The organism is Exiguobacterium aurantiacum, assembly GCF_001766415.1.
GTDB lineage: Bacteria > Bacillota > Bacilli > Exiguobacteriales > Exiguobacteriaceae > Exiguobacterium > Exiguobacterium aurantiacum_A.
Window position 1 is genome coordinate 1 of record NZ_MKXO01000004.1, and the last position, 114,069, is coordinate 114,069.

General features: G+C 53.6%; 123 protein-coding genes, 2 pseudogenes and 1 riboswitch (1 of these 126 only partly in view). Of the genes and pseudogenes, 89 read left to right on the plus strand and 36 right to left on the minus strand.

Annotated features, from left to right (window positions below):
- Positions 1–247 (minus strand): annotated as a pseudogene (locus BJU60_RS09090) (ABC transporter permease); the annotation flags it as partial.
- Positions 248–259: 12 nt separating this feature from the next.
- Positions 260–958 (minus strand): ABC transporter ATP-binding protein, encoded by a 699-nt coding sequence (locus BJU60_RS09095; protein ID WP_070328582.1) that lies wholly within the window; start codon positions 956–958, stop codon positions 260–262.
- A 177-nt stretch (positions 959–1,135) separates the two neighbouring features.
- On the opposite strand from BJU60_RS09095, the gene BJU60_RS09100 reads away from it, so the two are divergent.
- Both BJU60_RS09100 and BJU60_RS09105 read left to right on the plus strand, forming a co-directional pair.
- Positions 1,136–1,966 (plus strand): DegV family protein, encoded by an 831-nt coding sequence (locus tag BJU60_RS09100; protein ID WP_070328583.1) that lies wholly within the window; start codon positions 1,136–1,138, stop codon positions 1,964–1,966.
- 120 nt (positions 1,967–2,086) lie between these two features.
- The gene (locus tag BJU60_RS09105; RefSeq protein WP_070328584.1) at positions 2,087–3,769 is read left to right on the plus strand and encodes a GGDEF domain-containing protein; all 1,683 of its coding nucleotides are present in this window, start codon (positions 2,087–2,089) and stop codon (positions 3,767–3,769) included.
- A gap of 44 nt (positions 3,770–3,813) precedes the next feature.
- Here the strand turns inward: BJU60_RS09105 and BJU60_RS09110 are convergent, their stop codons facing one another.
- Positions 3,814–4,455 carry a homing endonuclease associated repeat-containing protein gene (locus BJU60_RS09110; protein ID WP_070328585.1) on the minus strand — a complete coding sequence of 214 codons (642 nt, stop codon included), beginning with the start codon at positions 4,453–4,455 and terminating at the stop codon, positions 3,814–3,816.
- A gap of 451 nt (positions 4,456–4,906) precedes the next feature.
- Between BJU60_RS09110 and BJU60_RS09115 the strand changes: the two genes are divergently transcribed.
- The 6 genes from BJU60_RS09115 to BJU60_RS09140 all read left to right on the plus strand — a co-directional run bounded on the left by BJU60_RS09115 (position 4,907) and on the right by BJU60_RS09140 (position 10,398).
- On the plus strand, positions 4,907–5,719 hold the full coding sequence (locus tag BJU60_RS09115) for an undecaprenyl-diphosphate phosphatase (protein WP_070328586.1): 813 nt from the start codon (positions 4,907–4,909) through the stop codon (positions 5,717–5,719).
- A gap of 92 nt (positions 5,720–5,811) precedes the next feature.
- Positions 5,812–5,954: riboswitch (FMN riboswitch) on the plus strand.
- Between the two features lie 150 nt (positions 5,955–6,104).
- Positions 6,105–7,187 carry a bifunctional diaminohydroxyphosphoribosylaminopyrimidine deaminase/5-amino-6-(5-phosphoribosylamino)uracil reductase RibD gene (gene ribD / locus BJU60_RS09120; protein ID WP_070328587.1) on the plus strand — a complete coding sequence of 361 codons (1,083 nt, stop codon included), beginning with the start codon at positions 6,105–6,107 and terminating at the stop codon, positions 7,185–7,187.
- Complete coding sequence (ribE, locus tag BJU60_RS09125) at positions 7,168–7,809, plus strand: riboflavin synthase (RefSeq protein WP_070328588.1); 642 nt, start codon at positions 7,168–7,170, stop codon at positions 7,807–7,809. The genes ribD and ribE overlap by 20 nt, the downstream gene beginning before the upstream one ends.
- On the plus strand, positions 7,809–8,990 hold the full coding sequence (locus BJU60_RS09130; protein WP_070328589.1) for a bifunctional 3,4-dihydroxy-2-butanone-4-phosphate synthase/GTP cyclohydrolase II: 1,182 nt from the start codon (positions 7,809–7,811) through the stop codon (positions 8,988–8,990). The genes ribE and BJU60_RS09130 overlap by 1 nt, the downstream gene beginning before the upstream one ends.
- Positions 8,990–9,454, plus strand: a complete 465-nt coding sequence (gene ribH / locus BJU60_RS09135; protein ID WP_070328590.1) for a 6,7-dimethyl-8-ribityllumazine synthase — start codon at positions 8,990–8,992, stop codon at positions 9,452–9,454. Before BJU60_RS09130 ends, ribH begins: the two co-directional genes overlap by 1 nt.
- Before the next feature lie 128 nt (positions 9,455–9,582).
- The gene (locus BJU60_RS09140; RefSeq protein WP_070328786.1) at positions 9,583–10,398 is read left to right on the plus strand and encodes a ZIP family metal transporter; all 816 of its coding nucleotides are present in this window, start codon (positions 9,583–9,585) and stop codon (positions 10,396–10,398) included.
- A gap of 51 nt (positions 10,399–10,449) precedes the next feature.
- Here the strand turns inward: BJU60_RS09140 and pruA are convergent, their stop codons facing one another.
- Positions 10,450–11,994 (minus strand): L-glutamate gamma-semialdehyde dehydrogenase, encoded by a 1,545-nt coding sequence (pruA, locus tag BJU60_RS09145; protein WP_070328591.1) that lies wholly within the window; start codon positions 11,992–11,994, stop codon positions 10,450–10,452.
- Positions 11,995–12,164: 170 nt separating this feature from the next.
- Here pruA and BJU60_RS09150 point away from each other — a divergent pair, with 170 nt between their 5' ends.
- From BJU60_RS09150 to BJU60_RS09165, 3 genes are all read left to right on the plus strand, one after another.
- On the plus strand, positions 12,165–12,968 hold the full coding sequence (locus BJU60_RS09150; RefSeq protein WP_070328592.1) for a hypothetical protein: 804 nt from the start codon (positions 12,165–12,167) through the stop codon (positions 12,966–12,968).
- Between the two features lie 12 nt (positions 12,969–12,980).
- On the plus strand, positions 12,981–13,418 hold the full coding sequence (bcp, locus tag BJU60_RS09155) for a thioredoxin-dependent thiol peroxidase (protein WP_070328593.1): 438 nt from the start codon (positions 12,981–12,983) through the stop codon (positions 13,416–13,418).
- 240 nt (positions 13,419–13,658) lie between these two features.
- Positions 13,659–15,035, plus strand: coding sequence for an alanine/glycine:cation symporter family protein (locus tag BJU60_RS09165; RefSeq protein WP_070328595.1), 1,377 nt, complete (start codon positions 13,659–13,661; stop codon positions 15,033–15,035).
- 36 nt (positions 15,036–15,071) lie between these two features.
- Here the strand turns inward: BJU60_RS09165 and BJU60_RS09170 are convergent, their stop codons facing one another.
- Positions 15,072–16,775, minus strand: a complete 1,704-nt coding sequence (locus tag BJU60_RS09170) for a methyl-accepting chemotaxis protein (RefSeq protein WP_070328596.1) — start codon at positions 16,773–16,775, stop codon at positions 15,072–15,074.
- A 215-nt stretch (positions 16,776–16,990) separates the two neighbouring features.
- Between BJU60_RS09170 and gatC the strand changes: the two genes are divergently transcribed.
- The 7 genes from gatC (at position 16,991) to BJU60_RS09205 (ending at position 23,898) form a co-directional block, all read left to right on the plus strand.
- Positions 16,991–17,281: an Asp-tRNA(Asn)/Glu-tRNA(Gln) amidotransferase subunit GatC gene (gene gatC, locus BJU60_RS09175; RefSeq protein ID WP_016509877.1), complete on the plus strand. Its 291-nt coding sequence runs from the start codon at positions 16,991–16,993 to the stop codon at positions 17,279–17,281.
- A gap of 11 nt (positions 17,282–17,292) precedes the next feature.
- Positions 17,293–18,735, plus strand: a complete 1,443-nt coding sequence (gene gatA, locus BJU60_RS09180; protein WP_070328597.1) for an Asp-tRNA(Asn)/Glu-tRNA(Gln) amidotransferase subunit GatA — start codon at positions 17,293–17,295, stop codon at positions 18,733–18,735.
- A gap of 11 nt (positions 18,736–18,746) precedes the next feature.
- Positions 18,747–20,177 carry an Asp-tRNA(Asn)/Glu-tRNA(Gln) amidotransferase subunit GatB gene (gatB, locus tag BJU60_RS09185; protein ID WP_070328598.1) on the plus strand — a complete coding sequence of 477 codons (1,431 nt, stop codon included), beginning with the start codon at positions 18,747–18,749 and terminating at the stop codon, positions 20,175–20,177.
- 62 nt (positions 20,178–20,239) lie between these two features.
- Entirely contained in the window at positions 20,240–21,241 is a 1,002-nt protein-coding gene (locus tag BJU60_RS09190; RefSeq protein ID WP_070328599.1) for a diacylglycerol kinase, read from the plus strand.
- 95 nt (positions 21,242–21,336) lie between these two features.
- The gene (rlmD, locus tag BJU60_RS09195) at positions 21,337–22,698 is read left to right on the plus strand and encodes a 23S rRNA (uracil(1939)-C(5))-methyltransferase RlmD (protein WP_070328600.1); all 1,362 of its coding nucleotides are present in this window, start codon (positions 21,337–21,339) and stop codon (positions 22,696–22,698) included.
- Positions 22,699–22,769: 71 nt separating this feature from the next.
- Positions 22,770–23,306 carry a GNAT family N-acetyltransferase gene (locus BJU60_RS09200; RefSeq protein WP_035386431.1) on the plus strand — a complete coding sequence of 179 codons (537 nt, stop codon included), beginning with the start codon at positions 22,770–22,772 and terminating at the stop codon, positions 23,304–23,306.
- A gap of 115 nt (positions 23,307–23,421) precedes the next feature.
- Positions 23,422–23,898 carry a DM13 domain-containing protein gene (locus BJU60_RS09205; protein ID WP_236633696.1) on the plus strand — a complete coding sequence of 159 codons (477 nt, stop codon included), beginning with the start codon at positions 23,422–23,424 and terminating at the stop codon, positions 23,896–23,898.
- Positions 23,899–24,001: 103 nt separating this feature from the next.
- On the opposite strand, the gene BJU60_RS09210 is transcribed toward BJU60_RS09205, so the two are convergent.
- From BJU60_RS09210 to BJU60_RS09220, 3 genes are all read right to left on the minus strand, one after another.
- Positions 24,002–24,721, minus strand: coding sequence for a Fic/DOC family protein (locus tag BJU60_RS09210; RefSeq protein ID WP_070328602.1), 720 nt, complete (start codon positions 24,719–24,721; stop codon positions 24,002–24,004).
- Positions 24,721–24,960: an antitoxin VbhA family protein gene (locus tag BJU60_RS09215; RefSeq protein WP_016509872.1), complete on the minus strand. Its 240-nt coding sequence runs from the start codon at positions 24,958–24,960 to the stop codon at positions 24,721–24,723. The genes BJU60_RS09210 and BJU60_RS09215 overlap by 1 nt, the downstream gene beginning before the upstream one ends.
- A 96-nt stretch (positions 24,961–25,056) precedes the next feature.
- Positions 25,057–26,016: a DUF5692 family protein gene (locus tag BJU60_RS09220; RefSeq protein ID WP_070328603.1), complete on the minus strand. Its 960-nt coding sequence runs from the start codon at positions 26,014–26,016 to the stop codon at positions 25,057–25,059.
- 219 nt (positions 26,017–26,235) lie between these two features.
- On the opposite strand from BJU60_RS09220, the gene BJU60_RS09225 reads away from it, so the two are divergent.
- The 9 genes from BJU60_RS09225 to BJU60_RS09260 all read left to right on the plus strand — a co-directional run bounded on the left by BJU60_RS09225 (position 26,236) and on the right by BJU60_RS09260 (position 32,511).
- Positions 26,236–26,838 carry a TetR/AcrR family transcriptional regulator gene (locus tag BJU60_RS09225; RefSeq protein ID WP_070328604.1) on the plus strand — a complete coding sequence of 201 codons (603 nt, stop codon included), beginning with the start codon at positions 26,236–26,238 and terminating at the stop codon, positions 26,836–26,838.
- Positions 26,839–26,935: 97 nt separating this feature from the next.
- Positions 26,936–27,943 (plus strand): tRNA dihydrouridine synthase, encoded by a 1,008-nt coding sequence (locus tag BJU60_RS09230; RefSeq protein ID WP_070328605.1) that lies wholly within the window; start codon positions 26,936–26,938, stop codon positions 27,941–27,943.
- Between the two features lie 133 nt (positions 27,944–28,076).
- Positions 28,077–28,247, plus strand: a complete 171-nt coding sequence (locus tag BJU60_RS15255) for a hypothetical protein (RefSeq protein ID WP_167615721.1) — start codon at positions 28,077–28,079, stop codon at positions 28,245–28,247.
- 32 nt (positions 28,248–28,279) lie between these two features.
- Positions 28,280–28,768: a hypothetical protein gene (locus BJU60_RS09235; protein WP_070328606.1), complete on the plus strand. Its 489-nt coding sequence runs from the start codon at positions 28,280–28,282 to the stop codon at positions 28,766–28,768.
- Between the two features lie 292 nt (positions 28,769–29,060).
- Positions 29,061–29,951: a GNAT family N-acetyltransferase gene (locus BJU60_RS09240; protein WP_070328607.1), complete on the plus strand. Its 891-nt coding sequence runs from the start codon at positions 29,061–29,063 to the stop codon at positions 29,949–29,951.
- A gap of 35 nt (positions 29,952–29,986) precedes the next feature.
- A complete protein-coding gene (locus tag BJU60_RS09245) occupies positions 29,987–30,637 on the plus strand; it encodes an SIMPL domain-containing protein (RefSeq protein WP_070328608.1) in 651 nt (216 codons plus the stop codon).
- Entirely contained in the window at positions 30,634–31,056 is a 423-nt protein-coding gene (locus BJU60_RS09250) for a hypothetical protein (protein ID WP_070328609.1), read from the plus strand. Before BJU60_RS09245 ends, BJU60_RS09250 begins: the two co-directional genes overlap by 4 nt.
- Positions 31,053–31,964 (plus strand): SWIM zinc finger family protein, encoded by a 912-nt coding sequence (locus BJU60_RS09255; protein ID WP_070328610.1) that lies wholly within the window; start codon positions 31,053–31,055, stop codon positions 31,962–31,964. The genes BJU60_RS09250 and BJU60_RS09255 overlap by 4 nt, the downstream gene beginning before the upstream one ends.
- A gap of 76 nt (positions 31,965–32,040) precedes the next feature.
- Positions 32,041–32,511, plus strand: coding sequence for a flavodoxin family protein (locus tag BJU60_RS09260; protein WP_070328611.1), 471 nt, complete (start codon positions 32,041–32,043; stop codon positions 32,509–32,511).
- Positions 32,512–32,549: 38 nt separating this feature from the next.
- Here BJU60_RS09260 and BJU60_RS09265 read toward each other — a convergent pair whose 3' ends face one another.
- Positions 32,550–33,329, minus strand: coding sequence for a hypothetical protein (locus BJU60_RS09265; protein WP_070328612.1), 780 nt, complete (start codon positions 33,327–33,329; stop codon positions 32,550–32,552).
- Between the two features lie 225 nt (positions 33,330–33,554).
- Between BJU60_RS09265 and BJU60_RS09270 the strand changes: the two genes are divergently transcribed.
- From BJU60_RS09270 to BJU60_RS09295, 6 genes are all read left to right on the plus strand, one after another.
- On the plus strand, positions 33,555–33,956 hold the full coding sequence (locus tag BJU60_RS09270) for a hypothetical protein (protein WP_070328613.1): 402 nt from the start codon (positions 33,555–33,557) through the stop codon (positions 33,954–33,956).
- Positions 33,957–34,038: 82 nt separating this feature from the next.
- Positions 34,039–35,151: a M14 family metallopeptidase gene (locus tag BJU60_RS09275; RefSeq protein WP_070328614.1), complete on the plus strand. Its 1,113-nt coding sequence runs from the start codon at positions 34,039–34,041 to the stop codon at positions 35,149–35,151.
- Between the two features lie 91 nt (positions 35,152–35,242).
- Complete coding sequence (locus BJU60_RS09280) at positions 35,243–36,043, plus strand: alpha/beta fold hydrolase (protein WP_070328615.1); 801 nt, start codon at positions 35,243–35,245, stop codon at positions 36,041–36,043.
- Positions 36,044–36,314: 271 nt separating this feature from the next.
- Positions 36,315–36,743, plus strand: a complete 429-nt coding sequence (locus BJU60_RS09285) for a CBS domain-containing protein (RefSeq protein WP_016510664.1) — start codon at positions 36,315–36,317, stop codon at positions 36,741–36,743.
- A 99-nt stretch (positions 36,744–36,842) separates the two neighbouring features.
- Complete coding sequence (locus tag BJU60_RS09290) at positions 36,843–37,346, plus strand: cupin domain-containing protein (protein ID WP_070328616.1); 504 nt, start codon at positions 36,843–36,845, stop codon at positions 37,344–37,346.
- Positions 37,343–38,233 (plus strand): aldo/keto reductase, encoded by an 891-nt coding sequence (locus BJU60_RS09295; RefSeq protein WP_070328617.1) that lies wholly within the window; start codon positions 37,343–37,345, stop codon positions 38,231–38,233. Before BJU60_RS09290 ends, BJU60_RS09295 begins: the two co-directional genes overlap by 4 nt.
- Before the next feature lie 47 nt (positions 38,234–38,280).
- Here BJU60_RS09295 and BJU60_RS09300 read toward each other — a convergent pair whose 3' ends face one another.
- Positions 38,281–39,975, minus strand: coding sequence for a M3 family oligoendopeptidase (locus tag BJU60_RS09300; protein WP_070328618.1), 1,695 nt, complete (start codon positions 39,973–39,975; stop codon positions 38,281–38,283).
- A 206-nt stretch (positions 39,976–40,181) separates the two neighbouring features.
- Between BJU60_RS09300 and BJU60_RS09305 the strand changes: the two genes are divergently transcribed.
- Together BJU60_RS09305 and BJU60_RS09310 are read left to right on the plus strand one after the other, a co-directional pair.
- Entirely contained in the window at positions 40,182–40,682 is a 501-nt protein-coding gene (locus BJU60_RS09305) for a PTS sugar transporter subunit IIA (protein WP_070328619.1), read from the plus strand.
- An 89-nt stretch (positions 40,683–40,771) separates the two neighbouring features.
- Positions 40,772–41,371: a helix-turn-helix domain-containing protein gene (locus tag BJU60_RS09310; protein ID WP_016509316.1), complete on the plus strand. Its 600-nt coding sequence runs from the start codon at positions 40,772–40,774 to the stop codon at positions 41,369–41,371.
- A gap of 43 nt (positions 41,372–41,414) precedes the next feature.
- Here the strand turns inward: BJU60_RS09310 and BJU60_RS09315 are convergent, their stop codons facing one another.
- From BJU60_RS09315 to BJU60_RS09325, 3 genes are all read right to left on the minus strand, one after another.
- A complete protein-coding gene (locus BJU60_RS09315; protein WP_070328620.1) occupies positions 41,415–41,840 on the minus strand; it encodes a hypothetical protein in 426 nt (141 codons plus the stop codon).
- A gap of 63 nt (positions 41,841–41,903) precedes the next feature.
- The gene (locus BJU60_RS09320) at positions 41,904–43,097 is read right to left on the minus strand and encodes an ABC transporter permease (protein WP_070328621.1); all 1,194 of its coding nucleotides are present in this window, start codon (positions 43,095–43,097) and stop codon (positions 41,904–41,906) included.
- Complete coding sequence (locus tag BJU60_RS09325; RefSeq protein WP_070328622.1) at positions 43,087–43,977, minus strand: ABC transporter ATP-binding protein; 891 nt, start codon at positions 43,975–43,977, stop codon at positions 43,087–43,089. Before BJU60_RS09325 ends, BJU60_RS09320 begins: the two co-directional genes overlap by 11 nt.
- Before the next feature lie 119 nt (positions 43,978–44,096).
- Here BJU60_RS09325 and BJU60_RS09330 point away from each other — a divergent pair, with 119 nt between their 5' ends.
- A complete protein-coding gene (locus tag BJU60_RS09330; protein WP_070328623.1) occupies positions 44,097–45,041 on the plus strand; it encodes a VOC family protein in 945 nt (314 codons plus the stop codon).
- On the plus strand, positions 45,038–45,637 hold the full coding sequence (locus tag BJU60_RS09335) for an alpha/beta hydrolase (protein WP_070328624.1): 600 nt from the start codon (positions 45,038–45,040) through the stop codon (positions 45,635–45,637). The genes BJU60_RS09330 and BJU60_RS09335 overlap by 4 nt, the downstream gene beginning before the upstream one ends.
- Positions 45,638–45,642: 5 nt before the next feature.
- On the opposite strand, the gene BJU60_RS09340 is transcribed toward BJU60_RS09335, so the two are convergent.
- A complete protein-coding gene (locus BJU60_RS09340; RefSeq protein WP_070328625.1) occupies positions 45,643–46,131 on the minus strand; it encodes a hypothetical protein in 489 nt (162 codons plus the stop codon).
- Between the two features lie 250 nt (positions 46,132–46,381).
- On the opposite strand from BJU60_RS09340, the gene BJU60_RS09345 reads away from it, so the two are divergent.
- The 6 genes from BJU60_RS09345 (at position 46,382) to BJU60_RS09370 (ending at position 50,769) form a co-directional block, all read left to right on the plus strand.
- Positions 46,382–46,567, plus strand: coding sequence for a hypothetical protein (locus BJU60_RS09345; RefSeq protein ID WP_070328626.1), 186 nt, complete (start codon positions 46,382–46,384; stop codon positions 46,565–46,567).
- A 74-nt stretch (positions 46,568–46,641) separates the two neighbouring features.
- Positions 46,642–47,697 carry an acyltransferase family protein gene (locus tag BJU60_RS09350; protein ID WP_070328627.1) on the plus strand — a complete coding sequence of 352 codons (1,056 nt, stop codon included), beginning with the start codon at positions 46,642–46,644 and terminating at the stop codon, positions 47,695–47,697.
- A 90-nt stretch (positions 47,698–47,787) separates the two neighbouring features.
- Entirely contained in the window at positions 47,788–48,105 is a 318-nt protein-coding gene (locus BJU60_RS09355; RefSeq protein WP_233589584.1) for an Asp23/Gls24 family envelope stress response protein, read from the plus strand.
- A gap of 202 nt (positions 48,106–48,307) precedes the next feature.
- Positions 48,308–48,973: a beta-phosphoglucomutase gene (gene pgmB, locus BJU60_RS09360; RefSeq protein ID WP_016509311.1), complete on the plus strand. Its 666-nt coding sequence runs from the start codon at positions 48,308–48,310 to the stop codon at positions 48,971–48,973.
- Positions 48,974–49,190: 217 nt separating this feature from the next.
- A complete protein-coding gene (locus BJU60_RS09365; RefSeq protein ID WP_016509287.1) occupies positions 49,191–49,604 on the plus strand; it encodes a Rok-like winged helix domain-containing protein in 414 nt (137 codons plus the stop codon).
- A 112-nt stretch (positions 49,605–49,716) separates the two neighbouring features.
- The gene (locus BJU60_RS09370; protein ID WP_070328629.1) at positions 49,717–50,769 is read left to right on the plus strand and encodes a glycosyltransferase family 4 protein; all 1,053 of its coding nucleotides are present in this window, start codon (positions 49,717–49,719) and stop codon (positions 50,767–50,769) included.
- Between the two features lie 57 nt (positions 50,770–50,826).
- Here the strand turns inward: BJU60_RS09370 and BJU60_RS09375 are convergent, their stop codons facing one another.
- Together BJU60_RS09375 and BJU60_RS09380 are read right to left on the minus strand one after the other, a co-directional pair.
- Positions 50,827–51,828 (minus strand): LCP family protein, encoded by a 1,002-nt coding sequence (locus BJU60_RS09375; protein WP_070328630.1) that lies wholly within the window; start codon positions 51,826–51,828, stop codon positions 50,827–50,829.
- A gap of 41 nt (positions 51,829–51,869) precedes the next feature.
- Complete coding sequence (locus BJU60_RS09380) at positions 51,870–52,511, minus strand: YigZ family protein (protein WP_070328631.1); 642 nt, start codon at positions 52,509–52,511, stop codon at positions 51,870–51,872.
- 174 nt (positions 52,512–52,685) lie between these two features.
- Between BJU60_RS09380 and BJU60_RS09385 the strand changes: the two genes are divergently transcribed.
- The 7 genes from BJU60_RS09385 to BJU60_RS09415 all read left to right on the plus strand — a co-directional run bounded on the left by BJU60_RS09385 (position 52,686) and on the right by BJU60_RS09415 (position 60,123).
- Positions 52,686–53,810 carry a sensor histidine kinase gene (locus tag BJU60_RS09385; RefSeq protein ID WP_174545515.1) on the plus strand — a complete coding sequence of 375 codons (1,125 nt, stop codon included), beginning with the start codon at positions 52,686–52,688 and terminating at the stop codon, positions 53,808–53,810.
- Between the two features lie 22 nt (positions 53,811–53,832).
- Positions 53,833–54,528, plus strand: coding sequence for a response regulator transcription factor (locus BJU60_RS09390; protein ID WP_131438756.1), 696 nt, complete (start codon positions 53,833–53,835; stop codon positions 54,526–54,528).
- 95 nt (positions 54,529–54,623) lie between these two features.
- Positions 54,624–55,472, plus strand: coding sequence for a DegV family protein (locus BJU60_RS09395; protein ID WP_070328633.1), 849 nt, complete (start codon positions 54,624–54,626; stop codon positions 55,470–55,472).
- Between the two features lie 15 nt (positions 55,473–55,487).
- Positions 55,488–56,231, plus strand: a complete 744-nt coding sequence (gene treR, locus BJU60_RS09400) for a trehalose operon repressor (RefSeq protein WP_070328634.1) — start codon at positions 55,488–55,490, stop codon at positions 56,229–56,231.
- A 204-nt stretch (positions 56,232–56,435) separates the two neighbouring features.
- Positions 56,436–57,884, plus strand: a complete 1,449-nt coding sequence (gene treP / locus BJU60_RS09405) for a PTS system trehalose-specific EIIBC component (protein ID WP_070328635.1) — start codon at positions 56,436–56,438, stop codon at positions 57,882–57,884.
- 84 nt (positions 57,885–57,968) lie between these two features.
- On the plus strand, positions 57,969–59,600 hold the full coding sequence (gene treC / locus BJU60_RS09410) for an alpha,alpha-phosphotrehalase (protein WP_070328636.1): 1,632 nt from the start codon (positions 57,969–57,971) through the stop codon (positions 59,598–59,600).
- Between the two features lie 310 nt (positions 59,601–59,910).
- Positions 59,911–60,123: a hypothetical protein gene (locus tag BJU60_RS09415; RefSeq protein WP_070328637.1), complete on the plus strand. Its 213-nt coding sequence runs from the start codon at positions 59,911–59,913 to the stop codon at positions 60,121–60,123.
- Here BJU60_RS09415 and BJU60_RS09420 read toward each other — a convergent pair.
- Positions 60,100–60,849 (minus strand): hypothetical protein, encoded by a 750-nt coding sequence (locus BJU60_RS09420; RefSeq protein WP_141737242.1) that lies wholly within the window; start codon positions 60,847–60,849, stop codon positions 60,100–60,102. The genes BJU60_RS09415 and BJU60_RS09420 overlap by 24 nt on opposite strands.
- Before the next feature lie 3 nt (positions 60,850–60,852).
- Entirely contained in the window at positions 60,853–61,599 is a 747-nt protein-coding gene (locus BJU60_RS09425) for a hypothetical protein (protein WP_070328639.1), read from the minus strand.
- A gap of 165 nt (positions 61,600–61,764) precedes the next feature.
- Here BJU60_RS09425 and BJU60_RS09430 point away from each other — a divergent pair, with 165 nt between their 5' ends.
- From BJU60_RS09430 to BJU60_RS09480, 11 genes are all read left to right on the plus strand, one after another.
- Positions 61,765–62,919, plus strand: a complete 1,155-nt coding sequence (locus BJU60_RS09430) for a DEAD/DEAH box helicase family protein (RefSeq protein WP_070328640.1) — start codon at positions 61,765–61,767, stop codon at positions 62,917–62,919.
- Entirely contained in the window at positions 62,916–63,584 is a 669-nt protein-coding gene (locus BJU60_RS09435; protein ID WP_070328641.1) for a ComF family protein, read from the plus strand. Before BJU60_RS09430 ends, BJU60_RS09435 begins: the two co-directional genes overlap by 4 nt.
- Before the next feature lie 58 nt (positions 63,585–63,642).
- Positions 63,643–63,987 carry a flagellar protein gene (locus tag BJU60_RS09440; protein ID WP_070328642.1) on the plus strand — a complete coding sequence of 115 codons (345 nt, stop codon included), beginning with the start codon at positions 63,643–63,645 and terminating at the stop codon, positions 63,985–63,987.
- Between the two features lie 24 nt (positions 63,988–64,011).
- Entirely contained in the window at positions 64,012–64,263 is a 252-nt protein-coding gene (locus BJU60_RS09445; RefSeq protein ID WP_016509310.1) for a flagellar biosynthesis anti-sigma factor FlgM, read from the plus strand.
- Positions 64,264–64,373: 110 nt separating this feature from the next.
- On the plus strand, positions 64,374–64,730 hold the full coding sequence (flgN, locus tag BJU60_RS09450) for a flagellar export chaperone FlgN (protein WP_070328643.1): 357 nt from the start codon (positions 64,374–64,376) through the stop codon (positions 64,728–64,730).
- Positions 64,731–64,742: 12 nt separating this feature from the next.
- Positions 64,743–66,245 (plus strand): flagellar hook-associated protein FlgK, encoded by a 1,503-nt coding sequence (gene flgK, locus BJU60_RS09455; RefSeq protein WP_070328644.1) that lies wholly within the window; start codon positions 64,743–64,745, stop codon positions 66,243–66,245.
- Between the two features lie 6 nt (positions 66,246–66,251).
- Positions 66,252–67,202, plus strand: coding sequence for a flagellar hook-associated protein FlgL (gene flgL, locus BJU60_RS09460; protein WP_070328645.1), 951 nt, complete (start codon positions 66,252–66,254; stop codon positions 67,200–67,202).
- Positions 67,203–67,208: 6 nt separating this feature from the next.
- Entirely contained in the window at positions 67,209–67,784 is a 576-nt protein-coding gene (locus BJU60_RS09465) for a DUF6470 family protein (RefSeq protein WP_070328646.1), read from the plus strand.
- Positions 67,785–67,799: 15 nt separating this feature from the next.
- On the plus strand, positions 67,800–68,237 hold the full coding sequence (gene fliW, locus BJU60_RS09470) for a flagellar assembly protein FliW (RefSeq protein ID WP_070328647.1): 438 nt from the start codon (positions 67,800–67,802) through the stop codon (positions 68,235–68,237).
- Entirely contained in the window at positions 68,237–68,464 is a 228-nt protein-coding gene (csrA, locus tag BJU60_RS09475) for a carbon storage regulator CsrA (protein WP_016509303.1), read from the plus strand. The genes fliW and csrA overlap by 1 nt, the downstream gene beginning before the upstream one ends.
- Positions 68,465–68,611: 147 nt before the next feature.
- Complete coding sequence (locus tag BJU60_RS09480; RefSeq protein ID WP_254281684.1) at positions 68,612–69,622, plus strand: GGDEF domain-containing protein; 1,011 nt, start codon at positions 68,612–68,614, stop codon at positions 69,620–69,622.
- 30 nt (positions 69,623–69,652) lie between these two features.
- On the opposite strand, the gene BJU60_RS09485 is transcribed toward BJU60_RS09480, so the two are convergent.
- A complete protein-coding gene (locus tag BJU60_RS09485) occupies positions 69,653–70,567 on the minus strand; it encodes a YitT family protein (RefSeq protein WP_233589581.1) in 915 nt (304 codons plus the stop codon).
- Between the two features lie 120 nt (positions 70,568–70,687).
- Between BJU60_RS09485 and BJU60_RS09490 the strand changes: the two genes are divergently transcribed.
- A complete protein-coding gene (locus tag BJU60_RS09490) occupies positions 70,688–70,984 on the plus strand; it encodes a putative quinol monooxygenase (RefSeq protein ID WP_070328649.1) in 297 nt (98 codons plus the stop codon).
- Positions 70,985–71,017: 33 nt separating this feature from the next.
- Here the strand turns inward: BJU60_RS09490 and BJU60_RS09495 are convergent, their stop codons facing one another.
- Entirely contained in the window at positions 71,018–71,512 is a 495-nt protein-coding gene (locus BJU60_RS09495) for a hypothetical protein (protein ID WP_016509305.1), read from the minus strand.
- A gap of 158 nt (positions 71,513–71,670) precedes the next feature.
- Here BJU60_RS09495 and BJU60_RS09500 point away from each other — a divergent pair, with 158 nt between their 5' ends.
- The 7 genes from BJU60_RS09500 (at position 71,671) to BJU60_RS09530 (ending at position 78,062) form a co-directional block, all read left to right on the plus strand.
- Positions 71,671–72,156 (plus strand): hypothetical protein, encoded by a 486-nt coding sequence (locus BJU60_RS09500; protein ID WP_236635493.1) that lies wholly within the window; start codon positions 71,671–71,673, stop codon positions 72,154–72,156.
- Positions 72,157–72,214: 58 nt separating this feature from the next.
- On the plus strand, positions 72,215–73,042 hold the full coding sequence (locus BJU60_RS09505; RefSeq protein WP_070328651.1) for a GNAT family N-acetyltransferase: 828 nt from the start codon (positions 72,215–72,217) through the stop codon (positions 73,040–73,042).
- A 22-nt stretch (positions 73,043–73,064) separates the two neighbouring features.
- The gene (locus BJU60_RS09510) at positions 73,065–73,376 is read left to right on the plus strand and encodes a hypothetical protein (protein WP_367946376.1); all 312 of its coding nucleotides are present in this window, start codon (positions 73,065–73,067) and stop codon (positions 73,374–73,376) included.
- A gap of 122 nt (positions 73,377–73,498) precedes the next feature.
- Entirely contained in the window at positions 73,499–74,788 is a 1,290-nt protein-coding gene (locus tag BJU60_RS09515; protein ID WP_083274095.1) for a methyl-accepting chemotaxis protein, read from the plus strand.
- Positions 74,789–75,018: 230 nt separating this feature from the next.
- Positions 75,019–75,882 (plus strand): flagellin Hag, encoded by an 864-nt coding sequence (hag, locus tag BJU60_RS09520; protein WP_070328653.1) that lies wholly within the window; start codon positions 75,019–75,021, stop codon positions 75,880–75,882.
- 70 nt (positions 75,883–75,952) lie between these two features.
- Complete coding sequence (hag, locus tag BJU60_RS09525) at positions 75,953–76,843, plus strand: flagellin Hag (RefSeq protein ID WP_070328654.1); 891 nt, start codon at positions 75,953–75,955, stop codon at positions 76,841–76,843.
- A gap of 70 nt (positions 76,844–76,913) precedes the next feature.
- The gene (locus tag BJU60_RS09530) at positions 76,914–78,062 is read left to right on the plus strand and encodes a flagellin (RefSeq protein ID WP_070328655.1); all 1,149 of its coding nucleotides are present in this window, start codon (positions 76,914–76,916) and stop codon (positions 78,060–78,062) included.
- Positions 78,063–78,146: 84 nt separating this feature from the next.
- On the opposite strand, the gene BJU60_RS09535 is transcribed toward BJU60_RS09530, so the two are convergent.
- Positions 78,147–79,022: a hypothetical protein gene (locus BJU60_RS09535; protein ID WP_070328656.1), complete on the minus strand. Its 876-nt coding sequence runs from the start codon at positions 79,020–79,022 to the stop codon at positions 78,147–78,149.
- 273 nt (positions 79,023–79,295) lie between these two features.
- On the opposite strand from BJU60_RS09535, the gene BJU60_RS09540 reads away from it, so the two are divergent.
- The 7 genes from BJU60_RS09540 (at position 79,296) to BJU60_RS09570 (ending at position 85,024) form a co-directional block, all read left to right on the plus strand.
- Entirely contained in the window at positions 79,296–79,652 is a 357-nt protein-coding gene (locus tag BJU60_RS09540) for a flagellar protein FlaG (RefSeq protein ID WP_070328657.1), read from the plus strand.
- 12 nt (positions 79,653–79,664) lie between these two features.
- Positions 79,665–81,344: a flagellar filament capping protein FliD gene (gene fliD, locus BJU60_RS09545; protein ID WP_070328658.1), complete on the plus strand. Its 1,680-nt coding sequence runs from the start codon at positions 79,665–79,667 to the stop codon at positions 81,342–81,344.
- Between the two features lie 14 nt (positions 81,345–81,358).
- A complete protein-coding gene (gene fliS / locus BJU60_RS09550) occupies positions 81,359–81,733 on the plus strand; it encodes a flagellar export chaperone FliS (RefSeq protein ID WP_070328659.1) in 375 nt (124 codons plus the stop codon).
- Complete coding sequence (locus BJU60_RS09555; RefSeq protein ID WP_070328660.1) at positions 81,730–82,083, plus strand: flagellar protein FliT; 354 nt, start codon at positions 81,730–81,732, stop codon at positions 82,081–82,083. Before fliS (BJU60_RS09550) ends, BJU60_RS09555 begins: the two co-directional genes overlap by 4 nt.
- A 104-nt stretch (positions 82,084–82,187) precedes the next feature.
- Positions 82,188–83,816, plus strand: coding sequence for a flagellin (locus BJU60_RS15335; RefSeq protein ID WP_254281685.1), 1,629 nt, complete (start codon positions 82,188–82,190; stop codon positions 83,814–83,816).
- A 228-nt stretch (positions 83,817–84,044) separates the two neighbouring features.
- Positions 84,045–84,230: a hypothetical protein gene (locus BJU60_RS09565; protein WP_016508670.1), complete on the plus strand. Its 186-nt coding sequence runs from the start codon at positions 84,045–84,047 to the stop codon at positions 84,228–84,230.
- Between the two features lie 152 nt (positions 84,231–84,382).
- Positions 84,383–85,024, plus strand: coding sequence for a hypothetical protein (locus tag BJU60_RS09570; protein ID WP_070328662.1), 642 nt, complete (start codon positions 84,383–84,385; stop codon positions 85,022–85,024).
- Between the two features lie 35 nt (positions 85,025–85,059).
- Here the strand turns inward: BJU60_RS09570 and BJU60_RS09575 are convergent, their stop codons facing one another.
- The 12 genes and pseudogenes from BJU60_RS09575 to BJU60_RS09625 form a co-directional block, all read right to left on the minus strand.
- Positions 85,060–85,803, minus strand: a complete 744-nt coding sequence (locus BJU60_RS09575; protein ID WP_070328663.1) for a MurR/RpiR family transcriptional regulator — start codon at positions 85,801–85,803, stop codon at positions 85,060–85,062.
- Between the two features lie 85 nt (positions 85,804–85,888).
- On the minus strand, positions 85,889–87,247 hold the full coding sequence (locus BJU60_RS09580) for a 6-phospho-alpha-glucosidase (protein ID WP_070328664.1): 1,359 nt from the start codon (positions 87,245–87,247) through the stop codon (positions 85,889–85,891).
- A 17-nt stretch (positions 87,248–87,264) separates the two neighbouring features.
- On the minus strand, positions 87,265–88,767 hold the full coding sequence (locus BJU60_RS09585; protein ID WP_370252124.1) for a PTS transporter subunit EIIC: 1,503 nt from the start codon (positions 88,765–88,767) through the stop codon (positions 87,265–87,267).
- Between the two features lie 331 nt (positions 88,768–89,098).
- Entirely contained in the window at positions 89,099–89,326 is a 228-nt protein-coding gene (locus BJU60_RS15475) for a DUF1572 family protein (protein WP_367946377.1), read from the minus strand.
- Positions 89,314–89,598, minus strand: a pseudogene (locus BJU60_RS15480) (DUF1572 family protein); the annotation flags it as partial. The pseudogene BJU60_RS15480 and the gene BJU60_RS15475, both read right to left, overlap by 13 nt.
- A gap of 281 nt (positions 89,599–89,879) precedes the next feature.
- A complete protein-coding gene (locus BJU60_RS09595) occupies positions 89,880–90,545 on the minus strand; it encodes a DUF2225 domain-containing protein (RefSeq protein WP_070328666.1) in 666 nt (221 codons plus the stop codon).
- 8 nt (positions 90,546–90,553) lie between these two features.
- Positions 90,554–90,997 (minus strand): YaaR family protein, encoded by a 444-nt coding sequence (locus BJU60_RS09600; RefSeq protein WP_016508634.1) that lies wholly within the window; start codon positions 90,995–90,997, stop codon positions 90,554–90,556.
- 22 nt (positions 90,998–91,019) lie between these two features.
- Positions 91,020–91,844, minus strand: a complete 825-nt coding sequence (locus BJU60_RS09605; RefSeq protein ID WP_070328667.1) for a flagellin — start codon at positions 91,842–91,844, stop codon at positions 91,020–91,022.
- On the minus strand, positions 91,828–92,208 hold the full coding sequence (gene fliS, locus BJU60_RS09610) for a flagellar export chaperone FliS (RefSeq protein ID WP_070328668.1): 381 nt from the start codon (positions 92,206–92,208) through the stop codon (positions 91,828–91,830). Before fliS (BJU60_RS09610) ends, BJU60_RS09605 begins: the two co-directional genes overlap by 17 nt.
- Positions 92,205–92,495 carry an EscU/YscU/HrcU family type III secretion system export apparatus switch protein gene (locus BJU60_RS09615; RefSeq protein ID WP_035386013.1) on the minus strand — a complete coding sequence of 97 codons (291 nt, stop codon included), beginning with the start codon at positions 92,493–92,495 and terminating at the stop codon, positions 92,205–92,207. Before BJU60_RS09615 ends, fliS (BJU60_RS09610) begins: the two co-directional genes overlap by 4 nt.
- 9 nt (positions 92,496–92,504) lie before the next feature.
- The gene (locus tag BJU60_RS09620) at positions 92,505–94,220 is read right to left on the minus strand and encodes a hypothetical protein (protein WP_254281686.1); all 1,716 of its coding nucleotides are present in this window, start codon (positions 94,218–94,220) and stop codon (positions 92,505–92,507) included.
- A 92-nt stretch (positions 94,221–94,312) separates the two neighbouring features.
- Complete coding sequence (locus BJU60_RS09625; RefSeq protein WP_236633350.1) at positions 94,313–94,819, minus strand: competence protein ComK; 507 nt, start codon at positions 94,817–94,819, stop codon at positions 94,313–94,315.
- Between the two features lie 260 nt (positions 94,820–95,079).
- Between BJU60_RS09625 and cspD the strand changes: the two genes are divergently transcribed.
- The 12 genes from cspD (at position 95,080) to BJU60_RS09685 (ending at position 109,041) form a co-directional block, all read left to right on the plus strand.
- Positions 95,080–95,277 carry a cold-shock protein CspD gene (cspD, locus tag BJU60_RS09630; protein ID WP_035386012.1) on the plus strand — a complete coding sequence of 66 codons (198 nt, stop codon included), beginning with the start codon at positions 95,080–95,082 and terminating at the stop codon, positions 95,275–95,277.
- 325 nt (positions 95,278–95,602) lie between these two features.
- Complete coding sequence (hpf, locus tag BJU60_RS09635; RefSeq protein ID WP_016508657.1) at positions 95,603–96,163, plus strand: ribosome hibernation-promoting factor, HPF/YfiA family; 561 nt, start codon at positions 95,603–95,605, stop codon at positions 96,161–96,163.
- A 141-nt stretch (positions 96,164–96,304) separates the two neighbouring features.
- Positions 96,305–98,827: a preprotein translocase subunit SecA gene (gene secA / locus BJU60_RS09640; RefSeq protein ID WP_070328671.1), complete on the plus strand. Its 2,523-nt coding sequence runs from the start codon at positions 96,305–96,307 to the stop codon at positions 98,825–98,827.
- Between the two features lie 54 nt (positions 98,828–98,881).
- On the plus strand, positions 98,882–99,982 hold the full coding sequence (prfB, locus tag BJU60_RS09645) for a peptide chain release factor 2 (RefSeq protein WP_070328672.1): 1,101 nt from the start codon (positions 98,882–98,884) through the stop codon (positions 99,980–99,982).
- Positions 99,983–100,043: 61 nt separating this feature from the next.
- Positions 100,044–100,901 carry a YitT family protein gene (locus tag BJU60_RS09650; RefSeq protein ID WP_070328673.1) on the plus strand — a complete coding sequence of 286 codons (858 nt, stop codon included), beginning with the start codon at positions 100,044–100,046 and terminating at the stop codon, positions 100,899–100,901.
- Positions 100,902–101,008: 107 nt separating this feature from the next.
- On the plus strand, positions 101,009–101,344 hold the full coding sequence (gene cccB, locus BJU60_RS09655; RefSeq protein WP_070328674.1) for a cytochrome c551: 336 nt from the start codon (positions 101,009–101,011) through the stop codon (positions 101,342–101,344).
- 104 nt (positions 101,345–101,448) lie between these two features.
- Positions 101,449–103,068: a BCCT family transporter gene (locus tag BJU60_RS09660; RefSeq protein WP_070328675.1), complete on the plus strand. Its 1,620-nt coding sequence runs from the start codon at positions 101,449–101,451 to the stop codon at positions 103,066–103,068.
- Positions 103,069–103,405: 337 nt separating this feature from the next.
- Positions 103,406–104,092, plus strand: coding sequence for a cell division ATP-binding protein FtsE (gene ftsE / locus BJU60_RS09665; RefSeq protein ID WP_070328676.1), 687 nt, complete (start codon positions 103,406–103,408; stop codon positions 104,090–104,092).
- The gene (ftsX, locus tag BJU60_RS09670) at positions 104,082–104,984 is read left to right on the plus strand and encodes a permease-like cell division protein FtsX (protein ID WP_070328677.1); all 903 of its coding nucleotides are present in this window, start codon (positions 104,082–104,084) and stop codon (positions 104,982–104,984) included. Before ftsE ends, ftsX begins: the two co-directional genes overlap by 11 nt.
- 25 nt (positions 104,985–105,009) lie before the next feature.
- Complete coding sequence (locus BJU60_RS09675; RefSeq protein WP_070328678.1) at positions 105,010–106,362, plus strand: murein hydrolase activator EnvC family protein; 1,353 nt, start codon at positions 105,010–105,012, stop codon at positions 106,360–106,362.
- A gap of 98 nt (positions 106,363–106,460) precedes the next feature.
- Entirely contained in the window at positions 106,461–107,864 is a 1,404-nt protein-coding gene (locus BJU60_RS09680; protein WP_070328679.1) for a S41 family peptidase, read from the plus strand.
- Positions 107,865–107,904: 40 nt separating this feature from the next.
- Entirely contained in the window at positions 107,905–109,041 is a 1,137-nt protein-coding gene (locus tag BJU60_RS09685; RefSeq protein ID WP_070328680.1) for a hypothetical protein, read from the plus strand.
- Between the two features lie 37 nt (positions 109,042–109,078).
- On the opposite strand, the gene glpK is transcribed toward BJU60_RS09685, so the two are convergent.
- From glpK to BJU60_RS09700, 3 genes are all read right to left on the minus strand, one after another.
- A complete protein-coding gene (gene glpK, locus BJU60_RS09690) occupies positions 109,079–110,596 on the minus strand; it encodes a glycerol kinase GlpK (protein WP_070328681.1) in 1,518 nt (505 codons plus the stop codon).
- A gap of 30 nt (positions 110,597–110,626) precedes the next feature.
- Positions 110,627–111,334, minus strand: a complete 708-nt coding sequence (locus BJU60_RS09695; protein ID WP_070328682.1) for an MIP/aquaporin family protein — start codon at positions 111,332–111,334, stop codon at positions 110,627–110,629.
- A gap of 99 nt (positions 111,335–111,433) precedes the next feature.
- The gene (locus BJU60_RS09700; RefSeq protein ID WP_070328683.1) at positions 111,434–112,291 is read right to left on the minus strand and encodes a sulfite exporter TauE/SafE family protein; all 858 of its coding nucleotides are present in this window, start codon (positions 112,289–112,291) and stop codon (positions 111,434–111,436) included.
- Between the two features lie 143 nt (positions 112,292–112,434).
- Here BJU60_RS09700 and uvrB point away from each other — a divergent pair, with 143 nt between their 5' ends.
- Positions 112,435–114,069, plus strand: partial view of an excinuclease ABC subunit UvrB gene (gene uvrB, locus BJU60_RS09705; protein WP_302050627.1) — the 5' portion only. It continues 342 nt past the right edge of the window; the window shows 1,635 of its 1,977 coding nt (coding positions 1–1,635); the start codon lies at positions 112,435–112,437; its stop codon lies beyond the right edge, outside the window.

Genomic DNA, 114,069 nt, shown 5'->3' on the forward strand with positions numbered 1-114,069 from the left:
TGCCCGAGGCGACGAGGGAGGCGATTTCGGGGTCGTTCGCTTCGTCCTCGGTGACGCGGTTGAGCATCTCGACGGCGAAATCCTCTTGGTTCGACGACGCCAAATAGTCCTCGGTCGGGACCTCGATCCCGCTGATGCCGTAGAACATCATCGTGTAGGTGAGTGAGCTCATGACGATGATGACGGCGATGGCGACGAGCTGCATCCATTTGCCGACGAGCGTCTTCAAGACGTTTTTATACAGCATGGTCGAAACCTCCTAACCCCAAGCGATATCGCGCGCGGCTTGTCGGACCGGGTTGTGCGTCAGTTCGACGATGCGTCCCGAGTTCATCTTGATGACGTCGTCGGCCATGGCGCTGATACCGGTGTTGTGGGTGATGACGACGACGGTCTTGCCGTACGTCGTGTTCAATCGTTCGAGCAGCTCGAGCACTTTCTTCGAGTTGTCCTCGTCGAGCGAGCCGGTCGGTTCATCGCAAAAGATAATCGACGGGTTTTTGGCGAGACTCCGGGCGACCGAGACGCGCTGCTGCTCACCGCCGGACAGTTGGTACGGGTACTTGTCGCGCGCAGGCGACAGCCCGACCTGCTCTAACAGCTCGTCGATACCGAGCGGTTGCGTCGACAGGTCGGCCCCGATCTGGATATTTTCGTAGACGGTCAAGTTTTGGAGCAAATTGTATTGTTGGAAGATGAAGCCGAGATGGTCGCGCCGAAACGCCGTCATCTGTTCCGGGGACAGGTCGGTCAAGACGGTGTCATCGAACGTGATGTTCCCGGACGTGACCGTATCAAGCCCGCTGATGACGTTCAAGAGTGTACTCTTGCCGCTGCCGCTCGGTCCGAGGATGACGACGAACGCCCCATCGTTGATCGTCAAGTCGACGTCTTTCAAGGCGGCCGTCTCGATGTCACCGGTCTTGTAAATCTTATTGACGTTCTCGATTCGAATCATAAAAAAACGCCTCCTTTGTCCATGTTATCTTTTACCCGTTTCGGGCGGATTGTGGACCTGGGAGGTTTGAACGTTTCACGAAGACGGGTACATTTTTTGAAAAATTAGTGAAACCGTTTCACCTGTGATAAAATCATACTACCAGGTACTAATCACGATTTTAAAGGAGAGGCTCACATGAAAATTGCCTACATCACGGACAGCACGGTCGTCTTGCCAGATTCGATCAAACACCACCCAGACATCCATATCGTCCCGCTTTACGTCGTCAAGGGCGATCAACCTTATAAAGACGGCATCGAAGTCGACGCCGAGACGGTGTACGACTGGATCGATGCCGGCGAGCGCGTCTCGACGAGCCAACCGGCAATCGGGGATTTCGCAACGTTGTATGAAGAGTTGAAGCCGAAGTATGACATGGGCATCGCCGTCCACCTGTCGTCTGACTTGAGCGGCACGTACTCGGCGTCGATCCAAGGGGCCGAGATCGCCGAGTTCAAGCTGCTCGCCATCGATTCACGGTCGGGTATTTATACGATGGGTCTGTTGCTCGAGGAACTGATCGAGCGCGTCGAGCGCGGAGACGCCCTTGATGACGTCGAGGCTTACATGAAACAGCGCGTCGAGGACGTCCGGATCGAACTGACGATTCAGAATTTGACGCAAATGCAAAAAGGTGGACGCATCTCGAAATCAAAAGCGCTCATCGGCAACATGCTGCAGCTGAAGCCGGTGCTCCGCTTCGAGGACGGGCTCATCGTCCCGTATCAGACCGTACGGACGTATAAAAAGGCGCAAGCCCACTTGTTCGAGGTCATCCGGGCGGCGATCGAGTCAGGCGAATGCACGGACGTCTCGATCTTCCACGGGAACGTGCCGGAGCTTGCGGAGTCGTGGAAACGGGAACTCGGCGACAAGGTGCCGATCCGCGTCGACACGCTCGCGCCGCTGCTCGGGGCCCACACCGGGTCCGGCTCGATCGGCATTTCTTATTTGAAAGCGAAATAACGGACAGACCGTGGCGCACGCCACGGTTTTTTCATTGTCACAACTTTCAAACAACGACTGGAATGTTTCTCCAAAACCCTTCATACTATTAAAGAATGTTACAAGAAAAGGGGGAAGACGATGCGGTTTCGGAAGTATCTCATAAGGAGCTGGCTCTCGTGGTCGCTCGTCTTCATCGGGATCGTCTATTATACGTGGACTGATCTGGAAACGTTCGATTGGGCGTTCTTCTGGTTCATCTACACGCTCGGTGCCTTGTTCGTCATGAACCCGTTGAAGCGGCGGCACCTGCACTTCACATTCCACGAGCTGTTCGTCTTCATGACGTTCTTCTTGTACGGGCTCGTCCCGGCACTTTTAATGGGGCAATTGCTGTTGTTGACGTTCCAGGCGCGGGCGTTCAACAGGAAAGTCGGTCGCCGGCGCTTCTTACACTTTTATCCGCTCAACACGTTGATCGAGGCGATGATTCTCGTCATCCCGGGTCTCGTCTACTTTTCGCTCGGCGGTGAGATCGGGTCGACCGTCCACTTGCTCGAGCAAGGAGTGGCACTGATCGGTTTCTTCGGAGTGCTTTATCTCGTCCTCGGCTTTAGCTTCGTCATGTCGCGGTTCTTGATCGGGGAGCGGATCCCGCTGCCGATCATGTGGCGGCTGTTACGGTTCGATTGGCTCGTCATCTCGCTCGAGCTGTTGTTCACGATGGTCGCGCTCGAGGCGTTCCAACTGTTCGGGTATGTCGGGTTGATGGCGACGTTCCTGCTCTTGTCGATCTTGAAGATGGGGTTGTCGAAAGCGACACAGACAGAAGAGACGCAATCGAAGATCGACCAAGTCGAGCGGTTGAAAGAACAGCTCTATCGCGTCGACAGCGAAGCGCTGTTAATTGAAAAGTTTTGGAACGGCTTACGGGAAGTCGTCGAGGTCGAGCGCGGCTGGCTTCAAATCAATCGAGACGGGGACCAGACGTTTTATGATGTGCGGGGGCGGAAAGCGGAAGCGGTCACTGATGCGTATACGCTCGAACAGCACCGTGACGCAAGTGAGCCATACTTTCTGTACGATTCGCTCCACGAGTGGCACCCGGAGCTTCAGGTGAACCAAAGCGAACTGCATCATTCCGCGCTCGTCATTCAACCGGTGACGAGCACGACGAACGCGGTCAGCTGTATGATCTCGACGACGGCGAACGGTGCCTATGATGAGGCGCTCGCGGTCGAGATTCACCGTTTGCTCAAGACGCTGTCGTGGTCACTCGAGCGGATCGATGAACGGGATCGGCTCCAGCACGAAAGTCTGACCGATCCGTTGACCGGGTTGCCGAACCAACGGGCGTTGAAACGTTGGACGAAAGAGCGATTGAACGACGTCGCGTCGTATCCGTTGTCGGTCTTCTTGGTTGACCTCGACCATTTTAAATCGATTAACGATACGTACGGCCATGCGTTCGGTGACGAAGTGTTGATTGAAGCGGGGGTCCTGTTCAACCGGCTCGTCCGGAGCAGTGACCTCGTCACGCGTTACGGCGGCGAAGAGTTCGTCTTCGTGTTCCCGAGGACGAACGAGGCGGCGGGGATTGTGACCGGTGAGAAGATTCGGCAAGCGCTCCGGTCACACCCGTTCGGGACGGAAGGGATCCGGGTCCAAGTGACGGCGAGCATCGGCATCGAGACGATTCATGAATACGAAGAGCTCGATACGGTGTTGCGACATGCCGACCGGGCGATGTACGTCGGGGCGAAGTTTAACGGTCGCGACCGTGTCGCCCATTACCGGGACACGTCGACCGAACGAATTCAATGAAAAAAAGGAGGACCGTTTAACGGTTCTCCTTTTTGAATGAATGATTATGATTTCTGGCTGAACATGTCGGACTCGACCGCATGGATGGCAGCGGACCAAGACCCGTAACGATGTAAGATCGCTTTCGTAGATGGCTTGTTGTTGCGTTTTGCCCATTCTCGGTACGCCTCGAATGAAAGAGAGAAGCCCATCTCATGAATCGCTTCTCGAAGAGCGTTCGACAACTCTGACTTCGAGTAAGTCACGCTCGCCTCCAGACCGGCTTCGGCGCAGGCATCATGCCACGAACCGAACGTCTTGACGATGTGGTAATGGCTCGGTGCTTTCGGGTGTAGTTTCCGCCATTCTTGATATTTTTTCAGCGTGATGATCGAACCCATGTCCCGTGAATAGAGGGCAAGCGTCTCGACGATATCGTCGCGTGTATATTTTGGCATTTTATCGGGTAAATCAACGGCGATTTCCCCATGCCATTCATAGCCGGCGATGGCGAGTGCCTCGGCCCATGATCCGAACTGTCGAATGATCGATTCGGGAGACGGCCAGTTTTGCTCCATCGCGAAGCGACGATAGACAGAGCGACGAGGACGTTCCTTTAATAAATCCCCGAGCAAACGAATACAGTGAATCATGCGTTGCTGTTCGGTTGATAAGTGATGAGTATTAGTGGATAGCGTTTGACTCAATGATGGTTCCTCCTTCCATGGACTCATATCTGAACCGACAATGATGACGAAAGTGCTTCTACAATCATACTATCGGATAGTTTTTACGATTTATAAGCGCTTTTGTAAGTTTTTTATGTTAAAAATGGGGCGTGATAGGTCTAAAGTCGGATGAAAGATTGAAAAAAAAGGTAACAGGTATATTACAAATTTAATATTATATGGGTTCATTTGTAAACAAAAAGTTTTATTTTTGGTAATTTATATGAATTCCATACAAAAATGTACCCAGCTGGACAATGGGGTCATCACCGTTGTCCAGTTGAGTACACCTCTATAATAAATTTAATTTTCAGACTAATCAATAAAAGTTTTCAAAATATACGATTTTTTTTTTAAGGGTGGTCAATGAAACTGTGATTCTGATAAAATAGCCGCATTGAGCGAATTTGAGAAAAGAGGATATTATGATATGACAATATGGTTATTTTACTTGCTGCTTGGTCTCGTCCAAGGGTTCACGGAGCCGATCCCGATTTCGTCGAGCGGTCATTTGGTCATCTTCCAAGAGCTATTCAATATCGAATTACCTGGGCTGTCGTTCGAGATTTTCGTCAACTTCGCGTCGCTCCTCGCCGTCTTGACGATTTATCGCCAAGATGTCGTCCGGCTCGTCGTCAGTCTGTGGACGTTCTTATTTAAGAAAGACCGCAGCGAGGATACGATGATCGACGTCAAGTTCATCGGTCTCTTGCTCGTCGCGACCGTACCGGCCGGCGTGCTCGGCGTGTTATTCGGCGATTGGATCGGTGAGACGCTCAGCGGCGTCGCGACGGTCGGCTACACATTGATTTTGACCGGGGTCGCACTTTGGTTCATCCGCAACATGCGCGGGAATAAAGGTGACGGCGGTATCACGTTACGTGACGCCATCTTGATCGGTCTCGCCCAAGCGGTCGCGCTCATCCCCGGGATCAGCCGCTCGGGTACCACGATCGTCATGGCGATGTTGCTCGGCATTAAACAAGAGTCGGCGCTCCGGTTCTCGTTCTTCTTGTTCATCCCGGTCAGTCTCGGGACGATGATTTTGGACGGGCCGGCACTCTTCACCGACCCGGCGACGCGCGATCTGTTCGGTCCACTCGTCTTGGCGTTCATCGCCTCGTACGCGCTGACGGCCATCTCGCTCAAATGGTTCCAGCACATCATGGCGAAGGGTGAGCTCAAGTACTTCTCGTTCTATTGTTGGATCGTCGGTTTGCTCGTCGTCTTGTTCTTGGCTTGATTGGAAGCGCTGCTCATCGGAGTGGCGCTTTTTTTGCGCTTTTATTTTTGCCTTCGATTCTTTTTTGCGCTAAAGTAAAGGGGTACAAACAAATATTCCTTCGGGGTCGGGTGCAATTCCCAACCGGCGGTGATGGGCGCAAGCCTTAAGTCCGTGACCCGGGCGCACGTGTGCGAACGGTGGATCTAGTGCGATTCTAGAGCCGACAGTATAGTCTGGATGGGAGAAGGAAAAAAGACAGGTCCTCGTGACCTGCGCTTCGTCGTACGTTTTTCTGTAAAGAAAACGTTTATTTGGCTCGCCCAATGACGACTGAGACCTCCCGCCGAGACCCTAAGGACATCCTTAGGGTCTTTTTGTCTGTACGAAACAAGGAGGGAGAACGATGCAACAGTACATGCAACAAGCAATCCAATTGGCCAAGTCCGCTGCCGGACAGACCGGTGTGAACCCGCTCGTCGGGGCCGTCGTCGTCAAAGACGGTCGCGTCGTCGGATTCGGTGCCCATTTGAAGGCCGGTGAACCGCACGCCGAAGTGCACGCCATTCGCATGGCCGGTGCGTCCGCATACGGCGCGACGATTTACGTCACGCTCGAGCCGTGCTCGCACTACGGGAAGACACCGCCATGTGCCGACTTGCTAATCGAGTCGGGCATCAAGCGCGCCGTCATCGCGATGGAAGACCCGAACCCGCTCGTCGCAGGGAAAGGTGTCGCCCGTTTGAAGGCGGCGGGGATCGACGTCGAAGTCGGTCTGCTCGAAAACGAGGCCCGTGCGCTCAATCCGGCGTTCCTACGTTCGCTTGAGACGAAACGGCCGTACGTCGTATTGAAGACGGCGACGAGCCTAGACGGGAAAGTCGCGCTCGACACGGGTGAGAGCCAGTGGGTGACCGGGACTGAAGCGAGACGTGACGTCCACGAACTACGGGCGACGGTCGATGCCGTCTTGACAGGAATCGGGACCGTGCTCGCCGACGACCCTGCCTTGACCGTCCGGCTCGACACGCCGACACGTCAGCCGCTTCGGGTCGTCCTCGACCGCGAGCTCCGCTTACCGCTCTCGAGTCAGCTCGTCCGGAGCGCGAAAGACGTGCCGGTGCTCGTCTATACGCTGTCCGGTGATGAAGTGAAACGGACCGAGCTCGCTCAAAACGGTGTCGAGCTTGCCGACTATTCGACACTCGACAACGTCCTTCGTGACTTGCATGGTCGCGGCGTCGGCCGTTTGCTCATCGAGGCGGGACCGACGCTCGTGACGTCACTCTTTGACGGACGATACGTCGACGAATGGGTCATGTATCAGTCACCGCGCGTGTTCGGTGGGAACCGAGGTGTCTATCGCTCGAGCCAAGCCGGACCGTTAGATGCGATCGAGCGCTTCGCAATCGGCTCGGTCGAGACGGTCGGTACCGACATCAAGCTCGTCATGAGAAAGGGGGAGTCCGATGTTCACGGGAATCGTTGAAGAAATCGGCAGTGTGAAAGCAGTGAAGCGGAACGGGCCGTCGCTACGGCTCACGCTCGCGGGCAAGATCGTGTTAGAAGACGTGAAGCTCGGCGACAGCATCTCGGTGAACGGGATTTGCCTGACCGTGACGGCGTTTGATCAAACGAGTTTTGCCGTCGACGTCATGCCGGAGACGCTCAAAGCGTCAAGTCTAGATGGGGTCCGCCCTGGAACGGACGTCAACCTCGAGCGGGCGATGCCGGCGAACGGTCGCTTTGGCGGTCACTTCGTCTCGGGACACGTCGACGGGGTCGGTCGCATCGTCAAGAAGCGTCCGCTCGCGAACGCGGTCTACATCGATATTAGTTGCGAGCCGTCGCTACTCCGTTTCATCGTCCCTAAAGGTTCGATCTCGGTCGACGGGACGAGCTTGACGGTGTATGAGGTCACTGAACGCGGCTTCACGCTGTCGCTCATCCCGCACACGTACAGTGAGACGGTGCTCGGGATGAAGCAGGCAGGGGATAAGGTCAATTTGGAATGCGATATGTTGGCTAAATATATGGAAAAGCTAGTGAATCAAAAAGACATGACGCTCGAATCACTTGCGTCGATGGGATACGGAAAGGCGGGATGGTGATGTTTCACACAATCGAACAAGCAATCGAAGATTTGAAGATGGGGCGTCCGATCATCGTCGTCGATGACGAGGACCGGGAGAACGAAGGTGATTTCGTCGTCCTCGCCGATAAGATGACGGCCGAGACGATGAACTTCCTCATCACGGAAGGGAAAGGGCTCGTCTGTGCCGCCCTGGCGGAAGAAGTCGCCGTCCGGCTCGACTTGTCGCCGATGGTCGACAACAGCACCGATCCGCACGGGACGGCGTTCACCGTCAGTGTCGATCATGTCGACTCGACGACGGGCATCTCAGCGAGCGAACGGGCCCACACGGTCCGCGAGCTGGCCAATGCGAACGCGCGTCCGGCCGATTTTCAACGGCCGGGACACATCTTCCCGCTCATCGCGAAAAAAGGCGGCGTCTCGGTGCGGCGCGGCCACACCGAAGCGTCGGTCGATTTGGCCCGACTGTCAGGGAGTGAGCCGGTCGCCGTCATTTGCGAAATCATCCGTGAAGACGGCGAGATGGCTCGAGTACCGGACCTTGTCCACGTCGCGGAACGGCACGATTTGAAATTCATCACGATCGAGGAGCTCGTCCGCTATATGGAGACGGATCTCGTCGAACGAGAGGCGGACGTCAATCTCCCCTCGGCAAAAGGGACGTTTCGCCTGATCGGTTATCGAAACGTCCTTGACCGCGAAGAGCACGTCGCGCTCATCAAAGGCGAACTTGAACATGCACCGCTCGTCCGCATCCATTCGGAATGTCTGACCGGTGACGTGTTCGGCTCTTACCGTTGCGACTGCGGTCCGCAACTTGATGCGTCACTCGCTAAAATTGAAGAAGAGGGCGGCGTCGTGCTCTACATGCGCCAAGAAGGGCGCGGCATCGGCTTACTGAATAAATTGAAGGCGTATGAACTGCAGGAGCAAGGGCTCGACACGGTCGAGGCGAACGTCGCGCTCGGGTTGCATACCGACTTGCGTGACTACCGGGTGAGCGCGGGCATGCTGCGTGACCTTGGCGTCACGAACGTGCGGCTCATGACGAACAACCCAGAGAAAGTTGATGCCTTGGAGGCGTGCGGCATCACCGTCGTCGAACGCGTCCCGATCATCGTCGGGGAGCACGCCGAGAATGAACGCTATCGCTTGACGAAACAACAAAAAATGAATCATTTTGGAGGAGAAGAATAATGTTGCATACATTTGAAGGTAACTTGGTTGGTAAAGGCTTGAAAATCGGGATCGTCGTCGGACGGTTCAACGATTTGATCACGATGCGCTTGCTCGACGGGGCGAAGGATGCGTTGAAGCGCCACGGCATCGAGCAAGATGACGTCGAGATCGCGTTCGTCCCGGGCGCGTTCGAACTCCCACTCGTCGCCAAAAAGATGGCGATGAGCAAGAAGTATGACGCCGTCATCACGCTCGGCGCGGTCATCCGTGGGGCGACGCCGCACTTCGACTACGTCTGCAGCGAAGCGGCGAAAGGTGTCGCCCAAGCGAGCTACCAGTCGGAAGTGCCGGTCATCTTCGGCGTCTTGACGACCGAGACGATTGAACAAGCGATCGAGCGGGCCGGCACGAAAGCCGGGAACAAAGGCTGGGAAGCAGCGACAGCGGCAATCGAGATGGCGAACTTGATGCGTACATTTTAAGTAAGGCTATAACGGAGGAGAGCGACGTCGCTCTCCTCTTTTTTGATCGTTCAAATCGGGATTAGCGACGCGGGGACGACGGGAAAAGAATAGGGCGCGCATACAAAGCTTAAGGGGAGGCGATGGCGATGTGGGACGGGGTGGCTCAACTGAACCCGGCCATGCAAGCCTTGCTCGGGACGTTGTTCACATGGGGCATGACGGCGCTCGGGGCGGCTGTCGTGTTCACGACGAAATCGATCAATCAACGGCTGATGGACAGGATGCTCGGATTTGCTGGCGGGGTGATGATTGCCGCCAGTTTTTGGTCGTTGCTCGCGCCGGCGATCGAGATGGCAGGACAGGACGCTTGGCCGGCCTGGTTCCCGGCCACGGTCGGCTTTTTATTGGGCGGATTCTTTTTATGGGGCATCGATCAACTGATTCCGCACTTGCACCCGACTTCCCCGCTCAGTGAGGCGGAAGGGATCGGCCCGTTCAAACGAAAGCGCAGCACGTTGCTCGTCTTAGCGATCACGTTGCACAACATACCGGAAGGGCTAGCGATCGGTGTCGCGTTCGGGGCGGTCGCGGCTGACTTTCCATCGGCCTCGTTGACGGGTGCCATCGCCCTCGCGATCGGGATCGGGATTCAAAACTTTCCAGAAGGCGTGGCGGTGGCGCTGCCGTTAAGGCGGGACGGGATGTCACGACGAAAGAGTTTTTTCTACGGACAGCTGTCGGCCGTCGTCGAGCCGGTCGCCGCCTTATTCGGCGTTTGGGCGGTGTTTGTCATGGAGCCGCTACTGCCGTTCGCATTGAGCTTTGCCGCAGGGGCCATGATTTTTGTCGTCGTCGAAGAAGTCATCCCGGGGTCGCAAGAGAATGGCCATAAGGACTTGGCATCGATCGCCTTGATGCTTGGATTTACCGTCATGATGATTTTAGACGTGGCGTTAGGGTGAGGCCGACACAGAAAAAAGGCACGACGGGCTGTCCCGTCGTGCCTTCCTGGATTAAAACGTCTCTGACGTCGTTTTCGCTTGCATGTGGAGCTGGATGTAATCCGGTCCGCCTGCTTTTGAATCGGTCCCTGACATGTTGAAGCCGCCGAACGGCTGATAGCCGACGATCGCGCCTGTGCAACCACGGTTGAAGTACAAGTTGCCGACGTGGAAATTTTGGCGTGCGTATTCTTGGTTCGAGCGGTCACGCGTCAGCACCGCACCCGTCAAGCCGTACTCGGTGTTGTTGGCGATGTCGATCGCTTCTTTGAAGTCTTTCGCTTTCGTGAAGGCGACGATCGGGCCGAAGATCTCTTCTTGCATGAGACGTGCTTTCGGTGCGACGTCGGCGACGACCGTCGGCTCGACGAAGTAGCCGGTCGAGTCGTCCGCTTTACCGCCCGTGACGATGCGTCCTTCTTCTTTCGCGACGTCGAAGTACGACGTGACCTTCTTGAACGCGGCCGCATCGATGACCGGTCCCATGAAGTGTTCGTTCTGCTCGGTGTTTCCGACTGACAGTTCGTTCGTCAATTCGACGACGCGGTCGAGTACCGTGTCATACACGCTGTCGACGATGATGGCGCGTGAACAAGCTGAACATTTTTGTCCCGAGAAACCGAACGACGATTTGACGATCGACTGGGCCGCGAGTTCGAGGTCTGCTGATTCGTCGACGACGATCGTGTCTTTTCCGCCCATCTCGGCGATGACGCGTTTGAGCCAGATTTGGCCATCGTTCAACTTCGAGGCACGCTCGTTGATGCGGAGACCCACATCGCGTGAACCAGTGAAGCTGATGAAGCGCGTCTTCGGATGGTCGACGAGGTAGTCGCCGACTTCAGCGCCCGGTCCCGGGATGAAGTTGAGGACGCCTTTCGGGAGACCCGCTTCTTCCATGACCTCGACGAATTTCGCCGCGACGATCGGTGTCGTCGAAGCTGGCTTCAGGAGAATCGTGTTACCGGCGACGATGGCCGCGACGGCCGTCCCTGCCATGATCGCGAACGGGAAGTTCCATGGGCTGATGACGATCCCGACCCCGAGTGGGATGTAGTCATAGCGGTTGTACTCGCCCGGACGGCTCTCGACTTTCTTACCCGGTTTGAGTTCGAGCATTTGACGCGCGTAGTATTCCATGAAGTCGATCGCTTCCGCCGTGTCCGCGTCCGCTTCGTTCCAAGGCTTGCCCGCTTCTTTGACGAGGTAGGCCGAGAACTCGTGCTTCCGTTTACGGACGATGTTCGCCGCTTTGAACAAGACGTCGGCACGGACTGACGGGTCGACGTGACGCCACGTGTCGAACGCTTTGAGCGCTTCTTGCATCGCACGTTCCGCGAGTTCTTGGTTCGCTTTCGAGACGTGTCCGATGACTTCGTCTTTATTGGCCGGGTTGTAAGACGTGATCTTACCTTCCGTCGTCACTTTTTCCCCACCGATCACGAGCGGATAGTCCTGACCAAGCTCCCCGTTCACTTTCTCGATCGCCGCTTGAATCAAGGCAGCGTTCTCTTTGTTTGTAAAGTCTGTGAATGGTTCATGTTTGTATGGAATCATTCTCGTTCCCCCTTAAAGTGATTATGCAGTTAAGCGCTTACGTCTGTATTGTATCGGAATTCTTCATGAAATCCTAGTGAAACAATTTTCCGGAAAAGCGTGTCGTTTCCGCTCTAAATTCAGTCGTGGTAGGATGGTGAAAAGAGATTGATCGAGGAAGGAATGATTGGATGAGAAAATGGATGTTGCCGCTGGCGCTCACACTCATGCTCGGCGCTTGCGGGAATGAAGAGGCAGCACCGGTCGAAGAGACGAAACGACCGCTCCCGGACGCGGTCGAGACGGTGTATGAATCGTATCAACAAGCGCTCCGTGACGGGGACGCCGAGGCGCTCGCGGACATCGACTACGCTGCTGCCCGGACCGACATCCCGGCGACAGGTGCCGTGACGCGTGACTTGACGCCAGGTGACATCGTCGAGAGTTGGGTGAACGAGGATGAGGACGTCGCCTATATCGTCCATGAGATGGAGGATGGTGACGGGAACGAACTGCCGAACCGGCTCGCCAAAGTCGCGATCAAGGAAGGCGACGATTGGTCGCTCGTCGTCACACCGGCCTTAGTCCCGGCTGACGTGATCGGTGAGGTCGGGGAGTTGTTGACGGGGATCGAAGCGAGCGAGTACGGGGTGAACGCTGAAGCGAACGCCCGTCTCGCCGACGTGCCGGAAGATGAGGCCGGACCGATTTACGACCGGGTCAACGCCCAGACGGACTACGTCGCGCTCGAGGCGGACAATAACGTCTTCCTGCTCATGTCAGAGACGCTCACCGTCCCGGAAAACCAAGCGATCATGACCGATTACTTTAAAGCGTACCAAACGTGGTATATCGATAATGAGGCCGCGCTTCGCGACGCGGCCGCGACGGAAGACCCGGTCGACTATCTCGAAGTGCTCGACCCACTCAAACAAAAACTAGAACAAGCGATCGACGGATATGACGAACAGCTCGTCGACCCGTCGTTCGGATAAGGAGGAAATCAGATGCTAGCACCAACATTTACACTACCGAACCAAAATGGGGACATGGTCGCACTCGAAGATTATCGTGGCCAGAAAGTCGTCCTCTATTTCTACCCGAGAGACGCGACGCCGGGCTGTACGACCGAGGCGTGCGATTTCCGTGACGCCGCACCGAAGATGAGCGGGGCCGTCGTCATCGGCATCTCGGCCGACAGCCAGAAGAAGCATCAAAACTTTATCGAGAAGAACGATTTGCCGTTCGACTTGCTCGTCGACGACACGCATGAAGTGTCAGAACTATACGGCGTCTGGCAGTTGAAGAAGAATTATGGCAAGGAATATTACGGCATCGTCCGCTCGACGTTCCTCATCAACGAGGACGGCTATATCGAAGAGGAGTGGCGCGGCGTCAAAGTGAACGGTCACGTCGACGAGGTCGTCGCGGCGCTCGCCAAATAAGTTGGACCCAACCGATTTCCCAATAGGGGAGGTCGGTTTTTTTGATGAAGTGAATCGTTACATTTTTATTTCAAATACTAAAGTCGGAAACAGGATAAAACCGAGCGTTGAACAGATATATTACAAAAACATTACGCAGAATCGGTATGATTTCACCCCGCGTCAACTTGACGAAGTTGTGAATGTTCTGAAAAATATAAACCAGCAGTCAAGCGAATACATACATAGGGGGAACATCACGTGAAGCAGTTTGAAAGTTGGGTGACGAGTCTATCGAACCTCGTCTGGGGACCACACTTGCTCATATTATTGATCGGGACGGGCATCTTCTTGACGTTCCGGCTCGGATTCATCCAAGTGACACGGCTCGGGTTCGGCTTGAAAGAAGCGTTCATCCCGAAGCAAAAGACAGGCGTGGAAGCCGAAAAACGAAAACGGCAACGTGGGGACATCTCGCACTTCCAAGCGCTCATGACGGCGCTCGCGGCGACGGTCGGTACCGGCAACATGGTCGGGGTCGCGACCGCGATCGTCCTCGGAGGACCGGGTGCGATCGTCTGGATGTGGCTGAGTGGCTTCATCGGCATGGCGACAAAATACGCCGAGGCGATCCTTGCCGTCAAGTATCGTACCGTCGATGAACGGGGCGAGGTTGCCGGCGGCCCGATGTACTATTTAGAACACGGGCTTAAAAAACGTTGGCTCGGCATGACGTTCGCCTTGTTCGCCTCGATCGCCGCGTTCGGTATCGGCAATGGCGTCCAGACGAACTCGATCAGTTTAGCGCTGAACACGTCGTTCGGTGTCCCGATGGTCGCGACCGGTATCATCATGATGGTCCTGACGGGGTTCGTCATCCTCGGTGGCGTCAAATCGATCGGGAAAGTCGTCGGGATTTTCGTCCCGGTCATGATTTTCGCTTACGTCGGGGCCGGGCTCGTCATTTTAGTCACGAACTTCGACTTGATCCCGTCCGCGTTCGCGACGATCTTCTCGAGTACGTTCAGTGCCGAAGCAATCGGCGGCGGAGCGCTCGGTGCCGCGATCCGTTACGGGGTCGCGCGCGGCGTGTTCTCGAACGAGGCTGGGCTAGGGTCGGCACCGATCGCGGCCGCGGCCGCGAAGACGGACTTCCCGGGACGGCAAGCGCTCGTCTCGATGACACAAGTGTTGATCGACACGCTCATCGTCTGTTCGATCACCGGGTTGACGATCGTCATGGGTGGTCAGTATACGGAAGGGCTGCAAGGCATCGAGCTGACGCAAGCGTCGTTCGCTTACTTCCTCGGCCCAATCGGTGAACTCATCGTCACGATCTCGCTCGTCTTCTTCGCCTTCTCGACCGTGATCGGCTGGTGTTATTACGGGGAACGCTCGGTCCATTACCTGCTCGGGGAGCGGGCGATCGTCCCGTACCGGCTGGTGTACATTGTCGTCGCCGGACTCGGTGCGATGACGACGAACTTGAACTTGATTTGGGCCGTCTCCGACGTCTTCAACGGTCTGATGGCGATTCCGAACTTGATCGGGCTGTTGTTCTTGTCGGGTGTCGTCGTCGCCGAGACGAAGCGGTTCGAACTTGAGATACGGAAAGAGCGGCAACAGTCGGCCGCATGACAAAGGACGCATTCCCGAGGGAGTGCGTCCTTTTATTTACACTTTAAATTGGCCGATCAACTCGCTCAACTCGTCCATCTTCCGTTGCGACGCTTCGGTGACACGGTTCAACTCACTGAACCGGTCGACCGACAGCGTCACTTTCTCGGCGATGTCTTGCGTCCCGAGCGCCCCGTTATTGACCGTCACGGCGACGTCTTGAATGACACCGATCATCCCGGACGTCAATTGTTCGAGTTCTGTGGCCGCTTCGGCGAATTCAGAGGCGGTCGCCTCAAAACGCCCGGCGTCTTCGCTGTAGCGTTCGGCGGCTTCTTCGAGCTGGTCGTAATCTTTCAATACGTTCGTATCGAGGAAACCGAGCATCTCGCTAGACGTCTCGTTCAAATGGTCGACCGAATGGAGCACGGTCGTCGAGATCGCTTGGATCCGTTCGACGGTCGTCCGGCTCGTCTCGGCCAGTTTACGGATCTCGTCGGCGACGACGGCGAACCCGCGTCCCGCCTCACCGGCCCGTGCCGCTTCGATCGAGGCGTTGAGCGATAACAGGTTCGTCTGCGCCGCGATGTCTAAAATATCGTTCGTGAGCGTCGCAATCTCGCGAACGGCTTTGGCGTCATGTATGGCCCGTTCGAGATTGTGTCGTGTCGAGGACAAGACGTCGATCGCTGACGCCTTCGCTTCGACGGCGTGGGTACGGAGTGCCATGGCCCGGGCGTCGACTTGCTCCGCCTCGACTTTTCGTTCAGCCGCCATCGTCACGATGTTGTGAAGCGTTCGTTCCATATCCGACGCGGAGGCGTTCATTTCCTGGGCACTCGCCGCGGTCTGTTGCATGCCGGCCGTCAAGTCCTCGGTCGTTGCGGCGGTCGTCGTCATATACGTATTAAGCGCTTTCAATTCGTCGTACATGCGAGTGGATTGCTCGGTCACCCCGCGTGAGACGCCGTTCACTTGCAAAATGAGCTGGCGCAGGTTGGCGATGAATTGGTTGAAGTCGCGCGCGAGCCCAGAGAACTCATCACGTCGCTTCACCGGGATCGACGTCGTCAAATCGCCTTGGCTCGTGGCGAGTTCGCGCATTTTCACTTTGAACTCGTTCAATGGTTCGAAAATCGAGCGGAAGATGAACACCATCATGAGTACGGTGAAGACGATGGCGGCGATCATGATGACGATGAGCGTGAGTTGGACTTGTGCAAACAACGCTTCACCAGCCTCGGTGTCAGCACGAATCCCATCACGGTTCAAGTTGATGAGGAGACCGAGCGTATTCGATAACGCGTCGACGCTCGGCGTGGCCGTGTCTCGGATGTAGGCGTCGGCCGCGGCTTGTCCTTCTTCATTCGAGATGCGAATCAATTCCTCAATGTTTGACTGGAACGTCATCCATTGTGCCGTCGCTTGATCGAACAGTTCACGGTCGGTCTTGTTGATGATCGTCGACTCATAGCCGGTCATCTGTTGTTTTAAAATCGTGATACCCGTCTCAATGCTGATTTCGACATTTTGCTTTGTCACCTCGTCCTCGACTAGAGCGTGGCGCATCATATGCTGGCGAATCTCGAGCAACTGCTTGTCGATTTGATGAATTTGGTCCATACCGGGCACCCAAGAGACGTTCATGTCTTGTTGGGCTGCCTTCGAGGCATTCAACGCATAGAATGAATAGCCGCTCACACCGAGTAATAAGACTAACAGGACGGTGAAGGCGACGATCAATTTGTTACGGATTGACATAGTGATCCTCCTCGGGAAATGTTTGCTACTCTCTTAGCATAATGAGATTTGTCGGTGTACCGTATAGCTGTTTTTTGAAACGAGTCAATATTCTAGCGCGATTCCCTAACTTTCAAAAAATGATCATCTTTGACCGGATTGGATTTTCTTTTTTGTCTTATGGAAAAGTGGTATGATAATGAACGATGTATTGAAAACTGTTGGAGGTGGAACCTTTGGCTCGAATCACTGAAGCTGAAGTTCGGCACGTCGCCGGACTCGCCCGACTTGCGATCACGGAAGATGAAGTGACGCACTTCACGGAGCAATTGACAAAAATCCTCGAGTTCGCCGAGCAACTCGATGAACTCGATACAACGGGCGTCATCCCGACGACCCATGCCCTAGATTTGAAAAACGTAATGCGCAAAGACGAGGTCCGCCCGTCACTTCCTCGCGAGGAAGTCGAACGGATGGCGCCTGATTGGGAGAACGGCCAAGTCCGCGTCCCAGCCGTCTTTGAGTAAGGAGGCCCTTCATGACACTATTCGATCACGGTGTAGCCAAGCTACATACCTTATTAAAAGAAGGTGAGGTCACGGTAACGGACCTCGTCAAAGAATCATTTGACCGCATCGAAGCGACCGATGACAAAATCGGTGCTTTTCTCACGTTGAACGAGGACGCGTTCGAGCAAGCGAAACGGATGGACGACCTCGCCAAGACAGCGGACAACCCGCTCTTCGGGTTGCCGATCGGCGTCAAAGACAACATCGTCACGAAAGGGACACGCACGACGTGTGCCTCGAAGTTCCTTGAGAACTTCGTCCCGGCCCATGACGCGACAGTCGTCGAGCGTCTTCACGACGCCGGTGCCGTCACGATCGGGAAGTTGAACATGGACGAGTTCGCGATGGGTTCATCAAACGAGAACTCAGCGTTCAAAGTCGTCCGTAACCCGTGGGACACAACGCGCGTACCAGGCGGCTCGTCAGGCGGTTCGGCCGCGACGGTCGCAGCCGGACAAGTGCTGTTCAGCCTCGGTTCGGATACGGGTGGCTCGATTCGCCAACCGGCGGCTTACTGTGGCGTCGTCGGCATGAAACCGACGTACGGTCTCGTGTCACGTTACGGTCTCGTCGCGTTCGCCTCGTCACTCGACCAGATCGGTCCGCTGACGCGCTCGGTCGAAGACAACGCCTATTTGTTGAACGTCATCTCAGGTCATTGCGACATGGACTCGACGTCGGCGACAGTCGACCTTCCGGACTATACGACGTCACTTCATGGCGACATTAAAGGCATGAAGTTCGCCCTGCCGCAAGAGTTCATGGCAGAAGGCGTATCATCCGGTGTCCGTAAACAGATCGAACAAGCGGTCGAGACGCTCAAGTCGCTCGGTGCGACCGTTGAGACGGTATCGCTCCCGACCGTGAAATACGCGCTCCCGACGTACTACTTACTCGCTTCATCTGAGGCGTCTTCGAACCTCGCTCGCTTTGACGGCATCCGTTACGGACGTCGCGCCGAGGCCGATGCGCTCGAAGAAGTGTTCACGTATTCACGCGAGCAAGGGTTCGGCGAAGAAGTGAAACGCCGCATCATGCTTGGGACGTACGCGTTAAGCTCAGGTTATTACGATGCGTTCTACAAGAAGTCGCAACAGGTGCGTACGCTCATGAAGCAAGACTTCGCGCGCGTGTTCGAGAAATATGACGCGATCATCGGGCCGACTGCGCCGACGACGGCGTTCAAGCTCGGCGAACAACTCGAAGATCCGCTCACAATGTACGCCAACGACATTATGACAATCCCGGTCAACTTGGCTGGCGTACCAGCCATCTCGGTGCCGGCCGGTCTCTCAGACGGCCTCCCGGTCGGTCTACAGATCATCGGGAACCACTTCAGCGAACCAACACTCTACCGCGTGGCCCATGCTTTTGAACAAGCAAACGGCGGTTTTAAGATGCCACAGCTTTAAGGAGGACAACGATGAACTTTGAAACGATCATCGGGATCGAGGTGCACGCCGAGCTGAGCACGAAGTCGAAGATTTGGTGTGGCTGCTCGCGCACGTACGGTGCCGAAACGAATACGCAAACGTGTCCGATCTGTCTCGGACACCCGGGCGTTCTGCCTAAATTGAACGAAGAGGCAGTCAACCTCGCCATCAAGGCCGCGATGGCACTCAACTGTGAGATCGCGACCGATACGAAGTTTGACCGCAAGAACTACTTCTATCCGGATACGCCGAAAGCGTATCAAATCTCGCAGTTCGACCAACCGATCGGCTTTAACGGCCACGTCGATGTCGAAGTCGATGGCGAGATGAAACGGTTCCGCATCGAGCGGGTCCATCTCGAGGAAGATGCTGGGAAGATGAACCATACGGGTGAGAAACATTCAGTCGTCGACTTCAACCGGACCGGCTCACCACTCATCGAGATCGTCAGTGAGGCCGACATGCGTTCACCGAAAGACGCGGTCGCTTACCTCGAGCGCTTGAAAGAAGTGCTCTCGTTCGCGGGCGTCTCGGACGTCAAGATGGAAGAAGGATCGCTTCGTTGCGACTGTAACATCTCGGTCCGTCCGTTCGGCCAAGAGCCGTTCGGCACGAAGACGGAGCTCAAAAACTTGAACTCGTTCTCGAACGTCTTGAAGGCGCTCGATTATGAGGAAGAGCGTCATCGTAAACTCCTCATCACGGGCGGCGTCATGCGTCAAGAGACGCTCCGTTTCGATGAGGCGGCGAAGAAGACGATCCTCATGCGCGTCAAGGAAGGGGCGGCCGATTACCGCTACTTCCCAGAGCCGGACCTCGTCCGTCTCGAAATCGACGAGGAGTGGAAAGAGCGCATTCGCAAAACGCTCCCAGAACTTCCGGTCGAACGCCGCGAGCGTTACATGAACAACTATGGCCTGTCGGCTTATGACGCCAAGGCGCTCACGTCGACGCGCGAGTTCTCGGACTTCTTTGAAGCGACGACAGCGGCCGGTGCCGAACCGAAAGCTGCCGCGAACTGGCTCATGGGCGAAGTGCTCGGCCACTTGAACAAGTCGAACGAGACGGTCGAGACGATGAAATTGACGCCGAGCTCGCTCGCGGAGTTGATTCGTTTGATCGGAGAAGGTACAATTTCTTCGAAGATCGCGAAACGCGTGTTCACGGCCATGATCGAGGAAGGCGCCGAACCGAAGGCGTACGTCGAAGCGAACGGTCTCGCCCAAATCTCGGACGAGAACTTGCTGCGCGGCTACATCCTCGACTTGTTCGAAGCGCATCCGCAGATGATCGAAGACTTTAAGAACGGGAAAGACCGTGCCAAAGGCTTCATCATCGGGCAGATCATGAAGCAGACGAAAGGGATGGCGAACCCGGCGCTCCTCGATGGCTTGTTCCACGAAGAGATTGCGAAACGTTAAGCAGCAGCGAGGCACTTGTGTCTCGCTTTTCGCTCGAAATGAGCATAGGGGAGAGAAACGATATGCAACGAAAACGCGCACGGGTCATCTATAACCCGACATCTGGAAAAGAAGTGATCAAACGGGAGCTCCCGTATATCTTGAACCGCCTCGAGGATGCGGGTTATGAGACGTCGACGTACGCGACGAAAGCGATCGGTGACGCGACACTCGAAGCCGAGCGGGCCGCGGCGGCCGAGTTCGACTTGATCGTCGCGGCCGGCGGGGACGGGACGTTGAACGAGGTCATCTCGGGACTCGCTCCGCTCGATGAGCGTCCGACGATCGGGCTCATCCCGGTCGGAACGACGAACGATTTCGCCCGGGCGATGCGGATTCCTTTGAGCGTCGTCGGCGCTCTCGACGTCATCTGTGACGGTTTTGAGATGCCGGTCGACCTCGGGGAGATCGAAGGCGAGGCGGGAGACATCCATTACTTCATCAATATCGCCGGCGGCGGCATCATGACCGAGCTGTCGTACGAAGTGCCGTCGAAGTTGAAGACGGCGCTCGGCCAGCTCGCCTATTACGTCAAAGGGATGGAGAAGCTGCCGCTCATCAAACCGACGTATATCGAGCTCGAGCATGACGAAGGGACGTTCAGCGGGGAAGTGATGATCTTCCTCACATCGAACTCGAACTCGGTTGGCGGCTTCGAGAAGATCTCGCCGCACGCGTCACTCAATGACGGCTTGTTTGACTTGTTCATCTTACGGAAATGTAACTTGTTCGAGTTCATCCACGTCGTCCGCTTATTGTTACGCGGTGAGCACTTGTCGAGCCCGCTCGTCGAGCACGTCAAGACGGGCCACGTCAAGATGAAGACGACGACGGAGCGGATGAGTCTCAACATCGACGGCGAGTACGGCGGCGAATGCACGGGTGAGATGCGGAACTTGTTCCGCCATTTGACGGTGCTCGCACCGAACGCGCGCATCCGCGAGATGGAAGAGTTGAACGCTCAGTACGAACGCGAACAGATGATCAAGCAATTGTTCAACGTGTCGAATGAGAAAGCAGAATAAGTCGGCTCGGCGTGGCGCTCACGCCGAGCTTTTCGTTGGCCTCTGAACGGGTAATGAACCAATACGTACTTCTCGAATCGGGAAAGGAGAGACTCATGCTACCAGTAACTAAAAACGACCGTCTCGACGTCCACATCCATGACCTCACACACGAAGGGGCAGGCGTGGCACGCGTCGACGGTTATACGTTGTTCGTGCCGAACGCGCTCCCGGGTGAGACGGTCGAGATCGTCGTGACGAAGACGAACAAACAGTACGGCTTCGCCCGGCTGATCGAAGTGAAACAAGCGAGCACGGACCGGGTCGAACCGCCGTGTCCAATCTTTTATCAGTGCGGGGGCTGTCAGCTCCAACACTTCAGCTATGACGGCCAGCTCCGTCAAAAACGGGACCGCGTCGTCGAGGCGCTCCAGCGGCTCGGCCAGTTCGACGTCCCGGTCCACGAGACGATCGGGATGCCAGAACCGTGGCGTTACCGCAACAAGGCGCAAGTGCCGTTCAAGCAAGAAGGAGATCGTCTCGTCGCCGGGTTCTACCGCCCACGCTCGCACGACATCGTCGAGATGAAGGAATGTCTCATCCAAGACGAGCGGAACGATGAGGCCGTCCAAGTCGTCCGCGACGTGCTCGCGGCGCACGGTGTGCCGGCGTATGACGAGAAGACAGGACGCGGCGTCATCCGCCACGTCATGGCCCGTTACGGGTACCATTCAGGTGAATTGATGATCGTCCTCATCACGAAGACGACGAAAATCAAAGGCGTGAATGAGATCGTCGCCGACATCTTGAAACGTCTTCCGGACGTGACGTCGATCATGCAAAACGTCAACCCGGACAAGACGAACGTCATCTTAGGGGCGACGAATAAACTCTTATACGGGCACGAGACGATCGAGGACAAGATCGGTGGACTGACGTTCACGATTTCCCCGCACTCGTTCTTCCAAGTCAACCCGGTCCAGACGGAGAAGCTGTACGGCAAGGCGCTCGAATATGCGCAGTTGACCGGCACGGAACAAGTCGTCGACGCCTACTGCGGCATCGGTACGATCAGTCTGTTCCTCGCCCGGAAAGCAGCGCACGTGTACGGCGTCGAGGTCGTGCCGGAAGCGATCGAGGACGCGAAACAGAACGCGCTCGTCAACGAGATCGATAACGTGACGTACGCCTGTGGCGCGGCCGAAGACGTCCTTCCGAAGTGGAAGCAAGACGGCATCAATCCGGACGTCATCGTCGTCGACCCGCCGCGTAAAGGCTGTGCCGAGTCGTTCCTCGAGACGATGGTCGAGATGGCACCGAAGCGGATTGTCTACGTATCGTGTAACGTCGCGACGCAAGCGCGCGATATGCGTTATCTCGCCGACCGCGGCTACCGCCTCGTTGAAGTGACACCGGTCGACATGTTCCCGCATACGGCGCATGTGGAGACGGTGGCGTGGCTTGAAAAAATAGAATAAACTGAAAAAAATGACCTTCGATTTGTTAAAATCGGAGGTTTTTTAGTATCACGTTGGGGAGGAAAGTGCTAATGGAAATTCAACGGTATATGGAATTAGACATTGACGAGAAATTGAACAATGAGTTAAGTGATTTGTTAGTGGCATCATTTGAACCCCTCTATCCAAAACGCCGATATTTCAAGCAATTACCTCATCTTCGTCTCCTTGTTTTTGGAGACCGAGGTCAGGTTGTGGGTCATGTCGGGTTAGACTATCGGGTGATGAATTTGAACGGGCATCCGATTCAAGTTCTTGGTGTGATTGATTTATGTGTACAGGAAGATGTGCGTGGTAACGGGATTGGTGAAGCGTTATTGAACGAGGTTATTAGTATAGGAGAGACGAAACAGGTCGATTTTCTCTTATTGTTTGCGGACCGACCCGATCTTTATTTACGAGCCGGATTCAGCCATGTTGACAACGCTTGTTCGTGGCTCCAAATAGACGATGAGCGGCAGATGATACGCGGGATTGGGGAAGAATCGTTTGATGAATTGATGATTCGCCCCGTAGGTACGAAGGCGTGGACGGATGGTCGATTGGATCTGTTGGGTTATTTGTACTGAGTGCTCGCAGCCATCATAGGATGGTGAAGGGTTAGAGATTTTCTCATGAAATGGAGCGAAGATGATGCGAACCGTGACAAAAGTGATCCTAGGTATAGTAGGAGTAGCTGTACTTTTGATTGGTTGGTGGCTCATTTCTCCGCTGTTCTTGGAAGAGACGGTTGATGAAGGACTTCCACCGACTTCACTTGATACAACTGTAGAAGAAGGAGAAGCTGAGGAGGCGACGGAACCTCCGGCTTCTGAGGATGATGGAGCCGCTACGGAGTTTACCGACTTGGCAGGGGTGTTCATGGATGGTGAAAAAAATTATGAGACGTCAGGCAACATTCAAACGATTCGTGCAGAAGATGGCGTGTACCTGCGTTTCGAAGATTTCCAAACGACAAATGGTCCCGACTTGTTCGTCTATTTGATTCAGCCGGGGATGGAGACGACAGAAGGAATCAGCCTCGGTTCGTTAAAAGGAAATACTGGGAACCAAAACTATTTAGTCCCTGAAGACGTCGAGCTCACGCAATATTCAACAGTCGTGATCTGGTGCCGGGCGTTCGATGCAACTTTTGGTACGGGAGAGTTGAATCCCCAATAATGATCATGCATTCAAAATTTAGATCGTCGTTTAATTATATTTGAAAATAAACAACCTTAGAGAGGCCGGTGAGCGGTTTCTCTAAGGTTGTCTGTTTTTTGAATTATGATTCATGATGGTCTGTAGAGAATGGCTTTTCTTCATAACTAGAAACGTTATACGAACCAATTGTGCGATATTTTTCAGAAGAAGCGTCACTATCTGACAAGCTAGTAGAGACGTCGATAGATAAAGCATCATTTATGATTTTGTGTAAATAGGTCGGATCTGGCGCATCATTGATAGCGGCCATGACGAGTGCATTTCTAAGGTAACCGGCGTTATTAGAAAGCAGTTCTGCATTAAAAGGTAAATTATGATGTTGAGCGAAAAGTTTCATGAAAACAGAAACGGTACGGGTATTTCCTTCACGAAAAGGATGAACCCGCCACAAATCTGTCATTAGCTTAGCGAAATAGACGGGCAGTCGTATATTTTTATGGGTCCATGTGATTTCTTGTTTCCAATCAAAGATAGATGCTAAGTTCGTTTGAATCTGCAAAGAATCACTGTAAACCACAGATAAGCCACCCAAAATTCGCTCATTTTTATAGATATTGATTGAGCGAAATTCGCCGGCCCATTCATATAGTTCGTTGAATAGATGTCGATGGATTTGTTGCAGAGAATGATAACTATCGAAATCCACTTCCGAAATGAGTGACTCGATCTCTAATATGTTTGCAATGATGAGTTGTGCTTCAACATTAATCAGTTGTTGTTCGTCAGTTATCCCAAGTTTATTAATGAGTACATTTGTATGTGGGTAAACATAAGGATCCATTAGGATTGATGTGCTTTCGTATACTGCTCCATAATGGCTTGCTTAAATTGGGCTGAAGTGATCTCACCGTTTTCATATCGATTCAGCAATTTCTGTGTGAAGGGACTTGGTTTTCCCCCGTCGATTGCAGCCATACCAACTGCAAATTTTACTTGCCTTTGACGTTCGATATATGAGTTCTTATCCACTTTTATCACCCTTTTCACTTTGATCAACTTATTTACAATTATATCATACACGTAAAAAATTTTTTTGAAGAGCAACTTATTTTGAGCTGCTCTCAGAGCTATCTAAATTTACGTAGCAAAAGACGGGCCTCGTAGCCCGTCTTTTGCTTACAACGCTTTACCGATCGCGGTTTCTCGTCCAGGAACTGCATCTTCACGCAACGCGTTGATTTCTTTGTATTCGTTCGTATCTTTCCACAACTCGTCTTTCAACGGATTGAGTTTGTATTTGACGATGCGCGTCACTTGCCAGACGGCGAGGACGACGTTGAGCGCAAGACTGAGCAGCGAAATCGTCCAGTTCGCTGCCGGATTATACGACACGCTCACGTTGAACGTGCTGCCGACGGCGAAGAAGTAAGGGAATGTCATGACCCACATCATCCAAAACGTGAGTGTTTGGGCACGGTTTTGCATCCACGTCCCTTTCGCCCAAAGGAGGACAGGAACCGTCGCGGCGATGTTCAAGGCGAACCCTGAATAGAACGCGTTACCCGGTGCACATGAATAGACGTAGGCGATATTCCAGATGCCGTAAGCAACAATCCATAGCTTCGTCTGGTCTGGCCAGAGCATGTCTTTTTTCTTGCCGGATGTCGCGAAGATGCCGACCCAACCACAGATGAGTAGCAAGTTCAGGATCCCGGCAACGGCGTTCACGTAGTTCCAACCACCCGAGATGTAATTCATCCCGTCGACCATGCCTTCGAACCCCATAATGCCGACTTGGAATTCTCGAACGACGGCCTCGGCGATATTGAGGGCCAAGATACCCGGCACGAGTATCAAGTACCATGGATGTTTTTTGTGATAATCGGTGAAGCGGATGACCATGTAAATCAAGCTTCCGGCGAGAGCGGAATACACTTTCACCCAGTGAAACCATGATGTGATCTCAGGGTCGGCGGTGAAGAACCAAATCGGGGTCAACACGATCGGAACCGCCATGAACATGAGAATGCTGGCTTTTTTGCTGGACCGGACGATTTCATTTAATCCGATCAACAAGCCGAATACGACGAACCACATGGCGACATTGTACCAAGGAATGGATTCAAAGAAGAACATAAATAACGCCCCTTTCATTTCTAAAGTATTGGTGACGAAACAACAATGAAAAATATGATGTCAATAAACATACCGAACGTTCGTTATGTTTATGTGAAAAGTGTAACAAACTATTGAAATCGTTGTCAATGGAGTTTAGGACGTCACAGGTATGTGTCATAGAACCGTCAAATCATTATGATATAATTAGCCATTATTACGTGAGGAGCGTCGGAGCATATGATGAACGAAGGGAAACAAAAGATAGTAGAGGCAGCGCGAGCGACGATCATCGAGAACGGGATCCAAGGCACGACGCTTCGTGGCATCGCGAAGAAAGCGGGGCTTAGCACGGGCGCCATCTATCACTATTACAGTTCCAAAGAGGCCATTCTTTATGATGTGATGGACGAGGGCTTGGGCGAGATTCGCCGAATCGCGACCGTGTCGATCGAAGACAAGAAAGAAGCCCATACCATTATTCAAGAGATCTTCGACGGGATGCAAGACCGCTTAAAAAAAGATGCGGAGAGTCGACTACAGTTTTACTTGGCCCATGAGGCGATGCTCGGGAACAAGGAACTGCAACAAAAGTTCAAAGAGAAGTATGAGGAGTGGATCGACCGGGTGGAAGCCATCTTCGTACGAGCGTACGGTGTCGAGCGAGGTCCTTCGACACGAGCGGTCGCCGCGTGGACGATGGCAGCGATCGATGGGATGGTGCTCCAAACGTTGCTGCAGACAAATGTTGTCGAGCCGGAACATATGAATCGTGTATTGGAGTACTTGCTGCACGACGGGTTCACGCACTTCTTCAAAATTATTGAGAATGAGGAGCGTTAAAAATTTCGAAAGTATTGTCAGTTGATACATTCCTCCGTCCATAATAGAATGGATAAAGTGATTTTGTTGGATTGATTACGAAAGGGAATGATCTTATATGAACGAAAACTTCTGGCGCGACCTTCCGCGTCCATTCTTTATACTTGCTCCAATGGAAGACGTGACTGACGTCGTCTTCCGCCACGTCGTCGCCCACGCCGGCCGACCGGACGTTTTCTTCACCGAATTCGCCAACTCGGACAGCTACTGCCATCCGGAAGGGAAAGGTAGCCTGCGCGGACGCTTGACGTTCACCGAGGACGAACAGCCGATGGTCGCCCATATTTGGGGCGACAACCCGGACTACTTCCGCGAGATGAGCATCGGCATGGCCGAGATGGGCTATAAAGGCATCGACATCAACATGGGTTGCCCGGTCCCGAACGTCGCCAAGCGCGGAAAAGGGAGCGGCCTCATCTTGCGTCCTGACGTCGCGGCCGAACTCATCCAAGCGGCGAAAGCCGGTGGCATCCCGGTCAGCGTCAAGACACGTCTTGGCTTTTCGAAGCTTGACGAGTGGCGCGACTGGTTGACGCACATCTTGAAGCAAGACATCGCCAACTTGTCGATTCACTTGCGGACACGCTCCGAGATGAGTAAAGTCGACGCGCACTGGGAGATGATTCCGGATATCATGAAATTGCGTGACGAGATTGCACCGGATACGCTCATCACGATCAACGGCGATATTCTCGACCGTCAGATGGGTCTCGAGCTCGTCGAGAAGTATGGCGTCGACGGCGTCATGATCGGACGCGGGATTTTCAAAAACCCGTTCGCGTTCGAGAAAGAGCCGCGTGAGCATTCGATGGAAGAACACCTCGATCTTCTTCGTCTCCAACTCGACCTTCAAGACAAGTTCCAAGAGGACGTGCCACGTTCGATCTCGAACTTGCACCGTTTCTTCAAGATTTACGTGAAAGGTTTCCGCGGGGCGAGCGACCTCCGTGTGAAGTTGATGGATACGAAATCGACAGACGAAGTGCGGGCATTGCTCGATGCGTTCGTCGAGAACTATCACAAAGAAGAAGCGGCGCTCGCCGAGGCGGCGTCGACAGTAGAATGATTTTTGAAGGGATTCAGTGTATGCTGGGTCCCTTTCTTGTATGCAAAACAGCAAAAGGAAATGAAATGTAGGAAATGAAACGTTTGATCAGGTTGATTCGTATGAAGTAAATTGAAGGAAGGGGAGGGTGAAAATGAACGAATGGCGCGAATCAGCAGTCGGACTTGGCCTTATTTTCGGAACGGCTGCCGGGATGCTCATCTCTCTACTATTCGATTTTACGGTTGCATACGGGATTGTCATCGGCTCGATAATCGGCTATTTGATTGGACTCATCATTTCCATTCGCGCGATGAAACAATGACTATGATGATATAAGAGTAGGAGGCAAGTAACATGAGTGAATTTCAATTTATGACGAGCGATAGACCGCTAAAAGAAGTCGAAAATCCATTTATCGAATACTTATCCATCAATGAAGCCATCAAAAAAGGTGTCGTGTTGCCTGAGATGCTCACGGAGGATGAAGAACTCGATCGTGACGAAAAGATTTTGATGCACGTCGAGTCAGAAGAGCAACTCGACGAGATTGAGGTCAAACGAGAACTTTATTATGCAGAGGAAAACGTCGAGGCGTACTCGAAAAAACCGCACGTCGCTGAATTGCGTTGGCGCTACACCGAAACGAGAGCCCAGCAACTCATTGACTACATCACCGACCACCTGAAGACGACGGACGAAGTCGAGATTTGGAAAGTATGGGTCGATGAACAGACGGAACCAAGCGTCAAGACAATCACGCTCGACGAGTTGACGATTGATGAGTTGCGGTTTTTAGGGGATGTCGGGTTTGAGCGGCCAGAGTGTCTCCTTGTCGTGAAATAGTGACATTTTCGTAAAATGCTTGTAGATTTTCCGGACGTGGTATCTCGTTCGGTTTTTTGTCTCCTCTTGAAAAAAAGACTGCTATATTAACAAGAGAATAGTTGGATTGGGGCATCGAGTGTTCGCTTGCTCACTCTTTTCATTTCTTGTACGAACTGACCGATGTCAAGTGGACGGCTAGTGCGATGCTGTCGTGAAGGAGGTTTCGAAGTCGCTGGCGAATTGTAGCAACATCACGTATTGGCAGAGACTGGATGCTGTTCAGTGAAAGCTTTACAGAGGGGGTGGCCCAGTGATCTCATTTCGATCGTATTCACATGAGCCTTATGTATCGGAGGATGCTGTAAAAGTAAGAGACTTTCTCATCAGAATCAATGCGACGGAGCTGCAGGCACCACGTCTTTTATGGGGGGCGTGGGACTGGGCGGTGAACCATGCGCTTCGTGATCAAGAACATGTGCATCGGATTGGCATGTGGGAAGATGATGGGCGCCTTGTCGCCCTGGCGACGTATGAGCTCAATTTAGGGGAAGCGATTTTGGTCGTAGAGAAAGGGTACGACGCATTGAAACCTGAACTCGTTGCCTATGCGGTCGAGCGGTTGCATAGTCATGGTGATTTGCGACTATTGTTACCGGATGAGGATGAGTGTCTGCAACTTGCCGCCTTAGAGACCGGATTTCGACCGACGAGACAAATCGAGCGGTTCGCGAAAGTCCATGTTTCCCGGATAAGTAAGGAGTCGTTGCCGCACGTGTTCTCCTACGTGTCTCTCGCGGATGAATGGGATTGGCGACAATACAACCAAGTGATGTGGCGTGGCTTTGACCATGACGGGAATGCGCCGGATGATGCCGCGACCATCGCCGGACGGAAAAAAATGTTGTCGAGTCCTGCGATTCTACCCGAACTGATCGTTGCCATTGCCTCACCTGAGGGGAAGTATGTGGCACATTGTGGTGTCTGGTATCGCCCGGGTGATCGCTATAGTTACGTTGAACCGGTCGTGACAGACCCGACGTACCGGGGGAAAGGCTTCGGAAAGTCGGTCGTCTATGAGGCGATCATACGGAGTGGGAAACTAGGGGCAGAACAGGCGATTGTCGCTTCAGACCAGATGTTTTATTACAGCATCGGCTTCGTTCCGTTTCGGACGATGACGCAATGGCAATTGCACAATTAAGCGACTTGGGATAGAGAGAAAGGGGAGAATGAAACATGGAACGTACCATCACTGTCAAAGGAACGGGAAAAGTATCGGCCAAGCCAGACTTGACTGTCGTGAAAATGGAGTTGACCTCGAAAGCCGTGCGTTACGAGGAGACGATGAGCGAGGCGGCGACGGCCGTGGCGCGTCTGCAAAAGGCGCTTGGACAGGCCGGCTTCGATAAGACCGCTCTAAAGACGACGGACTTCTCGATCGATACAGACTATGAAAGTTACCGTGACGAGGACGGAAATTATAAATCTCGTTTCCGTGGCTATGTGTGTGAGCAACGAACAAAACTTGAGTTTGACCTCGACACGAAACGATTGTCTGACGTCATCCAAAGCGTCACGAATTCAATGGCAGATCCGAAACTGTCCATCAAATTCACAATTAAAGATTCAGATACGGTTAGCGATGCACTCCTTGCCAGTGCGGCGGAGAGTGCGTTGCATCGGGCTGAACTGTTGACGAAAGCGGCCGGTGCGAAGCTTGGGGAATTAAAACGGATTGACTATACGTGGGCCGAGCTCCACCTTTACTCGCCAACTAATTTAGTATTCCATGAAGAGGTGTTCCATTCACAGGCGTCGATGCCAGAGCTTCAGCCGGACGATATTGATTTGAGCGATACGGCGACGTTCGTCTGGGCAATCGAATGAAACGAGTCATTTGGATGGTGGTGTTGCTGCTGTCCGTCTCAGTGTCGGTCCACGCCTTGTCCTGGGCGTATGCGTTCGTCGTCTTGGACGGACGGGTGTATGAAGTGACGGACGAAGTCGTCGCCGAGGCGGATCTTGGTGAGGTCGTCGGCGAGGTCGAGACGTTGGCTGACGATATGACAGGCGACTATTATGGGGACGCCTCGAACATGTATCCGATCGGCACAGAATATCGTCAAGTGGAGGGGGAGTCGGTCGAAGACGTGCTCGCGGTTGAGGATGGGACGGAGTGGAAGCGGGCCGTATTCGTCCATGAGGCGCCGTTTAGCATGCGCGATCACCTCGATACGGTCGCCTATGCCGGCATCGGGATCGGGTTGGTGATTTTTATGGTGAGCCGGTTTAGGAGAAGCGGATGAATGTATTTGATTTTGAACAACACGTATCTAGGCGAATCGAAGACCGGGGCTACGGTTATTATATGAACGGTAACATCGAACTTGTGTCTCAAAGACAAAACACTTACTTCTTCAACGCTTATGGCAGTGACGTTTATCGAGTAGTCATCACGTGTGCGAATGAGTGGGTGATTCAATCTTCCTGTGATTGCCCATACGAACAAGGGACGTGTAAACATGAAGTCGCGGCTTACTTTTTGTTGCGCGACCAACTCACACTTGGACCATCTTTCGACTTGAAAAAAGAACTCGGGAAATTAAAGAAGGCGGACCTCGTCAACGTGATTTTAAAGTTGGCGCATGATCCGGATATCCATCACCGATTGGCACACGACTTCGCACCCCCGAGACGTAATCACGAAACGATTGCTCAAGTATGTAAGAGAGAAATTGACGATAAGTTTTCAAGCGGCATCATTCCTCAAAAAGAGATACCGGGCTTGAAGCGTTACTTGTTCCGGAAAATAGATGAGATTGAATCTGACGAAGACCCGGCTTCTCGTTTGTTCAACGGGTTGTCTTTCCTCGACGCGGTCACTCCAGATATCATGAGATGTGACACTTTTCTTGAATTATTGTTTGCTGTGCGGGATGAAATGACCAATGTGTTCGTGGCAGCAATCAAGGAAATCCAAAAGTCAGAACTAGCCGTTGTACTTCAACGCTTCATTTTGATGTGGCATGAGTTGCGTTTAGCCGTTTACAACGACGTCCATGTTCGGCTATTGAAAGCAATCGTCCCAATCTATGACGGGGATAAGGTCTTTTTGATTGACCAAATCGAACGGTTCAGAAACACGCACGCTGAGGCGAGTGACTTAGAACAGCTCGACGAATTCATCGAATTGCTGACAGAAGAAAATGGATAAGTGATAAACCGCCATCGAAAACGGGAACAGATTCGTGTAGGTGTTATTTGGTCTTGGAAAGAGAGAAGGGACAGTTATGAAAATCCTCATCACTTTTGACTCGATGTACGGATGCACAGAAAAAGTCGCCCACGCCATCAAAGACGGATTCGGCGAGCTTCATCAAGTCGAGGCGGTTCACATCAGTCATATCGGCTACGGGGATCTCGCCAACCTCGACTTACTCGTCGTCGGATCACCGACACACGGCGGACGCGAGACCGAGGACGTGAAGACGTTTCTCGACGGACTGTCGGATCATGCGCTCCGCGGAGTGCGGGCCGCAGCGTTCGATACGAGCATGGCCGAAGAAGACCAAGGCTTTTTCGTCGGAAAGATCGTCAAGTGGTTCGGCCACGCCGCGACCCGGATTGAACGGGCGCTTACGGAAAAAGGAGCAGAACCGGTGCTTCAAGAATCATTCCTCGTCCTCGACAAAGAAGGACCGCTCAAAGAGGGAGAGCTCGAGCGGGCCCGTGACTGGGCAAGTCATCTGTTCGATAAATAAAGATAGCGCATTCCCGTTCGAGGAATGCGCTATCTTTATTAGTAAACTGTTTCAGCACCGATCAATGGAACTGTGATGTCCCACCCAGCTTGCGATGTGTAAGTATGATCACCGATAATATAGCCATCGACCGTGACGACATCGTCAGTGAAAAAGTCTGTCAATTCTGGATAGTAGAGCATGATAATGTCATTTGGACTCCACCCGTAAGATGTTTGCGTGACGGCCAGACGAATTGTTGTCCCTTCTTCGTCTTCTTGGATTTGTACGATCTCTCCTTTGAAGCGAACTGCCTCACCCGCGTATCGATCCGCACCTTTACTCAAATGCTTGAACTCAATGGTCGAGTTTGCAAAAGCTACCTCTTTTTCTTTCGCTTCCTCAGCTTCGCGTAGCTTTCGCTCCTCTTCTTCTTGTTTTGCCTTTGCTTCTTCTTCAGCAATTCGTGCGGCCTCGGCTTTTGCCTCTTCTTCAGCGATTCGTTTTGCCTCTGCATCTGCCTTTTGTTTTTCTTCTTCTGTCAGTTCAGGTGCCTGTTCGACTTCATTTTCTGCAGATGCAGTTTCCGCCTGACCATCTGTCACGTCCTCAGTAGGGATGGTTGCACCAAGAACGATCATTCCAATTACAAATGATGCGGCAATCAAAGGAAGCATCACGCGTTTTTTACCTTCGCGCTTCCAAAGTTTGTAAAGCGGTAAAAGCCCTGCTACCAAAATAAGTCCTGCTACGATTGCCCCGTCTGCCATGGCGAGAAAACCGAGTAATAGAAATAAAGACGCTACAATAATCAAAGAAATGCTTTTAAATTTTTTCAAAATAATATAATTCCTTTCATCTACAAAAAATTGTTTAGTGAATGCTCACAAATACGTACGATACTACAAATCTATTAGGAAGTAGATGGAAAACGGAAATTATATTAGAAAATCGTTCGACAGTTTGCGAAATCTGTCGAAAATCGTGCTTGTAGACCTATGGAACGGGTTGGAAAACGGGTAAATACAAGTGTAGCTCTTTTTCTAAAGAATGGAGGGAGAAGGATGAAAAAATGGGAACGAGATGTGCTTGTCGGGTGGATTGTCGTCTTGCTTGTGTTGATCGCCCATTACGCGATCACCGTGTCGCTCGGCAACACCTATTTTGCCGAATCGACGTTGAATCGGATGCTCTGGTTCAGTAGCTTCCCGGCTTTTTTGATCGCGTTTATCGCAGCACTCTTCCAAAAAACGAACACGATCACCCTTGCCGTCCGGCGCGCCGTCATTTGGACAGCCGAGCTCGTCGTCGGGTTTTCACTTGTCGCCTTGTTCTTCCGCGCGTTCGAACCGTTGTTCGCAAGCCCTGGTGCGTATTGGCTGTTCGGTGCCGTCTTGCTCGCCCCGCTCGTCTACTTGTTTGCGTTCCGCCGGCAAGACCGCGGCACAAAAGCCGGAGCCCATTAATCGAAACGCCTTCCTCGGGAGGCGTTTTTAGCTTGCCTCGAAATGGGAAAGGGGTACAGAAGACATGAATGGAGGGAATCATATGAATACTTATTTTTCATCATCTTACGACGAGTCGCGCGAGAGGTTTCTCGATTTGCTCGACACCGTCAAACAATACTACCCGAGCGCGCGGACGATGTCGCATTCGATCGGGGAAGATACAATCGACGTGATCATCGGCGAACCGGCCGGGTCACGTGAGGCGATGCTGCTCATGACGATCGGCGAGCATGGGATCGAAGGCTACGCCGGTGCGGCCGTGACCACGCAATTCATCGAGACACAGCTCGGCAACGTCCGCCATGACGTGACAGGCGTCTGCTTCATCCATGCGGTCAACCCATGGGGGATGAAACATTTCCGGCGCGTCAACGAACATAACGTCGATTTGAACCGAAACTACGTCGTCGACCGGGAGTCGCTGCCGCGAAACGTCAATAAAGAGTATGAGGTGATGCGCCACTTGTTCGTCCCGGACGGTGTCATCGACGACTATCACGAGGCGCGCGAACACATTTATTCGTTCCTCGGCTCTGGCATCAAGCTCGACGGGTTCGACGCGATGACCGAGGCGAAAGGGATGGGCCAGTACCAATTCCCGAAAGGCGTCTATTATGGCGGAGACGCCGACGAACCGTCCGCTGTCTTCATGAAAGAGATCCAGCACGATCTTCTCGACCGTTACGACCGGGTCGTCCATATGGACTGGCACACCGCGCTCGGGCCGACGAACGAAGTGACGATGCTCGTCAGCGAGCGGGACGGACGTAGCGCCGAGCAGTTAAAACAGACATACGGGTTGAAGAACATCAAGACGTACAATCCGGATGACGTGCTCGGCGACTCGACGAACCATTTCTATTACGTCCGCGACAAGCAGCATCCGGACAAGCAGCTCGTCTCGGCCTTGTTCGAATTCGGGACGTTCGGCACGTCGACGAAAGCGCTGATCCGTGAATTTTTGACGATCATTTTAGAGAATCGTCTCTATTTCGAAGGCACGAAAGACCCGGAGGCACGGAACGGCATCAAAAAAGAATTCATGGCCATGTTCTACCCGGAAGACGAGACGTGGAAGACGTCCGTGTTACGAGAAGGCGCGCAAGCGGTCGAGCATATCTTGAAGGCCGAATCGCTATGGCGCGACGGTTGACAGGTTTTCAGTTCGCTCAAACGGGAACAGATGGGTTGTGGGCAAACGTACGGCGCACAACGCTCAACAATACGATTGGGGGTTTTGAATGATGGGGAATTACATTACAGCACATGACGGGACGTCTATTTTTGTCGAGGACGTCGGAACGGGCGACGCGGTCGTCTTCTTGCACGGTTGGCCGGCGAACAACAACATGTTCGAGTATCAGAAGAACGCGCTCTTGGATGCGGGCTACCGCTACGTCGGTATCGATTACCGCGGTTACGGGAAGTCGGACGCACCGGCTACGGGCTATGACTACGAGACGATGGCGTCTGACGTGAACATGGTCGTCAACGGCCTCGGTGTCAAAGATTTCACACTCGTCGGCTTCTCGATGGGTGGGGCGATCGCGATCCGCTATGCGGTCGATTATCCGGACGGTGGTTTGAAAAAACTTATCCTCGCCGGCGCGGCGGCACCGGTATTCACGCAACGCCCGGACTATCCGTACGGGATGACAAAAGAAGAAGTCGACGCCTTGATCGAAGATACGAAACGAGACCGTGCCTCGATGTTGACCGGGTTCGGCGAGATCTTCTTTGAGAAGAAGCATCCAGAGCCGCTCCAAAACTGGTTCCACAGCTTGTCACTCATCGCCTCGAGCCACGGGACGATCGCCTCGGCGAAAGCGCTCCGCGACGAGGACCTTCGTGAAGACTTGCCGAAAGTTGGCGTCGAGACGCTGATCATCCATGGCGTCCACGACAAAGTCTGTCCGTTCGAGTTTGCCTTAGAGATGGAAAAAGGCATCCCGAACGCGCGCATCGAGCGTTTCGAGGAGAGCGGTCACGGTACCGTGCTCGACGAGATGGAGAAGTTCAATCAAACGATGTTACATTTTATCTGACTAGACGAGACGCCTTGATCAAAGGCGTCTTTTTTTATGGACTCGGACGGGTAGAATCGATGCGTACAGGGTATAAATAATTGGAGTTACTTTCCAGTTTTCTGTTGATGACGTGTCACGCCGGTCCTGTTCTTGTAAAGGACTTTTTTCTGTGACAGCAACTAATGAAGGGAGGGTGAAACAATTGTGGGGTGCGGTCAATTATTGCGGTCAACCCTACGATTCATGGTACAATAGCGTGGTGGATTAACAGATTGAGGAGAGATTATATATGAACATCGCTTTCTTTTTATATCCGAAAGAAGACGTCAAATATTTAGACCCGGAGTCGACGGTGCGGCAAGCGCTCGAGAAGATGAAGCATCATCGCTTCACCTCGGTGCCGCTCGTATCCGAGAACGGCTTTTACGCCGGAACGATGACGGAAGGAGACTTACTGTGGGCACTCGCTGAACAACTTCGCGGGGAAGAAGATTACGAGAAAGTGCTCCGGACTCGCCTGAAAGACATCAAACAACGCATACGCTATAAACCGGTATCGATCACGGCGCAAATCGAGGAGCTCGTCGATGCGATCACCGATCAAAACTTCGTGCCGGTCGTCGATGACGGCAAGTATTTCATCGGCATCATCCGACGCCGTGACATTATCGAGTACTACTCGACGAAGTTGAAACAGCTCGAGAGCGAAGTACGCTAACTCAGTGGCTCGGCCCTTATTAAAGGGTCGGGTCATTTTTTTGTGTCGATTATATCCTCTATAAGTCGGGTACAGTGTCAGAGACAAGGAGGCGATCACATGGACATGTCCACATATCGGTTTAAAGATGACGGCTCGATCCCGAACAACCCGTATTTCCCGGTGCTGTTATACCGACGCGTGTTCGACGAGGCGGACGGCATCCAGGCGACGTTCGAGCATAACGGTTGGGGCAACAGTTGGGTGAACGGTGTGTTCGACTATCACCACTATCACAGCAACACGCACGAGGTGCTCGGGGTGAGGTCAGGCCGTGCGACCGTTCAACTCGGCGGCGCGACCGGCGATCTCGTCTCGTTGAATGCGGGTGACGTGTTGATCCTGCCGGCAGGGACGGGACACCGCCGACTCGAGGCGAGCGATGACTTCGAAATCGTTGGGGCGTATCCGGAAGGACGCGACTATGACACGTTGACGGGTAAGCCGGAAGAACGCCCGGACAACGTCCATCGAATCGAACGCGTCGACAAACCGGCGACCGATCCCGTCTTCGGGACGACAGGGCCGTTGCACGATCAATGGATCAAGGAGGAAACAACATGAATCGAATTCCACACACACTGATTTTGGCGGCACTGAAACAACACGTGGTCAAACTGCCGGACGGGCGCGAGATGCGTGCCCTCGGTCAAGGCACGTGGCGCATGGGCGATGACGCATCGAAACATGACGCGGAGATCGAGGCGTTACAGACAGGTCTCGACTGCGGATTACACGTCATCGACACGGCCGAGATGTACGGGGAAGGCAAGTCGGAGACACTCGTCGGGGAAGCGATCCAAGACCGTCGCGAGGACGTCTTCCTCGTCTCGAAAGTGTATCCACATAACGCCGGGGGCGACAAGCTCGTGCAGGCGTGCGACGCGACGCTCGAACGGCTCGGCACCGACTATCTCGACCTCTACTTGTTGCATTGGCGCGGCAACATCCCGCTCAAGGAGACGGTCGACGGGCTCGAACAGCTGAAAGCAGACGGGAAGATCCGGGCGTGGGGCGTCTCAAACTTTGACGTCGACGACATGAAAGAACTGCTCGCCTTGCCGAACGGGAAGCATTGCGCGGTCAACCAAGTGCTGTATCATCTCGGCAGCCGCGGCATCGAGCACGACTTGTTGCCGTTCCTAGAAGAGCAGGGCATCCCGATGATGGCCTATTCGCCGCTCGCCGAAGGCAGCGACGTGAAAGAGAAAATCTTTAACGATGAGACGGTGAAACAAATCGCCGAGGCGTATCATGCGTCGGTGGCCCAAATCCTGCTCGCGTGGACTGTCCGGAGCGGCAACGTCATCGCCATCCCGAAAGCAGGTCAGAAAGCGCACGTCGAAGAGAACGGGGCGGCGCTGCTCCTCAATCTGACTGAAGAAGATTTCAAAGCGCTCGACGAGGCGTTCCCGCCGCCGAGCGGGAAAGAACCGTTAGATGTGATTTGAGGACAAAAAGGGTGAGCCCACAGCGTGGGCTCACCTTTCGTATGTCTTTAGTTCGCTAACGGGTGCTTCAATAGATAGTCTTCAATCTGTCCGAGCGTGTCTTTTAACACGCCGTCTTCGAACGGTGACTTGAGTCCGGCCAGTTCGACGAGCTCGAGGAACGAGCGGCTGCCGCCGGCCTGACAGAGCGTGAGGTAATCGCTCCACGCCGACTCACGGTCCTCATGCATGCGCACCCAGAACTGGAAGGCACAAACTTGGGCGAGCGTGTAGTCGATATAGTAGAACGGGCTTTGGAAGATGTGGCCTTGTTGGTGCCACCATGCGCCCGACTCGAGGTAGTCGTTCGTCTCGTAGTCGCGGTGCGGCAAGTACACCTTCTCAAGGTCACGCCACGCCTGACGACGTTCTTCTGCCGTCATGTCGGGCTTCCGGTAGACGATGTGCTGGAACTCGTCGACGAGGACGCCGTACGGGAGGAACGTGACGCTTCCGGCCAAGTGGTTGAACTTGTACTTGTCGACCTGGTCGCCGAAGAACAGCTCCATCCACGGCCAGCAGAAGAACTCCATCGACATCGAGTGGATCTCACACGCCTCGTACGTCGGGAACGCGTATTCCGGCGTCGTCAAATGACGGCTCTCATATACTTGGAAGGCGTGACCGACCTCGTGCGTGAGCACGTCGATGTCGCCGGCCGTACCGTTGAAGTTCGAGAAGATGAACGGGAGACCTTCAGACGGTAAGTACGTGCAGTAACCGCCGCCGGCTTTGCCGGGCTTCGCCGTAAGATCGAGGGCGCCGCGCTCTTGCATGTACTGGAAGAACTCGTCCGTCTCGCCCGAGAGCTCACGGTACATCTTGTTGCCGCCCTCGATGATGAACGACTCGTCGCCTTGCGGTGTCGCGTTGCCGTCCGGGAAGACGAACGATTCGTCATAGTAGCGGAGCGTATCGACAGCGATGCGTTTCGCCTGCTTGTCTTTTAACGTCGTCGCGAGCGGGACGATGACGTCGCGCACTTGTTTACGGAAGTTGTCGACCATCGACTCATCATAGCCGACGCGTTGCATCCGGGCGTAGCCGAGTTCGACGAACGACGGGAAGTCGAGCGCGTGCGCGATCTCGGTCCGGACGCGGACGAGTTCGCCATAGATGCGGTCGAGCTCGTCACCGTTGTCGGCGAGGTATGTATAACGCGCCTCGGACGCCGCTTTTCGTACCGACCGGTCGGGTGACTGTAAGTATGGGCCGAACTGTGACAAGTTGAGCGTCTTGCCATCGAACTCGATCTGTGCGGCCGACATCACTTTTTGATAGCTCGTCGCGAGTCGGTTCTCTTCTTGCAGTTTCGGGATGAGCGATTCGTCGAACGTTTTGAGTGCCCGTTCCGCGAGTTCGAACAATTGGCTGCCCCATTCCGCTTCGAGCTGGCTGCGGAGGTCGTGCTCCGTCAAGACGCGATAGTACGCCTGGACTTCTTTCTCGTAGACCGGCAACGCGTCGTCAAAGAACGTCTGCTCGGCTTCGTAGAACGCATCGCGCGTATCGATCGAGTGGCGGATCGCGACGAGCTGACTTTGCGTCTCGAACGCGTTCCGTTCCTGGTTGATTTGGCGAATCAATTCGTTCGCCTCTTCGAGCGTGCTCGCTTGCTGCAATTCGACTGAATAGTCCGACAATCGGCTGTTTAAAGCGTCCACGTCGGGCCGTTCGTATGACAATTTTGTGAAAGTCGTCATTGTAAGCGCCTCCATCATGTGAAATTTTTATAAAGTGTAAAAAGGGCTTGCAAAAGCGATTGCACACTCGTATTCTTACGATGTGTAAACGAATTCGCACTACCTTAATACAACTATACCGTGAATAGGGTAGGGATTGAAGTAATAGCTTTTCGGGTATAAAAGCTAAGACTTTGATTAACAGAACATGTTGGAGGGATTAAGCTATGGGATTCTTTAAAAAACTTTTTGGTGGTAAAGACGAGCAACTGAACGCGGTGTCACCACTTACAGGGAAAGTCATCGATATTACGAACGTGCCTGACCAAGTGTTCTCACAAAAAATGATGGGTGATGGCATCGCCATCGAACCGACAGACGGAAAAGTCGTGTCACCGGTCAACGGGACAATCGCGACGGTCTTCCCGACGAAACACGCGATCGGCATCAACGCGGACAACGGTGCGGAGTACTTGATCCACATCGGTTTGGACACGGTCAACCTTAAAGGTGAAGGCTTCGAGACGCACGTCACGGAAGGCCAAGCCGTCAAAGCGGGCGACCCGCTCGTCACGTTCGACCTTGACTTCATCAAAGCGAACGCACCGTCGACGATCACACCGATCATCATCACGAACCATGACAGCTTCGCTGTGAACAAACTTGTTGCTGAAGGCGACAACGTCACAGCCGGTTCATCTGAAGTCGTCGAGTTGACGAAAAAATAATTAATTCGACCACTTGCTCGGAAGCATGCGCTTCCGAGTATTTTTTTGTGGATTCGGGAACTATAATGGAAAAGAGGGGGTAGAATTCAATGGATGGTAAAAATGCACCGTACCGGGGTTATGGGGACCGGATCCGAATCTTGCGTGAGCGGACGGGTATCTCGATCGAGGCACTCGCCGAACAGATCGGTGTCGCTCCGTACTTTATTCGCCGGACCGAGCTCAGTGAAGTGTACCCGACGATGCCTTACATAGAGGCGCTCGCCGAGGCGCTGAAGATTGACGCGAACTACTTGGCACGGCACATTTGGACAGGGGAATCCTTGAAGGTGCTCATGAAAGGCAAAGCCCCTGAACTCGAACAGATGAAGCTCGCCTATGAAGAAGCGATGCACGGGAAGTCGACGGAAGACATGCAGCATCAGCTCGAGACGCGCATGCGCATCTTCGACTTGATGCACGAAGAGGAACTGCGCCGCATCTTTGAAGAGGACGAGGAACCGACGTCGCACCACGCGTTAGAAGCGTTGGTCGATGCCGTGCTCGACCTCGGACGGACGCATGAGGCGACACATCGCATCGTCCCGTTCGCCCGCTACGTCGATCAGCTCGTCCCAGAACAGTTCGTCGATAACTCGTTCCAATATACGGAGTTTGGCATCGTCGATAAGTCGTATAAGTTACAGTGAACACAAAAAAGCAGCCGTTCTGAGCAGAACGGCTGCTTTTGATTTAACGCATTGGTCTTGCTTCATAACGCACTTTCGGTTTCGTCCCGGCAAGCAGGAAGCCGAGCACGATGTTGAGAATCGTGAGCACCCAGCCGATGTAACCGAACGTATAGGCGAGGCTCGCGAGCATCGTCTGCCAGTCGAGTAAGGATGCGGCATCACCACGAACGGTGAAGCGGATGATCGTGAATCCGACGAGTGTCGTCAGTGTGATCAAAATCCCGATCCACGCGCCGCCGAACCTTGACGTCTCAGAACGTCGACTGACCGGATACCAAAACGCGAGCGTTCCGAGGAACGTGCTGCCCGCGTATGCGAGCAAGATTTGCCACAACGCGTCGGCCTCTAAGAAGACGGTATAACAGATGAACGTCGTGAGCGTCGTCATGAATGTAAAGATCAAGGCTGCGAGTAATCGTGATCGCATAGTTCGTTTCCTCCTCATTTTGCACATTCTTTAGAGTATACGAAAACGAAAATGCTGTAAACGTTATTGACGATTTTGTAATATTTGACGCCATTGTTTAATCGCGTTGTTCCCGTAGAACAGGACGCCGCCGCGATAGAACTTCGAACCGATCCAGAGAATGACACCGATCGAGCCGAGCATGATGCCGATCGACAAGGCGACTTCCCAGACTGGTACGTCGACGAGCATGACGCGGAGGAACATGAGCATCGGCGTGAAGAACGGAACGAACGACAAAATCGTGACGATCTGCGCTTCCGGATTGTTCAACCCGAACATCGCGGCGAGGAAACCGGCGACGAGGAGCATGATGACCGGCATCGTCATCTGCTGCGACTCTTCGACACGGCTGACGAGCGAGCCGAGGACGGCGAACATGGCCGCATAGAGCAGATAGCCGAGCGTGAAGAACGTCAATAAGTAGATGACGGCCCGGGCGTTGCCGGCGTTGTCGATGACCGATTGGGCCATCTCATTGCTGCGGGCGCTGAAGTAACCGAACCCGAGGAAGATGCCGATCTGTAACAGGGCGAGCGTACCGATCGCCGAGATCTTGGCGAGCATGTGCGTCACCGGATGCGTCGTTGAGATGATCAGTTCCATGACGCGCGACGACTTCTCGGTCGTCACTTCGGTCGAGATCATCGAACCGTACGTGATGATTGAGACGTAAAGCAGCATGAGCATGATATAGACGAACGCGAATGATGAGAACAGCTCTTCTGAATTCTCACCGCCACGGCCGAGGTAAGACTCCTCGATCGGGACCGGCTCGTTCAAAGCGGCGAGGACGGTCGGGTCGATGTTCGACGTCTCGATCAGCTCGGCGTTGCGGACTTCGCGTAGCGCCGTCTGCAGGAGTGTCGTGAAATCGGGCTCCGGACGGTCGGACAAGACGCGGGCCGAAGCGCCGTCGATGAAGGCGACGATCTCGTAATCCCCATTTTCGAGTCCCGCGCGCGCCTCGGTCTCGGTGATGTCGGCCGATTCGACCCCTTCGTAACCGAGCGACTGCATGATTTCAGTCAGTTCGGCGTTTTGCGTGACGAGGAGCGCCTGGCCTTGATCGGTGTCCTCGAAGTTCGCGAGCAGGCGGTCGATGTTTGTGAAGCCGAGGATGAACACGATCGTCAAGATCGTCGAGATGAGGAACGCCTTCGACCGCAGTTTCGAGCGTAGCGTGAACGCGTACAATGGTTTGAAGTTATGAAACATGGCTGCCTACCTCCTTGATGAAAATGTCGTTGAGCGAGACGGGTTGGCGCATGAACGTCTTGACGGAAGCACCTGCTTGCACGAGGGCGCCGAGCACCGCGTCGCTGCCTTCGAACGAGTCGAGCCGGATGAGGTGACCGTCGCGATGAGGTTCGACCGCTTTGACGATCGGGAGTGCCGTGAGGACATCGACGCGATCGGTCTCGATGAAGAGCACCGGCTCGGCGTAACGCGACTTGATCGTCGGGACGTCGCCGCTGACGACGGCGCGGCCACCTTTCAAGATGCCGATATGTTGGCACAGCTCTTCGACGTGCTCCATCCGGTGACTCGAGAAGACGATCGTCGTCCCTTCGTCGCGCAGGGCGAGCACTTCACGCTTCAAAATCTCGACGTTGACAGGATCGAGACCGCTGAACGGCTCATCCAAAATGAGCAGTTCCGGGTTGTGGAGCAGCGCCGCAATCAACTGAATCTTTTGCTGATTTCCTTTTGACAGCTGTTCAACACGCATCGTTTCGTACTGCGGGATCTCGAGCCGTTCGAGCCACGACTTGACGGCACGTTTCGCCTCAGCCGACTTCATTCCTTTCAGGCTGGCGAGAAAGACGAGCTGGTCGCGGACGGGCGACTTCGGATACAGGCCGCGCTCTTCCGGCAAATAGCCGACGATGCGGTGGTCGACGTTGCGTCCGTCCCAGAGAATCGTGCCGTCAGTCGGCTTTAAAATGTCTAAGATCATCCGGAACGTCGTCGTCTTGCCGGCACCGTTCGCCCCGAGTAGGCCGTACATCTCGCCACTGGGGACGTGAAAGCTCAAGTCGTCGACGGCCGTGAACTCCCCGAACTGCTTCGAGACACGGTCAATTTGTAAAGTCATATGTAAGTCCTCCTTATTAGGTGTCTACTCTTAGCGTACGGCATTGTGAGCAAAAAGTTTCACTTTTCATCAGAAATGATTTATCTTGAAATCAAGATAATGAAAAAGGGGGACACGTCATGACGACGCACTCAGCAGGTATCCATCACATCTCGGCGATGGTGAAAGACCCGCAACGCACATTAGATTTTTACGGCAACGTCCTCGGTATCCGCTTCATCAAGCAGACGGTCAACTTCGACGACCCGGGCACGTACCATTTATACTTTGGCGATGAAACCGGGACGCCGGGGACGGTCATCACGTTCTTCCCGATCCCGGGTATCGGGAAAGGCAGCGTCGGCAGCGGGCAGGTCGGTGTCACCGCGTATCTCGTACCAGTTGGCAGTCTCTTGTTTTGGGAAGCGCGTCTCCGCGAACACGGTGTCGCGACGGTCGCGACCGAACGGTTCGGCGAGCCGTCGTTGTTGTTCGAAGACCCGGACGGACTCGTCGTCGAGCTCGTCGCGCGGGCGAGCGCGAAACAGACGGACTGGCTCGTTCCAGGTATCACGAAACAAGAAGCGATCACCGGGTTCGCCGGGGCGACGCTTTTGTCGAAAGACCCGGAGGCGACGGTGCGGCTATTGACCGAACTGTTTGGCTTCACGAAGACGGGGGAAGACTCGGAATGGGTCCGACTTGAGGGCGAGGCCGATTACGGCAACGTCATCGACGTCAAAAAGGCCGTCCTCCCGAACGGCGTGCCCGGTGCGGGGACGGTCCACCATATCGCCTGGCGTATCGCGGACGGTGACGAGTATACGACGTGGCAAGACGCAATCTTTGACCGCGGCCTCCGTCCGACCGAGGTGAGAGAGCGGCACTACTTCCGCTCGGTCTACTTCCATGACGAAGGACGCATCTTGCACGAGCTCGCGACCGACGCACCCGGGTTCCTCGTTGATGAAACGATCGACGAACTCGGTAGCGCGCTGAAGCTGCCGGACTGGCTCGAAGTCGACCGCGACAAGATCACACGAACGCTACCAACCATCACAATCCCGAGAGGAGACAGAATATGATTCATCAATTCATTAAAGGCACGACCGAGACGACGCTCGTCTTGTTGCACGGTACAGGCGGGACGGAGCAGGACTTGATCCCGCTCGCCCGTGAACTCTCAACTGAAGTGAACATTCTCACGCTCCGGGGCGACGTCCTCGAGAACGGCATGTCCCGTTTCTTCCGCCGTCATGCGGAAGGCGTGTTAGACCTTGAAGATTTGAAGAAACAGACGGAGCGCTTCCTCACGTTTCTTGACGAGGCGGCAGCTAAATACGGTGTTGCCCGCGACAAGATGATCCCGCTCGGCTACTCGAACGGTGCCAACTTGATCGGATCGGCCTTATACCGGGACAACGCGTTCAAGGCGTCGCTCTTGTTCCATCCGATGGTACCGGACCGCTCGCTCACGCTCCCTGACTTGACGGGTGCGACCGTGTTCATCTCGGCCGGTGAGCGTGACCCGATTTGTCCGAAACAAGAAACAGAAGAGCTGACGTCGACGCTACGGGAAGCCGGAGCGGACGTCGAGCTCTTCTATCACGGAGGCGGGCACGAGCTGCGAATGGAGGAAGTCGAAGCAGCTCGAGCATGGGTTGTGCCGTTAATCGATTGAAACGGTCAGGCCATTTTCTTCGGTTTGGACGATCTCGAGTAGACGACGAGGACGCCACGATCTATCAAATAGGCAGCGAACATGCGTTTCGCTTCTTCAGCACGAACGGTTCGGTCGATTTGGATGTACAGTCGGCCGAGCTTTTTTTGTGAGGTGCGGGTCAACAACCAGATCGAGTCGAGCGTGTATTGCCAGCTCCGGAGTGTGTCCGCCCCGACATACATGTACCGGTTCGACGTGCGCTCGAGCAGGTAGTTGAGCCACCAGACGTCACGGGCGAGCTTCATGACGACACCGGCCACGAACGAGATGCCAATCAGGAACAAGACTGAAGCGACCGGATGTAAGGCGTTGAACCGTTCACGGAGCGGTTCGAAAGCGATGATGAATAAACCGATCGTAAACGCGCCGATACTCCACCAAAATCCAAAGTTAGAGAACGAACGTTTCGGGTCATGGACCACGTGATGACGGTTACGGATGACAGAAGCCATTCTCCACACCTCCTTTATTAGAATATTCTGATTATTTAGTAAAACCACTATACTATACTCTACCCACTCTCGTCCATTTGAATACGCGCAAAACCTGCTCGCGCATGAAGATTTGTTAACGATTCGGCTTGCAAGCGGCAGATACAGGGAATGATGACAATGACGTCATCATTTTTTTGTTGAATCGTAATTTCATCGCTCGTAAAAATCGGCTATGATGGGAAAGGAAAAAAATGAAGCGGGTGGTCAGATGAAGAAGTTAAAAGTCGGTGAACTGCGTGCTGAGTTGAAGCGCTTCACTCAAGAAGAGTTGATTGAGCTCGTCGTCGGCTTGTATAAACAGCACAACGATGTGAAGACGACGTTGAACCGATACTTCAACGAAGGGTTCGAACAAGAAGAGGTCCATCGACTCGTTGGTGCCATGGACGGCTGAAATCCGGGTTGTCGCTCAGAAGCGATACGCCAACAACAAAGAGGAAAAGCAACAGGAGAACTAGAGGGGACGCTATGCGAAATCATTGGTACGACAATATTAAAGGCGTGCTCGTCTTGCTCGTCGTCTTCGGTCACTTGCTGACCGATGTGCGCGGTGCCTACGACGACTTACTGCCGAAGTGGGTTTATTTGTTCTTATATACGTTTCATATGCCGTTATTCATTATGCTGAGCGGTTACTTCTTTCGGGAGAACCGTTATTTGCGTGTCATCCAGCTGTTCGTCGTCTACGTGATCTGGCAAGTCATTCTCGGCTCGTGGTTCGCCTTCACGGAAGGGGTCCCGCTCTTGTCGCTCGAGAACCCGGGACTGAACGTGCTCAAGCCGTACTGGGCGCTCTGGTATTTGATGGCCATCGTCATCTGGTACGTCATCACGCCGTACGTGACCCAGTTGAAAGGGTATGTGCTCTATGCGCTGTTGTTCGCCCTGTTGTTCGGCTTCCAAGAAGAATCGACCGGATTCTTCGCGCTCCGGAAAGTCATCATGTTCTATCCGTTCTTCTTGATCGGCAACTGGATGAGTGAGCGCAACACGATGAACTTCTTCGAGTTGCCGAAGCGGGCCGAGCAACGGAACCGTTACCGGGTCGGTGGGGCGGTCGTCTTCATCGCACTTACGCTCGGACTGCTCGCCTCGATGAGCTTCCAAAAAGAAGGCACGTTCTATCACGTCGGCAACTTGTTCAAATTCCGGTTCGCCTACGAGACGGCGGTGCCGGAGGCGATTTGGAGCGGTCCGTTCGCTTTCTTGATCGTCTATACGGTGTCGACGCTCATGGCCGTCAGCTTCGCGCTCATCGTGCCGGGGCGTGAGTTGCCCGTGTTCACGCGGGCAGGGAAGTATAGTCTATACGTCTACTTGGTCCATGTGTTTTTAATCGTCGCCTGGAAGGCGTTCGTGCCGGTCGGATTCATGCCGACGTCATGGCAACAGTTGCTCGTCTTGTTCGGTGTCGCCTGCCTCATCGTCCTGCTCATCATCAGCCCGCCGGCCGTCCGGATGTTGAGGCCGCTCGTCGAGATCGATGTCCGCCGCGCGCAGGACGTGAAAGACCCAAAATCGTAAACCCTTTTCTAAACGGCGGTTTTCCGCTACACTTTAGATGGAAACCGAAACTAGAGCTAAGGAAGTGACAGCATGCCATATGAAAATGGAATGAACAGTACAGAAGGAGACGTCAACGTCTCACGCCACGTCGTCGAGATGATCGCCGCGGTCGTCGTCAAAGAAACGAAACACGTGTCGTTCACACAAGAAGACACGAAACTCTCAGAACGTGCGCTCATGAAGCACGTCAAAGTCGATGAGTCGTCGGAAGGCGTCATCATCAACTTGTCGCTCTACATCGCTTACGGTCAATCGATCGTCAAGACGGTGACGGGCGTCCAAGAGCGGATCACGCAAGACATGGACACGATGCTCGCAATGACACCGCTAGCGGTGAACGTGAAAGTCGTCGGCATTCAATTGTAAAATGGTAGGAGGAGCGAAGCGCTCTTCCTATTTTTTAATTTTTCTGCGAAAGCGGTTGCATAGATGAGGCGTTATCCGATATAATAGAAATCGAACAAGTGCAACCGTTTGCATCATTGACCAATCGTGCAACGGGTACTTGTCAAGTTCCCTAAATGTAGTCTGAGGACACAAACATTTGAAGGAAAGGCGGAAAGCATGTATGTCGACGATTGAAGCAGTCATTTTTGATTTGGACGGTGTCATCACTGATACCGCGGAGTACCATTACCTCGCTTGGAAACAACTCGGAGAAGAGCTCGACATTCCATTTGACCGCGAGTTCAATGAGACGCTCAAAGGGGTGAGCCGGACTGACTCGCTCGAACGCATCCTTGCGCTCGGCGGAAGACAGGACGATTTCACACCGGATGAAAAGGCGGAACTCGCCCAGAAGAAGAACGAGCACTACGTTGAACTCATTCAGCACATCTCTTCGGCCGATTTGCTTCCTGGCATCGTTTCATTTCTCGATGAAATTAAAGAGGCCGGTCTCAAAATCGGAATGGCATCTGCTTCAAAGAACGCATTCGCGGTCGTTGACGCACTTGGTGTCCGCCATTACTTCGATCACATTGTCGATGCAGCAACTGTCGCCGACTCAAAACCACATCCCGAAGTGTTTTTGAAGGCTGCCTCTGCCCTTGGCGTGAAACCCGAACATGCCATCGGCGTTGAAGACGCAGCCGCAGGCGTGACTGCAATCAAAGCGGCAAACATGTTTGCTGTCGCCGTCGGGGAAGAGTCGATGCTTGGTCATGCAGACCTCATCGTCGCTTCGACCGATGAACTCTCGCTCCGACGCATCCTCGAACGCGTCGGCGCGTAACAGACTACGTTCATCTTCCGTGAGATGACGACTGCCCCGAACAGTCGTCATCTTTTTTTTGGTTCAAAAGTCCTAAAAAGTCCAAAACGCCCAAAAACAGATGACAAACACATTACACCTCCGTTACACTTTTAGAAGATAACAAGTAATAATTAGAAAATCTTGATTTAAAATAGGTAATCGAGAAGTTCAATTGGATGTAGAAGGGGAATTGTGTATGGAATCTACGAACATCAACGAACATATCTATCGCGAACTGATGGAGATCGAGGAGTCGTATCGTCAATTACAGCGCCGGGCCGAATACTTAATTTCTGAACTGAGCCGGGACAAACGGGAAGAAGAGCTGTCGACAGATCCATCAAAGCGGCTGCGTCCGCGTCGCGTCAATCAACGTTATCCGCTCGAGGTTTACGTCCATCAGGTCACAGACCTTTTGAAAGAACGGCAGACGATGAGTGTGCGTGACATCCAGATGGAGCTCGAGCTTCGCTACCGTCACCATATTAGCAACATCTACCAATTAATGGTCAAGATCGAATCGGTCAACCCGGAAATCAAGAAAGTCGGGCGCGGTCTATATACATATGCATCAGCTGAAGAAGTCACGACTGAACCAGCACACGCTTGACCGACGAGAACGTTCGTCGGTTTTTTGCTGTAACATTTCTGATACGATTTTGGTGACGGGAAATATGCTATAATTCGCCAGAGTCTATTTTTTTGAGAGAGGAACGTTGGCCATGTTATGGATTGCCATGTTGGTCAGTTTTGTGATGGCCATCTTGATCACGCCGCTCGTTCGCCGGTTCGCTTTTCTGATCGGAGCGGTCGATCACCCGAACGCCCGAAAAGTACATTTACGGACGATGCCGCGAATCGGCGGCCTCGCCATCTTCATCGCCTTCCTGATCGGCTACGCCTTGTTGTTGCCGACGAGTCGTTATAACGAGGCCATCTTGATCGGAGCGGTCATCATCATCTTGACCGGCCTGATCGACGACCGGTTCCAGTTGAACGCCCGCATCAAGTTGATGGGGCAGATGATCGCGACGGTCGTCGTCTTGAACGCCGGGATGCGGATCGAACTCATCAACTTGCCGTTCGACCAACAGCTCTATCTCGGCGCTTGGAGCATCCCGGTGACGGTGCTTTGGCTGATCGGGATCACGAACGCGATCAACTTGATCGACGGCCTCGACGGTCTCGCCGCCGGGGTCTCGAGCATCGCGCTCGGGACGATCGCGCTCCTAGCCATCATTCAAGGGAACGTCTATTTGACGATGATGGCGCTCTTGCTGCTCGCGAGCACGCTCGGGTTCCTCGTCCACAACTTCTACCCGGCGAAGATATTCATGGGGGACACGGGTGCGCTCTTCCTCGGCTACATGCTCGCCGTGTTCTCGCTGATCGGCTTCAAGAACGTGACACTGTTCTCGCTCGTCGTGCCGGTCCTCTTGCTCGGACTGCCGATCTCGGATACGATCTTCGCGATCGTCCGCCGGCTCGTCCAAGGGCGCCCGCCGATGTCGCCTGACAAGTCACACATGCACCACCAGTTGATCGATATGGGGTTCACGACGCGCCAAGCGGTGCTTCTCATGTACGGGATGACGTTCTTCTTCGGGATCGCCTCGATTCTGTTCGCGAAGACGACGATGGTCGGTGCCGTCATCACGTTCGTCATCGTCTTGATCGTCATCGAACTGATCGTCGAGTCGACGGAGTTGATCCACCCGAACTACAAACCGATCATCCAGACGTCACGCCGCCTGCTCGGCCGGGCGAAGACGTGACTTGGATATACACATAGAAACGACCAAGGACGCCATGTCCTTGGTCGTTTTTTTAGGTCAGTACGTCGTCGTCTCGCTAAAACCGTCGCCTGGGTCAGGTTCACTGTCTTCGGCAGTGACCGGAAGACCGAGCTCTGTTTTCAACAGTGCCCGCTTATCGTTCAAATCCGCCTGGTCCAACTCATAATAGTAGACGCCGCCGATCGTCAAGTCGCCGCCCTCTAGCGTCTCTTGGTTGAACGAGCGGAGCGATTTCGTATACGGCTGGAGCTGGGACGCCTCGGAGAGCGACATGTTCGTTCGGATATTATTGCCGACCGCAGTCATGATCCGGTTGAGCTTCGTGAACGAATTGATCGTCGTCGCCTCGTTGATGATGGCCTCGAGCACTTGTTGTTGGCGCTTGGCCCGGCCGATGTCGCCTTCAGGGTCGTCTTTCCGCATGCGGGCATAGGCGAGTGCTTCCTTGCCGTCTAGCATCTGGACGCCCGGTTCGAGCTCGACGTTGCCGGTGGCCCGTCCTGAGATCGGGATCAACACGTCGACTTCGACGCCGCCGACCGCGTCGACGAGGTCTTCGATGCCGTCAAAGTTGATCGTCGCGTAGTAATCGATCGGGATGTCAAACAGCGTCTCGACCGTGGCGATCGTCGTGTCGATGCCGCCGTACGCATACGCATGGTTGATCTTGTCCTTGAACTCGCCGTCCTCCGTGACGATATCGACGTACGCGTCGCGGGGGATACTGACGAGCGTCACTTGGCGAGATTCCTTGTTGAACGTCGCCACCATCAGTGAGTCGGTCCGTCCCTCTTCGAGCGAGGCACCGCCATCGACGCCGGCGAGCAGGACGGAGAAGTGATTTTTCGTCAAATCGATCGTGTCGTCGCGACGTTCCGATTTGTCGCCACGCGTCAGTTCGCTGTTCGTGGTCTCTGCCGTCTCGTTCGCCTTGAAAACGAAGTAGCCGAAGGCCGAACCGCCGATCAGCAGGACGAGGCCAAGCACGAGCAGACCGATTTTCCACACGGAGCGTTTCTTGCGGGAGTCTTGTTCCATGTCGTCTCCTCATTTCAGTCATTTCTTTTAGTATACGGGACCTAGCGCACAAAATCACGTTCGATGATACGGACGTCCTGGGTCTCGAGTCCGCCTTGACCGTTCGTCAAATCGACGAGCCAGGCGAGCGCTTCCTCGGTCGCTTCGACCGGTACCGAGATGTGGAACGTGACGGTATCGGCATAGACAATCTCGTCAAGCAAATAAGCGGACTGGCGGAGCTCGTTCTCGACTTTCCCGATCCATCCGTAGTCGACCGTGAGCGTGAGACGTTGCATCGGCAACCGTTCGACGATCCCGACCGCATCGAGCCCTTCGCTCACCGTCCCGCCGTAGGCGCGGATGAGTCCGCCGCCGCCGAGCTTGATGCCGCCGAAGTAGCGGGTGACGACGACGACCGTGTCTTTCAAATTGCGTTTACGGAGCACTTCGAGCATCGGCAGGCCGGCCGTCCCGCTCGGCTCGCCGTCATCGTTCGCTTTTTGGAATTCGTTTCGGGCTCCGATGATGTAGGCTGAACAATTATGATTGGCGCTCCAATGCGCTTTTTTGATCGTTTGGATGAACGTCTGGGCTTCCGCTTCGGTCGCGACGCGTTTAAAGTGAGCGATAAATTTTGATTTTTGTATGACGACCTCGTATTCTCCGTCTTGTTTTATAGTATAATTTTGTTCAGTAGACATTTCTGAAAATTCTCCTTTCTATTTTCATGTATTTTTTTTGAAATCGAGTAGGCGTCTGTAGATTAAGTGGCGAATTGTGAAGATAGCCTCTGATTTTTACTGGAAACGAACGCTTATGCAGTCGATAATAGAAACAAATGAGGACTTACTACCGAACTATTAGGGGATGGCATCGTGAATCATATTACCGATCGTACAGCATTAGAGCATATCATAACAAATATGATTGATACGGTGACGGAGAGTAAAGAGGAGATCGTCCGTATAACTGAAAATTCAGCTAATGAGTATTCGTCGATCCAAACGGAGCTAAAAGAGTTGACGCAAAAGATCGAGTTTCACATTAAAGAGTCCGAGCGCCTCGATCTATTAGTGAAAGCGGCGAAGAATAAACTCGTTCAAGTGAGTAAGAAGTTCCATATACATAGTGAGCAAGAGATCCGCGAGGCGTATGAACTCGCCAACCAGATGCAGCTCGAGCGGTTCCTCATCCAAAAAGAGGAGATGGTGAGCCAACAGCGCCGAAACGACCTCGAGCGGCGGTTGCTCGTCCTTCAGGATACGATGGAGCGGGCGGACCGGTTAGTCAGCCGCGTCTCGGTCGTCCTCAACTTTTTACGCGACGACCTGCAGCAAGAGTATTCGGACATGATGAAGAAGCAAGAGATGGCAATCAGCGTCTTCGAGGCGGCTGAGCGTGAGCGGCGCCACCTGGCCCGGGAAATGCATGACGGCCCCGCGCAATCCCTTGCCCATATTTTGATTCGGGCCGACTTGATCGAGAAGACGTTCGACCGAAGAGGCAAGGACGAGGCGTTCGCCGAACTGCACGAGCTGAAACGGCTGATTCGCGGGGCGCTCGTCGACGTGCGACGCTTGATTTACGACCTGCGGCCGATGTCGCTTGACGACCTTGGCTTCTTGCCGACGCTCGAGCGTTATTTACATCAGACGGAAGAGTACACGGCGATCAAGACGCGGCTCAACTATCGCGGCAACCGGACACGTCTCTCGGAAAAACTCGAGATCAACGTCTTCCGGCTCGTCCAAGAGGCGGTCCAAAATGCGATCAAGCATTCGAAGACGACGGAAATCATCGTCAACGTCGAGCAAGCGCTAGACGTGATTCACATTCACGTGCGCGATCACGGGGTCGGCTTCGTGCCGAGTATGATCGGGCAAGAGTCGTTCGGCATCGTTGGGATGCGCGAACGGATCGAGCTTGTGAACGGCAGTATCAATATCGATTCGGAAATCGGCAAGGGGACGGTCGTCCGCATGTCGATCCCGATTTTGTAATACAGATAAAGGGGAGTGTACGATGGAAATGACAAATACAATCCGCATCGCAATCGTCGATGACCATGAGCTGTTTCGAGAGGGCTTGAAGCGGATCTTTGATTTAGAAGACGAGTTCACCGTCATCGCTGAAGGACGGACGGGTGCTGATGCGATTCGCATCGCCAAAGAGGAGAAACCGGAAATCATGATCCTCGACATCAACATGCCCGACTTGAACGGGATCGAGGCGACGAAACAGTTGACCGCGGCATCGTCGGACACGCGCGTCCTCATCCTGTCGATCCATGATGACGAATCTTACATAACACATGCGCTTGAAGCGGGAGCATCAGGTTTCTTGTTGAAAGAAGTAGCTTCAAGCGAACTCATCTCGGCCGTTCGTTCGGTCGCGAAAGACGGGGCGTACTTGCATCCGAAAGTGACGACGAACGTGTTGAAGGATTACCGGCGCCTGCTCCAGTTCAAAGGAGAACAAGCCGAACGGAACGTCGTGAACCGGACGGACGATCCCGTCTATCGGTTGCTGTCGCGCCGTGAGGTCGAAGTGCTTCACTTGCTCGCCGATGGCCGCTCGAACCGCGATATTAGCGACATGCTGTTCATCAGTGAGAAGACGGTCAAGAACCACGTCTCGTCGGTCCTGCGCAAAATGGAAGTAAACGACCGGACGCAAGCCGTCGTCGATGCGATCCGCCGCGGGTGGGTTGAGATTTGACCTAGACCGATGCAATACATCGCTTTTGTGCTACAATATGGAATGGAATCTTAATTCAATTGGAAAAACGAAACGATGTAAAGTGAGGATATAGTATGGGAAACATAGCGATTTTGACCGACAGTACCGCCTATTTGCCGGCCGAATTTTGTGAGCGACACGACGTCCACGTCGCACCGCTAAGCGTGATTTTTGGCAGAGAATCGTTCCGTGAGGCCGTCGATATCACGACGGAGGCGTTCTATGAACGGATCGAGGCGGGGAATTTGCCGACGACATCGCAACCGATCATCGGAGAGACGGTCGAGCTGATCGACAGCCTTCCGGCTGAAGTGACCGACGTCATCGCCATCACGCTCTCGAGCGGGATCAGCGGGACGTATCAATCGATGATCGCCTTGAACAACATGGTCGATGTCAACGTGCACGCGTTCGACTCTGAAATCTCGTGCATGCCTCAGGCGTTTCTCGTCGAAGAGGCTGTCCATATGCGTGACAATGGTGCCTCGGCCGAGGAGATCATGCAGCATCTCGTGAAGACGCGTGAACGGATCCGCGCCTATTTCGTCGTCGATGACCTCGACCACCTCCAACGGGGCGGACGGCTCAGCGCGGCGCAAGCGCTCGTCGGCTCGTTCCTGCAGATCAAGCCGGTCCTTCATTTTCAGGATAGACAGATCGTCCCGTTCGAGAAGATCCGGACGTACAAGAAGGCGGTCCGTCGCATCGAAGAGATGATGGACCAATCGATCGTCGGTGACGGCGCGGGATATTGCATCGGCATTATCCACGCCAACTGCCCGGAACGTCAGGCCGAAGAGATCGCCTCGATGAAACAGAAGTTTCCGCAAGCGCAAGTCACGGGCGGTCATTTTGGACCGGTCATCGGGACACACCTTGGACCTGGCGCGATCGGCATCACGTGGTATCACCGCGAACGATAAACAGAAGACGGCCGCATGGTCGTCTTTTTCGATGAAGAAAGGAGTGGGCTTGTGGCCAAGTATCGTCAAATCTATGAACGGCTCGCCGAGCGGATGAAAACGGGTGAGTACGAGGCAGAGTCGAAACTGCCGTCAGAGACAGAACTCATGCATGAATACGAGGCGAGCCGGGGCACGGTCCGGAAAGCGCTCGACTTGCTCCAAGAGCACGGCTACGTCCGCAAACATCACGGCAAAGGCGTGTTCGTGCTTCGCCGCGACCAGATCGAGTTCCAGTTCAACGGCATCGTCAGCTTCTCGGAAATATACGCCAGTATGCTCGGCCGTTCGATCGAGACGAGCGTCGCCTCGTTCGAGGAGATCGAGGCACCGAGTTGGCTCGCCGAACGGATGGGTCTTGAGCCCGCCACGCTCGTCTACCGGATCGAACGGGTCCGCAACTTCGACGGGGAGAACGTCATTTTAGACGTGAACTATTTCGTCAAAGACCTCGTCCCCGGTCTGACGAAACAGATTGCCGAGCACTCGATCTATCAATACATCGAGCGCGAGCTCGGGCAACAGATCAGCTACGCGAAGCGGAAAATCGCGGCCGAGGACGTGACCGAGCTTGACCGGTCACGGCTAGATCTTCACGATTACGAATATGTCATCGTCATCACGAACGACACGTTTTTGTATGAGGGAAGACAGTTCGAATATACCGAGTCCCGTCACCGGCTCGACAAGTTTCAGTTCAGCGATGTGGCGCGTCGATAAGGCTTCTTCTTTAAGAAGGGGTCTTTTTTGTCGTTTTGAATCGGGAGGAGAGGGAACAAAATTAGTGAACGCTTGTCACACATTCGTCACGATAAACTTATATAGATAAGTTGTTGACAGAACTCATCTATATAAGTTAAACTTTGTTTGTAATCATATGTAACCGTTCTCAAAAAACGCTTTCACACAAAGGAGGCCTATCTTATGAAGGCAGATTATCGTCAAATCGCCGCGGATATCCTAGAAGCCATCGGGGGCAAGGATAACGTCGATAAAGCGGCGCACTGTGTCACGCGACTCCGTCTCTCACTGAAAGACCAGTCGCTCGTCAATGAGGCAAAAGTAAAAGAAGCCGATCTCGTCAAAGGGGCGTTCGAGAACTCGGGCGTGTACCAAGTCGTCATCGGTGCCGGGGACGTCGAGCGCGTCTACGCCGAGTTCATCAAACTCGCCGGGCTCGAGGCGGCAACGGTCGCTGAAGTCAAATCGTCAGGCGGCAAGAAGATGAACCCGCTCCAAAAACTCGTCAAAGTGTTCTCGGACGTGTTCATGCCAATCATCCCGGCCATCATCGTCGCCGGTCTCTTGATGGGGATCAACAACTTGCTCGCGTCGGAAGGACTGTTCGTCGACGGCGCGACGCTCATCGAGGCGTATCCGAACTTGCAAGGCTTATGGGACCTCATCAACATGATGGCGAACACGGCGTTCGTCTTCCTGCCAGCCCTCGTCGGTTGGTCGGCAACGAAGCGTTTTGGCGGCAGCGAAGTGCTCGGTATCGTCATGGGTCTACTGCTCGTCCACCCGGACTTGTTGAACGCATGGGGTTACGGGCAAGCGGCGCTTGAAGGCGATATCCCGACGTTCGACATCCTCGGGCTGTTCGAAATCGAGAAAGTCGGCTATCAAGGTCAAATCTTGCCGATTTTGGCCGCGGCCTTCATTTTGAGCCATATTGAAATATTCTTGAAAAAACATGTTCCGAACGCGATTCAGCTACTCGTCGTGCCGATCACGACAATCGTCGTCACAGGTTTCCTCGCCCTTGCGATCGTCGGACCGGTCACACGTGGAATCGGTAACGTCATCGCGACGAGCCTCGTCAACGTGTTCGAAGCGGTACCGGTCGTCGGTGCGCTCTTGTTCGGTTTGTTCTATGCACCGCTTGTCGTCACGGGGATGCACCACTTGTTCATCGCGATCGACTTGCAACTCATCGCGGAGACGGGCGGCACGTTCATCTGGCCGATGCTCGCTCTGTCGAACATCGCCCAAGGTTCGGCGGCGTTCGCTATGTTCTTCGTCTACAAGCATAACGCCAAACAAAAGAGTATGGCGTCGACGTCAGCGATCTCGGCTTACTTCGGGATCACCGAGCCGGCCATGTTCGGGGTAAACTTGCCGAACAAGTTCCCGTTCTACTCGGCGATGATCGGGTCGGCGATCGCAGCTGTCTTCATCACGCTGAACGACGTCCAGGCCATCGGCATCGGCGTCGGGGGACTCCCTGGCTTCCTGTCGATCTTCACAGATAAAATCTTGCTCTTCATGGTCGGGATGGTCATTGCGATCGTCGTCCCGTTCGTGCTCACATTCGCCTTGTCAAAACGCTACATGAAAAAAGGCGAGCTGAAAGTAGACAAAGTCGCATAATACGGGGATTCATCAAGGGGAGGGACGGAGGTTCTTCCCCTTTTCCTATCAAAATGAAAACTCTTACAAAAGGAGCTGTCGTTCATGACACAAACAAACTGGCGCAAATCAGTCGTCTATCAAATCTATCCAAAAAGCTTTTACAGCCCGGAAGGCAACGCTACCGGCTCGATTAAAGGAGTGACGTCGAAACTCGATTATCTGGCCGATCTCGGCATCGAATATATTTGGATGACACCGGTGTACAAGTCGCCGCAAAACGATAACGGGTACGACGTGAGCGACTATTACGCGATCGATCCTTCGTACGGGACGATGGAAGACCTTGACGAGCTCGTCCGCGAGGCCGAGGCGCGCGGGATCGGACTGATGATGGACATCGTCGTCAACCACTCGTCGACCGAGCATGAGTGGTTCCAAAAATCGCGCGCCGGTGACGAACGGTACCGGGACTATTACATTTGGCGCGACGAACCGACGAACTGGGAGTCGAAGTTCGGGGGCAACGCCTGGAAGTATGACGACAAGAGCGGCCAGTACTTCCTCCACTTGTTCGACGAGACGCAGGCCGACCTCAACTGGGAGAACGAACAGATGCGCGAGGACGTCTACGAGATGATGCGGTTCTGGCGCGAGAAAGGCATCAAAGGGTTCCGCCTCGACGTCATCAACTTGATCTCGAAGCAACAGGACTTCCCGGAGGACGAGTCGGACGGCCGCAAGTTTTATACGGACGGACCGCGCATCCATGAGTTCTTGAAAGAGATGAACCGCGAAGTGTTCGAGGGGCATGACGTCATCACGGTCGGCGAAATGTCGTCGACGACGCTCGACCATTGCGTCCGCTACTCGAGCCCGGACGAGCGTGAGCTCAGCATGACGTTCAGTTTCCACCACTTGAAAGTCGATTACCCGAACGGCGAGAAGTTCGTCGCCGCACCGTTCGATTTCGTGCAGCTGAAAGACATCATGTCGACGTGGCAGGAAGGGATGCACGGCAAGGGCTGGAACGCCATCTTCTGGTGCAACCACGACCAGCCGCGCGTCGTCAGCCGCTTCGGCAACGATACCGACCACCGCGTCGAGAGCGCCAAGATGCTCGCGACCGTGCTCCACGGCCTACAAGGGACACCGTACATCTATCAAGGCGAAGAGATTGGCATGACGAACCCAGGGTTTGACTCGCTCGACGAGTACCGCGACATCGAGACGCTCAACATCTACAAGCTGAAGCGCGACGAGGGCGTGTCGCACGAGGACATGATGGCCGCCATCAAACAGAAGTCACGCGACAACTCACGGACACCGATGCAGTGGGACGCGACGCCGCACGCCGGCTTCACGAGCGGGACGCCATGGATCAACGTGGCGCCGAACTATACGGAGGTCAACGTCGAGACGGCGCTCGATGACCCGGATTCGGTGTTCTACCACTACAAGAACTTGATCTCGCTCCGCAAAGAGCTCGACGTGTTGACGGACGGGGACTATACGCTGTTGACGAAACAGGACCTAGACGTCTGGGCGTACACGCGGAAGACGGACGAAGAAGAAGTACTCGTCGTCGCCAACTTCTATGGGCCGGAGACAACGTATGAGATTCCTGAATCGTTCACATGTGCCAATGTCGTTAGCCATAACTACGACGTGCCACAACTTGATGGGACGACGCTGTCGCTTCGGGCGTACGAGGCAATCATGTTCTACAAGAAGTGAATAAAAGGGGTGATTGGTCCGACTTGAATTGGGCCGGTCGCCTTTTTTCATTAGTAAGTGGAGCGGGGGATGAGCACGACTCGATTGATTATAAACTCTAAACGAATAGTAGCTCTAGGCGATTATTCACGTCCGTGATTAAGGAAGAGTCTACAAAAAGAACGTAGGATTCGATGATGGAATCGATACACTATACGAAAGAGCCACCTGCTGACTTTGGAGAATTGTTAAACATTTATGAAGAACTAGGGTGGAATTCACTTGGGTTATCCGCTGAAGAGTTGGAGCACAGCCTTCCGTCAATTAAAAGGTGTACGTGAAAGAGCTGCCTGTCGTCTACGAAATGTTGCCGTTAGAAGATACATTGAAACAAATGTGCGAAGCGCGAACAAATAGTGCCATCTTCTTTGACGAATATGGCGGCACGTCCGGCCTCGTCCACCCTGACGTCCAAGAGGCACAACAAAAGGTTCATCTGCTGTATGCGGATGAACCTTTTCTAATTATTGAGACGTTGTTCTAAGTGCTTTACAAAATCAGGTGAATCGATGTCATCATAGAAGATATCTTCAGTATAACGCTCCACCCCATCGATTGTGATTTGGAGTTTGATTGAGTGGAAGCGAATGTTACGGTCGTCAGCCTCATATTTGAGGTCACGTAATAAATCCGCTGCCTCTTCATAAGTGTACGATTTACTCCTCACATGAGCAAAGAGAATCCCGTATCGTGCTCCATAAAAGGCTAGCCCTGTTACTTGGTCTACCTCTAGGTCGTCAAGGTCTATCTTGTTTACTTCGTCTTTGTCTTCATCCCATTGTAAATACGGTAATTCGGCCATAAGTGAGATACGATCTGAAAAGACTAACCGGAGAGCATCTTGAACAGCTCGGTCGTAAGCTTCTTGGATACGCGTGTATGTATTGAACTTTGAGACGACATCTTCTTCATAGCTATCATCAACAATCTTGCCACTCCGTGTCACCCTTACCGTGAAATCGGTGTCGACGCTTGTGTCCGAAGTCATTCTGACGTGATATTTCGGATCATATAGTGATAAGTACATCACGTCTGTCACATGAAGCGTTCGGTCCGTGTAAGTCTGGTGGACATAGTCTTCGGCTGCTTGGATGGCGCGCTGTTCGGCTTTTTCGCTTCCGTCAAGCACATACCAGAACCACCATCCTAACAAAAAGATGCTGAGCATACCTAATCCGGTCAAGACGTTGTGGATAAGTCGTTTATGCATCAATTACTTCATATCCTTCCATTCGTTATCATTTCGTTGCAAGCGCTCGGCCAACCCATCATCGTCGATATCTTCCGCGTTGACGCGTCCGGAATAGAACGAGTCGCGCCCGTCTTGAATCGTGACGAGGAGCGTCCGGAACGGTACATCGGCCTCGTCGAGAACGCGTTTGATGTCACGCATCCGTTCACTTGCGTGCCGGGCTGTCGCGTCTTCGCCTTCAATCGAGATGAAGAGGGAACCGTGATTTTCTCCGATTTGTTTGATGTCATACGGGTGATCGAGGATGAGCGTTGCCGGGTCAAGCGCCTCCTCATCCGAGTCCTCACCTTCATAGACGGTCAACACTTCTTCATACAAATCGTGGTCGAACGGGAGCGAGAGGAGCGCTTTTTCCACGAGCGGGCGATATTCCGCATTCAGCCGATTGAACGTCACCATCCCTGAAAGGACATCATCGTATTCGTCTGACAGGATGGTGCCATCTGGGGAGACAGTCACATAAAACTGAGTGTCCTCGCTCGAAGGTGAAGCGATTGTAACGACATATGTATCGTCGCCCCAAATCATCAAACCGGCGTGGACGGCTGATAAATCCATCTCTGGATATGTCGAAGTGACGTATTGTTCCGCCGCCTCTATGGCCCGCCGTTCGTCCCGCGGGTCACCGAACAGTGTGTGTGACAGGAGCATGCCGACGCCATAAAGGATGAGCCCGGCTCCAAGCAACGTCCCAAAGAAACGACGCATGTTCACCACTTCCTCGCTAAATATAGTTGACTACTTCCATTATTTTACTCGATTCCATCCGGGAAGGCATCATCCTTTAGAATGAAACGGGTCGACTTGCCTGAAATAGCGGGTGTGGCACGGAAGCAAGCGACCTGATAACGTCAGACAAAAAGGACTGATCGTATGGGACAACTCGTCTTGCAACAAGGCGGGAAGCGGGCCATTCGCTTCGGCGTCTGTCAGCGCTGTCTGAGCACCGATATCCGCGCGTTCACCTGTCATCACGGCGCATGTCAGTATTGCCGCAATTGCTTGCACCTCGGGCGGGTATGCCGCTGTGACTTTTTAGCAGAGATCGACGTCACGACGCCGGTCGAACCGACTGAACTCGTTATGCCGTTCGAGCTGGCAGACGCGCAACAACGTGTCAGCGAGCAATTACTCACGTGGTGGGAGAAACGACAGACCGGTCTCGTCCACGCCGTCTGCGGTGCCGGCAAGACCGAGATGGCGTTCCCGGTCATTGCCCGCATCGTCAATGAAGAGAAGCGTGTGTTGATCGTCTCCCCACGACGTGACGTCGCCATCGAGTGGGCCGACCGGCTCGAAGCTGCGTTCTCTGTCCCAATCACCCGGCGCTACGGGGGCGGGGACAAGGAATCGATCGGGATGATCACCGTCGCGACGGCCCCGCTTCTTGTGAATTTGCGCGACGTGTTCGATTATGTCCTCGTCGACGAGTCGGACGCGTTCCCGTTCGCCTTCGACTTATCGCTCTGGTGGACGCTCTATCGTGCCGGGAAAGGCGTTTTTTTATTCGTCACGGCGACACCGACGCTTTGGCAACGTCAGTTTCCAACCACCCACTTGTCGCGCCGCTATCATGGCCACGACTTGCCGATGCCGCGGCTCGTCAAACAGACCGAGTCAGCCATTCTCGACTTTTGCCGGAGCCATGAGGCGCCGCGCCTGTTGTTCGTCCCGACGAAACCGGACCTTGTCCGTTATGGAAAGCTACTTGAGACGGCCGGGCTCGACTACCGGGCCGTTTCGGCCGACACTGATGCGCGAACGGATACGCTCGTCTGGCTAGAAGAAACGAACGGCATCGTGCTCGCGACGTCGATTTGGGAGCGCGGCATGACCGTCCGCGGCGTCCAGGTCGCCATTCTCGATAGTGACCATCGTCTGTTCTCGACGCGCGCCCTCATCCAGATGGCGGGCCGGGCCGGGCGAAAGCCCGACGCGCCGACCGGGGACGTCGTCTTGTTTTATTCCGAGCGGACGTTCCGGCAAGACCAGACCATCCGCGCGATCGAGGAGGCGAATCGGCGATGAACTGCCTCGTCTGCCGCCAACCGATGACGGTGCCGTGGAGTCCGGCGACGCTATTGAAACGCGACTGGGTCTGTCCGGACTGTGAAGCGATGTTGACCCCGCTCGAAGCGGGCTGTCCACGCTGCGGTCACCCTAACCCAGACGGGAAAACGTGTCCGGACTGCATCCGTTGGCTCGCGCTCGGTCTCGATTTGACGGTCCGTTGCCTCTACGTTTACGACGAGGCCGGTACGAATTGGCTCCATCGCTTCAAGTTCGGCGGGGACGTCGCGCTCGTCGGCCACGTGACAGACGTGCTCAAACGGACGCGCGAATCGGGCGTGATTTACGTGCCGATCCCGCTTAGCGAGGAGCGGCTTTTGACGCGTCGCTTCAACCAGGCGGACGTGCTCGCTCGATCGATCGGACCGACAAAACAACTCCTTCAAAAAGAAGAGGTTTCAAGTCAGCGTGAATTTGGGAAAGGAGAAAGGCGGCACCGTCCAAACCCGTTTGCTGTACAAGTTGCGACTACATATGGGAAAATCGTGCTCGTCGATGACGTCTATACGACCGGCACGACGCTCCACCAAGCAGCGTACACACTGAAGAAAGCCGGCTATGCAGAAGTTTCTGCGGTTTGCCTGTTCCGGGCGCTAAACAAATCAAAAATGCGTCCGATATAAAGGGCAGAGGTGAATGACATTGGAAGCAGCAACTTGTCAGATGTGTGGGCGTTTGTTTATGAAACAAAGCCGCTCACCGTACTGTCCGTCATGTAGTGAAGTCGATTTCCAAAACTTCTTGAAAGTGCGGGACTTCATTCGGGAACCAGCCAACAAACAGACAACAATCGGGGCCTTAGTCGAAGCGACAGGTGTCTCCGAACTTGATATCACGCGATATATCCATGAAGGACGCTTGATCATCAAGGACAACCCAGCAATGAGCATCGCTTGTGTGCGCTGCGGCAAGGCGACGAACGCAGGAAAAGTTTGTTCGGCTTGTCAGGCGGAGATGCAGCAAGAACTACAAGGTTTACAAGCAAGTGTAAACAAGACGAGCGCTCGCGCTTATCGTTTGGACTAACAACTTAGAAGAGGGGGGACACGCATGCGCATCGATTCTGCAAAGTGGGTACATTTACCGAACACTTACGAGAAGAAAACGCTAGCCGAGACGAAGCCCGAGCTAACACGCCAAACGGACCGAATATCGATATCGGCTGAAGCCCGCGCCCGGTTTGAAGAACCGGTGAAAAATCCGGACCGTCTTGAGAAGATCAGCGCCTTGAAGGCGGAGATCAACGCAGGGACGTATACACGGGACGCGCGCGACATCGCCAAACGCTTTCTACAAGGATGAATGGAAGCGAGGTCCGCTTGAGGCCTTCGCACTTATAACACGGCACGGAAGCTGACTAGACAAGGGAACCCCTTTTTAGTCAGCTCTTTTTTTGGAAAAAGGAGACCATTATGCTCACATTACATACACGTTTACTCGAACTCGCTTACGCAAAAGAACAACTGCTCATCAAAGGTGATATGCCCGCTTTCAGCGCGCTCGTCAAAGAAGAAGCGACGATTGTCCGACAAATCGGACAAAAAGAGACGGAACGACTTCAAGGTTTGCTCGTTTTGGACGATGAAGAGAAGGAAGCGCTACGACCGGTGCTGTTCGAACTGAAGCGACAGAATGAACTGAACGCGACGTTGCTCGAACAGTCGCTCCGGTATATCAATTGGCATTTGGACATGCTCATGCCAGAAGCAGACGATTTCACATACGGGCAACAGGCGTTCGAGACACGCTCGTTCAGCCGTGACGTATAAGGAGGAACATTCATGGGCTCAACATTTATGGGATTAGAGACGGCGCGACGCAGTTTGACGACGCACCAGTGGGCGCTGCAGGCGACGGGGAACAACGTCGCCAACGCCTCGAACCCGGGCTACTCGCGTCAACGACTGTCAATTGGCATGACCGAACAGCTGAGTGTCAACTTCGGCGGAACGAAGGCCGGACAGTTCGGGACGGGCGTACGCGGGGAGACGCTCGCCCGCATCCGCGACTTGATGATCGACCAACAATACCGTGACGAGACGGTCAAAAACTCGTTTTACGCGACGAAAGAAGCGGCGTTCAGCCGGATGGAAGATATCATCAACGAACCTTCTGAGAACGGTCTCGCCAAATCGCTCGACTTGTTCTGGGGATCGCTCCAAGACTTGTCGGTCAACCCGGATGACACCGGCGCCCGCAGCGTCGTTCGTCAACGGGCGATGACGCTCGCCGAGACGTTCAACTATATGTCGTCCTCGCTCACGAAAGTCCAAGACGATTTGAAGTCAGAAGCCGACGTCGTCATCAAGAAAGTGAACGACCTGTTGACGAAGATCAGCGACGTCAACCGTCAAATCGGGGACGCGGAACCGCTCGGCGCGCTCCCAAACGAACTGTATGACGCACGTGACCGCTACATGGACGAGCTCGCGCAATACGTCGAGTTCGAGCGCAAACCGGTCGACTACTTGAACGGCGAGACGCGCGGTAACTCGCAGCGGATGGCCGAGGGGCGGATCGATATTGTCGTCAACCTCGGAACGAAAGCCGCACCGAACAACGTGACACTCGTTGACGCCATCGGAGGAGGGGTCGGGAAATTTGACGGCCTCGAATTGACGGATGCGGCAGGCGCAGTCACGCCGCTCACCCACGCCGAGATTCCGAACGGGAAGTTGAAAGCACTCGTCGAAATGTATGGCGAGGGTGCGAACGAAGGGATTGACGGGGCCTTCACCGTCATGCTGAAAGATTTGGATGAGATGGCCAATCAATTCGCGACTGCCTTCAACACCGCGCATAGTGGCAATATCGATGCGACAGGCGTCGCAGGCACGGATCAATTTTTCGTAAACGTGACGAGTGCGGCGGATATAACCGTCGGCGATGACATTATGAAGAACCTCGATTTGATCGCCGCTTCAAAAGACGGCAACATCGGTGACGGCAGTGGGGCGTTGGCGCTAGCCGACTTGAAAAACCAAGCGTTGGCGTTTACGGGCGGCTCGGTCACGACCAATTCGTCGATCGGGAAGTATTATCAAAACGTCATCGGCAACATGGCCGTCTCGGCGAGCCAGAGCGGAAGTCTCGCCAAGAGCACGTTCGCGCTCATGGCGAGTTCGGACCAGCGCCGCCAATCGGTGAGCGCGGTCTCGCTCGACGAAGAGATGACGATGATGATCCAGTACCAGCACGCCTATAACGCGGCGGCACGGAACATCACGGCGGTCGACGAGATGCTCGACAAAATCATTAACGGCATGGGTGTCGTAGGGAGGTAATGAGTAATGCGTGTCACACAGACGATGCTCACACAGACGAACTTGAAACATTTATCGAGCAGTTATAACACGCTCGCCCGCGTCCAAGAACAACTGATCAGCGGGAAACGGATCCAAAAAGCGTCCGAGGACCCGGTCGTCGCGATGCAAGGCATCCGTTACCGGACCGAAGTGCGCGAAGTCGACCAGTTCCGCCGTAACGTCAGCGAAGCAACGAGCTGGATGGACTTGACCGACTCGACGTTGAACGAAGTGACGGAAGCCGTCAAACGGATCCGTGAACTGACGACGCAAGCGGCGAACGACACGTACGAGTCGTCGCAACGCGAGATCATCAAGAGTGAGATCGACCAACTCGTCGAACATATCGGTTCGCTCGCGAACTCGAAAGCCGGCGAGAAGTATATTTATAACGGGACGAAGACGGATCAGCCGCTTATCGATATGGACAAATTAAAGGGCTATTTAAAGAACGATCCCTTAAATCCGGTCACGATTGCTGAAATTTATACAGCAAACGAAATACCGGGTGATCCTGACCCGAGCGGCAAAATCGAGTTCGAAGTCTCGAAAGGGATCAAGATGCAAGTGAATATGCAACCGGAGACAGTCTTTGGACAAAAGCTGTTTGAGGGACTTCAAAAATTAAGTGGCTTGCTTGGGGCAGCGACGACAGGCGGGGCCGAATTATCAGCCGAACTGGCGACGCTCGACACGCTCGGTCAAAGCTTGATCACGGAGCGGGCTGAACTCGGGGCTCGCGCCAACCGGCTCGAACTCGTCGATAATCGTCTGCAAGACCACGAAATCATCGCCAAGACGATCATGTCGAACAATGAAGATATCGATATCGAGAAAGTCATCATGGAGCTCAAGTCACATGAGACGGTACACCGGGCCGCACTGTCGGCCGGGGCCCGCATCATCCAGCCGACGCTCCTCGACTTCCTCCGGTAAGCGCGGATGAACCTGGCGAGACTTGAGATGCGGCAGACACAGGCCGCGATCCAGATGACGTCGAACCGCCCCGTGCTCGAGATGAGACAAGGGCGGGCCGATGTGTCGATGACGCAAGGCAAGGTCGAGATGACGCAACAGACGAGACAAGGCACGCTCGAAGTCGATTCTTCGGTCGCACGCAGTGAGAGCAACTTGAAAAGCGCGCTCGAACTCGGCCGCTACTTCGGCCAGCTCGGCGAACAAGGCGTGCGCGAGGCGACGAGCCAGACGGCCCGGGAAGGCGATCAACTGATGCGGATCGAGAACGGCAACCCGATCCCGAGCATCGCTGCGAGCAAAGTGAACGACCCGTACCCGATCGTCGACATGGGCTATATGCCGAAGTCGATCGACCGCGTCAAGTTGACGTATACGCCGGCGGATGTCAAAATCGAATGGAACCTGACGCCGGCACAAATAGATGTATCGCTTACCCCGGCCGAGATTTCGTTCACACCATGGACGACGGACATCTCGCTTCGCCAAGAGGCGTCGCTCGAGATGTGGCCAATCGGTGGCATGTATGATGAGACGCGTTGAAAGTGAGGACAAACCATGTTCATTGAGACAGATTATTTTGGCAAGATTGAAGTGAATGATGAAGAGACGATTTCGTTCGTCAGCGAGGTGCCCGGTTTTCCGGACTCGAAGACGTTCGTCCTCATCCCGTACGGGGACGACCTCCCGTTCTGGTCGTTGCAGTCGATCGAAGATTCGGCTTGTGCGTTCGTCGTGACGAACCCGTTTTGGCATAAGGCGAATTATGCGTTCGAACTGACGGACGGTGCCAAGGAGCAGCTCGCGATCGGTGAGGCCGAGCACGTCTCGGTATACGCCATCGTCACGCTTCGCGAACCGTTCGACGCCTCGACGCTCAACTTGAAGGCACCGATCGTCATCGAGACGAAAGAGCGCCGTGGCAAGCAAGTCATCTTAGACGATGCCTACTCGGCCCGCTACCCGCTCGGCGGCCAGAAAGCAGAGGTGCGCTGATGCTCGTATTGAAACGAAAACAAGGTGAGGCGATCCATATCGGCGACGATGTGACGCTCACCGTGCTCGCCATCGAAGGCGACCAAGTCAAGCTCGGCATCGACGCCCCGCGTCACATCGACATCCATCGCCACGAGGTGTATGTCCAGATGCAAACCGAGAACGAATCGGCCCGCGATAGTGCCAATTTGATGAAACAAATGCTTAAAAACAAGTCGGAAGCATGAGCTTTCGACTTTTTGGCTGGCTGAATTTTTAGATAGGCTGACACGTGTCACACGGGTACGATAGGATAGATAGGAAGAATTGGGAAAGGATTGGGTCGATTGGGTCAGGTTGTAAACATTTTTTTCATTAATATCAGCATCATTTATTTGCTCATTTCGTTGACGTTTTATGTGATGCGTGACGTTTTGCCGATTCAAGTGTCATCACCCATCTCGATCCGCATCTGGTTCGGGCTGTCGAACGGACTGATCGCTGTGTTGCTGACGATCAACTCAATCGTCGTCGACGGGGCCAAAATCGACCTGCGGATCATCCCGTTCGCACTCGCGGCGGCATTCGCCGGTCCGGTCGGGGTGACCGTCGCCATCATCACATCTGTCGCGGCCAGGTTGATGACAGAGGGATTCAGTGCGGTCATCATGAACGCCTTCGTCATGATCGGCATTTTTTGGGTGATTGCCGTCGGGCTCGGTCGCCAATCGGTGCGCCGAGGTCATTCGTTCGCGGTGTATATCGCGATCGGCATGGCGCTCGTCCTCGTCCGCGTCGTCGGCAACGTCTCGCTCGATACGTTTATCGACGTGTTCATCCCGTATTTCCTGATGACATCGCTCGGGGCTTGGATGTGCTACTGGGGTGCCAAGAAGTTGGAGACCCACCTTTGGATGTTCCGTCTGCATACCCATCGGGCGACGGTCGACGAGTTGACGGGACTCCCGAACCGCTACATGACGCTCGAACGGTTGAGCGAGGTGGAACTGTCAGGTCGACCGTGGGCACTCTTCGTCATCGATGTCGACCATTTCAAGCAATTGAACGATACATATGGCCATCGTGCCGGCGACGAGGCGTTGCGTCAAATCGGTGAGACGTTACGCCTGAACTGCCCGGACGGGGGATTTGTCGGTCGGTACGGCGGCGAAGAATTTTTGATGGTCGTCGAAGGTGCAGGGGAGGCCGTCGTGGCGCTTGCCGACGCGGTCGTCGATGTCGTCCGCGAGACACCATTCACGTTCGAGGGGGAAACGATCCCGATGACGATCTCGATCGGGGCGTCGGTCGCCGACGCCGAACCGAGCATGCTTGTGTTCGAGCGGGCCGATGCGGCGCTCTATGCGGCGAAGATGAGCGGACGCGATCAGGCACGGTTAGGATAACGCAAAAGGTCGGCCCTGGGGCCGACCTTTTTAGTGGATATTTTTCTTTTTGAACTGTCCGCCCCGGACGTCGTGGATGTTACCGATGGCGAGGAACGCCTTCTCGTCATAGTCGTCGAGGATGTCTTTCAATTTCGTCTCCTCTAGACGGCTGATGACGGTGAAGACGACTTTTTTGCCGTCACCCGTGTACGCCCCTTCGCCGTGAAGGTACGTCACGCCGCGGCCGAGCCGGTCCATGATGGCTTGACCGACGTCGTCCGGCGACGTCGTGATGATCCACGCCGCTTTCGATTGGTCGATCCCTTCTAACACGATGTCGATCGTCTTGAAGGCGACGAAATAGGTGATGAGCGAGTACATGGCCCGGTCCCAGCTGAAGACGAACCCGGCCGTGCCGAGGATGAAGATGTTGAAGAACATGACGATCTCTCCGACCGAGAACGGGAGCCGGTCCGTGAACGACACGGCCAAAATCTCGGTCCCGTCGAGCGAACCGCCGGCCCGGATGACGAGCCCGATCCCGGCGCCGAGCAAGAAGCCGCCGAACACGGTCGAGAGGAGCAGATCGTCCGTGAACGGTTCGATCGAGTGCAATAGGATTGTGAAGCCAGACATGAGTAAGATGGCGACGAGCGTGACGACGGCGAACGTCTTCCCGATTTGGCGGTAGCCGAAGTAAATGAACGGCAAGTTGAACAGGACGAGCCAGATGGCGATTTTTGTCTCGGTCAAATAAGAGACTATGATCGAGACGCCGACGATGCCGCCGTCGATGATCTGGTTTGGGACGAGGAACGCCTCGAGCCCGATCGCGAAAATGAAGGAGCCGATCAAGAGGAGCAGCGCTTTCGCGAAGAGCTCGGTCGGTTTGATTGGATTATGTTCCCGCTTTAAGCGGAGCACTTCCTCCGGGGTCGGGGAAGGCATCGGTGGACGCTGCATCGCGTATCGCCCCTTTCCTTTTTGTTTTAGTATAGCAAACCTCACAACGGATTTTACGGTCGAGGCAGGAAATCTGACACAAATTATGGAACAAGTCGAGATTCAGGAAGGAGAGATCTCATGCGTCCATATGGATTGTTCGGCAAGTTGACCGCTATTCCGGGTGAGCGTGACACGTTGCTCGCGATCTTGCTCGAGGCGGCCGAGGCGATGAAACAAGAGTCGACGTGCGCTATGTACCGGGTGAACGTCTCACTCGATGACGATTCGATTCTCGTCTACGAAGTGTGGGAAAGTGTAGACGCCCATCAGCAATCGCTCTCGCTTGAGACGACGAAGACGCTGATCGAGCGGGCGCGACCGGTCTTGGCCAAAGTCGAGCGCTTGGCCGTGTTCGAGCCTAGAGGCGGGCATTGAAAAACATCCACGTCCGCGGACGTGGATGTTTTATCAAGATTTCGTCAAACTGCCTTTGACCTGCTCATAAAACTCGTCCATCATACCGGTACGGCTGCCGAGCTGACAGATGAGTTCGAGCGTCTCTTTATAGAACTTTTTGACGAGTCCTTTGTTTTTGACTTCCATCGACGCGAGCGTCTTGTCGAGGTTTTGGAGAATCTCCTCGATCTGGTTGTCCGAGTCCGGTTTGACGACCGTCATGTTGTCCGGGATCTTGACGACTTTTTCTTGTTCCTGGTGACGGAACGAAGCGCCGAAGCCAAGGTTCTCGATGAACAAGTGCGGCATCGCCTTCTGACCGAAGAATTGTTGGTGCCACTCGCTCGCTTTCATCGTGTCCATGTCTTGCTTGAACGTGGACGCCGTCGAGACGTATTTTTTAAACAGATCCGTCATGAACTTTTCGATGACCGGGATTTGCAGGGCGAAGACGTTTTTCAAGAGCGCGTCGAGCTGTGCGCGCGACAATTGGGATTCGTTTGACATGTCAGTTCCTCTTTTCTGTAATACGATATCTTTATCGTATGGGATTGGCGGACGGGCGTCAACGCATCCTAAAAAGTTTTTTCAGAATATTTAATGATTTGGTGATGTTTTGTGCGATAATCGTCTCATGGCAGTCATCAAAGAGGAGTGAGTTCAACATGAATAAAACAGTAAAATGGGCCGTCGCGCTTGGCGTGACCGGTGCCCTCGTCGCAACGGTCGGTGTCGTCTCGTCACGCGGACGGACCGATGATACGTCACAGACGATCCGTGACCGCGACCTCGGCTACGAGATCATTCTCCCGTCGAAGATCGCCGAGGCGATCGAGCGCGGTGACGTCTATATCGAGAAAGCACAAGACGTCGTCGATATCGGCGATAAAAATAGCTATGGCACGTTCGACCTCTACTATAACGTCGAGGACGGGGACGACCAACTGTTGTTCCACCTTGACTTGATCGACCGTGAACTCTCGGAAGAGGCGTTCGCGACCGAAATCGGTTACGGCAACTATCTCGGCGCGAGCGACAAGACGTTCTTCTGGGTCGAGCCGACCGAGGCCGTCCCAGGTGCCGAGGCACATACGGACGAGATCGCGGAGCTGCTTGAGACGCTCCCAGAGCTCGAGTTCCGCACGTTATGAGTCAGCCCGCTTCGGCGGGCTTTTTCGATTATGCTACAATACAGTTGAGGTGATTCGTATGAATTGGACAGTAGAAGAAGCAAGACAGGCAGAACATGTAACAGCGCTCGAAGGAGCGGTCAACGCGCATGACGCGATCGACGTGAAAATCGGTCACGTCGCGGTCGGACAGAACGACTACGCCGTCTATGACGGTGAACAGTTGATCGGTTATTTGATGTTGTTCCCGTATCTCCCGAACGAGTATGAGGTCAATGCGCTCGTCCATCCGGACTACCGCAAGCAAGGCATCTTCACGGCGCTCCTAGATGCAGCGAAACGCGACGCGAAAGAGAACGGTTGCGAGGCGTTCACGTTCGTCATCGACCGCAAGTCGAAGTCGGGTAAGGCGGTCGTCGACCACATTCAAGCGGCGTATCAGTTCTCGGAGTACAACCTCGTCTTGAAGAAAGCCGAGCTGTTCTTGAAACCAAACGAAGTGTCGCTTCGTGAGGCAACCGACGCCGACCGTCCCGTCATCATCGAGACGCTTAGTGAGGCGTTCGGTGACCCGGTCGACGTGACCGAGAATATTTATAGCCAAATCGACACGCCGGACCGGGTGACATACATCGGTGAAGTCGAAGGCCGTCCCGTCGGTGTCATCCGCGCGCTATTGTCAGGTGACGATGCCGCGAGCATCCACGCGTTCGGCGTGCGGGCGAGCGATCAGGGCCAGGGCTACGGCACGAAGATGTTGAAGCAGATGGTCCAACAACTGTTCCGTATGGGCCGCACGAAGCTCGAACTCGACGTCGAGACCGAAAACAAGGCCGCACTCGAGATCTATAAGCGGGCCGGATTCGCCGAGAACGGCGGCTATGAGTTTTACCTACTAGAACTGTGAGGTGGAGACGATGGTTCGTAATTTGAAATGGTTAGGCGCCGCCTTCGAGGCATTGCTAGGCATCCCGGTGCTCGGTGGCTTGTTCATCATCAGCATGGGTTATTCGCCGCTCGGTTTTATGCTCGTGTTCCATATCGTCGTATTGATTTTATCGATCACACGGCTGAATAAACTTTCGTTCGGTCCGATCGTCGGAATCACGGCGTCGGTGCTCGGCTTCATCCCGTTCGTTGGCATGATGTTGCACTGGGTGGCGGCGATCGCTCTTGCGATCGATGCGCTCACGACGACCCGTGAACGGACACATGTGATAAAAGAAGACGACCGCTTTTAACGGACGCTCTCGAATTCGAGGGCGTTTTTTTCATTGACCAAAACTTCAAGTGAAAACGCTATACAAAAGCTTCCAAGTGGACGATATAGTAGGTGATGAATTGCACAGAGGAGGAACTCATAGTGAAAGTATTTAAAAACTTTACGACTCAACTGCTCGCCTGGATTTTGGTCACATCGTTCATTACAGGTGGGGCGGTCGGGTTCATCACGCTTCAATTGACAGAGCTCGAACTAGCTAAGGGTCAGGTCATGCTCGTCGGGACGGCCGTGGCCCTGCTTATTTCAGTACTAGGAGGGGGCGTCATTTACTTGATCGCCCGTCGCCCGCTTAAAGCAATCGAGTCAGCGTCAGACAAGGCGGTCGAGGTCGGCAACGGCGATTTGACGGTCGTGTTCGCAAGTGAGACGACGAGCGACCGCTCGGAGATGGGGCGTCTGCTTCTGTCGATGGACAACATGGTCGAACACTTACGGGAACAAGGGACGAACATGCGCTATACGGCGGACCAATTGACGGGTTCCGCGCAAGAAATCGCGGCAGCGGTCCAAGAAGGCAACACGGCCGGCGAAAGCATCCGCTCGGCGATGAACGCCTTGAACAAGATGCTTGAAGACAATGTCAACGCGACATACAGTTCGATGGACCTGCTCGGTGCCGTCGCCCGGACGATGGAGAACATCCGTAAAGAGATGGGCTCGGCGCTCGAATCGGCGAGCGAGATGCAACAAGAAGCCGAGAGCGGGAAAGGTTTGGCCTCGTCGTCGGTCGACGCGATGCATGCGATCGCTGGGAAAGTCGAACAGTCGTCGACACTCAATAGTCAATTGACGGAGAAGACAGGTGAGATCTCACGCATCACAGACGTCATCAGCGACATCTCGGCGCAGACGAACTTGCTCGCACTTAACGCGTCAATCGAGGCGGCGCGGGCCGGTGAGCACGGACGCGGTTTCGCGGTCGTCGCGGCCGAAGTCAAAAAGCTCGCCGAACAGACGGCGAACTCGACGCAAGAGATCACGGATTTGATCGTCGACGTCAAACGGTTAGTTGGTGACACGTCGTCATCGATGGCGAACGTGAAAGCAGAAGTTGAGACGGGTGTCGGGCTCGTCGAGAAGGCGGGCGGCGCGTTCGCGACGATCCACAGTTCGGCGAATGAAGTGTACAGCCACGTCCATTCGGTCGATGCGCTGCTTGACGAGTCACGTGGACAGATCGATTCGGTCGTCACAAACTCGGCTGGCATCGTCGGGATGGTTGAAGAGGCGTCACGTTACGCGACAGAAGTCACGTCAGCTGCGAGCCAGCAGGCGGCGAGCCTTGGTGAAGTTAACGGTGCGATGACGGAACTCGTCCGTGTTGCCGAGAGTTTGCAGAACGAGACGGAGCAAGTGAAGGTGGAAGCGTGAGGAGGAGCGGCAAGTGATGGGTCGTTTTCTATTAGATTTGAAGAGAAGTAGTCAAAATGTGTAACTTTTTTTAATAATGACTAAACAGATACCTGTATATTCCGATATAGAGTATGGAAACGATAATACGTTCCAACTAATATAAGGTGAAGGCCGGCCTAAACCTTGTATGCTCGGACAAATGGATTTGGAAGAGCGGAAAAAACTCAAACCTATGGAGGGAAATTACAATGATTATCAACCACAACCTTAACTCGATGAACGCACACCGCAACATGTCATTCAACACAGCACAGACAGGCAAAGCGATGGAGAAATTGTCTTCAGGTCTTCGCATCAACCGTGCGGGTGACGATGCAGCTGGTCTCGCAATTTCCGAAAAAATGCGCGGTCAAATTCGTGGTTTGGATCAAGCGACACGTAACGCACAAGATGGCATCTCACTCATTCAAACGGCTGAGGGTGCATTGAACGAAACGCATTCAATTCTTCAGCGCATGCGTGAGTTGGCTGTTCAAGGTTCAAACGATACAAACACTTTGACTGATCGCAAAGAACTTCAAAAAGAGTTTAACGAGTTAATTACAGAAATCGACCGAATTTCAACAGATACTGAATTTAACACTAAGAAATTATTGAACGGTAGTACTGACGCTACCAACATGAAATTTCAAATTGGTTCAAATGCGGGCCAAGCTTTAGACCTAACAATTAATAAAATGGATTCTTTAACTTTAGGAACTCCTCTAACAGGAACGAAACTTAGTGCACTAAAACTCGATTTAACTACTGCAACAACAGGTGGATTACTAACGACAGCTAGTGCTGCTATCACTGTAGTAAGTGATGCAATTGAGCAAGTTTCAGCAGAGCGTTCAAAACTTGGTGCCAACCAAAACCGTCTCGAGCACACAATCAACAACTTGAGCACTTCTGCCGAGAACCTTCAAGCTGCAGAATCACGTATCCGTGATGTCGACATGGCAAAAGAGATGATGAATTTCACGAAGAACAACATCTTGAATCAGGCTGCTCAAGCAATGATGGCCCAATCGAACCAACAGCCGCAAGCAGTGCTTCAACTTCTTCGTTAATAATTGATTCAATAATAAGTAACTGGCAAAAGGATTTGTCAGATAAAGTATATTTTGGAGGGAACCAAGTATGATTATTAACCACAACCTTAACTCGATGAACGCTCACCGTAACATGTCATTCAACACGGCACAGACGGGCAAAGCGATGGAGAAATTGTCTTCAGGTCTTCGAATCAACCGTGCGGGTGACGATGCTGCAGGTCTTGCAATCTCTGAGAAAATGCGCGGGCAGATTCGCGGTTTAGATCAATCTACACGAAATGCTCAAGATGGAATTTCATTGATTCAGACTGCTGAAGGTGCATTGAACGAAACCCACTCAATCCTTCAACGGATGCGTGAATTGGCAGTTCAATCGTCGAACGATACGAACACAGGGACTGATCGCTCAGAAATTCAAAAAGAAGTGGATCAGTTGGCAATTGAAATCACACGTGTTGCGAACAACACCGAATTCAACACAAAAAAATTGTTAGATGGTTCTGCTAAGACAAGTGGCGGCCCTGATAATGCTGCAGATTTAACATTCCATATCGGGGCGAATGCTGGTCAAACGCTTAACTTGTCTATCGGGGCAATGGATGCACAGACACTAGGAGTTTCGGGATCTGGAGGATTGGCAGCTACGGGAACTGATGCAGCTGTTACAACAGCTGGTATTAGCGTTATTTCACAAAGTGATGCCAACCTAGCGATTACAGAAATTAGTAAAGCGATTGAAAAAGTTTCTTCTGAACGATCTATGCTTGGTGCAAATCAAAACCGTCTTGAGCATACAATCAACAACTTGAGCACTTCAGCTGAGAATCTTCAAGCTGCAGAATCACGCATCCGCGACGTGGATATGGCTAAAGAGATGATGAACTTCACGAAGAACAACATCCTTAACCAGGCTGCTCAAGCGATGATGGCCCAATCGAACCAACAGCCGCAAGCAGTGCTTCAACTTCTTCGTTAATAATTGATTCAATAATAAGTAACTGGCAAAAGGATTTGTCAGATAAAGTATATTTTGGAGGGAACCAAGTATGATTATCAACCACAACCTTAACTCAATGAACGCTCATCGTAATATGTCGTTCAATACAGCACAAACCGGAAAAGCAATGGAAAAACTGTCTTCAGGTCTTCGTATCAACCGTGCTGGCGATGACGCTGCAGGTCTTGCGATTTCTGAGAAGATGCGCGGTCAGATTCGCGGTCTTGATCAGGCCACACGAAACTCACAAGATGGGATTTCATTGATTCAAACAGCTGAAGGAGCATTGAATGAAACCCACTCAATTCTTCAACGGATGCGCGAGTTGGCAGTTCAATCGTCTAACGATACAAACACGCTAACCGATCGAAAAGAGATTCAAAAAGAAATGAACTCGTTAACTTCAGAGATTAACCGAATTGGTAACTCGACTGAATTTAACACACAAAAACTTTTGAATGATTCTAAGAACGGTGAAGGTACAAAAGCGGTGTTTGATGTCACTATTGCAGCTTACGGGACTGGAACCATCGATATAGCAGGTGTGACAGGAGTCGATAAAACTAGTTCTGCTACCCTGGTAGCAGGTATAAATGCTGGATCAGCAAGTTTTAACGCAAAAGCATTTGAAGATGGTACAATTCGTTTAACTGCTAAAGCTGCAGGTGTGAATGCTCACGGTGTTGGAACAGGAGGCACTGCTCAGGTCATTCAAACTGGGGTGGCAGCTGATGCTACAAAGAGCATGAAATTCCAAATTGGTGCAAACGAGAGTCAGAGTTTGACACTCAGTATCTCAGATATGAGATCAAGTGCATTAGGGGTTTCTTTCGCTGCAACAACAGATGCTGAATTAGCAGTTACAAATGGTTTAGACGCTACGGTTACTGAACAGGCACTGGATGTTCGCTCTTCTGCAAAAGCACAAGCAGCCATTGCGAAGTTAGACTCTGCGATTGAGACCGTTTCTTCTGAGCGTTCTAAGCTTGGAGCAAACCAAAATAGACTTGATCACACAATCAACAACTTGAGCACTTCAGCTGAGAACCTTCAAGCGGCAGAGTCACGTATCCGTGACGTTGACATGGCGAAAGAGATGATGAACTTCACGAAGAACAACATCTTGAACCAAGCTGCACAAGCAATGATGGCCCAATCGAACCAACAGCCGCAAGCGGTTCTTCAACTTCTCCGTTAAGATTTATACTCATTCTTAACCAATGCTCACAAGAATCTAGCTACAAAAATGTCCGTCTCTCGTTCTTCGAGGGACGGACATTTTTTAATACGCATAGGAAAATATTTCTTCTTTCAAGTGATTCTTTTTGATGTCTTGCCATTTATACACCACGGACCAATACGTGCGGTCTAATTGTTGAGCGATTGCGGCATCCGTCATTCCGTTCTGTTTCGCTTTAATGATAAAGTCGATTTCTTCAGCTGTGTAATCGTTTTTTGCTTTTGAAGCGATGACGGTCATTTCCGGATACTTCTCGCGTTCAAGTTTCAACCGATAATCCCAGTCGAGCTTCTTTCTCATTATTGGTATGGCGTAAGCGTAAGAAGAAAATTCATTTAAAAAGCGGATGGCTTCTTCTGTTTTCTGGATGCGTAGTGTATAGAAATGACCATCTGAACGGCGACTCAATACAAATCGATGATGAAACGTGCGCTCTATAAACTCACTTAACATTTCGAGCTCCTCTGGATAAAAGGCTTGAAGATAAAGATAAATATGGGGAGTAATAATCATTTGGTTCAGTCTTGATCGGGTCGACTTCGTCAGAGAAAGGCTTCCGTCGTCTAAGTACAATGCAAGCAAAAATACGGGATGAGTACAGTCCTCTAACAAATGAACCGGAATCCGTTTTTTCCGTTCGTCATAACATTGTTCCCGTAGCCAGGTGAAGAGTTCATCTTTTCTCGAAAAAAGTTCCGCGCTTGTTCCTGTCTTTCTGACTCTGATTCCTTCGAAAATCCGGGGTGCGGTTTTTAATTTCCACTCCCGATACTCCATCTGCTTGACTGAAAAATGTTCGCGATATTGGAGTCCATTCTTTGGAGCCACTTTTGCTTTCGTTCGCGTTATTGATCCGTCCCCTAGTAGCGTTCCTAACAGCAAACTTTTCTCAAATACGGTCAGTTCTTCCCACTTCATGTTCATCTCTCCTTCGCGCATAAATTATTCTATTCTTCAATTCCCGATATATCTCGTAGTTAGTCCGAACGCCAATGCAGAAAAAGAGACAGGTTAGCAGAAGAAAGATGTTTAGAATTTTTAGGACTGTCTTATTGTATAGAGAGTTGGTACCTAAGGAATTAAATTGAAGTTTTAACTTGTAAATGAGCTTTCATTCGCATAAAAACTGAAAAGAATGAGGCGTTGAACCGATATAGTACGTGAGAACAACTATAAGAGGAGCAGAAGCTTATGAATCCGACCATCTCTGAAGTCCGGCTTCACCTACCTTCTTCTGTACTGCCGTATGAACAAACGAAAAACGTGTTCGTCGAAGCGAATCATGCTCGTCTCGCTGATGAAGGTATCGTAATTCTACCGACGCCCCAACACGTCACCAAGTTAGAGACGGCCGTCGAGAAGGCGAATCTTGTATTAGATCAACAACGTACCGGTCTTAAATTTATGAAACACGAAAAATTGAACGACTATTATATTCAAATCGTGGATACGAACAACGAAGTCATCCGTGAGATTCCAAGCAAGAAGTCACTCGACTTCTTCGCAGCGTTCATGGAGTTCAACCAACTGTTCGATGAACGTGTCTAAAGGAGGCTAACTATGACATCACCAATCCGATTTGGCGGGCTCGCCAGTGGAATTGATACTGATACAATCATTAAACAGTTAATGCAAGTCGAACGGGCACCGGTCGACAAGCTCGAACAAAAAAAACAGACAACTGAATGGAAACGCGACGCCTACCGTGAAATCAACCGCTCGCTCATGTCAGTTCGTAACAGTGCGGTCGATCTTATGTTCAGCCGTAACTTCTATGCGAAAACGTCTAGCTCATCCGATGAATCACGCGTCTCTGTCGTAGCCGGTCCGTCAAGCGGGAACACAGCGATTCGCATCGAATCCGTCAGCCAGCTTGCGACCGCGGCCACTCAAGTCGTGGAACCGGTTGATAAAAACGGAGTTAAAGTGACGAAAGCAACAAAAGTGGCAGACATGAATTTACAGTCTGCGACACAAGAAATTAAATTAAGTACGGCTACTAAAGAATGGACGCTCTCCCCGAAACCGAGGACTGGAGAAACGATTGCATTAAAAGATGCGACCAACAATCTAATTGCTGACACTAGCTACACTTACGATGGAGCGACCGGTAAAGTTACGATGAACGACGGCTCGGATGTCCCTACAGGCACGACAGCTACTTATACATCTGGCTACCAAATTCAAATCCGCTCTGTCGAGGACGGAGACTTTAAAACAATCAAAGTGGCAGAAGACGCGACGATGGAAAACCTGGTTACTGCCTTAAACGGAAAAGACTCTGGGATTTCTGCTTTCTTCGAACCGACTTCTGGAAAACTATCACTTACTCAAAAACAAACTGGCGAAAAATCAATCATTGAGTTTGATGACATAACAAAAGCTGCTTTTAAGATAAATCTGGCAGCTCTTCCTCAGACAGGTGGGGATGCCAGTTTCATGGTGAACGGCATTCCGATGACGCAAAGTTCAAATACAGTCACGATTGACAATATGACTGTCACACTCAAATCTCAGTTTGTTGAGGCGCAAGGAGCCGTAACACTTTCGGCAGCCACTGACACGCAAAAAATCTTCGACAACATTAAAGGCTTCGTCGACAAGTATAACGAGACGATTGATTTGATGAATAAGAAAGTCAAAGAAGATCGTTTCCGTTCATTTGCACCGCTCACACAAGCGCAACGCGATGAATTGTCGGAAGACGAAATCAAGAAGTGGGAAGAGAAAGCGATGAGCGGGATGTTGCGCGGCGACACGATTGTTCGTGGTGCAATGGACTCGATGCGCAGTAAATGGTCGAGCACGTCGTCTGCGACGAACGATGATGCGATGAAGCAACTGTTCCAAATCGGTCTCTCGACCGGTGCTGACTTCACGAACGGCGGGAAAATCGAGCTGAACGAAGAGAAGCTCAAGGCCGCCATCGAGAAAGATCCGGAGCAAGTGTATCAGCTATTTACGAATGCGGATAGTGGATTGCTTCCGCAAATTCGCGACGCCGCGACCAACTCACGGTCGTCCATCACACGGATTGCCGGTGCAGACGGTTCCGGTGCCCCGACGTACTCGATGGGCCGTGAGATGGCTCAAATCGATACACGGATCCAACGCTTGAACGATTTACTCGTCAATAAAGAAAACGCCTACTACCGTCGCTTCACGGCGATGGAGACGGCGATGAACCAAGCGAACTCACAAGCGGCATCACTGCAACAGTTTCTAGGCGGAGGCATGTAAGAGGAGGAATTTAAATGGTAGCCAACCCATATGCAGCATATCAAAACAGTGCGGTCACAACCGCGAATTCACAAGAACTCACGCTCATGCTGTATGACGGGGCGCTCAAGTTCACGCGTCTCGCCAAACTCGCGCTCGAGCAAGGCAATCCTGACTTGAAGAACACGAACATCCAAAAGACGCAAGCAATCTTCCAAGAGTTGCGTCTGACGCTCAATAAAGACATCGCCATCTCGGCGAACTTGGACTCGCTCTACGAATACTTGTGGCGCCGTCTCGTCGACGCGAACGTCAAGAACGACACGACGATCCTCGACGAAGTGCTCGACTTCACGACCGAACTCCGCGACACGTGGAAGGAAGCGATGAAACTCGCGAAACAAGGATGAGACCGATCGATGAGATCATTCTCAAAACGCAACGGCTGAAAGACTTGCTGGCGCAAGTGCCGGAAGAGCCGACGTATGACACCTGGATGGATCAGATCCATGAACTGCTTGACGACCGCGAACAGCTGCTGTCGGCGCATGGCCCTGACTTAGAAGCGGCCGATCAGACCGTCATCCGTCAGCTCGTCGACGACAGTCAAAAGATCGCCCGGTTGATCGAAGCCGAGCATCAACGGCTTGGGATGACGCTCGGGACGACGCGGCAAGAGCGGAAGACGGTCAAGTCGTACGTCGATCCGTACGAAGACGTCGACTCGAACTTCTCTGGATTATTTGATCAACAGACATGAAAAGACGCTGATTTCATCAGTGTCTTTTTTTATTTCAATAAAACATTGATGTGACGTTAAAAAAATGAACTTCCATCCGATAATATTAATGGAATGATATGGATATGAAACATTATGAATGGGATGTTATGGAGGGGATTCTTATGATTATCAAAAATAACGGCAATGCAAACCAAGCGTTACGTCAATCACAAATAAATACGGGCCAAGCTGGTAAAGCTATGCAGAAGTTATCTTCTGGACTTCGAATTAATCAAGCTGCAGATGATGCTGCAGGACTAGCAATTTCCGAAAAAATGAGAGCTCAAATTCGAGGACTCGATCAGGCTGCTAAAAATGCTGTAGATGGAATTAGTTTGATTCAAACAGGAGAAGGTGGATTAAATGAATCTCATTCAATCCTACAACGCATGCGTGAACTTGCCGTCCAGTCTGCGAATGATACGAATAATCAGACTGACCGAAGTGCAATTCAACAAGAGTTCAATGAAATGACTACTGAATTAAACCGAATTGGGAACCAGACATCTTTCAATACTAAATCTATTCTTAACGGATTGAATGGTATCGCAGGAGAGTCACTTGTCACACATAGCATTCCAGGGACTCCAGGTGCGATTCGAGGAATTTACACAGTTAGCATTGATACAGCTTCATTGAATATGAACGATGTTGTTCGAGTTGATGGATATACGTTCTTAAAATCTTCTAACAATCCACTATTGCAAGGTGAGTTTAATGATTTATCGACTTTGACCACTGCGATTCGTTCTGTGTCTGACTTAAATACTCGCTACACTGTGCAGATGGCAGGAACTCCGACTCCGAGTGGGCTCGTGTTTGAGCATCGAACGGGACAAGAGTCTTGGTCTTCACCGAATATTGGAATTATTAAATCACCAAATCCATACGTTAATTTACCAGTTAATACAATCAGGCCAGGAAGAGGTGGCAATCAACCGATTCCAGGAGAGTTTGAAATTTATGAACAAGACATTATGCCTTTAAAACCGGGAGAAATGGTTAAAGTGGAGTGGATAGGAAAGTCATCTTACGACAACCGCGAAATAGAACTAACGTTTGTACCTGATGCGCCAGTTCAATCAGGAGGGAATGTGCGAAGTTTTACAGAATTAATGAGTGAAGTCAGTAGCGCCGTATCACCTCATATGAGTCATACTTCGTGGACGAACCCGATTAAATTAGGGGAAACATATACTCATGAAGGCACGTATCAGCAATTGAAATTAACGCGTGGAGGTAAAGCGATAGCTCTTCAAATTGGTGCAAACACTGGTCAATCTATGCAATTAGACATGAATGATATGAGAGCTGCACGAATTGGATTGACCTCTACAGTAAAAGGCGAGGCGGGCTTCACATCTGAACGTGTCGTGCAGAATCGTGAAGGAGATCGAGCAGCAGAGTACGCATTAGACATTACAACGCAGGCTGGTGCCAGTCAGGCAATCGGTAAAATTGATCAAGCGATTCAACTTGTGTCTGCTGAACGATCAAAGATGGGTTCTTGGCAAAATCGACTAGATCACGTAATGACAAACGTTACGGTATCCGCTGAAAATCTCCAAGCTGCCGAATCACGGATTCGAGATGTAGATATGGCAAAAGAAATGATGGCATTCACAAAATCGAATATTTTGGGTCAGGCCTCTCAGGCAATGATCGCCCAAGCCAATAAACAGCCAGAAGCTATTCTTCAACTTCTTCGTTAAATAAAGGTAAATAACAAAAGTTCGAAGGCGCGCCTTCGAACTTTTGTTATTTGGGAAGTCTTAGTTTACTAAGTATGAGAAGATTGCTGAAAAAGTGTTATTATTTCAACAAAAATGCAAACAAGTCTGTTTTCATATAAAATCGAGAAAATACCACTTTAACCGATAAATATCGGGTAAATACCACTATACCCGTTGCTTCTTTTCTGGAATGAGGAGGGAAACGAGATGAGTGAGAAAAAGGTAAAGCCTAAGTCATCGAAAGATCGTCGTTACTTCGTCTACGGTCCAGAAGGGGCGTACGATGAATACGTGGAACGGGACCCGAAACTCGAGGCTTACGTCGAAGATGACGCACCGATCGAGGAGAATCCTGACCCGTATGAAGAAGAAGACTTAAAAGCTCGAGGATAAATGTCAAGACCGAACAAGGCTCAATTGCGAGCCTTGTTTTTTATTGTGACGGGGTATGGACCTGTTGCTTTTTATTGCCCCGGTCAGGTGGATGAATCCGTTATGCTCGTTGTATCAACCATCACTCGTCACATAAAAAGGAGAGATTTTAAATGAACATGAAACGATACGGATTCCTATTTGCCTTACCACTCGCGCTACTCGTCGGCTGCGGGGAGGCGGACGAATTGAAAACGATGGCAACCGAAACAAAAGAAGTCGCGGTAGCAGAAGAAGCGAAAGAATCCGCTGCACAAGAAGAAATGGAAACGAAAGATGAGGCTGAAGTGCAAGACAGTGAGCTTGGGGCGAACACAATCTACATGAAGAACAAAGCGCTCGACATTCAAGAGACGATTGCTTCCCTGACGTTTACCATCGATAAAGTGCAGACGTCACGGCTCCAAGTCGCAGAAGCGTATCGTGATTCGTTCGAAGGCCGAGAAGAAGTGACGGTCGTCGCCGTCAACGCCATCGTTGAAAACACGGTCGACGATACAGTCAGTTTCCATCCGAACCAAGCGACGCTCGTCACGAACACAGGGGAGCAAGTGACGGCCGACATGTGGTTCTCGGATGACGTCGGTGGCGAGTTCCTCGGCAAAGTGAAAAAAGAAGGGAACATCCTCTTCTTCGTCAAGGCGCTGCCGGAAGAGTTGACCGAATTGAAACTTGTCGTCGATGGACCGTTCGACGCCGATTATAATTCAATCGGAGAAGATCGTTACGAGTATACAATCAACGTTGAGAAATGATGAATGGTCGCGCCAGAAGACTGGTGCGACCATTGTCAGCGATGAAGGAGCATCTCCATCACGAGTAATAGATTTGAATCGTAAGAAGAAGCCGCCTTCGACTCTTCTCGTTGATCGTCATAAATAGGAATATGTACGGAAGCGAGATCACCCAATCGATTCTTCGTCGCGCGCGTGAAGGCGATGACGGGGATGTCGTGTTGTTTGGCGATCTGTGCCTTCTCGAGCACCGATTCGGTCTCGCCACTACGTGAGAAGGCGATGAACAGATCTTGGTGTTCAATATGGGCGAGAAACAGGCTGCGGCTGTCCCCGGCCGAACTGACCCATGCTTGCTTCTTTAGTAAATGTAACTTCTTCGCCATGTACTCGGCAAAAAAAGTCGAGAATCCAGCTCCATATAAGAAAATCGATCGACTTTCGTCCAGCAAACGATGGAAGGCGAGGGTCTGCTCGGAGATCAACGTATTCGTCCGCTCGAAATTGGTCAAAAACATTTTAAATTGGTCGTCCCACGCTTCAAAGTGAGTCGTTTGCGTTTGATGCAATGTTGGCTGCTGTCCTTTCAAGAAAAACAGGAATTCGCTGTAACCTTTAAATCCCAGCTTTTTGCAAAGACGGATAATCGTCGCAGGTGACGTGTAGCAACGTGCCGCCAGTTCACGAATGTTCATCTCGCGCACGAGGGAGACGTTTTCGGCAGCGAACAGCAAGACGCTATACTCCATCTCCGTCAAACGGTTTTTCCCTTTTAACAAATCCCATACGGATGGTTCCATCGTCCATCTCTCCTTTCACACTATCTCATCATAAGCGAGTGGAACGAAAAAAAGAAGCAGTCCCCGTGAAGGACCGCTTCTTTCGTCAATTGCGGACGAGAGGTTGTTTGGGCTCAAGAACTGGCCAAAAACCTGAATTCGCCTCGATCATCTCATCTAAAATCTCTTTGGCGTGACGGGCCGACGGGACCGTCTTGTTCAACGTGAACGCCTGTAGCGCTTTTTCGTAAGATCTCTCGATCGTCGCTTCGACGAGCAGCTTCTCACTGGCGAGCTGTTGCTCCATCAAGCCTTTATAGAAGAGCGGGATGTGGCCGACACGAATCGGCTCTGGACCGTGTGACGTGATGTAAGCCGGAACTTCGACCATCGCATCGTCCGGGATGTTGGCGATGGCGCCATTGTTCTCGACGATGACGAGGTGACGTTCGCGGCGGTCGAACGCGAGCGAGATGGCGACATCGACGATGAAAATTCCATGGACGCCGACGTGGAACGCTTCAGGCATCTCGCCTGTTTCGTCGAACGTGCGGATAGCCTCGAATAGTGTCTTCTCTCGACCCGCCATCACCTCGTTGGCACGGGTGTGCTCAGGATTCGACCCTTCGACGATATCCGTGCTCATCAAGTAGTACTGCATGTATGGATTCGGGATATATTCCGGGAAGTAATCCATGAGCGGTTTGATGTTCTTATACGTCTTCACCCATGAAGGATCTGAATGTTGTACGTCGATCACCGAGATGTCTTCGGTCAATAAACCGAACTTAGCGATATGTTCCCGTAGTTCAGGCAACTTGTCTTCCCCGTCGACGAACACTTCCGTGAACCAGCCGAAGTGGTTGAGGCCGAAATAGTTGACCGTCAAATCTTCACGTTCGACCCCGAGCACGGCGGCCATGTTGCGCATCACGCCGACCGGCATGTCACAGATGTTGAGCACTTTCGCAGTTGGGCGTAAGCGACGAATGCCTTCGGCGACGATTGCGGCTGGGTTTGAGTAGTTAATGATCCATGCGTCGTTCGCGTAAGCCTCGACGAAGTCGATCAACTCTATCATTGGTTCGATCGTGCGAAGACCGTAGGCGAGTCCGCCTGGCCCACACGTCTCCTGACCGACGACTTGATGACGGAGTGGGATTTTTTCATCATGCTCCCGCATCTTGTATTTGCCGACCCGCATTTGGGCAAACACGTAATCCGCATCTGTGAACGCTTCCTTCGGGTCTGTCGTCACGGTGAGTTTCACTTGGTCGGTATGTTGATTGATGACATATTGAACGACTTTCGAGACGGCGAGTTGGCGATCGGCATCGATGTCGTACAGGCGAATTTCCTTGAGCGGGAATTCTTCGAGCCGTACCATCAGGCTTTTCACGATACCCGGTGTATAGGTGCTACCGCCACCGACGATTGTTAAGATGAAAGGTGATTGTTGTTTCATGTTCAAGTTCCTCCTTGTTATAATGCTTCTTCGACAGCATCCCGCATTTTCTTCACATGCAGACCGTATACGACTTGGATGTTGTCTCCTGATGTGATGACTCCTTTGGCCCCGGTCGAGAGCAGCGTCGGCTCATCGATCTTGCTCGTGTCTTTGACGATGACGCGTAAGCGTGTGTAACAATTGTCCACCGTGTCGATGTTGTCACGGCCGCCAAGACCATCGATGATGACGTGACCGACACCGAGGTCCGTCGCCGCTGCTTCGCCTGTCTGTTTGGCTTGGTAATCTTTTTTGTCGTAAAGTTTGATGTCTTCTGCTTCATCCCCACGGCCCGGTGTCTTCAAGTCGAGTTTCAGGATCAGCGTCCGGAAGACGATGAAATATACAGCTGACATGATGAGACCGACCAGGATATACATGTGCCAGTTCGATTTTTCAAGACCGAGCGGCAAATTGTACAGGACGAAATCGATGGCGCCATTGGCCCCGATTGCGTGGACGTCGAGAAGGTAATAGAGTGTCATCCCGAAACCAGTCAACACAGCATGGACGACGAAGAGCAACGGTGCCGTGAACAAGAACGCAAATTCGAGCGGTTCTGTTACTCCGAGTAAGAATGACGTCAAGGCGGCAGGGAAGAGGATGGCTTTCGCTGCATTCTTCTTAGCTGGTGACGCCGTGACGTACATGGCGAGAGCGGCAGCCGTCAAACCGAACATCTTGGCGATGCCTCGCGCATCCCAGACGGCAGTCGTGCTCAATTGCGTCACGTCCTGACAGGCCATCTCCGCGAAGTAGATGTTGCGGGCGCCATTATACACTTGTCCGCAAACTTCGGCCGTTCCGCCGAGCTCCGTATACAGGAACGGGGTGTAGACGAGGTGGTGTAGGCCGGTCGGGATTAAGACCCGCTCCAAGAATCCATACAAGAAGACCCCAAACGCACCAGCGCTCTTGATGAAGTAGGCCGAACTCGTGATCACGCTTTGCGCATAAGGCCAAACGAACGTCATGGCGAACCCGAGGACGATTGCGGTCGGAATCGCTAGAATGACGACGAATCGATGGCCAGAGTAAATGGCCATGACGCCTTCGAATTGAACACCGGAATACTTATTGTGCAGATAACCGACAAGTCCACCGATCAGGATTCCGGCGAAGACGCCCATCTCGAGAACTTGCACACCGAGAACCATTCCTTGGCCTGCAGCACGCATCGATTCCGCATCGGCCAAGTTCCCGGTCAGGCTGAGCGTTAAGTTCATCGCGTTCATGAAAATGATGAACGTGACAAGACCGGTCAACGCGGCGTAGCCTTTATCTTTTTTAGCGAGACCAATCGGAATACCGACCGCGAACACGAGTGCGAGGTTGACTAGGATTGCCACGGCACTGCCGGATAATAGTTGTCCGAATCCTTGGATATATGGATTGCTCAAAAATGGGACATAAGTCGCTAGGTTCCCGTTACCGAACATGTTCCCGAAGGCGATGAAAAGCCCGACGATTGGTAAAATGAGAACCGGAGCGAACAATGATTTTCCGAAGTCTTGCAATATGTTGACTGCTCGCTTCATAAACATCCATCCTTTGACATATCATTTTTGTAAGCGCTTTACAAATTGAATACTACCATGGGGAAAAGGGGAATCGAATAGGTAGCACGCACAAAAAAACACGTTTCAACGAATGAAACATGTTTCGCGTTTGTGAAGTAACATGCAAGGAAGGAAAAGGCTTGTCATAGGGATGATGCGCTTATGTCGGTACCCTATAAAAACAATGGGCTGGCGTCCGAACACCTGGTGACAGCGGACGCGTGTGGTGAACGCGACGAGCGCCGCCATGTCAGCGCTGATGCGGCAACGGAATCGTCAACACGTTCCAGGTCTCTCCGGCGAATACCTTCGCCAAGTAGACGATCTGGCCGACGTGATAGCTGTAGTGGGAGACTTGCTTCTCGATCGCCCAGATGACGCTCTTCTCTTCACCGCGGATGAACACGGTCTTACACCGATGTCGTCCGGTGTGAGGCTCGCCAAGACATCGTCTAACAGTTGCCAACGCTCGTCCCACGTCGCCATCAGCTCGGTGCGGGACAACTGTTGGTCCTCGAACTCGGCGTCGCGGTTCCGGTCCGGTTTCTCCCCGTCGGTCGTCAAGAAGTCGGTCCAACGTGATAACATGTTGTTCGAGATATGTTGCACGATGACGGCGAGCGAGAGCGTGTCCGGTGCGAGCACGCGATGCAGGTCGTCATCACTTACTTGATTGAGCGCGCTTTCTGCGAGCTGTTTCTGTTCTTGGAAGATGCTTCGTACTTCGGTTAGGTAACGTTGTTCAAACATATGACGTCCTCCTTTTCATTCATATAAACAATACCCCGAAAAATCTTCGGTGAAAACAATAGTAAAATAACGAAATGCGATTTATAATGGAGTAGAACCGTGCAAGACGCCACCGCGTGATCGGTTCTTGGGTGCCCTGTTTAGGTTTTGTCGCGAGTCAGATCGCGCGTATCTCCTTTCGGTTTGGGGGTTCATCCGTTAAGAGGGTCGATCGCGTTTGTCCGTGAGTGGATGAGCGCGGTTTTTTTGTATGCGAAAAGGGAAAGCCGCGGCTTTCCCTTTTAGGCGTGCTCGGCCCGAAAGTCTTCCCAATGATCCTTCGCTTGCGTCCGGATCCGTTCTGATACTTCCTTGCTGCCGAGCAAGATCCCGTACCAACGCCGGGCGTCCTCATACAGACCGAGGGCGGCCGACAAGTCGGCGATCCGCAACATGAGCTGATCGTACGGCAGGCCGGTCCGAATCTGGTCGGTATAGGCTTCCTGCACTTCGTTATATTTATCGAGCGTCCGCTGCATCCATTCCTTCTCGGCCGCCCCGTTCCCGATCAAGCGGTTCATCCAGACGAGACGCATCCCGAGCATGGCGACGACCGACGGCTTCTGTCCGCTCAGCTGCGCCGTCATGACGGCGAACTTGTACAGTTGGATGACGTGCTCGGGCGTGCGGTCGCCTTCGAGCGTCTCCGGGTTGACCCGGGACAAATAGTTCGTCTCGAGCGCCTCGCGGTTGTTTTTGCGGACTTTATCGAATGAGTCGTGGAAGACGAGGTGGCAATGGCTGCAGACGACCGGCTCATACAAGTACGGGTTTTCGCCGTCGTATGTCGTATAGCCGTCCTTCGCGACTTCTTGCGGCCGGATATGGCGCGATAAGATGCGTGGTGTCACACTTTCCTTCAAACAGTACGGGCATTTCACTTTCTTCGAAAACAAATGTTCAGCCATACGTCACCTCATACGTACACGTTGACGAGAAGTCCGCGGATCTCACCGACTTGGTCGAGGAGCGACAGGCGTGACGCTTCTCCTGAGATGACCTGGTCCGTCAGTGCGAGCAGTTTCTGGTCGACCTGCTCGACGATCTTATAGATCTTGGCTCGGCCCCGGCGGTTGAACCCGCGTTTGTCTTCGAGGCTGAGCGCCGCGTCAACGGCGTCTTTCATAAAGTCTTTGATCAATCGTTTATATTCGGTGAGCGACTCGACCGTCTGGCTCTCGGCGAGGAGCTCACCTTGATCGTGAATGGCCGCGATCTGGCGCTGGAAGCGCTCGTATTCGCGGTCTTCGCGTTTTTGTCCAATCACGTTCTGGAACGAGACGCCAGGTTCCGCGTCAGGCCGCTTGGCTTTGCCCGCGCCGTGAAGCGACTGGGTCTCCATAATTCGACGAATGTCCATCAGGCCTCGTCCTTTCTGTAAGTTAGTTCAACAATTGTAACACGCCTTGCGGCAACGCGTTCGACTGGGCGATCATCGCCATGCCGGACTGGTTCAAGATGTTGAGGCGGGCGAAGTCCATCATCTCGCGGGCCATGTCGGCGTCGCGGATGCGTGACTCAGACGCGGTCAAGTTCTCTGAACCGATCGTGACGACACCGATGTTCGCTTCCAACCGGTTTTGAATGGCCCCGAGCTTCGAGCGTTCGAGGGAGACGTCGTTGATCGCTTTATCGAACTTGGCGATGGCGTCGTTTGCGCCGCCTGGTGTCGTGACGTCGAGCCCGTCGATGCCGAGCGCTTCCGCGCGCATATCGGCGACGTTCAAGACGACGCCTTCACCGCTGCCGGCCCCGAGTTGGAAGAAGAGTGTCTCGTTCCCGGCGACATAGTCACCGTTCATGATCTTCTTCGAGTTGAACTCGGTCGACTCGGCGATGCGGGACACTTCTTCTGTCAAGGCACTGATCTCTTCTTGGATCGCTTTCGTATCGTCCGGGCTCAACGTCCCGTTCGCAGCTTGGACTGACAGTTCGCGCATGCGCTGCAGGAGCGAGTGCGTCTCGTTCATGCCGCCCTCGAGCGTCTGCGTGAGCGAGATACCGTCGAGCGTGTTGCGCTCGGCCATCGACAACGAGTCGAGGCGCATCCGCATCTTCTCGGAGATGGCGAGACCGGCCGCGTCGTCCGACGCCTTGTTGATACGGACGCCACTCGAGAGCCGGTCCATCGTCTTCTTCATCGTCGTCTGGTTGAGCGACAGCGACGTATAGGCTTTCAACGCTTGAATGTTATTGGTAATTTTCATAACGGTTTCCTCCTACGTGTGCGGGTTGGAGCCGGGCCTTTTCGATGGCCTCGTCCCACGTCATCTCTAAGTTGGTCGCGAGCGAGTGGAGCTCTTCGATTTTACCTAAGTCTTGTTCGATCAGCGCCTCGAGGCTGCCTTTCGCCATATACAAATACAATTCCTCGAGCTGGGCCGAGATGATGCCGCCGCCGTCATGAAGTCCTTGGTACAGTTTAGCGAGCAGTTCGCGCGCTTGGCGCAGATGACGGTTGCGCTCGGCAATCGTCGCGGTCAGCGCGGTCTCGTAATGGTAGGTGAGCGCGTGGAGCATCGCTTGCGTCAACTCCTCCGGGCTCATTTCATATAATCGGTTCGAATTCATGATTGTTCTCCTTTGATTGAGTCAAGTTCTTCTATTAAAAGCAGCACTTCGGCCATGACGTCATATAGTTCCGGCGGGATGGCATCCCCGAGGTCAAGGTCGAGCAGGTGGCCGAGGAGCGAATGGTCGTGCTCGATGGCCACACCGCGCGAGCGTGCCTCTTCCAAAATCTTGTCGGCGACGGCACCTGTGCCGCGGGCAACGATGACCGGGGCCCGGTCGGTCGTCTCGTCATAACGGACGACGGCGGCCGTCTTACGTTTCGTCAAATCCATGCGTTGATACATAAGGGCCTCCTAGATTCTAAAGTCATAGCCGGTCGTCTGTGTGCGCTCTGGTTCGACTTCGACTTTCTCGGCTTTCGTCAACGGGCGGAACTGGGTCGTCACGCTCCGGTAGCCGATCGCTTCGAGCGTCGTCTCGATCTTGCCGAGCAGCGGTCGCGCGATCCGTTCGACCGTCGGGTCATCATGTTCGAGTGTGAGCCGGAGGTTGCGGTCGAGTGCTTCGACTTTCACGCCGATCTCGCCTAAGCGAGGTGTCTCGAGCCGGATGTAGAGGACACTGTTCTCCCAATCGACGACGTCGCCGGCTTCCCGGTTTTGGATGTGGACGTGGATGCCGGTGTCGATCTCCTGGACTTTCCCCGGCAGGGAGAGCAGGAGCTGATGGAGCTGCCCGCCGTCGAGCCGGTTGATCGTCTGTTGGACTTGGAAGAACGAGGCGAGGCGCGCCGCTTCCGGTGACGCCGCCTCCGATCGGACCGATAGTGCCGATGCCTGCACGGCTTGCGACGTTTGTGCTTGCGCCTGTTGCGCGGCCGTCTGGACGCGCTGCGCCGTCTCTTGGACGTGGCGGCCTGACAGGTTGGCGTCAAGGCGGAGCGGTGTCACGTGGACCTCACCGGCACGAGTGGCGCCATGCGGGATGTATTCGACGCGGACCTGGTTCGGCACGTAGCGGAACTCGTTCAACGCCGTGCGCACGTCTTTGATGAGGGCGGCACTCTCGGCAGGCTTCGTCGACAACAGTGACAAGGCGACGTCGAGCTTCGCCGTCATCGCGACGAGCGTTTTCTCTTGCCTAGCGTCGGTATGTAACAGCGCGTCCGTCTTTTGGATGAGCTGCGTCAGACGCGTCCCGACCGTCTCTAAGGCAGGGCGGGCCAAATGCGGTTTGGTCTCGACGAGCGCCGCGACTTGTCCGAGCTGTTTCGTCACGGTCGCCTGTTCTGCGCGGAACGTGTTCGTCACGGCAGCGAGATGCGTCGTCACTTCCCTGACCACGACTTGGCGTCCGCCTACGGGCGGCAAGGCTTCCCTCGGTTCGGGACGGGCGGGTGGTGCGGCCGGGAGTTCTTTGATCAGCCGGTCGACCGTCTCCGGTGTCGGTGTGACCCGTTCTGTGGCCGGGCGCGACAAGTTGACGAGTTCGACGTAGCGCTCTTTTTGCGGGTACGGCGCGTCCGGTGTCGGCACCTTAAGTTGACGTTTCGCTTCATCTAATGAAGCGACCGCGATGTCACGGGCCACGTCCGGTTTGACGACGGGTGCGTCCATCGTGCGCAAGAACAAGACGGCGTCGCGCATGTCACCTTTGAAGACGGTCTCGAGCAAGCGGACCGTGTCCTCGTTCATAGGCAGGCGTCCCGATTGGATCAAGCGGCTGACGGCGCTCCGCACTTCGGGCGGGAGCGATGCGAGCAGCGCTTGGATTTTCGTATCGACTTTCGTCTCAGGTTTCGTCCCTTGCGCCGGTGCGTCCGTCGTCTCCGTTTCTTGTTTGACGACGACGGTCCCGAGCAACACCCCGTCCTCTTCGACGAGCATTAGTTGGAACGGGTTCGTCTTCGGCAGCCCGTCTTTGAACGTGACCTCGACTTGTTCGCCGCCGACCTTGACGATGGCCGTGTCAGGACCGGTCTGTTTGACGATTTCAGCTTTATAGACGCGGTTCATCTGGACACCCGCGTTCGCGGCTACGGTTGTAGCGAGTTGCGCTTGGATTTGCATTGTTGTCACCTCGACCAATATATCGACCTCTTTTTCAAAAAGTGAAGCAAAATCACCATAAAAAAACCTCCCGTCAAACGACGGAAGGCAGGTCAAGATTCGAGCGCAGGGCTCATGTTCAGTTGTTGGAACCGGGCGACTAATTCGCCGGTCGCTTTGATCTGGTTTTTTAAGACGTACGCGGTCGCGTTCGTCTGGATGCGGTGACCGTCTTTCGTGACGATCACGCCGTTCGGGGCACCCTCGACAGTCACGATGTCCCGAATGTGGGACCAGGCGTACCATTCGCAATCTTCACGTTTCGGCGATTTCGTCGGGAAGAAGACGAGTCCCGTCGTCGGTTCGATGACGACCGGCACTTTGCCTTTGACCCCGGCGACGCGTTTGGCGACGAAGATCCGTTCCTCGATCGAGCTGTTGTACTGGCGGCAAGAGAGCTGCAGCAACTGGTACGGCCGGAGCGGGGTCGAGATTTCGCTGCCGTCCTCGAGAATGATTCGCGATTGCTTCATCATGTCAAAGCAAGGCAGGATCGCCACGGTTCGCTTCGTGATGCGATATTTTTCCTCGGAATAGTAGGGGCGCATACGCTGCACCATCCTCCTCGTATTAGATTTTCAGGATCGGCCGATATTCAAAAAAGCACAAACCTAAATCATCCCTTCCATGATATATCACAAAAAATGTAAATTCAATAAGCCAATATGAAAAGTAGGGAAATATAATTCCAATGTAAGCCAAAAGACGATTCATTTACAAAATAGCAGAAAATGGTTGTATAGTGACCGAGAAGGTGGTAATATAGCTACTAGAGGGAAAGCCTCTGTATTCTTCAATGGTGAAAGGAATGGATTTGCACATGGTAGGTAAAGTAAAATGGTTTAACTCAGAAAAAGGTTTTGGTTTCATCGAGGTAGAAGGCGGCAAGGACGTTTTCGTACACTTCTCAGCAATCCAAACTGACGGCTACAAAGCTCTTGACGAAGGTCAAGAAGTTGAGTTTGAAATCGTAGATGGCGAACGCGGCCCACAAGCGGCTAACGTTGTAAAATTATAATTTCAAACCGTGAACCGGCTTCCTCGTGAAGTCGGTTTTTTGTTTTGTCTACATAGTATTTTTCTCTTAAGAAAACGAGTTTAAAAACGGTGATAACGGGTAACTTCTTTCTATACAACCGATTCGATTGCAGGCGTGAGCATCGGAACAAAATTGTCATTATTTTCTGATGATAACGTTTTCAAATAAACTGAATTCGGGGTATACTATATATGAGCCACCCGCTTCCGCTTTCTTTTTAAGAACTTTTTAAGCAATGAGGCAGGAGATTCGGTCCAAAATGACGAATCATTGGTTCAAGCGGTTATTTTAAGGAGGAGTTCAGATGATTTATAACATTCGCGGCGAAAACATTGAAGTCACACCAGCCATCAAAGACTATGTCGAGAAAAAGCTGGAGAAGTTGACTCGGTATTTCACAACTCCTACGGATGCACAGACGGCTTACGTCAACTTGAAAGTGTACAACGAAAAGCAAAAAGTAGAAGTGACGATCCCGATGACGAACTTATTGCTTCGCGCTGAGGAAACCAACCTCGATATGTACGCGGCAATCGACCTCGTCGTCGACAAATTGGAGCGTCAAATCCGTAAACACAAAACAAAGCTCAACCGTAAAGGACGCGCCAAAGAAGGCGGGATCGGCGAGTATTTCAAATCACTCGAAGGTTCTGAAGACATTCCTGCGTACGACGAGGACGAGGCAGAACTCGAACTCGTGCGGACGAAGCGATTCACGCTCAAGCCGATGGACACGGAAGAAGCGATCCTTCAAATGGACATGCTCGGTCACAGTTTCTTCGTCTTCTCAGACGCGGAGACCGGGAACACGAACGTCGTCTATCGTCGGAAAGACGGTAAATACGGCTTGATCGAACCTGAATAATCTAACTTTGAATTCACACGGCCCTCCGACTTGGAGGGCCGTTTCGTTTTGCCTTTCCTTGAAAGCGTGGGTCACTTCGGTTAAACTGTACATTAGGGAAAAAACATGCATTTTTGACTGAGTGCAGAGGAGATAAAACGTATGGCGAACTTTTTGAAAGATTTATTTGCTCCACAGAAACGAGTATTGAAAAAAGCAGAAAAAGCAGCCGACTTAGTCGAGTCATTCGCTGAGCCGACGAAGGCGTTGTCTGACGAAGCACTTCAGGCGAAGTCTGTCGAATTCCGTGAGCGTCTGGATAAAGGGGAAACGCTTGACGATATCCTTCCGGAAGCGTTCGCGGTCTGTCGCGAGGCGTCAGAACGCGTGCTCGGCATGCGTCACTACCGCGTCCAGCTCATCGGGGGCTACGTGCTCCATAACGGCGACATCGCCGAGATGAAGACCGGTGAAGGGAAGACGCTCGTCGCGACGCTCCCGGTTTACTTGAACGCCCTGACTGGCCGTGGCGTACACGTCGTGACGGTCAACGAATATTTGGCGAAACGTGACAAAGAACTCATGGAACCGCTCTACTTCGCGCTCGGCCTCTCGGTCGGACTGAACGTCTCGAACATGGACCGCGTCGAGAAGCAGGCGGCGTACAACTGTGACATCACGTACTCGACGAACAATGAACTCGGGTTCGACTACTTGCGTGACAACATGGTCCTTTATAAGGAAGACCGTGTTCAGCGTGAGCTCTACTACACGATCGTCGATGAAGTCGACTCGATCCTCGTCGATGAGGCGCGGACCCCGCTCATCATCTCAGGGTCGGCCCAAAAATCGACCGAGTTGTACACACGTGCCGACGCGTTCGTCCGGACGCTCAAGCTCGAAGACGACTACACGGTCGACGTGAAGACGAAATCGGTGTTACTCACGGACAAAGGGGTCGACCTCGCCGAGAAGTTCTTCGGCATCGACAACTTGTTCGCGATCGAGCACGTTTCGGTCAACCACCACGTCGGGCTCGCATTGCGTGCGAACGCCGTCATGCATCATGACGTCGACTACATGATCCGCGACGGCCAAGTCATGATCATCGACCAGTTCACAGGTCGGGTCATGGACGGACGCCGCTACTCGGAAGGTCTGCACCAGGCGATCGAGGCGAAAGAAGGCGTCGAGATTCAGCGGGAATCGATGACGCTCGCGACGATCACGTACCAAAACTACTTCCGGATGTATGAGAAGCTGGCCGGGATGACCGGTACGGCGAAGACGGAGGAAGAAGAGTTCCGTAACATCTACAACATGCAAGTCGTCACGATCCCGACGAACAAGCCGATCGTCCGTGAAGACGGTTCTGACCTCATCTTCAAGTCGATGGAAGGCAAGTTCAAAGCCGTCGTCGAAGAGATCGCTTCGGCGCACGCGACCGGACAACCGGTCCTCGTCGGTACGGTCGCGGTCGAGACGTCTGAGTATTTGAGCAAGCTACTCACGAAGAAGAAGATCAAACACGAAGTCTTGAACGCGAAAAACCACGCCCGTGAAGCCGAAATCGTCGAGAACGCCGGACAAAAAGGTTCGGTCACGATCGCGACGAACATGGCTGGACGCGGAACCGACATCAAGCTCGGCGAAGGTGTCATCGGGCTCGGCGGTCTTTACATCGTCGGTACCGAGCGCCACGAGTCGCGCCGGATCGACAACCAGCTCCGCGGTCGGGCCGGTCGTCAAGGCGACCCGGGTAAATCGCAGTTCTACTTGTCACTCGAAGATGAGCTCATGCGCCGCTTCGGGACCGACAGCCTCCAGAGCATGATGGAGCGCCTCGGCATGGACGACACGCAACCGATCGAGAGCCGCATGGTCTCGAAAGCGGTCGAGTCGGCTCAAAAACGTGTCGAAGGCAATAACTATGATGCCCGTAAACAGCTGCTCGGTTACGACAACGTCATGGCCGACCAACGGAAAGTCATGTATAAAGACCGGGCCAGCATCCTCGAGAACGAATCGGTCACCGATATCGTTCGCTCGATGATCCGTGAGACGGTCGAGATGGGCGTGGCGCAATACACGCCGCTCGAACTCGTGCCGGAAGAATGGAACATCGACGAGCTGGCGCACTGGGCCAACCAGACGCTCGCCCTCGAGAACGCAGTCGCCGGGAAAGACTTCTACGGCAAAGAACGCGAAGAGATCACTGAGCTGTTGCTTGAGCGGACGAACGCCCAGTACGAGGCGAAACGTCAACTCGCACCGCCGGACCGGTTCAACGAGTTCGAGAAGATCATCGTGCTCCGTGCCGTCGATTCGCACTGGATGGCGCACATCGACCATATGGACCAGCTTCGTCAAGGCATCCACTTGCGTGCTTACGGACAGAACGACCCGCTCCGTGAGTATCAGGCGGAAGGCGTCAGCATGTTTGACGCGATGAACGCGGCCATCTCGGAAGAAGTGACCGGCTTCGTGCTCCGTGCCGAGGTCGGCGACAACCTCCGACGCGAGAAAGTCGTCGAGGAGGAAGTGGCGGTGTCTGGCAAGGACGACGCACCGGTGAAGAAAAAACCGGTCCGCCGTTCAGAAGACCAACGCCTCGGGCGCAACGACCCGTGCTGGTGTGGTTCAGGCAAGAAGTTTAAAAACTGTCACGGCAAACAACAAGCTTAATTTTTGAAGAGGCGAGCCTGCTCGCCTCTTTCCTACGGAAAGGTGAATCTCACTATGGAAATTTCAGATATTCGGAACGAACTCGAGGCGATGGCAAAACGCCTCGAAAATTACAGACAATCGCTCAACTTAACAGAGAAACAGGCGCGCATCGCCGAGCTCGAGAACGAGATGACGTACCCGGACTTCTGGGACAGCCAAGAGAAGGCACAAAAAGTCATCGACGAGTCGAACGTGCTCAAAGCGATGGTCGACAAGTATCAAGAGCTCGCGGATGGTCACGAGGACGGCGAAGTCACGCTCGAACTCATCAAGGAAGAACCGGACGTCGAGATGCAAGGTGATCTCTCAGAGATGGTCATGGCGCTCAAGGCCGACTTCGACGCGTTCGAACTCGAGATCCTCTTGAACGGACCGTATGACGCGAACAACGCCATCCTCGAGCTGCACCCGGGTGCGGGCGGTACCGAGTCGCAAGACTGGGCCTCGATGCTTCTCCGCATGTATCAGCGCTTCGCGGACAAACAAGGTTGGAAAGTCGAGACGGTCGACTACCTCGCGGGCGAGGAGGCCGGCGTCAAGTCGGTCACGCTCCGCATCGTCGGGCATAACGCCTACGGCTACTTGAAAGCGGAGAAAGGGATCCACCGCTTGGTCCGGATCTCGCCGTTCGACTCGTCAGGCCGCCGTCATACGTCGTTCGTCTCGTGCGACGTCATGCCGGAATTCGATGACGATATCGAGATCGACGTCAGAACCGAAGACCTCCGCATCGACACGTACCGCGCGTCAGGCGCCGGCGGTCAGCACATCAACACGACCGACTCGGCCGTCCGGATCACGCACGTGCCGACGGGTGTCGTCGTCTCATGTCAGGCCGAGCGTTCGCAGATCAAGAACCGTGAAGCGGCGATGAAGATGCTCAAGGCGAAACTGTACCAGCGCGAACTCGATGAGCAGCAACGCAAGCTCGACGAGATCCGCGGTGAGAAGACAGACATCGGCTGGGGCAGTCAGATCCGTTCATACGTCTTCCACCCGTATGCGATGGTCAAAGACCACCGCACGAGTTATGAAGTCGGGAACACGAGCGGCGTCATGGATGGAGACATCATGGGCTTCATCGACGCTTACCTCCGTAAGACAAATATGTGATGCATGTGGCTCAAAGACGTCCGTCTTTGGGCCACGTTGTATGTAGAGGAGAATTTCTTTAATGAAGCAAATCGTCAAAGACTATATTTACTTATTGACCGGTTCCGTGTTCGTCGCCTCGGCGTTCAGTCTGTTCCTGTTCCCGAACAACATCGCCTCGGGCGGCGTCAGCGGGATCTCGATCATCACGTACGAGCTGTTCGGCATCTCGCCGGGGGCGTTCCAGCTCGTCTCGAACGTGTTGCTCCTCCTCGTCGGCTGGATGATCCTCGGACTCGGCTTCGGCGTCAAATCGCTCGTCGGCTCGATCTTCTTACCAGGTGTGATCTTGTTTTATGAAGCGATCGGTGCGGGCGCGGCGGTCGATGATACGCTGCTCGCGGCCGTGTTCGGCGGTGTCGGTGTCGGGATCGGCCTCGGGCTCATCTTCCGCGGCCGGGCCTCGACCGGCGGGATGGACTTACTCGCCCAGATCCTACATAAGTTCACCCACATCCCGCTCTATCTCTGTATCGCCATCCTCGACGGTACCGTCGTGATCGTCGCAGCCGTCACGTTCTCGTTCACGACGGGACTGTACGCGCTGATCGCCTTGTACATCACGATCAAGATGATCGACTTCGTCCAGCTCGGCTTCACGCAAGACAAGATGGCGTATGTCATCTCGGACAAGCGTGACGTCATCACGCGCGCCGTCTTCGACGAGCTCGACCGGGGCGCGACCGAGATCCAGGCGATCGGCGCCTATTCGCGTCTCGACCGGCCGATGTTGCTCGTCGTCGTCCGTCAGAACGAGGTGAGTCGGTTGAGAGACCTGATCCGCCGCATCGACCCCGACGCGTTCCTCATCTTCAGCGAGGCGCACGAGGTGATGGGCCAAGGTTTCACCTCAGATAAACGGTATAGCAACGTCCCGTGACATGTGGAATCTTTGTGTACTTTTCGTGAGATTAGGTTAAAGGCCTTGTCAAAACGGTTATAATGGATAATGTAGGCAATTTCTACAACTTAGGAGGGGAACCCTATATGAAGAAGTGGATGATGGCCATCGGCCTTGGCGCCATGCTCACGCTCGGTGCGTGCGGCGGCGGCGATGAAGAAGAAACGACAAGCAATGGGGATACGGGCTCGAACACGGCTTCAGTCGACGCGGAAGCGGTATACGCCCAAAACTGTGCGGCCTGTCACGGCGCGAACTTGGAAGGCATGAGCGGTCCGGCATTGACGGACGTCGGTGCACGCCTCTCGGCTGAAGACATCGAGAACATTATTCGAAACGGACAAGGCACGATGCCTGCGAACGTGATCGAGGACGACGAAGAGATCACAGCGGTCGCAGCTTGGCTCGCCGAGAAGAAGTGATCATCAGGACCACGGGATAACCGTGGTTTTTTTGCATTCCGCGTTTTAGATTGATCGAATTTTGGTAAGGAACGATAAAGACATTGAAACGGAGTGGATATGATGTGAAGACAAAACTGATTGATTGGCCGACGTTCATCGGTGCGTTCGTCCTGTTGCTGACGGTGACGTTGCCGCTCGTCTTTTTCCCGGAGACGGGGAAGGCATGGGTCGGCGCCGCCAACACGTTCATGACGACGAACTTTGGCATGTTGTATTTAGCGATGGGACTCGGCGCGTTCGGATTTTTGATCTTCGTCGCTTTCAGTGAAAATGGGCACGTCAAGTTAGGCGCTGAAGATGAGGAACCCGAGTTCAGCACGTTCTCTTGGGCGGCGATGTTGTTCGCCGCCGGGATCGGCTCGAGTATTTTGTATTGGTCGGTCATCGAATGGGTGTACTACTATCAAGGACCGCCGTTCGGTGTCACACCGGAGTCGACCGAGGCGATCCAATGGGCGACCGCCTACGGCATGTTCCACTGGGGGCCGATCGCTTGGGCGATCTATACGCTGCCGGCGCTGCCGATCGCTTACTTCTATTATGTACGCCGCAAATCGGTGTTGAAAGTGAGCGAGGCGGTCCGGCCCGTCATCGGCAAATGGGCGGACGGACCGGTCGGTAAAGTCATCGACATCTTGTTCATCTTCGGTCTTCTCGGCGGGGCCGGCACGACGCTCGCCCTCGGGACACCGATGATCGCCGAAGGGGTGAACGAGATCACCGGCATCCCGGTCACGCTCGGCATGCAGGCGGTCATCATGCTCATCTGTACCGTCATCTTCGCCATCAGCTCGTACGTCGGCTTGAAACGGGGCATCAAAGTGCTGAGCGATTTGAACATTTGGCTCGCCATCATTATCCTGACGTTCGTCTTCGCCTTCGGTCCGACCCGGTTCATTCTAGAGACGACGTTCAACGGGGTCGGCACGATGCTCGACAACTTCTTCTTGATGGCGACGTGGATGGAGCCGTTCGGCAACCTCGGCGGCTTCGAAGAGACAGGCTTCCCGGAATCGTGGACGGTGTTCTACTGGGCGTGGTGGCTCGTTTACGCACCGTTCGTCGGCCTGTTCGTCGCCCGGATCTCGCGGGGACGCACGATCCGCGGGATGGTCATCGGGACGATGGTGTACGGGACGTTCGGCTGTATCCTGTTCTTTGGGATACTTGGCAATTACGGGCTCTACCTCCACTTGACCGGTGCGTTCGACGTCATCTCGTATATGGACATGTACGGACCGCCGGCAACGATCATCGCCATTATCGGCCAGCTGCCGTTCGGTAAAGTCGTCGTCGCCGTGTTCACGCTCCTCGCGATCATCTTCCTCGCGACGACGTTCGACTCGTCTTCCTATATCTTGGCATCGGTCACGCAAAAGCATGTCGAAGAAGAGCCGCTCGTCTGGAACCGCCTGTTTTGGGCGTTCGCTCTCTGTATCATGCCGCTGACGCTCATGTTCCTCGGTGGGCTTGACACGTTGCAGACGGCGAGCATCGTCGGCGGATTCCCGCTCATCTTCATCATGGTGCTCCTCGCCTGGTCGTTCATGCGCGTCTCAAGCAAAGACATCCGGGCGTCGGAAGAGTATGAGTCACCGACGATCCACATCAAATACCGGAAACGGAAACGTTCACCGTTCGACGCGTTGAAAAAACGTCCGACCGATAAACGGAACGATTGAACATAGGCACTCGCCCCGGCGAGTGCCTATTTGAATGTGAGTTTCACCAAATGTGACCGCGACGTGAAACGGACGTTCAGTTCAACAATTTCACACCGAACTCAATCGAACTGAAACAATCCTGTAATGGTTATTTAAAATTCTGGTTGTTATAATTGTAGGCGCTCCTACTACTGAACCGGATAAACCTTGGCCCGTTCCGAAACTTGGACGGTGCCTTGACAGAATCACTAGTTATCGTGTAGAACTGAGGCTAGGCGAAAATATTCACTTACTAAACAACTATACACTCGTCATAGATGCATGAAAAATTTATAAAAAGGGTAGGGAATACGTTATGATCTCGATGCAAAAAGTTAGTAAAGTATATCCAAACGGTGTCGTCGCAGTCGACGACCTCGATTTGAAGATCGAAGACGGTGAATTTTTATACGTCGTCGGACCATCCGGCGCCGGGAAATCGACGTTCATGAAAATGATTTATCGGGAGGAGAAGCCGTCGAACGGTCAACTGTTGATCGACGGGATCGACGTCGGGAAATTAAAACACCGCCACGTCCCGAAACTACGCCGCCAGCTCGGCGTCATCTTCCAAGATTATAAGCTGCTCCCTTCATTAACAGTGTATGAGAACGTCGCGTTCGCACTTGAAGTCGTTCAGGCCGACACGAATACGATGCGTAAGCAAGTCATGGACGTATTGAACCTCGTCGGACTTAAACATAAGGCGCGTAACTATCCGGACGAACTGTCAGGTGGCGAACAGCAACGTGTCTCGATCGCCCGCGCCATCGTCAACAAGCCGAAGCTCATCATCGCCGACGAGCCGACCGGTAACTTAGACCCGGATACGGCATGGGGCATCATGGAAGTATTCCAAGAGATCCATCGCCGCGGGGCGACAATCGTCATGGCGACACATAACCGTGACATCGTCGATAAGATCCGTCATCGCGTCATCGCGATCGAAAACGGCAAAGTCGTCCGCGATGAAGAGAAAGGAGCATATGGCTATGATATTTAAAAGTGGGCTACGCCATTTACGCGAAGGGTTCAAAGGGACGCTTCGCAACGGTTGGATGTCGTTTGCGGCCATCAGTGCCGTCACCATCACCTTGTTACTCGTCGGTATTTTCGCCCTCGTCATGTTCAACGTCAACGAGATCTCAGAGAACGTCGAGAACGACGTCGAGATCCAAGTGTTCGTCACACGGACGGCGGAGGAAGCGAACGTCGAGAAGCTAGGCGAGAACTTAGAACAGATCCCGGGCGTCGCCTCGGTGACGTTCAGCTCGAAAGAGGATGAACTCGAAAACTTCCGCAACCAGCTTGGGGAAGACGCCAACGCGTACGGTACGGTCGAGAAAGACAACCCGCTCCATGACCGCTATATCGTCAAAGCGGCAGACCCGCTCAACACGGAGACGGTCGCGGACGCAGTCCAGTCACTTGAAAACGTCGATAAGGTCACGTACGGTCAGGACTATATCGATAAGATGTTCGCCTTCTTCAACGGGATCCGCATCGGTGGACTCGTGTTGATCGTCGGACTCACGCTCATGGCGATGTTCCTCATCTCGAACACGATCAAGATGACGATCTTCTCACGCCGTCGCGAAATCGAGATCATGCGTCTCGTCGGAGCGAAAAACAGCTTTATCCGCTGGCCGTTCTTCATCGAAGGTCTTCTCCTCGGTGTGCTCGGCGCGCTCATCCCGATCGCGGTCATTTATTTCGGGTATGACGTCGCATATGGTGCTTTACAACCATCGCTAGATCAACTGAATAGTGATATATTTAAATTGATCGATCCATCGGTACTCACGACGCAAGTCTCGCTCGTCTTGCTTGCGCTCGGTGCGTTCATCGGGATCTGGGGATCGACGACATCGCTCGGTCGATTCTTAAAAGTTTAATTTGAATATGGGGAGGAATTGGCGGATGAAACGTTCGCTTGCGCTTGGATTAAGTTTGACGCTACTCGCCGCGCCGGTCATGGCGACGGAGAAAGAGACGTTGAAAGAACGACAAGATCGTCTATCCAATCAATTGGAGCAGTCTAAAAAAGCGCAAGTCGAGACGGACGCCGAGCTCGAAGTCACCGAGGCACAGCGCGACGCGGTCTCAACCGAGATCCGCGCCGTCAATGAACGTCTCGAGGGCTTAAGTGAACAGATCGCCGTCCAGCAAGTCGAAGCGGACGCGGCACGCACCGAGCTCGAGGCGACCCGCCAACAACTCGCTGCCCAAGGGCAGTATCTTGAAGGCCAGAAGGCGCTCCTTAGTGAGCGTCTTCGTGTGCTTCAAATCCATGAGGACCGGTCTTATCTCCAAGTCGTATTCGAATCCCGCTCGTTCGGGGATTTCGTGACGCGGCTCATGACCGCACAGACGATCGCGGAGCAAGACCGGGACCTCATACATAGCTATATGCATGAAGTCGAGCGCCTCGAGACGCTCGAGGCGACGCAACGGACACAGCTGTCGTTCGTCAAACAAAAAGAGCGCGAGCTCGTCGTCACGAAACAAGCGCTCGATCAAGCGGCCACAGAGAAACATGCGCTCCTCTCGGAACTGAACGAGCAGGTCGAACTGCTCGAGCTCGAACAGATGACCCGTGACGAAGAACAAGCGCTCATGAACGAACAGCGCCGCATCATCGCCAGTCAGCTCGACGCGATTGCGACGGCTGAACGGGAACAAGCGGAAGCCGAAGCCCGCGCGAAACAAGAGGCCGAGGCAAAAGCCGCCGCAGAAGCGCGAGCACGGGCCGAAGCAGCGGCACGAGCCGAAGCCACCGAACGAGCCGAAGCGAATCAAGAAACCGTGACACCACAGGCACCGCCAGCAGCGGAACCGAAAACCGTCACGGCTCCGGTCAGTACGTTCTTGCGCCCGGTGTCGGGTTACGTGTCGAGCCGGTTCGGACCGCGTGAGAACCCGCTCACCGGGGCACCGGAATCACACCGCGGCATCGATATCGTCAACGCGACCGGCACACCGATCGTCTCGGCCGCCCCAGGCATCGTCATCAAGGCGGCTGGAGCGACCGGTTACGGCAACGTCGTCTTCGTCTCGCACGTCGTGAGCGGACAAGTCTGGACGACCGTCTACGGTCATTTAGATTCGATCACGGTAGCGGCCGGCCAGTCGATCGGGGCGGGCCAGACGGTCGGTACGCTCGGCAACACGGGCTGGTCGACGGGACCGCATCTCCACTTCGAGCTCCACCGTGGGGAATGGGCACCCGGGCAACCAAATGCGGTCGACCCGGGCCCTTATATCGGCTACTGACAGACGGACGCGTCCCAAATATGTGGAACGCGTCCGTTTTTCTGAAGTTTTTGCTATACTGGATAAAAGACCGACAAAAAGAAATGAGGGACTTACCCGTGAAAAACACAACCGCAGGACTACTCGCCGGCGCGACGTTCGTGGCAGGGGCCGGTGCAGGCCTGGCGACGATGGCGTTCACCGATACGAGGTTACCGATCCAACCGAAAGCAGAAGGTTGGGACAAGGTCGAACAAGTCCGCAGCTTGATCGAGACGCACTCGCTAAAGGACATCTCGGAAGAAGACTTGTTGACCGGCGCCCTTGACGGCATGACGGCAGCGCTCGATGACCCGTACTCTGACTTCCTCGACGCGGAAGAGACGTCACAGTTCACCGACTCGATCGAGTCGAGCTTTGAAGGAATCGGCGCGACTTTGGAGAAGAAAGGAGAAGACATCTTGATCGTCGCTCCGATCAAAGGCGCACCAGCTGAAGCGGCAGGTCTTCGCCCAGGGGATATCATCACCGCGGTCGACGGCGAGTCGATCGAAGGGATGGCCGTCGAAGAGGCGGTCCAGCTCATCCGTGGCGAAAAGGGAACTGTTGTCACGCTGACGATCCGTCGCGGCGGGCAAGAGGCCGATTATGAGATCACGCGGGATACGATCCCGATCGAGACGGTCTACTCGGAAGTGAAAGAGCAGGACGGCAAAAAGATCGGCTATCTCGAAGTGACCCAGTTCTCAGAGCCGACGGCCGATGAGTTTTTAGAGCAGCTCGAGACGCTCGAGAGCCAAAATATCGATAGCTTGATCATCGACGTCCGTGGCAACCCGGGTGGTCTACTCCCGGCCGTCATCGCGATGACCGAAGGGTTCGTCCCGACGGATAAGCCGGTCGTTCAAATCGAGAACGCCGACGGGGAACGTGAGGCCCAAAACGGACGCGCCCGTGAGGCGAAGCCGTACAAGCTGTTCGTCTTGACGAACGAAGGCTCGGCCTCGGCGTCCGAGATTTTGGCCGGTGCGCTCAAGGAAGGCGCCGGTGCGACGGTTGTCGGCAACACGACGTTCGGGAAAGGCGTCGTCCAGACGGCGTTCGACTTGGAAGACGGTAGCAACTTGAAGCTGACGACGAGCAAATGGCTCACACCGGACGGCAATTGGATCAACGAGACGGGTATCGAGCCTGACGTTGAGGTCGATCAACCGGATTACTTCGGGGTCAACCGCATCCTCGCGGAAGAGGATTCGCTCAAAGTCGGGGACTACGGCGAGACGGTGTCGAACCTGCATACGGTGTTGACCGGGATCGGTTATGAGCCGGGCGGTCAGGCGGGTTACTTCGGTGACACGATGGCACAGGCGGTCTCAGACTTCCAAGCCGACAACAACTTAACGGAGGACGGGGTCGTCAATGAAGCGACGGCGTCCGCGCTCGAGTCACGGTTGCTTGAAGTCATCCAAGACGAGGCGAACGATGCCCAGTTGAACCGGGCACTTGAAGAAGCCGCAAAATAAGGATTAGGGAAAGGATTGGACAAGTGTGGACGTTCTACGAATGAGTTTTACCGCTTTGTTGACCTTGTTAGGTAGTCCGCTGCTCTGGGCGACGTTCGTCGCCCTCGCTTACATATCCATGACGCGCATTAAACGGGAGCGAAGCATGTTCCGGTCGCGCCGACGCTCGCCGAAGTCAGATTGGCGCCACTTTGTGTGGCCGAGTCTGTTGCTCGCGGTCCTCGGAACTGTAGCGACCGTCTTGCTCGAGACGACGGTCAACTTCGAGTGGGTCGTCACGTTCACCGTCCTCTACGCCCTGATCGTCTTGACGATGCATCCGCGCTTCATGAGTCCGGCGTTTCCGTTCCTGATCATGCTCGTGGTCATCGGTCTGCGCGACGTTGTCCCGCTAGCCGAGCTCACGAATTGGGTCGACCGGCTCGCCGACGTCGAGTGGCCGGTGTATGCGCTCGTGTTCGGCATCGTCACGCTCGCCGAAGCGATCCTCCTACGTTGGAACGGGATCAAAGAGACGTCACCGACGCTCATCTTGTCGAAGCGTGGCCAGTTCATCGGCGGACACGTCGTCAAGCGGGTTTGGTTCTTTCCGCTCGTCGTCTTTTTACCGCCGTCGTTCGGGCTCGACTTCTCGGTGCCGGTCATCTTGCCGATCCCGATCGGGGTCAGCCTGCTGTCGACCGGGGCACTGCCGGGAACGCTGCTCGGCCGCTTGAGCCTGTATCGCGGTTTGCTCGCGGTGGTCGCGCTCGGCCTGTTCGCCGGGTCGTACGTCCTCGACGTCCCGTACGTCGCTTATGTGTTGATCGGTCTGTTCGTCTTGTACGAGCTCGCCTTGCAGCTCATCAAACGGGAGAATCGCGGCACGACACCAGTCTTCCTGAACGGGAACCGCGGGGCGGTCATCATCGATACGCTTCCAGGTTCGCCAGGGGAGACGATGCAGCTCATACCAGGTGAGTCAATCTACAAAGTGAACGGTACGGTCATCACCGGGGGGAGCAGCTTTTACGAGGCGCTTCAACTCCATAAGCCGTACATCAAGCTCGAAGTGCTCAACTTGAACGGGGATATCCGCTTCGTGCAACGGGCGATGTATGAGGCCGATCCGCACGAGCTCGGCATCTTGTTCGTCGGGGATCCGATGAGCCCGCGCTTGCGCTTACGGAAATTATAAAAAGGAGCATCCGCGACGGATGCTCCCTTGCTTGTGTTTAGACTTCAAGTTTTGATGGTTTGAAGCCCATCGTCGCTTCGACGGCGTGTTGCCAGCCTTTGTAGAGCGCTTCACGATGCGCTTCGTCCATGTTCGGTTCGAACTGATGATCGAGTTTCCATTGCTGCTTGATCTCGTTCTGGTCTTTCCAGAACCCGACGGCGAGTCCGGCGAGATAGGCGGCGCCGAGCGCCGTCGTCTCACTCACTTCCGGACGTTCGACCGGTACGTTCAAGATGTCCGCTTGGAACTGCATGAGGAAGTCGTTGTTGACCGCACCACCGTCGACGCGGAGCGTCTTCAATGCGATGCCGGAATCTTGCTCCATCGCCGTCAAGACGTCGCGTGTCTGATAGGCGAGTGACTCGAGCGTCGCCCGGACGAAGTGTTCTTTTTCCGTACCGCGGGTGATCCCGAAGATGGCGCCGCGGACGTCCGAGTCCCAATACGGGGCACCGAGCCCGACGAAGGCCGGGACGACATAGACCCCGTCGGTCGTACCGACACGGTTCGCATACTGTTCCGTATCTTTCGCCGACTTGAGCATACGCAGTCCGTCACGGAGCCACTGGATGGCCGATCCAGCGACAAAGATCGATCCTTCGAGCGCGTACTCGACTTTTCCATCGTAGCCCCAGGCGATCGTCGTCAACAGACCGTGGTCCGACTTGACGGCTTCTTCTCCCGTGTTCATAAGCATGAAGCAACCCGTTCCGTATGTGTTCTTCCCTTCGCCTGACTCGAAGCAGGCTTGGCCGAACAAGGCGGCCTGCTGGTCACCGGCCGCGCCGGCGATCGGGACTTCGAACCCGAAGAAGTGGTACGGGATCGTGTGGGCGTATACTTCACTCGATGGCTTGACTTCAGGCAGCATCGACTTCGGTACGGTGAGGATGTCGAGCAACTCATCGTCCCACTTCTGCTCGTAGATGTTGTACATGAGCGTCCGTGACGCGTTCGAGTAGTCGGTGACGTGCGCGAGACCGCCCGAGAGCTTCCAGATGAGCCACGTGTCGATCGTTCCGAACAACAATTCCCCGGCTTCCGCTTTCTCACGGGCGCCTTCGACGTTGTCGAGGATCCATTTCACTTTCGTCCCTGAGAAATAAGCATCGATCAAGAGGCCGGTTTTGTCGCGGAACAAGTCCGCATGGCCCGCTGCTTTCAATTCGTCACAGATGCCGGCTGTCTGACGCGATTGCCAGACGACGGCGTTGTAGACAGGTCTGCCGGTCGACTTCTCCCAAACGACCGTCGTCTCCCGTTGGTTCGTGATGCCGATGGCCGCGATCTCTTTCGGGTCGATGTCGGCCGAACCGAACGCCTCGGCCATGACGGCGAGGACCGAACCCCAGATCTCGTTGGCGTTATGCTCGACCCAGCCTGGTTTCGGGAAGTACTGCTTGAACTCGCGCTGAGCGGTCGTGACGATCTTCCCGTCGTGGTCGAAGATGATGACCCGTGAACTGGTCGTACCTTGGTCGATTGCTAAAATATACCGTTTTTCTTTGTCCATATGAATGTGCCTCCTTAGAAGTTAGGGTGATTATGGGACGAGGATACCATAGAGCAGCGCGGCGATGACGGCGCCGATGATCGGGCCGACGACTGGGACCCATGAATAGGACCAGTCGGACGTCCCTTTATTTTTGATCGGGAGTATCGCATGCGCGATCCGCGGTCCGAGGTCACGGGCCGGGTTGATCGCATAACCGGTCGTGCCACCGAGCGAGAGACCGATCGAGACGACAAGGAGCGCGACGATGAGCGGGGTCAATCCGTCGGCGAACGAGTTGGCGCCGAACGAGAGTATAGCGAAGACGAGGACGAACGTCCCGATGATCTCCGACACCAAGTTGAACGGGAGGTTCCGGATCGCTGGTATGGTCGAGAACGTCGCAAGCTTCGCGCCCTGGTCTTCGGTCACGTCGTAGTGCGGTTTGTAGTGCACGTAGACGAGACATGCCCCAATGAACGCCCCGATGAACTGGGCAAGGATGTACAGTGGCACATCTTCCCAAGGGAATGCCCCGCTCGTGGCGAGTCCGATCGTGACGGCCGGGTTGATGTGCGCGCCTCCGTAAATACCTGCAGCGTACACCCCGACCATAACGCCAAAGCCCCAACCGAACGTGATGACGATCCAGCCGCCGTTCTCGGCTTTCGAGTGGCGGAGGACGACGCCGGCGACGACACCGTTACCGAGTAAGATGAGTAGCATCGTACCGATAATTTCGCTGACAAATGCTGACATGTGATACTCCCTTCCTTCCATATTAGATTTGGCTTACCACTTTTCTATATCCCCTGAATGAAAGCGCTTCGAAACCAAGATGTTGAAAAAAACCACTTCTCAACGAGAAAAGTGGTTCGGACTGGAAAATCGTTTGGAAAAATCGATGCTGATGCTGACGAGAAAGACAGCAAGGATACTCAAGCTCGCATAAGACAACGGTGTCCACCATGTCGCCCCGAGGTCGAGCACGATCGAGGCGATGACAGCAAAGTAGAGCCAAGCGAGCCGTCTTGAAATCTCGTGGTCCCGATAACGATTCGTGAGCGCTGCGCCGAATGGGGCACCGATGAAAGCACCCGTCACCAAGGCGAGCGGGGCAACGTAATCGAGCGACAGCGACGGCAAGTAACCGATGAGTCCGCCGAGCGAGATGAACAGGACGGCGGCGAGGCTCGTCCCGACGGCGCGGTGCGTCGAAAACCCGAGCCAACTCACGAGCAGCGGGACGATGATAAAACCGCCGCCGATGCCGAGGAGCGCCGACAAGAGTCCGGCGATCGCCCCGATGGAGAAACTTGCGACCAATCCGGATTTTTTCCGTTTCGGCGGCTTCGATGTTTTCTTTAGAAGCGTAACGGCAAAATAAGAAAGGATAAGCAAATAGAACACATTCAGCAACCAGTCATACGTCCCGGAGATCGAGAGTACGAGCCGGCTCGACAGCTGCGCGGTCACGGCACCGGCCAGACCGACCGTGAGGCCGGTCGACCAAGCCACGTTGCCGAGCGACGAGTGCTTCTTCGCCCCGGCCAGGCTCGTCCCGACGACGAACAAAAGTGACGTCGCGACCGCCTCGGCCGCCGAATATCCGTTGAACAAGAGCACCGGGACGATGATGACACCGCCCCCGATGCCGAAGAAACCGGACAAGGCGCCGACGACCGCGCCGAGCGGGATAAAGAGAAGTGACCACATGATGACCCACCCATTTCTGTTTAGATTCCTCCTCACTATAGCGAATCGGGGAGCGGTTTGGGAAGCGTCTCAGAAGCGAATATTTGTTCGTGTATGTGCTATAATCAAGTCAATATGCAAGGGACAGAAAGCGAGGAATATACATGGACAAGATCAAGCTTCCGTTCGAATTACATTCGGAATACAGTCCGGCCGGCGACCAGCCGGAGGCGATCCGCCAACTCATCGAAGGCGTCAATCGCGGCGACCGTTACCAGACGCTGCTCGGTGCGACCGGTACCGGGAAGACGTTCACCGTGTCGAACGTCATCCAGGAAGTGAAGAAGCCGACGCTCGTCTTAGCTCACAACAAGACGCTCGCCGGCCAGCTCTATTCCGAGTTCAAAGAGTTTTTCCCGAACAACGCCGTCGAATATTTCGTCAGTTACTACGACTACTATCAACCGGAGGCGTACGTGCCGTCGACCGACACGTTCATCGAGAAGGATGCCTCGATCAACGACGAGATCGACAAGCTCCGTCACTCGGCGACGTCGTCCTTGTTCGAGCGGGACGACGTCATCATCGTCGCATCCGTGTCATGTATATACGGCCTCGGTAACCCGGAAGAATATAACAGTCTCGTCTTGAGTCTCCGCGTCGGCAAAGAGATGGGGCGCGACCAGATGCTCCGCAAACTGATCGACATCCAATATGAACGGAACGACATCGATTTCCAGCGCGGGCGCTTCCGTGTCCGCGGCGACGTCGTCGAGATCTTCCCAGCGTCACGCGACGAGCAGTGCTTGCGCGTCGAATTCTTCGGTGACGAGATCGACCGCATCCGCGAGATGAACCCGCTCACCGGCGAGATCATCGCCGACCGTGAACACGTCTCAATCTTCCCGGCATCCCACTTCGTCACCCGCGACGAGAAGCTGCAAAAGGCGATCGTCAACATCGAGGCCGAGCTCGAGCAACAGCTTGAGAAGTTCCGCGAAGAAGGCAAATTGCTCGAAGCGCAACGTCTCGAGCAGCGGACGAACTACGACCTCGAGATGATGCGCGAGATGGGCTACTGTTCAGGCATCGAGAACTATTCACGCCATCTGAACTTGACGGAAGAAGGGGCGACGCCGTACACGCTCATCGACTACTTCCCGAAAGACTTCTTGCTCATCGCCGACGAGTCACACGTGACATTGCCGCAAGTCCGCGGGATGTTCAACGGCGACCAGGCGCGCAAACAAATGCTCGTCGACCACGGTTTCCGTCTACCATCGGCCAAGGACAACCGTCCACTCAAGTTCGAGGAGTTCGAGAAGAAGTTGTCGCAAGCGATTTTCATCTCGGCGACACCGGGCCCGTACGAGCTCGAGCATACACCAAACATGATCGAGCAGATCATCCGGCCGACGGGACTACTCGACCCGACGATCGAGATCCACCCGATCAAAGGACAGATCGACTACTTGATGGACCAGATCCGCGACCGCATCAAACAGGACGAACGCGTCCTCGTGACGACGCTCACGAAGAAGATGGCCGAAGACTTGTCGGACTATCTCCGTGAAGCGGGCATCAAGGTCAACTATATGCACTCCGAGATCAAGACGCTCGAACGGATCGAGATCATCCGTGACCTGCGACTCGGTAAATACGACGTCCTCGTCGGGATCAACTTGCTGCGAGAAGGGCTCGATATCCCGGAAGTGAGTCTCGTCACGATCCTCGACGCCGACAAGGAAGGGTTCCTTCGTTCTGACCGGTCACTCATCCAGACGATCGGACGGGCGGCG

Coding starts and splice junctions, on each gene's coding strand:
- BJU60_RS09095 (WP_070328582.1), bottom strand. CDS start 958: ATGATTCGAATCGAGAACGTCAATAAGATTTACAAGACCGGTGACATC.
- BJU60_RS09100 (WP_070328583.1), top strand. CDS start 1,136: ATGAAAATTGCCTACATCACGGACAGCACGGTCGTCTTGCCAGATTCG.
- BJU60_RS09105 (WP_070328584.1), top strand. CDS start 2,087: ATGCGGTTTCGGAAGTATCTCATAAGGAGCTGGCTCTCGTGGTCGCTC.
- BJU60_RS09115 (WP_070328586.1), top strand. CDS start 4,907: ATGACAATATGGTTATTTTACTTGCTGCTTGGTCTCGTCCAAGGGTTC.
- ribD (WP_070328587.1), top strand. CDS start 6,105: ATGCAACAGTACATGCAACAAGCAATCCAATTGGCCAAGTCCGCTGCC.
- ribE (WP_070328588.1), top strand. CDS start 7,168: ATGTTCACGGGAATCGTTGAAGAAATCGGCAGTGTGAAAGCAGTGAAG.
- BJU60_RS09130 (WP_070328589.1), top strand. CDS start 7,809: ATGTTTCACACAATCGAACAAGCAATCGAAGATTTGAAGATGGGGCGT.
- ribH (WP_070328590.1), top strand. CDS start 8,990: ATGTTGCATACATTTGAAGGTAACTTGGTTGGTAAAGGCTTGAAAATC.
- BJU60_RS09140 (WP_070328786.1), top strand. CDS start 9,583: ATGTGGGACGGGGTGGCTCAACTGAACCCGGCCATGCAAGCCTTGCTC.
- pruA (WP_070328591.1), bottom strand. CDS start 11,994: ATGATTCCATACAAACATGAACCATTCACAGACTTTACAAACAAAGAG.
- BJU60_RS09150 (WP_070328592.1), top strand. CDS start 12,165: ATGAGAAAATGGATGTTGCCGCTGGCGCTCACACTCATGCTCGGCGCT.
- bcp (WP_070328593.1), top strand. CDS start 12,981: ATGCTAGCACCAACATTTACACTACCGAACCAAAATGGGGACATGGTC.
- BJU60_RS09170 (WP_070328596.1), bottom strand. CDS start 16,775: ATGTCAATCCGTAACAAATTGATCGTCGCCTTCACCGTCCTGTTAGTC.
- gatA (WP_070328597.1), top strand. CDS start 17,293: ATGACACTATTCGATCACGGTGTAGCCAAGCTACATACCTTATTAAAA.
- gatB (WP_070328598.1), top strand. CDS start 18,747: ATGAACTTTGAAACGATCATCGGGATCGAGGTGCACGCCGAGCTGAGC.
- BJU60_RS09190 (WP_070328599.1), top strand. CDS start 20,240: ATGCAACGAAAACGCGCACGGGTCATCTATAACCCGACATCTGGAAAA.
- rlmD (WP_070328600.1), top strand. CDS start 21,337: ATGCTACCAGTAACTAAAAACGACCGTCTCGACGTCCACATCCATGAC.
- BJU60_RS09200 (WP_035386431.1), top strand. CDS start 22,770: ATGGAAATTCAACGGTATATGGAATTAGACATTGACGAGAAATTGAAC.
- BJU60_RS09210 (WP_070328602.1), bottom strand. CDS start 24,721: ATGGATCCTTATGTTTACCCACATACAAATGTACTCATTAATAAACTT.
- BJU60_RS09220 (WP_070328603.1), bottom strand. CDS start 26,016: ATGTTCTTCTTTGAATCCATTCCTTGGTACAATGTCGCCATGTGGTTC.
- BJU60_RS09225 (WP_070328604.1), top strand. CDS start 26,236: ATGATGAACGAAGGGAAACAAAAGATAGTAGAGGCAGCGCGAGCGACG.
- BJU60_RS09230 (WP_070328605.1), top strand. CDS start 26,936: ATGAACGAAAACTTCTGGCGCGACCTTCCGCGTCCATTCTTTATACTT.
- BJU60_RS15255 (WP_167615721.1), top strand. CDS start 28,077: ATGAACGAATGGCGCGAATCAGCAGTCGGACTTGGCCTTATTTTCGGA.
- BJU60_RS09235 (WP_070328606.1), top strand. CDS start 28,280: ATGAGTGAATTTCAATTTATGACGAGCGATAGACCGCTAAAAGAAGTC.
- BJU60_RS09245 (WP_070328608.1), top strand. CDS start 29,987: ATGGAACGTACCATCACTGTCAAAGGAACGGGAAAAGTATCGGCCAAG.
- BJU60_RS09250 (WP_070328609.1), top strand. CDS start 30,634: ATGAAACGAGTCATTTGGATGGTGGTGTTGCTGCTGTCCGTCTCAGTG.
- BJU60_RS09255 (WP_070328610.1), top strand. CDS start 31,053: ATGAATGTATTTGATTTTGAACAACACGTATCTAGGCGAATCGAAGAC.
- BJU60_RS09260 (WP_070328611.1), top strand. CDS start 32,041: ATGAAAATCCTCATCACTTTTGACTCGATGTACGGATGCACAGAAAAA.
- BJU60_RS09270 (WP_070328613.1), top strand. CDS start 33,555: ATGAAAAAATGGGAACGAGATGTGCTTGTCGGGTGGATTGTCGTCTTG.
- BJU60_RS09275 (WP_070328614.1), top strand. CDS start 34,039: ATGAATACTTATTTTTCATCATCTTACGACGAGTCGCGCGAGAGGTTT.
- BJU60_RS09280 (WP_070328615.1), top strand. CDS start 35,243: ATGGGGAATTACATTACAGCACATGACGGGACGTCTATTTTTGTCGAG.
- BJU60_RS09285 (WP_016510664.1), top strand. CDS start 36,315: ATGAACATCGCTTTCTTTTTATATCCGAAAGAAGACGTCAAATATTTA.
- BJU60_RS09290 (WP_070328616.1), top strand. CDS start 36,843: ATGGACATGTCCACATATCGGTTTAAAGATGACGGCTCGATCCCGAAC.
- BJU60_RS09295 (WP_070328617.1), top strand. CDS start 37,343: ATGAATCGAATTCCACACACACTGATTTTGGCGGCACTGAAACAACAC.
- BJU60_RS09300 (WP_070328618.1), bottom strand. CDS start 39,975: ATGACGACTTTCACAAAATTGTCATACGAACGGCCCGACGTGGACGCT.
- BJU60_RS09305 (WP_070328619.1), top strand. CDS start 40,182: ATGGGATTCTTTAAAAAACTTTTTGGTGGTAAAGACGAGCAACTGAAC.
- BJU60_RS09310 (WP_016509316.1), top strand. CDS start 40,772: ATGGATGGTAAAAATGCACCGTACCGGGGTTATGGGGACCGGATCCGA.
- BJU60_RS09315 (WP_070328620.1), bottom strand. CDS start 41,840: ATGCGATCACGATTACTCGCAGCCTTGATCTTTACATTCATGACGACG.
- BJU60_RS09320 (WP_070328621.1), bottom strand. CDS start 43,097: ATGTTTCATAACTTCAAACCATTGTACGCGTTCACGCTACGCTCGAAA.
- BJU60_RS09325 (WP_070328622.1), bottom strand. CDS start 43,977: ATGACTTTACAAATTGACCGTGTCTCGAAGCAGTTCGGGGAGTTCACG.
- BJU60_RS09330 (WP_070328623.1), top strand. CDS start 44,097: ATGACGACGCACTCAGCAGGTATCCATCACATCTCGGCGATGGTGAAA.
- BJU60_RS09335 (WP_070328624.1), top strand. CDS start 45,038: ATGATTCATCAATTCATTAAAGGCACGACCGAGACGACGCTCGTCTTG.
- BJU60_RS09340 (WP_070328625.1), bottom strand. CDS start 46,131: ATGGCTTCTGTCATCCGTAACCGTCATCACGTGGTCCATGACCCGAAA.
- BJU60_RS09345 (WP_070328626.1), top strand. CDS start 46,382: ATGAAGAAGTTAAAAGTCGGTGAACTGCGTGCTGAGTTGAAGCGCTTC.
- BJU60_RS09350 (WP_070328627.1), top strand. CDS start 46,642: ATGCGAAATCATTGGTACGACAATATTAAAGGCGTGCTCGTCTTGCTC.
- BJU60_RS09355 (WP_233589584.1), top strand. CDS start 47,788: ATGAACAGTACAGAAGGAGACGTCAACGTCTCACGCCACGTCGTCGAG.
- pgmB (WP_016509311.1), top strand. CDS start 48,308: ATGTCGACGATTGAAGCAGTCATTTTTGATTTGGACGGTGTCATCACT.
- BJU60_RS09365 (WP_016509287.1), top strand. CDS start 49,191: ATGGAATCTACGAACATCAACGAACATATCTATCGCGAACTGATGGAG.
- BJU60_RS09370 (WP_070328629.1), top strand. CDS start 49,717: ATGTTATGGATTGCCATGTTGGTCAGTTTTGTGATGGCCATCTTGATC.
- BJU60_RS09375 (WP_070328630.1), bottom strand. CDS start 51,828: ATGGAACAAGACTCCCGCAAGAAACGCTCCGTGTGGAAAATCGGTCTG.
- BJU60_RS09380 (WP_070328631.1), bottom strand. CDS start 52,511: ATGTCTACTGAACAAAATTATACTATAAAACAAGACGGAGAATACGAG.
- BJU60_RS09390 (WP_131438756.1), top strand. CDS start 53,833: ATGGAAATGACAAATACAATCCGCATCGCAATCGTCGATGACCATGAG.
- BJU60_RS09395 (WP_070328633.1), top strand. CDS start 54,624: ATGGGAAACATAGCGATTTTGACCGACAGTACCGCCTATTTGCCGGCC.
- treR (WP_070328634.1), top strand. CDS start 55,488: ATGGTCGTCTTTTTCGATGAAGAAAGGAGTGGGCTTGTGGCCAAGTAT.
- treP (WP_070328635.1), top strand. CDS start 56,436: ATGAAGGCAGATTATCGTCAAATCGCCGCGGATATCCTAGAAGCCATC.
- treC (WP_070328636.1), top strand. CDS start 57,969: ATGACACAAACAAACTGGCGCAAATCAGTCGTCTATCAAATCTATCCA.
- BJU60_RS09420 (WP_141737242.1), bottom strand. CDS start 60,849: ATGCATAAACGACTTATCCACAACGTCTTGACCGGATTAGGTATGCTC.
- BJU60_RS09425 (WP_070328639.1), bottom strand. CDS start 61,599: ATGCGTCGTTTCTTTGGGACGTTGCTTGGAGCCGGGCTCATCCTTTAT.
- BJU60_RS09430 (WP_070328640.1), top strand. CDS start 61,765: ATGGGACAACTCGTCTTGCAACAAGGCGGGAAGCGGGCCATTCGCTTC.
- BJU60_RS09435 (WP_070328641.1), top strand. CDS start 62,916: ATGAACTGCCTCGTCTGCCGCCAACCGATGACGGTGCCGTGGAGTCCG.
- BJU60_RS09440 (WP_070328642.1), top strand. CDS start 63,643: ATGAAACAAAGCCGCTCACCGTACTGTCCGTCATGTAGTGAAGTCGAT.
- BJU60_RS09445 (WP_016509310.1), top strand. CDS start 64,012: ATGCGCATCGATTCTGCAAAGTGGGTACATTTACCGAACACTTACGAG.
- flgN (WP_070328643.1), top strand. CDS start 64,374: ATGCTCACATTACATACACGTTTACTCGAACTCGCTTACGCAAAAGAA.
- flgK (WP_070328644.1), top strand. CDS start 64,743: ATGGGCTCAACATTTATGGGATTAGAGACGGCGCGACGCAGTTTGACG.
- flgL (WP_070328645.1), top strand. CDS start 66,252: ATGCGTGTCACACAGACGATGCTCACACAGACGAACTTGAAACATTTA.
- BJU60_RS09465 (WP_070328646.1), top strand. CDS start 67,209: ATGAACCTGGCGAGACTTGAGATGCGGCAGACACAGGCCGCGATCCAG.
- fliW (WP_070328647.1), top strand. CDS start 67,800: ATGTTCATTGAGACAGATTATTTTGGCAAGATTGAAGTGAATGATGAA.
- csrA (WP_016509303.1), top strand. CDS start 68,237: ATGCTCGTATTGAAACGAAAACAAGGTGAGGCGATCCATATCGGCGAC.
- BJU60_RS09485 (WP_233589581.1), bottom strand. CDS start 70,567: ATGCAGCGTCCACCGATGCCTTCCCCGACCCCGGAGGAAGTGCTCCGC.
- BJU60_RS09490 (WP_070328649.1), top strand. CDS start 70,688: ATGCGTCCATATGGATTGTTCGGCAAGTTGACCGCTATTCCGGGTGAG.
- BJU60_RS09495 (WP_016509305.1), bottom strand. CDS start 71,512: ATGTCAAACGAATCCCAATTGTCGCGCGCACAGCTCGACGCGCTCTTG.
- BJU60_RS09500 (WP_236635493.1), top strand. CDS start 71,671: ATGAATAAAACAGTAAAATGGGCCGTCGCGCTTGGCGTGACCGGTGCC.
- BJU60_RS09505 (WP_070328651.1), top strand. CDS start 72,215: ATGAATTGGACAGTAGAAGAAGCAAGACAGGCAGAACATGTAACAGCG.
- hag (WP_070328653.1), top strand. CDS start 75,019: ATGATTATCAACCACAACCTTAACTCGATGAACGCACACCGCAACATG.
- hag (WP_070328654.1), top strand. CDS start 75,953: ATGATTATTAACCACAACCTTAACTCGATGAACGCTCACCGTAACATG.
- BJU60_RS09530 (WP_070328655.1), top strand. CDS start 76,914: ATGATTATCAACCACAACCTTAACTCAATGAACGCTCATCGTAATATG.
- BJU60_RS09535 (WP_070328656.1), bottom strand. CDS start 79,022: ATGAAGTGGGAAGAACTGACCGTATTTGAGAAAAGTTTGCTGTTAGGA.
- BJU60_RS09540 (WP_070328657.1), top strand. CDS start 79,296: ATGAATCCGACCATCTCTGAAGTCCGGCTTCACCTACCTTCTTCTGTA.
- fliD (WP_070328658.1), top strand. CDS start 79,665: ATGACATCACCAATCCGATTTGGCGGGCTCGCCAGTGGAATTGATACT.
- fliS (WP_070328659.1), top strand. CDS start 81,359: ATGGTAGCCAACCCATATGCAGCATATCAAAACAGTGCGGTCACAACC.
- BJU60_RS09555 (WP_070328660.1), top strand. CDS start 81,730: ATGAGACCGATCGATGAGATCATTCTCAAAACGCAACGGCTGAAAGAC.
- BJU60_RS15335 (WP_254281685.1), top strand. CDS start 82,188: ATGAAACATTATGAATGGGATGTTATGGAGGGGATTCTTATGATTATC.
- BJU60_RS09565 (WP_016508670.1), top strand. CDS start 84,045: ATGAGTGAGAAAAAGGTAAAGCCTAAGTCATCGAAAGATCGTCGTTAC.
- BJU60_RS09570 (WP_070328662.1), top strand. CDS start 84,383: ATGAACATGAAACGATACGGATTCCTATTTGCCTTACCACTCGCGCTA.
- BJU60_RS09575 (WP_070328663.1), bottom strand. CDS start 85,803: ATGGAACCATCCGTATGGGATTTGTTAAAAGGGAAAAACCGTTTGACG.
- BJU60_RS09580 (WP_070328664.1), bottom strand. CDS start 87,247: ATGAAACAACAATCACCTTTCATCTTAACAATCGTCGGTGGCGGTAGC.
- BJU60_RS09595 (WP_070328666.1), bottom strand. CDS start 90,545: ATGGCTGAACATTTGTTTTCGAAGAAAGTGAAATGCCCGTACTGTTTG.
- BJU60_RS09600 (WP_016508634.1), bottom strand. CDS start 90,997: ATGGACATTCGTCGAATTATGGAGACCCAGTCGCTTCACGGCGCGGGC.
- BJU60_RS09605 (WP_070328667.1), bottom strand. CDS start 91,844: ATGAAAATTACCAATAACATTCAAGCGTTGAAAGCCTATACGTCGCTG.
- fliS (WP_070328668.1), bottom strand. CDS start 92,208: ATGAATTCGAACCGATTATATGAAATGAGCCCGGAGGAGTTGACGCAA.
- BJU60_RS09615 (WP_035386013.1), bottom strand. CDS start 92,495: ATGTATCAACGCATGGATTTGACGAAACGTAAGACGGCCGCCGTCGTC.
- BJU60_RS09620 (WP_254281686.1), bottom strand. CDS start 94,220: ATGCAAATCCAAGCGCAACTCGCTACAACCGTAGCCGCGAACGCGGGT.
- BJU60_RS09625 (WP_236633350.1), bottom strand. CDS start 94,819: ATGGTGCAGCGTATGCGCCCCTACTATTCCGAGGAAAAATATCGCATC.
- cspD (WP_035386012.1), top strand. CDS start 95,080: ATGGTAGGTAAAGTAAAATGGTTTAACTCAGAAAAAGGTTTTGGTTTC.
- hpf (WP_016508657.1), top strand. CDS start 95,603: ATGATTTATAACATTCGCGGCGAAAACATTGAAGTCACACCAGCCATC.
- secA (WP_070328671.1), top strand. CDS start 96,305: ATGGCGAACTTTTTGAAAGATTTATTTGCTCCACAGAAACGAGTATTG.
- prfB (WP_070328672.1), top strand. CDS start 98,882: ATGGAAATTTCAGATATTCGGAACGAACTCGAGGCGATGGCAAAACGC.
- BJU60_RS09650 (WP_070328673.1), top strand. CDS start 100,044: ATGAAGCAAATCGTCAAAGACTATATTTACTTATTGACCGGTTCCGTG.
- cccB (WP_070328674.1), top strand. CDS start 101,009: ATGAAGAAGTGGATGATGGCCATCGGCCTTGGCGCCATGCTCACGCTC.
- ftsE (WP_070328676.1), top strand. CDS start 103,406: ATGATCTCGATGCAAAAAGTTAGTAAAGTATATCCAAACGGTGTCGTC.
- ftsX (WP_070328677.1), top strand. CDS start 104,082: ATGATATTTAAAAGTGGGCTACGCCATTTACGCGAAGGGTTCAAAGGG.
- BJU60_RS09675 (WP_070328678.1), top strand. CDS start 105,010: ATGAAACGTTCGCTTGCGCTTGGATTAAGTTTGACGCTACTCGCCGCG.
- BJU60_RS09685 (WP_070328680.1), top strand. CDS start 107,905: ATGAGTTTTACCGCTTTGTTGACCTTGTTAGGTAGTCCGCTGCTCTGG.
- glpK (WP_070328681.1), bottom strand. CDS start 110,596: ATGGACAAAGAAAAACGGTATATTTTAGCAATCGACCAAGGTACGACC.
- BJU60_RS09695 (WP_070328682.1), bottom strand. CDS start 111,334: ATGTCAGCATTTGTCAGCGAAATTATCGGTACGATGCTACTCATCTTA.
- BJU60_RS09700 (WP_070328683.1), bottom strand. CDS start 112,291: ATGTGGTCACTTCTCTTTATCCCGCTCGGCGCGGTCGTCGGCGCCTTG.